Source organism: Polynucleobacter asymbioticus, assembly GCF_018687575.1.
Lineage (GTDB): Bacteria > Pseudomonadota > Gammaproteobacteria > Burkholderiales > Burkholderiaceae > Polynucleobacter > Polynucleobacter asymbioticus_C.
The window spans coordinates 398,374-513,716 of sequence record NZ_CP061297.1; the positions used below are offsets into that span (position 1 = coordinate 398,374).

The following is a 115,343-nucleotide window of genomic DNA, read 5'->3' on the forward strand; positions in this document are numbered from 1 at the left end:
TTTCATGAATGCTTTGGAGAAATCTTTTGATGACTCTAATTGAGCGGCAAGTTGGGTAGGTCCAAAGATGCGTAATCCGTTATTACGAAATACGTCTACGATGCCGGCAGCCAATGGAGCCTCAGGACCAACTACAGTGAGATGAATCTTTTCACGCTTGGCAAAGTCTGCTAACTCTTGAAGATCGGAGATGGGTAGATTTTGAATACCCGCAGCCTCTTGTTTTGCAGTGGCAGTGCCGCCGTTCCCTGGTGCTACATAGACGGTTTGTACTTGTGGTGATTGAGCTAGCTTCCATGCCAATGCATGTTCACGACCACCGGATCCAATTAAAAGAATTTTCATAAAGAGCTAAAAGAGATATGGATAAAAAAATATTTAAAGGGTCGATCGATTACAAAGAGGCATTCGTAAATACTTCTTGAACATCATCTAAGTTTTCAAGCACGTCTAATAGTTTTTGCATGCTTTCAGCTTGCTCGCCTTCGAACTCGGTTTCCGTTTCGGGGCGCATCGTCACGGTAGCTATCTCTGCTTTTAAGCCTGCCTGAGTGAGTGCATCCTGCACTTTCGGAAAATCAGGGACTGGAGTGAGGACTTCAAGTGAGCCATCATCATGGGTAATCACATCTTCTGCACCAGCATCTAGTGCAATTTCCATGAGTTGATCTTCATTGGTACCTGGGGCAAAAATCAGTTGACCGCAATGTTTAAACATAAAAGCCACTGAACCCTCGGCACCCATATTGCCACCATTTTTTGCAAATGCGTGGCGCACTTCAGCAACAGTACGAGTGCGGTTGTCGGTCAGGCAATCGACAATGATCGCAGCTCCATTGAGGCCATAACCTTCGTAACGAATTTCTTCATAGTTAACACCCTCAAGTGAGCCTGTACCGCGCTGAATTGCCCGTTGCACGTTGTCATTAGGCATATTGGCATCTTTGGCCTTATCAATTGCCAGGCGCAAACGGGGATTTGTGGCGATATCGCCACCACCTAATTTAGCTGCAACCGTGATTTCTTTGATGAGTTTGGTCCAAATCTTGCCGCGCTTTTCGTCTTGACGACCTTTGCGGTGCTGAATATTGGCCCATTTCGAATGGCCGGCCATACGGGTAAGTCCTTTTGAGTAATGTGGCTTGAAGTAGTCATTTTAAGGGCTTCTGAGGTCAAGAATGGGGGTGCAACAACTTTTTTGTTACACTCTCACCTCTTAGTAAGCTTCAATGCAGTTTTTCCACTGCAAACACCTGCCCCGGTGATGGAATTGGTAGACGTGCCGGACTCAAAATCCGGTGCCGCAAGGCGTGGCGGTTCAAGTCCGCCCCGGGGCACCACTTCCCCATATTGTTTAGAGGCCTTGACCAGTTAGGTCGATTGGCAGCCTTTGCTATGATTATTGCGAATAAAAGCTGATAGCAAGCGCAAAAAATACACTGAACGAGATCAAATAATGAAAAAAGTAGGATTAATTGGCCTAGGCGCAATGGGCTCCGGCATGGCCTCATCCCTTCGAAGGGCAGGCTTTGACTTGTATGTATTTGATGTGCGTTTGGATCATGCCCGTCGATTTTGTGAAGCTGGTGGCACGGCATGTGAATCTATAAAAGAACTCGGCTCAATCTGTGACGTGGTTATCTCGGTCGTGGTGAATGCCGCTCAGACCGAAGAAGTTTTGTTCGGCTCATCGACCAGTCCTGGCTTGGTGGATTCCTTAAAGCCTCAAAGCGTTTTCGTGATGTGCTCCACTGTTGATCCCAATATTTCGATTTCATTTGAGTCGCGTCTCGCCGAAAAAAATATTCTTTATGTGGATGCCCCCATATCTGGTGGGGCAGCAAAAGCTGCCTCTGGCGAAATGACTATGATGACATCAGCTTGCGCTGCTGCATATGAGCTGGTTAACCCTATTCTTGATGCGATGTCAGGTACTGTTTATCGTCTCGGTGATAAGGCGGGTATCGGCAGTAAAGTAAAAGTCATTAATCAACTACTTGCCGGTGTTCATATCGCAGCTGCTGCAGAAGCAATGGCGCTGGGTTTAAGGGAGGGCGTGGATGCGAATGCTCTCTATGAGGTGATTACCCATAGTGCCGGTAATAGCTGGATGTTTGAGAACCGCATGGCACATGTACTTGCGGCTAACTACGAGCCCTTATCTGCAGTAGATATATTCGTTAAGGATTTGGGGATAGTTCTAGATATGGCGCGTGCGAGTAAGTTTCCATTACCCCTGTCATCCACCGCGCATCAAATGTTTATGCAAGCATCGACCGCTGGTTTTGCCAAGGAAGACGATAGCGCTGTTATTAAAATTTTCCCTGGCATCGAGTTACCGAAAGCTTCCAAGTGAGCATTCTTTTAGGTTGTATTGCGGATGACTTTACAGGCGCTACTGATTTGGCAAATAACTTGGTACGCAATGGCATGCGTGTTTCACAAACAATTGGCATTCCAAAAGACCCATTAAATATCGAGTTAGATGCAGTAGTAGTAGCACTCAAGTCCAGAAATCTGGAGCCCGAGGAAGCTGTAACTCAGTCATTAGAAGCATTGGAGTATTTGCTCTCACAAGGAGCGCAACAGATATTCTTTAAATACTGCTCCACATTTGACAGCACCCCTAGGGGAAACATCGGTCCAGTAACGGAGGCTCTGATGGCGGCTTTGGGGGCAGACTTTACTATTGCAACACCTGCTTTTCCAGACAATGGGCGAAGTGTATTTAAAGGCTATCTATTTGTTGGCGATCAGCTGTTAAGTGAGTCTGGGATGCGTGACCATCCATTAACTCCGATGACGGATGCAAATCTGGTGAGGGTCATGCAGGCCCAATGTCAGCATCAGGTGGGCTTAATTGAATATCAACATATTCTTGCTGGTGCCGATGCCATATCTTCTAGTATGGATCGCTTAAAAGCATCAAATAAAAAAATTGCCATTGTTGATGCGGTGACTAATGATGACTTATATCGTATTGCGCCCGCATTAAAAGACCTCCCTTTAATTACCGGAGGCTCTGGTATAGCAATCGGACTTCCAGCTAACTTTGGCCTTAGTGCTCACCCAGCATCCAGCAAGCTTCCACCTGCTGGTGGATATCAGGCAATTGTTTCAGGTAGTTGTTCGCAGGCTACCAACCTCCAGGTTGAAAGCTTTCAAAATTTAGGTGGCGCAACGTATTCTGTGAATCCGCTTGATTTAACTGAGAAATCTGTAGAGCAGCTAGTGGGAGAAGTTTTAGCCTGGGCAGAACCTCGGCTCTTGCTTGGCCCGGTGTTGGTTTATTCGTCAGCAGGACCTGATCGAGTCAAGGAAGTACAAGCGCAGCTTGGAGTTCAGGCTGCAGGTAGCTCAATAGAGAGCCTATTGGGATTGGTCGCGAAAGGCCTTGTTGCTCTTGGAGTGGGACAGTTATTGGTTGCTGGCGGAGAGACCTCCGGCGCATGTGTGAAAGCTTTGGGTATTGATCAAATGCAGATTGGCCAACAAATTGATCCAGGCGTACCTTGGTGTTATGCGGAGGTTCACGATAAGCCTTTGCATCTTGCGTTAAAGTCTGGAAACTTTGGCGCACCAGATTTTTTTACAAATGCCTTCTCAAAACTGTGAGAAAAATGATGATTGAGCAATTAGCAAGAGAAGAGATTTGTAGGGTGGGTAAAAGTTTATTTGATCGATCCTACGTCCATGCAACTGCAGGCAATATTAGTGTTCGTATTGAGGATGGTTTTTTAATTACACCCACAGATGCCTGTCTCGGATTTCTTGATCCTGATCGACTGGCTAAGATTGACATGCATGGGCGGCAGCTCAGTGGTGATAAGGCTAGCAAGACAATGGCCCTGCATGCCGCCATTTACAATACAGCAGGGCAATTTGATCAAGATATCTCTTGCATTATTCATACTCATAGTACGCACTGCGTAGCCTTGACTCTTGAATCCAAGACTCCAAGTAGCGACGACGAAGCATTACCCGAACTATTGCCTGCAATCACGCCATATTTTGTGATGAAAGTAGGTCACGTACCGACTATTACTTATGCAAGCCCTGGTTCAGCTAAAACGATTGAATACGTAGAGCAGGCAATTGAGGTTTACGGACAGGCTGGAACACCACTACGCGCTTGTATGTTGTCGCGCTTGGGGCCGTATGTATGGAACAGCTCACCTAGTTCAGCAATGGCTACTCTAGAAGAGTTGGAAGAAACGGCAAAACTTTTTTATCTCAAAAATACTTTAATTAAGTCACTGACGGATGTGCAGTTAAATGAATTGCGGACTGCATTTGCAGTCCGCTGGTAATTACTGAAAGTAGATTGAATTAATCTAGTTCAATCTTGGCGTAATCAACTACCTTTTTCCATCTTTGGGCATCAGCCTTAATAAACTCAGCCGACTTTGCTGCATTCATAAAGTCTACCGTAGCCCCAAGCTTGGAGAGTGAATCAGCTACATCCTTTTGAGCCACAGTCTTTTGAATACTGTTTTGTAATTTCAAAGAAATGTCTGCTGGTAAACCTTTCGGTGCAGCGATGCCAAAATAAGCTGATACCTGAAAGTTAGGAAAGCCTGCTTCTTGCATTGTTGGAACTTGAGGAAGGGCAGGATTTCTCGTGGTGCTAGTCACAGCAAGCGCCTTTAATTTACCGCTTTTAATCAAACCAAGCGCTGGGGGAAGATTGTCAAACATAAAGTCGATATCTTTAGATACTAGCGCTACGTTCGCTAAAGATGAGCCTCGGTAAGGGATATGAACCACGTAAATACCAGCCTGACTCTTGAGCATCTCAGCACTGAGGTTCAGTGAGGTGCCATTTCCATTAGAGCCGTAGTTCATCTTGCCTGGAGACTCTTTTGCGCGCTTCACCAATTCAGCTACTGAGTTAATCCCAGAATCAGGGTTTACTAACAGCACATTCGGTAGCTGCCCAAAGATAGCAATCGGCTCAATGTTGCTTGGATTGTAAGGAAGGGTTTTATAAATTGCCGGGCTAATTGAAAGTGGTGGCGAGGCCATTAGCAGTGTGTAGCCATCTGGATTGGCTTTTGCAACTTCTGCTGCGCCAAGATTACCGCCTGCACCAGGTTTGTTGTCTACAACAATAGCTTGTCCAAGATCGTTTGAAAGTGCCGGAGTAATTAAGCGGGCAACGTTATCGATCAGGCCGCCAGGTGGGAATGGCACAACGAGTTTAATGGGCTTATTCGGATAAGGAGTTTGCGCAAACCCAAAACCCGAGCTGGCCAACATCATCAGAACCGCAGATTTTTTTAATATTGATATCAGGTGATTTTTCATAAAAGCTCAATTTTTTTGTTGAAAAAAGTACATGCACTGTCAAGGCAAAGGTTAGCACGAACCCGTCTACTCAGTTAATGGCTTAGATTTCGTAAGTTTCCGACTCGCTATTCATGGCTTGCTCCACAATTTTCTTGGTGAGCGTTGGTGAGAATAGTTCGATAAACGTGTACACAAAAGAACGCAAGTAAGCACCTTGTTTAACGCCCAAATGGGTAACGTTGTTGCCAAACAAATGCCCAACTGGAATGACTCGAAGATTGCGATCTCGATCTGCGTCATAAGCTAACCCAGCAACAATCCCCACGCCCATTCCTGTTTCAACGTAGGTCTTGATCACGTCTGCATCAATCGCTTCCAAAATAATATCGGGGCTTAGATTGCGTTGTGCAAATGCAGCGTCAATTTTGCTTCTACCCGCAAATGCTTTGTCATACGTAATAAGCGGATATTTTGCAATCTCTTCCAGGGTAATGGTCGATTGGTTGAGAAGGGGGTGGCTCAGCGGCACCATAACAACGTGTTGCCATTGATAGCCCGGAAGTGCCAGTACACCTGGAGTATTAGCAATACCTTCTGTTGCAATCGCAATGTCAGCGCGATCATGAATGAGTAGCTCTGCGATTTGCCCCGGACTTCCCTGTTGAATACTGACCCGAACCTTCGGAAAGCGTTTAGTAAATTCAGTTAGCACCTTAGGTAATGCATAACGTGCTTGGGTATGGGTGGTCGCAATCACAAAGTTGCCCTGATCTTGACTCGCAAAGTCTTTGCCGACCCTACGCAAGGTTTCTACTTCATCCAAAATGCGCTCAATCGATGAGAGGATGCGCTTACCAGGCTCAGTTAGTGAGCGGATGCGCTTGCCATGGCGTCGGAATATTTCTACGCCAAGCTCATCTTCAAGTTCAATAATGGCCTTTGAAACCCCAGGCTGAGAGGTGAATAGCGCTTTAGCTGCTGATGTGAGATTGAAGTTCTGTCTTACAGCTTCGCGGACAAATCGAAATTGGTGCAAATTCATATGGATTCCATTCTTTATATCAACTGCGATATAGGAATCAGATTCTATATGATTTTGAGGTATTAAGCTCTAGATACCCAACGTAAACCCACAATCGCCAAAATGAAATAAAGCAGTGGAGGAGTAAGGGCAGTCAGTAATGCGGGCCATGAGCCCAGAAGTCCCACATTGGAGAAGAGGGAATTGAAAAGCTGGAAGCTCATACCGAGCATGATGCCGCCGAATACTTTGATGCCAACACTGCCTGCTCGAACTTTTAGATAGGCAAATGGCAGGGCCAGGGTCAGCATGACAAAAATCGTGAACGGATAGATCACTTTTTTCCAGAACGCAATGGAGTGCCGATGCGCATCCTGCTTGTTGTCTCTTAAGTGGGAAATGAAGCGACCTAAACTAAAGATCGACATTTTTTCTGGGCTGACTAACAGTACGCTTAAAATTTGTGGCGTGACTTCAGAGTCTAAGCTGACGATTGGATGTGAGAAAGTTTGTGCTGAATACAACGGGTTCAGTGGGTCAGTCTGCTTGGTTTCTTTAAAGCGAGTTTCAGTGACGTCATCCAGAATCCAAGTCCCAGCTTGATCAAATCGTCCAGACACAGCGCTACGAATGGAGAGTAGGCGATACGCATCATCAAACTCATACATGCGAATATTTTTGATTTCGTTGTCTTGTTCAATTTTGCCAACGTTGACATAGCGAACTCCCTGTCTAATGGGCCCGCTACCATCCTCATCACGTAAGCGATCTTTAACCCAAACGCCAGTTTTGAATTGAGAGCTATAGGATGATCCCAAAGCCTTCATCCGAATCTTTTCAGATAGGTTTTCGGTGTAGGGTCCCAGCCATTCGCTCATCACGAGGGTAACAATCACCAGTGGCAAAGAAATTTTTGCTAGGGTGCTTAAGCCTCTACGCATGTCCAATCCAGCGATGCGCAAAATCGTGAACTCAGATTGACTTGCTAGCATCGCAAATACATAGATGCTTCCAATCAAACCAGCGATTGGAATGATCTCAGAAATACGACTAGGTGCCTTTAATAAAACATGGAGTAGCGCTAATGGCAGGGTGTATTGCCCTTTAACTGAACCAAGCTCACTCAGGATGTCAAAAAATAAAAACAGCGCCACCAAGGCAAATAGGATGAAGCCAAAAGCAGCATAAATCTGCCTGGCTAAATAGCGTTCAAATATGTAGGGAAATAGATATTTCATCTATTGGCCAAGAATGAAGGTAGTTGACGGCGCCACCATTTCAACGATGGGTTGATGCGGTTTCGAATCAGTAAAAAAGCAATGCTAAATGCAAGTGCATGTATGGGCCAAGCTGCTACAAAAACGTTTACCTTGCCTTGTGACACGAAGTTTTGAGTGAGATTGAGGAGGTTGCTATAGATGAGATAAATCAGCACGGCATAAAACATCGCGGTGTAGTTACCCAGTCTTGGGTTGACGTAGGCAAGTGGAATAGCAATGAGCACCAAACCTAATGCCATTAATGGCAAGCCAATTCTCCAGAGTAATTCAGCGTAATTCGGATTCAATGCGGCTGGATTCGGATCGTTCAGTAGTTCGGAGACTGTTTTTTCCCGATCGCGTGGCGCAGGATCGAGCGCGCTTTTACTATGAATATTTGTACTGTATTGCGCGAACTCTAAAATTCTGAAATCCGGTTGCGTGGGGAGTCCTTCATAGCGACGACCATTATTCAGCACAATCGATTTTCCGCCCCCTGCTGCATTCTCAATAAATCCAGTAGAAGCAACAGCAATACTGAGTCGTCCATTTTTGGTTTCTGCGGCAAAGATATTTTTTACTTCACTTTTATCAACATCGAGCTCTTCAATGAAAAATACACGTTCTGCTTTGGCCGATTCTCTAAATTGGCCTGCCGCAACCATGGAGACATCGCTACGCTGTTGAAAGCGTTGACTGATGATGGTAGATTCGCGATTAGCCCAAGGCCAAACAAAGAGGGCTAAGAGTGCGATGATGACAATAAGGGGTGCTGCAAAGCGCAGGATTGGTCGAATGAGGCTGGCGATACTCAGACCGCTTGCGAACCAAACAATCATTTCAGAGTCTTTGTACCAGCGAACTAGCACTATTAAGACGGCTACAAACAGGGATACCGTCAGAAGAACAGCCATGTAGCCAAGCGTGGCTAGCGTAATTAAAACGAGAGCATCTTCTGGATTAACGGCTCCGTTGGCCGCAAAGCCCAGAATTCGGATGACTAGAGTGGTAATCATGATGGTGACCAAGACCAAAAAAACGCCACCAGTCGTAAAACTGAGTTCGCGGCGAAGGGCTTGGTGAAAAATCATGAATAGATAATGGCCTGGCTGTTATTGGCTCACTCAAGGTGTGAACCTGCATCTCGGAGGATAATGGATAAATACCTATTTTTTCCCTTGAATTGACTTAAAAATACCTCAAGACATCATGACTATTCAATTTAGCACTAAGAATTTCGCGCAAGTCGATCTGAAGAACCCTAAGCAGATCAAAGCAAGTCTCACCACTTTATTAGGACAGAACTCCGATTGCTTGGTTTTGGCCTACTCCAAGGCTGATTTAGATACCTTGGCGGCCGCTAAATCGAAGTCTGGACTTTTGATCGAGCTGGATCGCCTGCTGGGCGGCTCTATCACCCACGCCAACGTCGTTGGTGACCTCGATGCCCAGCAAGCATCGACCTGTGTGCTTCGTGCCGAAAAATCTTGGGCTACATCTGGCGTAAAAGTAAAACGTATTCTTTTGATATCTTTGGGTGACTTAGCTTCTGCTAGTGCACGCAGCCTGACGTCCTATTCAAAAATTGCTCGCGCTGCGTTGAAGCAGTTGAGCGGCGGTTCCATCCAAAATGCTTTGTGGTTCATTCCGAGTTTTGCCTTAGGCCATCGCGCAGAGTTCATCGCTGAAGAGGTGCGTTTGACGATTCAGTATGCAGGTGATCAAGCCTATCGCTTTGGTGTTCGTCAGCCAGCCATGAAGTTCAAGGCCAAAGATAAGGCCGATACTTTTACTCACTTAATCTTTGCTAGTAATGACACTTGCGCAAAAGAACTCAAGGCTGCAGTACCAGAGGGTGCCGCAATGGTTGAGGGTATGAACTTGGCTAAGGATTTAGGCAATTTGCCTCCCAATATTTGCACGCCAACCTATTTAGGTAAAGCAGCGCAGGGTCTTAGTAAAAAGACCGGCCTTAAGGTCGAAGTCTTGGGGCGCAAGCAAATTGAAGCTCTAGGAATGGGCTCATTCCTATCAGTCGCTCAAGGTTCAGATACGCCCCCACAATTTATTGTGATGCGTCACCAGGGCGGCAAAGTGGGTGAGGCTCCAATTGTGTTGGTAGGCAAAGGTATCACTTTTGATACCGGTGGTATTTCTCTTAAGCCTGGTGAGGCGATGGATGAGATGAAGTACGACATGTGCGGCGCTGCCTCCGTGATTGGCACGATGTACGCTACCGCTTTAATGAAGCTGAAGAAGAATGTCATCGGCGTGATTCCGACCTGTGAAAATATGCCTTCCGGTAATGCCACTCGCCCTGGAGATATTGTGAAGAGTATGTCGGGGCAAACGATTGAGATTCTGAATACTGATGCAGAAGGCCGTTTGATTTTGTGTGATGCCTTAACTTACGTTGAGCGCTTTAAACCTCAGGCTGTCATTGATGTGGCTACCTTAACCGGGGCTTGCATCATTGCATTAGGCCATGTGCATAGTGGCGTATTCTCTGATGATGAGGGTTTAGTTGCCTCCCTCACTAAAGCTGGCCATGCTTCTTTGGATACCGTATGGCGTTTACCTCTAGATCCGGCTTATCACGAGCAGCTCAAATCCAATTTTGCAGATGTAGCAAATATTGGCGGGCGCCCAGCAGGTAGCGTTACCGCAGCTTGCTTCCTATCGCGCTTCACCGAAAAATATAAATGGGCTCACTTGGATATCGCTGGAACTGCTTGGAAGAGTGGCGCCGCTAAAGGTTCAACTGGCCGCCCAGTGCCTTTGCTTGTGAATTACTTATTAGATCAAAAGTAAGCATAGAGAGTAATTGATGGCCCGTATTGATTTTCATAGCAACGTTAGCGATAAGCTGGAATACGCTTGCCGCTTAACGCGCAAGATCTGGAGTGCTACTCCAGCTGGCGAGCCTGTTCGCCATGTTGTGATGGTTGGCGATAAAGCCGATCTCAAAAAGTTAGATGAACTTCTATGGACATTTAGCGCCACGGATTTCTTGCCTCATTGCTTTATTGAAGATGAGGCTGCAATGGACACCCCCATTTTGCTAACTGAACATTTTCTGGCGCCTGCCTTATCTCAGCTTCCGCATGCCGATGTATTGATTCACCTAGGCATGAAAATGCCGCCAGATGTTCCTGCATTACTGGCACGCTTTCCTCGTATTGTTGAGGTTGTCACGATCAATGAGGCGGAACGCCTTGCAGGACGCGAGCGTTATAAAGCCTATCGCGACTTAGGCCATGAGTTACATAACTTCGATCAATCCAAAGCGTGATCATCAGTAGACCTGACGCATGTTGATTCATCCAGAATTTGATCCTGCTGCAATTCGGATTGGCTCATTTGCCATTCATTGGTATGGCTTGATGTATCTCCTGGCCTTTACCCAATTCTTGTTATTGGGTCGTCTGCGTATTCGTGCACCGCGCTATCAATCCTTAGGTTGGTCGTATAAGGATCTTGAGGACCTTTTATTTGCTGGAGTCTTGGGTGTAGTTTTGGGTGGGCGTTTGGGTTACACCTTGTTTTATATGCCAGCCTACTATTTCGCAAATCCTTTGAGTATCTTCAAGATATGGGAAGGTGGCATGTCTTTCCACGGCGGCCTTCTGGGTGTTTTATTGGCCTTACTCTGGTTTGCCCAACGTCGCAAAGTTTCATTCTTTGTTGTGAGTGATCTAGTTGCGCCGCTGGTGCCATTTGGTTTGGCATTTGGTCGCCTCGGTAATTTTATTAATGGTGAGTTATGGGGTAGGCCAACAGACCTGCCTTGGGCTATGGTGTTCCCCATGGTTGACTCCATTCCACGTCATCCCTCCCAAATTTACCAATTCTTAGGCGAAGGGATTTGTCTGGGGATCATTCTCTGGATTTATTCCAGTAAGCCGCGCAGGGTGGGTCAGATTTCAGGACTATTTTTGCTGGGTTATGGCCTATGTCGTTTCTTGGCGGAGTTTGCTCGCGAGCCCGATGCCTTCTTGGGTCTCTTGGGACTAGGCTTGTCGATGGGGCAGTGGCTCTCAGTACCCATGATTATTTTTGGAATTTACCTTATAGTTAGAGTAAATACGAAAAACGGCAGCTATCAGTAGTTAAAAATCAGGTTTCCTAGGTCTTTTGTAGTCAATTTTCTAAATTTGACTAAATTACCTTGTAATACATTGGTCTTTTGACTGAAATTGCCTAATTTTTGAGCATTTTTACTAAAACTGAGGGAAACCCATGCTGGAGAAGTTAACCAAAGCTCGAAATTTGTCTAAGGCAAATAACGCAATTAAGCGTTTGATATCCGAGCGAGGTGAATCCAATGCGCTCAGCATGGCTGACGATGTTGTTAATAACTATCGCAAGTTGGCAAAAGATCAGCATGTTTCTTTCTTCAACTTTTTGTTTGAGAAGCTCAATCCTCAAGCGGATGCAGTGCTCAAGGCGGCACAAAATTTTGTTGCGGATTCCAGCGCGCGCAATTACATACAGCTGCAAAAAGTTTCCGAGTCCCCTCGCCAAGAATTTTTTCGTCGCTTAAATCGCGCCAGTCACGGTACTGCGGCGGTAGTTCAGATGCGCCGAGATCTATTGCAGTTGTTGGACAAAAAACCAGAGTTGGCTGCGGTGGATTTCGATATGCGCCATCTACTGTCTTCATGGTTTAATCCTGGTTTTTTAAAAATGCACCAGGTCGACTGGAAGTCTCCAGCGGAGGTGCTTGAGAAGTTAATTCAACATGAGGCAGTTCATGCTATCGATGGTTGGGATGACTTACGTCGTCGCCTTCAGCCAGATCGCCGTTGCTTTGCTTTCTTCCACCCGCAGCTGCCAAGTGAGCCCTTAATCTTTGTGGAGGTTGCACTTCTCCCTGAAATCCCAACGGTGATCACGCCATTGGTCGATAAAAAAGCGGAAACAGTAGACCAAGTGTCGCAATACAAGGTTGCTGTTTTTTATTCCATTAGCAACTGCGAGCCCGGTCTTCGCGGCGTATCTATGGGGAACTTTTTAATTAAGCGGGTGGCAGAGCAATTGCATGCTGAATTCCCTGGAATCAAAACCTTTGTGACTTTGTCACCTATTCCAGGATTTATGGATTGGGTTGCAGCAGGCGCGAATTTAGGTGATGGCGTCCCGGCTGATAGATTGAAGCCGAACCTCAAGGTGGCGCGAGATGCTGCCCTGGTAGTGCTGGGGCTCGAGAGTCAATCTTGGACGGAGCGATTGGCAGGAGGATGGCACCCCGACCTAGCTTCTGAGAAAGAAAAAGCAGCTCTATTGAGCTTGGCGAGCATGTATTTAGGGCTTGCCTCTACTGGGCGCGATGGCAATCCAGTGGCTAAGTTTCATTTGGGGAATGGCGCCAAATTGCATCTGGTGAACTGGGCAGGGGATCTATCGCGTAAAGGGTTGCGACAATCTGCCGGTTTGATGGTGAACTACCTTTATGACCTTGGTAGCGTAGAGGACAACCATGAGCGCTTTGCAAATGGTGAAATCGTCTATTCCAGGGCGGTAGGCCGCCTCATGGCTCCCTAGTGTTTTCCCTTGTATGGACTTTTGCAGTAAGTATTAAGTGCCCTTAGAATGGGCGCTGTATTCATAAAAACGAAGTCAATCATTAGATTGATACAAAAGGAGGCAAAGATGTTTAACCAAAAAATGAAGGCATCACTTTTTTCTGTAAACACATTAAAGAAATCGCTATTTCTTCTGTGTGCGGCACCACTTACTGTGATGGCGCAAGAGTGGCCAGTTAAGCAAGTCACATTCTTAAATCCGTTCCCAGCTGGTGGTGGAACGGATGCTTTTGCAAGACCATTAGCTGCGCAATTAACAGAGCAATTGGGTAAGCAATTCATTATTGATAACCGTGGTGGTGCAGGCGGTACCGTTGGCGCCTCAGTTGCTGCTAAGGCTGCTCCAGATGGTTACACCTGGTTTATCGGTGCTACACACCATACGATTGCACCTTCGATGTATAAGAATTTAGATTACGACATCGAGAAGAGTTTTATTCCGGTTGCGATGCTTGCGAACGTTCCACAGGTGTTAGTGGTGAATCCCCAACGCGTGAGTGCACGTAACGCTAAAGACTTCCTTGAGCTCATGAAGAAAAACCCAGGTAAATATAACTTTGCAAGCGCAGGTAGTGGCACTGTCCATCACTTAGCTGGTGAGTTGTATAAGATTCAAACTGGTACCTTTATTACACACATCCCATATCGTGGTGCTGGCCCAGCAATGAACGATTTGTTAGCTGGTCAAATTGACTTGGAGTTTGATGGTCTTGCTACTTCTGCACCACAAATTAATGCTGGTAAGTTGGTGGCAATCGCTGTAGCTTCAAACAAGCGCTCATCTGCCATTCCGAACGTGCCGACTTTTAAAGAGGCCGGTTTGCCTGACTATGAGGTATCTACTTGGTACTCCATTTTTGCTCCAGCTGGCACACCTAAACCGATCGTTGACAAGATGATCGTTGAAGTACAAAAAGCCTTGAATACACCGAAGCTCAAAGCGATTTGGGAAAAGAACGGTTCTGATACTCCGAACCTCTATGGTGAGGCTTTTGGTAAGCAGGTTCGTGCTGACGTAGCTCGTTGGGCTACTGTAGTTAAGAAATCTGGCGCTACGTTAGATTAATTAGTCACTGTTTTTATTGTTTGGTTTTTTGAGGCTCGAATGAATTTATATTCTTTATTGGAAAAAGGTTTTCCAAAAGATAAGCAGGCTTGTGCATTGGAAACGCATGATGGTTTGTACTACTCCTGGAGTGATCTGGAGCGTGCTACTTCCAAGATGGCTAACCTGCTAAAGAGCCTCAAGTTACCAGCAGGATCTCGTATTGCGGTTCAGGTTGAAAAGTCCCCAGAGGCGCTCTTTCTGTATCTGGCTACTGTAAAAGCGGGATATGTTTATCTGCCCCTGAATACCGCTTATCAAGCTGCGGAGATTCAATACTTTCTAGAAAATGCTGAGCCTGCGGTAGTTGTCTGTAGCAGCAAAAATTTCTCTTGGGTATCGAAAGTTGCTTTTAAAGCGGGCACCAAGCATGTCTTTACTTTGGACGAGGATCGCAAGGGTACTCTACTAGAACGTGCTGCTGGTCAAAGCGATCAGTTCAAAACCGTTGCGGTGAAGGATGATGATTTAGCTGCTATCTTGTATACCTCGGGTACAACCGGTCGCAGTAAGGGTGCAATGTTGACCCATAAAAACTTGGGCAGTAATGCGCAGGTATTGCAGAAGTTTTGGGGTTGGAAAAAAGGCGATGTTTTATTACATGCTTTGCCGATCTTTCATGTGCATGGCTTATTTGTAGCTGCTCATGGTGCCTTGATTAACGGTAGCAAAATGATTTGGTTGCCACGCCTTGATACTGCACAATTGATTCATCACATGCCAAACTCTACAGTCATGATGGGCGTGCCTACGTTTTACGTTCGACTGCTTGCAGATAAAGGCTTCAATAAAAATGTCGCTCGTAACATGCGCCTGTTTGTCTCAGGTTCTGCGCCATTGTTAACTGAAACATTTAATTCTTTCAAAGAAGTGATTGGTCAGCCTATCCTTGAGCGTTACGGCATGAGCGAAACCGTGATGCTGGTTTCCAATCCATACAAAGGTAATCGGGTCGGTGGTTCAGTTGGATTGCCTTTGCCGGGCGTGAAGGTTCGCGTAGTTGATGAAAACAACAAGCCTTGTGGCGTTGATGAAATCGGTAGCATTCAAGTTAAAGGCCCGAATATATTTAAGGGCTACTGGCGCATGCCAGAAAAAACCGCAGAAGAATTTACTAAAGACGGTTGGTTTAAGACTGGTGACGTAGGTCGTTGGGGTGGTGATGCGAATGGTGGTAAAGCGCCTAAGGATTATCTCTGCATCGTTGGTCGCAGCAAGGATTTAATTATCTCTGGCGGCTACAACGTTTACCCGAAAGAAATCGAAAGTTTCATCGATGATATGGAAGGTGTGGATGAAAGTGCTGTGATCGGCGTCCCACATCCTGATTTTGGCGAAGCCGTGATGGCGGTGGTCGTGCCAAAGGCTGGAGCTAAATTAGATGCGCAGGCCATGATCGCCACATTAAAAACGCAGATTGCGAATTTCAAGATTCCAAAGCGTTTAGAAATTGTGTCTGACTTACCTCGCAATGCTATGGGTAAAGTGCAGAAGAACATTCTGCGTCAGCAATACACCAACTAAGGGTAGTCGGTCTTCTAAAAACCAAATGCCTTGCGGCTTTCATTAAACATGAAGGCTGCAAGCATGAATAGCATCACACCAAAAATACGTTTGAGTTGAGCCACATTCAGCTTTCTGGCCATTTTTGCGCCAAGCGGGGCGGTGAATATGCTGACCGCCACAATGCAAAGTACTGCTGGCACGTAAACAAATCCTAAAGATCCTTCTGGAAGATGAGGATTGCCCCAACTGCCATACATGTAGCCGATTGTTGCAGCGGCAGCAATCGGAAATCCTAAGCCAGAGGAGCTTGCCATCGCAGTGTGTGGTTTTACATTGCACCAAAGCATAAATGGAACGGTAATAAAGGCTCCACCTGCCCCAACTAAGCTTGCAATCACACCTGTAAGTGCTCCAAATGAAAAAAGACCCATGGCGCCTGGTAACTCTCTTCCAGCCGAAGGTTTTTTATTGATGATCATTTGGATCGAGGTGTACACAATAAAAATGGCAAAGAATAGCGATAGCCAGGAGGTATTGATTGCTTCGAAAATCTCACTACCACCAACAAGGCTGCCAATCACTAGACCGGGACTGAGAGCAGCAACTAGTTTCCAGTCAATGGAATTGTGTTTATGGTGAGCCCAAATCGCTGAGGTAGTTGTAAAAAGAATAGTTGCCATCCCAGTAGCAATGGCCATATGCACGATGATATTTTGACCGAACCCCAAATGATTAAAGACTACGATCATGAAGGGAACCAAAATCATCCCACCGCCAATACCAAGCAGTCCAGCAAGAAAACCAGAGATGCTGCCGCACAACATCAACATCAGGATGTCGGCTATTGACATGAATTCCCCGCCTTAGCCGCTAGGCCGTCATCCTGAACCCTAAGGTTCAAGGTGGAGCGGCTACTCTGTTTCGGGTGCACTAAGAACTCCAGGGAGTGAACAGCGCGAAGCTGCCACTGTGAAGATTCGAAACGCTCACGCCCACAGTGTAAAGATCGCTCCTGATGCTTGCGCATCGGTTCAAGGAACTATTGGCCTTGGCGAACCAGGCAGGGAAAGGGTTTGCATCAGAGCATCCACTTGATCTTCCAGGGAGTGAATCTCTCTCTGGAGGCGAGCAATTTCTTCTGGATCGGAATGCGATGAGGCGCTTTGTACAGGCGCTGCCTGAGGTGCAGTTTGCAATTTGATGAGGTCGCCCGCGATCTTTAGCGCAGCCATCATGCTGGCACGTTCAATGCTGCGATTACCACCATTGATAGCCAGCTGAATTTGTTCATCTACTAAGGTGCAGGCTGCACGAAGCAAGGGCTCATGCTCAGCACTCGTAGCTAAGGTAATTTTTTGACCGGCGAGGGTTACTTCAATGCGTTGTTGGCTCATTGCCATCCTCTGGGTTGGGTGGTGTCACGGGTTCACCAAGTAGATTCATTTGACGTCCATCAGTCTGTTCCGGTAGGCGGCTCAAAATATGCTGAATTCGCTTTTGTGCATCTTCAATCTTGGTCTCAAGCTGACTGCGATCTTGGTGCAAGGTTTTCACAGCATCTGAAATCAACTGAATTTTGTGAGATAGCCTCTGCAATGATTCAGCTATTGAATCAGGTTCAGTGGAGTCACTTTGGACATGAGGTGTGTACTCGGTCATATGGGCATTGTAGCCTTAGGAAAACGCTTTGTGAAACTCCTAGCTTTAAGCTTAATTGGGCAAAGCCACCCAATCATCCCCCAGCTTTTCCAGACGAATACGCCCATCAAATAGGCCTACCAGGGCTTGATGTGTTCTAGGATCTTGACTGGACCCCTGGAAATGTAGCTTACCCCCACTCAGCATCACCAAATGGTCGGCGCGAAGCGCAAAATGAATTTCATGCAAGACCGTCACCAGGGTCTTGCCTTGGAGCAGTAAGTTGCCCTGCCATTTCAAAAAATCGGCTTGGTGGGGTGGATCTAAATTGGCCAGCGGCTCATCCATGAGAAGGATGTCGGAATTCACGGCCAGCAGACGCGCCAAAAGAACGCGCTGACGCTCCCCTCCAGAGAGTTGCTGTAAGGGGCGATGACGTAAATGCCAAGCATCAGTTTCTTGCATGGCACGTTCTACTGAAAGGTGATCGACATCGGAAGGTAGATGTAGCCATCCTTGATGTGGGATGCGCCCAAGCATGACTGTGTCATAAGCGCTGAGGGAGTCATCAAATTCTTCTGAATTGCTTGAGCCTTGATCGAGCCAAGCCATTTTCTTTGCAAGATCTTTAGAAGTAAATGTAGATAAATTTATTTCGTCGATGGTGATGGAGCCATCCCACTTGAGTAAGCCAGCCATTGCCTGCAAGAGAGATGATTTTCCTGCGCCATTGGGCCCAATAATGCTAGTCCATTTTCCCTGTGGAATATCGACGTTCAGATCCGCAAGGATGGCGCAAGGCCCCCTATAAACGTTGAGCTGGCGCAATTTCATGAGCGCACTCCAAGAGGGGTTCGTCTCAGTAGGATGAGTAGATAGAGGCCGCCTAAGACAGCAGTGACTACACCAACAGGAATTTCAATCGGCGCAAACAGGGTGCGTGCAAGCAGGTCTGAGCTGAGCAATAAGATTCCACCACCTAAGCAGGAGAATAAAAGCTGTATTCGTTGTCGGCCACCAGAAAATTTTCTGACCAGGTGAGGTGCCGCTAATCCAACAAACGCAACTAAGCCAGTTTGTGCAACAGCACATCCAGTTGCAAGGGCAAGAATGCCGATGAATATTAGTCGCAATTGATCTAATGGCAGCCCCAAGGTGCGCGCAGTATTCTCGCCAAGCGAGAGTGCATCCAGTACGGGGCTAATCAAGAGAGTAATTACTAAGCAAAGTGCTAAGGCAATGATCATGATCGTCACGCCAGGCCAATTGAGCAGGCTTGTATTGCCCAGCATAAAAGATTGAATACTTTGGAAGAGATCAGGGCGAATGAATGTAAATAAAGAATTTGCTGCACCCAGGATCACGCTGATAACAACTCCGGATAATAGAAGACGCAAGGAGTTACTGTAGCCACCAGCCAAAAGAAGTGAGGCCAGCACACCCATCAGGGCTCCTAAAAAAGCGCCGCCATTCAGACCAATAATCTCTAGCCAAGCGTTACCCAGATAGGCAAAGCAAAGAATACTCCCAACCCCTAGGAGCGCGCCTGATGCGCTCCCGAGTAGGTAGGGGTCTGCTAGGGGGTTGCGGAACAGGCTTTGTGCAATACCACCAGCTAGTCCCAATAAAGCGCCAGCAAGATAGGCCCCCAATGACCGTGGCAGTCGTATATCAAATAAAACGGTTTGATCGGCTGCTGATATATTCCAGCTGGCACCCATGCTTCCGAGTAGCGTTCCAAGTAGCACCAAGAGCGCACTCAGAATGAGTAGGCCAGATACCTTACCGAGGAAATAATTTTTTTGCATTATCGAGATGATGACATCTTCTCTTGTACACATTGAGAAATCAGTAATGCCGCTTCTCCCATACGTGGACCGGGACGGACTAATACATCATTTTGATCGCCAGTAAATGCACAAATGCGCTTCTTATGCACCGCTGGAATGGAGTTCCACCCCGGACGCTTCTGAATATCAACTGCCGTTGATTCAGTAAGAAGAATGACATCGGGTTTAGCTTGCACCACAAACTCAGGATTCATTTTGGGGAATGGTCCGAGTGATTCGGGAATGATGTTAACCAAATTCAATTGAGTCAGAATTTCACCAATAAAAGAAGTGCCGCCAGCTGCAAAGGGTGCAGGATTGACTTCAAAGTACACGCTGATATTTTTTTCTTTTGATGGGAGTTGCTTGCTAGCACGCATGATTTCTTTTTCAATTTGATTCCACACGCGTGCACTCTCCGATGTTCCCAGCACGACATCAAGCTTCTGAAGAGCTCTTCTCTCATCATTCATAGACTTCACGTCTAAGGCAAAAGTTTTAATACCTAATCCATTTAATCGCGCGATAACAGGAGAAGCTTTCTCCAGTAAAACAACATCAGGTTTGAGTTGCACAATCCGCTCAATATTGATGTCGCCCATTCCACCAAGCTTAGGTAGTTCTTGAATGGATTTAGGCCAATTTGAGAATCGATCCACACCAACCAAAGCGCTGCATTTACCCAGAGCACATACTGATTCAGTGATTGAAGGCAATAAACTGACGATGCGCTGAGGAGCTTGATCAAAAACTACTGTAACGCCACGGTCATCTGCTACCGAAACAGGCGCAGCAAAAACTGCCAAGGAAAATCCCAAAAGAAATGCAGTAAGCACGAAGGCTAAATAACGGGTGGGGCTCCAGAGTTGCATTCTCTTAGGATTTTTCACTTGAATTTAAAAATTATATTTTGCTGTTACAAAGTATGTTGTTGGTGTTGTGGGGTAATAGTAGTAGCCGCTGCTTGAGTTATATCCGCCAGTGGTTGCATAAGAATTTCCCCCGATATTTTTAATCATAAATTTAGCGTCCCACGACTTTACCCTGTAGCTGGCATAAACATCGGCTGCAACATAGGACGGAATTTTTGCTAGTGAATTTGTGATTGTCGGATCTGCATCATAGTTTTGATTGCCAACATAATTCACTACAGCTCCTGCGCTCCATGAACTACTAATCATGTATTGTGCGCGGGCATTTAACAGTATGTCTGGGGCTAGACCAACCCCTGCTCCGGCTATCGATCCAGTCGTGTAAGTAGATCTTTGTATTTTCCCGCCACCAGCTAGAGTTAAATTTTTGGTGATATTGCTTGAGGAGTCAAAAAGGAATCCGGTTCGATTAATATTTCCCGCAGTATTAATGTTGCTGCCAGATGATGGGTCATAGCGAATTTCATTTTGTGTAATGGACTGAAATACAAGGGCTGAAAGATGGGTGTGACGTAAATTCCAGTCTCCTCCGGCTGAATAGGTTTGTGAGATTTGTGGTTTTAGGATGCCATTAAAAATGGGTTGGTAAGTGCTTGGATCAAAGCCCCAGAATTCATCAGTGTTTGGGAAACGATACGACTGATCCCATTTAATAAATATTTTTTGTCCTGCTTGATAGTTGTAATTGAATGCTGCATCTCCAGCGTTAGCAGAGTATTTTTGATTCGCGCTAACGGTTGATCCGCTAGAGAGATCATTTGCTGATGCATTTTGTGCTTGATGCCTAAACCCCCCGCTAAGCTCTAATCCATCAATCACCTTAAGCGGGATTCGTGATACGAGATACATGGATTGATTCTGAATGCTAACGTTTTGTTGAAGACTTACATTGCTAAAAGCCAATCCCGAGGAACTGCTTTGAGAGGCTTGATTAAAGTCATAACCTAAAACTGTAGTTCCCCAATCTCCAAAATTAGCTTTGATTTTTGGGGCAACTGCCAGTTGCCAGTTGGGATACAGAACGTAGTATGGGTATGCGGGAATATTAGAACTGGTATTTTTGTTGGAATACGTCCCATCGATGTCAAACGTTAGTTGCTCATCAATTGCTTTTATAAAACCAGCTCTGATTCCGGAATTATCAGTCGTGATTGATGATCCTATGAATGTTGCTCTAGCTGACTGGGAGTTGCCTCTACCTGCTTGACCAAGCACTGCTCCAGGTGTTTGAGAATTTGAGTGATTGAAGAATATATCAGCGTAGACCTGATCAATTCCGCCTAATGATTGAGTTACCTTGCCGTCGAATGAATAGGTATTCGCTGCAGAGTTCTGTCTCCAACCATCTGTGTTCGAACTATTTGCTGTAAGTTGAATTGTCGTGTCATTCACTTTGTTACGCAAAATTGCATTGCCAATTACAGTGTTGTAGCTTCCGTATGTAATTGATGCTTGATTTAGATTTTTGACGCCACCATTAGTGATGATGTTGATTACACCACCTACAGCTCCGTTTCCGTACTGCACGCTTGCCCCACCCTGTAAAACCTCAATTCGTTCGATTGAATCAATGGGTATAGATCCCCAGTTAATAGTGCCTGAATCGATCGGGTTGAGTCGTTGGCCGTCAACCAGAACAAGGGTGTTGCTATTTGCGGTAGCGCCATAGCCACCCATATCGACAGAGGCATCCAGATTTAAGGGATTGCCGCTAGAATTTTTGACGTTTAAGCCCCCGATCTGAGAGAGGACCTCTGGGATATTGTTTGAGCTTGAATTTGCTATCTCATCACGTGTGATGACTTTTACATTTGCCGGGACTTCATTAAGGTTTTCTTGAAAGCGAGACCCCGAAACAATCACTGTGGATTGTGCGCTTTGGGCTAATACGTTAAAGGTTAATGTTGCACCGCAAAATAGGGTGACGAATGTTTTGCTGCTGAACTGCTGTTTCATGATGAACTTTCTGCCTTCGAATCACCTGGCTCACTTCCCCGTAAGCTGGGTCGAACAGAATTTCACTTTATGAGAGTTCATGCGTCAATTGGGCAACCTGCCGGCTTGGCTGGGGGTGCTTCATCAGCGCGCGAAGATCCCCGTCCGCAAAATTCCACCTGTCTTGGCCGGTATCCGGGCTAGTAAATCTCAGAATCTGGCCTTCCCATGCAATTGACGCGCACAGTGGCTTATTCAGACTCCTGACACCTTCACCTTAAGTTAGGGTGCATTTACCTACCGTTGCGGGGGCAGCACACGTTTAGTGTTTCCCGTTTAACTTTATTGCACTGCAATAAAGCACCACGACCCCGCAATTCTATCTTAGGCTGAGAATGGATCGGCCTAAAAGACCAAAAAAGCCTACAATACAGGCTCTAGGATTAAGGATTCATGACAGCATTAGACAAGCACCCCGAAAAAAACCTGATTCGTTTGCAGCTGAGCCAAAACTCAGTGTTGAAAAGCTTGGATCCTGAAACGATGGCTGATTTAGAGCGCCACCTGGTGATCTCAGACCTCAAAAAATCAGAAATCCTGCTTCATCAAGGTGATCACCAGATGGAGCAGTACTTTGTGCTGGACGGAATCCTAAAGCGCATCGTGTCTAGTGCGGACGCAAAAGAGATGATTCTGCGCTTTGCCATTGAAAAAGACATTGAGACTAGCTATGCGGCCTGGCGCCTCAAAACGGCAGCCCCTTACAGTATTGCCTCAGTAACTAAGGCTCGCGTGGCCCGCATGCCCCTGAAGAAGTGGGCTGAATTTTTGGATGCCCACAAGCCTCTGAAGGAAAGCTTTGAGTTTGAAGTAATGCGCTTGATGAGCGAAATCATGGCTCATACGATTACCTTGCATATGCTTGACGCACCGGGCCGAGTAGAGCGGTTTTTACGCAAATATGAAGACTTATTTGAGCTTCTCCCAAAAAAAGAGCTAGCCGCTTACCTCAACCTCTCCCCAGAGACTTTGAGTCGCCTCAAAACAAAGCATAAAGAGCTCTTTGTTTAGTTGGAAATCCTAATTGTTTCTAGATTTCAGGGGAAATTGACCGAAGTCAATGATGAACCCTAGCCCCAAGCCTAAGATTCATCTCAGCCTCAACGGGAATGCTTCTGCTTACCCGTGGCACTACTAATAACTTAATTGGAGACAGTTAGCGAAAGCTAAATTGCACTGAACATGCGGTACGTTCAGAAGGTGCAATTAACTATAAATTTCTATGACAACAGATAATCAAAATACCCAAGTCACTGATGGCTTCCATCTCGTCATTGACGCTTTAAAAGCAAATGACTTAGACACTATTTTTGGTCTCGTTGGTATTCCAATTACCGACTTGTGCCGTTTAGCTCAAGCTGAAGGAATGCGTTTCATTGGCTTCCGTCACGAACAGCATGCAGGTAATGCTGCAGCGATCGCAGGTTATATGACTCAAAAGCCTGGCATCTGTATGACTGTGTCAGCACCAGGTTTCTTGAACGGCTTAACAGCATTGGCTAATGCCACTGTGAACTGCTTCCCAATGATTTTGATTTCTGGTTCAAGCGAACGTGAAATCGTTGACTTACAGCAGGGTGATTACGAAGAGATGGACCAGCTCAATGCTGCCAAACCATATTGCAAAGCTGCATACCGTATTAATCACATTGAAGATATCGGCATTGGTTTTGCTCGTGCAATTCGTGCAGCTGTTTCTGGTCGTCCAGGCGGCGTATATTTAGATTTGCCTGCGCAGCTATTGGCTCAAACAATGCCAGTAGAAGAAGCTAAGAAATCAATCTTCAAAGTAATTGATCCAATTCCACGTCAAATCCCTGCTGCTGATGCAGTAGAGCGTGCATTGAATGTATTGAAAGGCGCTAAGCGTCCCTTGATTCTCTTGGGTAAAGGTGCTGCTTATGCTCAAGCTGATGCAGATATCCGTGCATTGATTGAGAAGTCTGGCATTCCTTACTTGCCAATGTCGATGGCTAAAGGCTTATTGCCAGATAACCACCCACAGTCTGCTTCAGCAGCGCGTTCATTTGTATTGGCTGAGGCTGATGCGGTGATGTTGGTTGGTGCTCGCTTGAACTGGTTGCTCGCGCACGGTAAGGGCAAGACCTGGGGCAAAGATCCAAAGAAATTTATCCAAATCGATATTCAAGCAAATGAAGTTGATAGCAACGTGCAAATCGATGCGCCATTGATCGGTGATATTGGCTCTTGCGTTGGTGAGCTCTTGAAGGGCATCGCTGCTGTTCCTAAGCCAAGTGCTGAGTGGATTAGCGCAATCAACGAGAAGAAAGATAAGAACTTGGCGAAGATGGCTGAGACTCTTGCTAAAGAAGCTTCGCCAATGAACTTCCACGGTGCATTGCGTGCGATTCGTGATGTGATCAAGAAGAACCCAGATGTCAACTTGGTTAACGAAGGTGCAAACACTCTCGACTATTGCCGTGCGATCGTTGATATGTACAAGCCACGTAAACGTTTTGACTCAGGAACATGGGGCATTATGGGCATCGGCATGGGTTACGCCATCGGTGCAGCTGTAACAAGCGGATTGCCTACAGTTGCGGTTGAGGGTGATAGTGCATTTGGTTTTAGCGGTATGGAGTTGGAAACAATTTGCCGTTACAACTTGCCAATTACTACAGTTGTTTTCAATAACAACGGTGTTTACCGTGGCACTGACGTGAACCCAACTGGCGGCCAAGATGTTGCTCCAACAGTATTCGTAAAAGATGCGCGTTACGACAAGATGATTGAGGCATTTGGTGGTGTTGGTTATTACGTGACTACTCCAGCTGAATTAGAGGCAGCTTTGACCAAAGCGATTGCTGAAGGCAAGCCAGCTTTGATTAATGCGGTGATTGACGAGACAGCTGGTACAGAGAGTGGACGTTTGACCAACTTGAATCCATCAACTGCTGCTGTTAAGAAGTAAATCGTAGGCAATAAACACGTAATTTTTTAAGAGCGAATTAAGTAACAAATAAGAAACACTTTAAGGAGAATCAAACATGACTAAACCATTAGACGGTATCCGTATTATTGACTTCACACACGTACAGGCAGGTCCTGCATGTACTCAGCTATTGGCTTGGTACGGTGCGGATGTGATTAAAGTAGAGCGCCCAGGTTCTGGCGACGTAACTCGTAGCCAGTTGCGCGATATTCCAGGTGCAGATGCTCTGTATTTCACGATGTTGAACGGTAATAAGCGTTCATTGACATTGGATACTAAGACACAAGAAGGTAAAGAAGTTTTAGAGAAGATGATCAAAACATCTGACGTCATGGTTGAGAACTTTGGTCCAGGCGCTTTGGATCGTATGGGTTTTAGCTGGGCACGTATCCAGGAATTGAATCCAAAGATGATCATGGCTTCTGTTAAAGGCTTTAGCGATGGCCACTCATACGAAGACTTAAAGGTATATGAGAACGTTGCTCAGTGTGCTGGTGGTGCCGCATCTACAACTGGTTTCTGGGATGGTCCTCCAACAGTTTCTGCTGCTGCTTTGGGCGATAGCAACACTGGTATGCATTTGGCAATTGGTATTTTGACTGCATTGATGCAGCGTCAAAAAACTGGTAAAGGTCAAAAAGTATCTTGCTCAATGCAAGATGCCGTATTGAACTTGTGCCGCGTGAAATTGCGTGACCAACAGCGTTTGGATAAAGTTGGCTACCTCGAAGAGTATCCACAGTATCCACATGGCACATTCTCTGATGTAGTTCCACGTGGCGGTAATGCTGGTGGTGGCGGTCAGCCAGGCTGGGTGTTGAAGTGTAAGGGTTGGGAAACAGATCCAAACGCATACATCTACTTCACAATTCAGGGTCACGCTTGGGAGCCAATTACTAAAGCGTTGGGCAAACCAGAGTGGGCAACTGATCCAGCTTACATGACTGCAGAAGCACGTCAAGATAAGATTTTTGACATCTTTGCAACGATTGAAGATTGGCTCAAGGACAAGACTAAGTATGAAGCTGTGGACATTCTCCGCAAGTTCGATATTCCTTGCGCACCAGTTCTATCAATGAAGGAGTTGGCTGCATCACCTGATTTGCGTAAGAGCGGTTCTATTGTTGAAGTTGATCACAAAGTTCGCGGTAAGTACTTAACAATCGGTAGCCCAATCAAGTTCTCTGATTTGAAGATCGATGTTGGTCCATCACCAGTATTGGGTGAGCACACTGATGAAGTATTGAAAGACCTTGGCTATAGCGCTGATGACATTACTAAGTTGCACGCAGCTAAAGCGGTTTAATAACAATAAGTAATTTTTTTGCGATCTTAAAGGCGCTCCTCGTGAGCGCCTTTTTTTATTCACCCAGACAGAGTAAAACTCTTTAGACTGACACTATGAAAACAGCCATCGATTTATCCGAATTAATTGATTGTGTTGGCGATGCCGTCATTGTTGCTGATGCGCATGAAAAGATTGTTCTTTGGAATGCGGCAGCCACCAGAATTTTTGGCTATTCAGAAGAAGAGGCACTTGGCAATACCTTGGATCTGATTGTTCCGGAGCGTCAGCGCCAAAGACATACCGAGGGCTATAGCAAATCCATGGAAACGGGTACTACGCGTTACGGCACTACTTTATTAAAAATTCCAGCAAAACATAAAGATGGTCACACTTTATCCATCGCTTTTACTGTGGGAATGCTTTTTGATGAAAAAAATCAAGCTAAAGGTGTGGCCGCAGTAATTCGGGATGAGACTGAGCGTTTTGCAGAAGAAAGGGCGCTAAAAAAGCGACTTTCTGAGCTTGAGAATCCATCAATTAGAGGGTAAATAGTCTATTTAGCCCATCTGAAGCGGGGTGTGCCCAATAAGTAGGCATGCTATGTTGCACCGCAATCCGTCGCTGGTAAAATTGGCCTAATTCAAAATTTTAATCTTATTAGGACTTTAATCATGGCAAAAGCATTAGAAGGAGTGAAGGTTCTCGACTTCACGCACGTTCAATCTGGCCCAACATGTACTCAGCTGCTCGCTTGGTTCGGGGCCGATGTCATCAAAGTGGAAAAATCTGGTGAGGGTGATGCTACTCGTGGCCAGTTACGTGATATCCCGGATGCGGATAGTTTGTATTTCACGATGTTGAACCATAACAAGCGTTCAATTACTGTGAATACTAAAACCCCAAAGGGTAAGGAAATTCTCGAGCGCTTGATCAAAGAGTGCGATGTTCTTGTTGAGAACTTTGCTCCTGGCGCATTAGATCGCATGGGTTTTTCTTGGGAACGTATTCAAGAGCTGAATCCGATGATGATCATGGCATCAGTGAAAGGTTTTGGTCCTGGTCCTTATGAGGACTGCAAGGTTTATGAAAACGTTGCACAGTGTGCTGGTGGTTCAGCATCTACTACAGGTTTTGACGATGGTCCTCCGATGGTGACTGGCGCACAGATTGGCGATAGCGGTACTGGTTTGCATTTGGCATTGGGAATCGTGACTGCGCTGTATCAACGTACACATTCTGGTCGTGGTCAAAAAGTATTGGCGGCAATGCAAGATGCGGTATTGAATTTGTGCCGTGTGAAGTTGCGCGATCAACAGCGCTTAGAGCGTGTTGGCCTGATGCAAGAGTATCCACAGTTTCCGAATGGCGAGTTCGGCGACTCTGTACCCCGTGCTGGTAATGCCTCTGGTGGCGGTCAGCCCGGCTGGATTGTGAAATGTAAAGGTTGGGAAACAGATCCTAATTCCTATATGTACGTCATCGTTCAGGCACCAGTTTGGGAAGCAATTTGCAAAGTAATCGGCCGTGAAGATTGGATTACAGATGTGCGTTTCGCATCACCAATGGCTCGCTTGCCTCACTTGATGGAAATTTTCGGTGAAATTGAAAAATGGACTATGACTAAAACCAAGTTTGAAGTCATGGACATCTTGAATAAATACGACATTCCATGCGGCCCTATTTTGTCGATGAAAGAGATTGCAGAAGAGCCAGCATTGCGCGCTACTGGAACTGTTGTTGAAGTGGATCACCCAATCCGTGGCAAGTACCTCACTGTAGGTAATCCGATCAAGATGTCTGACAGCCCAACTGATGTGACTCGATCACCATTATTGGGTGAGCACACCGATGAAATTCTGAGTGAATTAGGTTACTCAACTGATGAGTTAATCAGTCTGCGTCACGATAAGGTTATCTAAGATGCGGGTTGCGCTGATCGGGAGTGCAGATTTTGGTAAAGCGGCACTAGAGGCTTTTTTAGATCGCGGCGATGAGGTGGTTGCCGTGTTTTGCCCGCCAGATAATCCAAAATCAACCAAGCCTGAAGTACTTAAAGAGGCGGCAATTGCAAGAGGCTTAACCCCTTTGCAATTTGCCTCCCTCAAAGGCTCTGAAGCAGCGCAAGCCATGATTGATAGCAAAGCCGATATTTGTGTCATGGCTTATGTTCTGCAGTTTGTTCCGCAAGAACTTTGTAAGATCCCTAAACATGGAACCATTCAATATCATCCCTCGCTCCTGCCGAAGTATCGTGGTCCTAGCGCCATTAATTGGGCGATTGCATTGGGTGAAGACAAAACAGGTTTAACCATTTTCCGGCCATCTGATGGTTTAGATGAAGGCGAAGTGATCTTGCAAAAAGAGGTTGCTATTGGCCCCGATGACACGCTGGGGAAGGTCTACTTTGACCATCTTTTCCCGGTTGGTATCAAGGCGCTTCTAGAGGCTGCTGATCTGGTCGTTGCCAACAAGCATCAAGAAGTCGTTCAAGACGAATCTAAGGCGAATTACGAAGGCTGGTTTGGTGTGGATGCGGCTCAAATTCATTGGGCTACTCACATTACTCAGATCTATAACTTGATCCGTGCGTGCAACCCTGCTCCTGGAGCCTGGACTAAGTTCGGCGAGCAAAAAGTGCAGATCTACGACTGCCATAAGCATGTAGCAGCTACTTTTGCTTCGGTAAAAGGTAAGCCTGGCGAAATCACGCAAATTACTTTGGATTCTTTCTTTGTCACCTGTCATGGTGGTCAGATTGAAGTCCTCAAGGCAAAGGGTACTGCTGGAAAAGTAACTGGAGCTGAATTGGCTAAAGAGTTGAATCTGGAAGTGGGTCAGTTCTTCACGCTGTAAAGCATCCAGCTGGAATTAAATCTCTAGGTTATCAATCAAGCGTGTTTTGCCAAGCTTGGCAGCTGTCAGAATCACTAGCGGTTCGCCAGCCTGAAGACTTTCATTCGAGGCTGGAGCTAAATCGCTTTGTTGGCGAATTGCGATGTAGTCTGGTTGCCAGCCACGTCCAGTGAGAAGATTTACTGCAAGTTTTTCAATCTCAATTAGCGAGTGCGTATTGCGCTCACTCAAATCAAGTACGCGTGCACGAACTTCCCTCAATGCTTTTTGTAATTCAGGCGCCTCTGCACGTTCTTCAACCGAGAGGTAGCCATTGCGAGATGAGAGGGCAAGACCATCTTCAGCGCGAATGGTTTCACCTGGAATGATATCTACGGGTAATGCAAATTGCTTAGCCATTTGACGAATAATCATCAGCTGCTGGTAATCTTTTTTTCCAAATACGGCGACTTTGGGTTGTACGCAAGATAGAAGTTTGAGTACAACAGTACAGACCCCTTTAAAAAAGCCAGGACGGAACTCGCCTTCAAGAATATCGCCTAGTTGTTGTGGTGGGTCTACACGGTACTCTTGAGGCTGAGGATATAAGTCACGCTCAGTTGGTGCAAACAGGATGTAGACACCTTCTTTTTCAAGCTTATCAATGTCTGCCTGCATGGTGCGTGGGTAGCTATCAAAATCTTCATTTGGACCAAACTGCAGACGGTTCACGAAGATGCTGGCTACTACTGGATCGCCATGTTGCCTGGCAAGGCGCATGAGGGATAAGTGACCTTCGTGGAGGTTACCCATCGTCGGCACAAAGGAAGCACGATTTTGTCCACGCAAATGGTCGCGCAACTCCTGTATGTCACTAATTATTTTCATGCAACAGGCGTATAGGCGAGACGAACGTAGATTGGGGCGTACGGTTCTGCTTGAGTGATCTCAACTAAAGCTTCGCGTGAGAGCTCGAGCATGGCAATGAAGTTCACGATCACTACTGGAATACCTTTACCAGATTTAATGGCCTCTTCGAATAACTCACCAAATTCTACAAAGCGCGTATTTTGTAAGCGACGCAAAATGCGCGTCATAAAGTCACGCACAGAGAGTTCTTCGCGAGTAATGGTGTGGTGCTGATTCAGTTTTGCACGATGAAGCACATCACGCCAGGCCATTTGTAAATCATCTTGATTGACGTCAGGCCATGTGACTGCAACGGTGGTATCAACGTAACCATGGGCAATTTGGAAATCACGCCCTTGTTGTGGAATTTGATCTAGCTCTTGAGCGGCTAGCTTCATGCGCTCGTACTCCAAGAGACGACGAACCAGTTCAGCGCGTGGATCCTCCACCTCTTCATCGCTATCTGCCTTCTTCATCGGCAGTAGCATGCGAGATTTAATTTCAATCAACATGGCGGCCATCAATAAGTACTCGGCAGCGAGTTCTAGGTTGTGATGGCGGATTTGATCGATGTAGCTTAGATACTGTTGGGTTACCTGCGCCATCGGAATATCAAGTACGTTGAAATTCTGCTTACGAATCAAGTAAAGCAAAAGATCAAGCGGTCCTTCAAATGCCTCTAGAAAAACCTCTAGCGCATCAGGTGGGATGTAGAGGTCAGTGGGGAGCTTAAATAAAGGCTCGCCATAGAGTTTGGCGAATGCCGAAGACATGCCATCGGTGACCGATGGGGTGCTATCTAATAACTCGGATTGAGCGCCTGGCTCAGCTCCTAACTCAGTCATTCGAATACACGTAAGGGCGTTGCTTTAATTTAGCTTCCTTGGCGCGACGTTGATCTTCAACGGTCAAAGGCTCTTTATCCCAAAGGAGTGCGCGACCAGCTTGCTGGCCCGCTTCGAGATGTGGTTTCTCGGATTTAAGCTCATTCAAGAACTGGGTGAATTCGGATGTATATCTAGCCATCATATTTCCTAAAATTCTTAATTAATTCAATAACTTATGAAAATAACTGCAGGGCAACAAACTGCCTAGCCCATCATTATTAACGATTTTTCCTACAAACCTGCCGACTTTTTGGCTAATTCCAAGAAAACAGCTCTTTTTAGCTTGTTTTTAGAGGTTTGCAGCCAACAAAGCCTCGATTTGAGGCGCTTCAACGCGCGTCATGAGGTGTTTGTAGGGTTTGATCGGATTTTGGCTGGAAAGGGGCGTTTTAACGTCATTCCAGCTCATGGCTGGGACCGAGAGGAAGTCTTCAACCCCGGCTGTGACTTGAGGTAGCACTGGCTTGAGATACAGGCTCAGTAAACGGAATGCCTCTAGGGTGATGCTGCAGACTCGTTGTAAGTCAGCTTCACGCTCTGGATCCTTGGCGATTTCCCAAGGCTTGTTTTCATCCACAAAGGCATTGACCTTGTCTGCCAGCTCCATGATCGTACGCAATGCTTTTGCATATTCACGTGCTTCATAAAGCTCGGCAATTTTTTCACTAGCCGATCCAATATCAGCAAGCAGTGGATTGCTCATTGCTGCATCAGAAACGACTCCGCCAAAACGCTTCACCAAGAAGCCAGCGCTGCGACTCGCGATATTAATGTATTTGCCCAATAAATCGCTGTTCACTCGAGCAACAAAGTCTTGAAGATTTAAATCTAAATCTTCCATGCTGTCATTCAGTTTCGTTGCAAAGTAGTAGCGGAACCATTCAGGATTAAAACCCGATTCAATCACGCTATGAGCAGAAATTAAAGTACCACGAGACTTACTCATCTTTTCACCATCAACAGTGAGGAAGCCATGAGCAAATACATTGGTCGGTGTTCGGTAGCCTGCAAAGTGCAGCGTTGCAGGCCAAAAGAGTGTATGGAAATACAGAATATCTTTACCGATAAAGTGATATTGCTCGGTAGTTGTATCGGGCTTAACCCACTCCTCAAAGTCCAAGCCCTTGCTCTGGCAGTAGTTGAGGAAGCTGGCGTAGTAGCCAATCGGCGCATCAAGCCAAACATAGAAATACTTGCCGGGTGCATCGGGGATTTCAAAGCCAAAGTAGGGAGCGTCACGGGAGATATCCCAGTCACCGAGCTTGCTATCTCCAGGTTGTCCAACCCACTCTTTCATCTTATTGCGAGCTTCGGGTTGAAGTGGCGTTTTTACTTGAGTCCATTCACGCAAAAAAGTTTCACAGCGAGGGTCCGACAGTTTGAAGAAGTAATGATCGGAAACTTTTTTAATGGGGGTTGCGCCACTCACTACAGAGAACGGATTTTTCAAATCCGTTGGAGAATAAGTTGCCCCACACTTTTCGCAGGAGTCGCCGTACTGATCTTTGGCGCCACATTTAGGGCACTCGCCTTTGATGAAACGATCGGGCAAGAACATTTCTTTAACTGGGTCGTATGCTTGCTCAATCGAGCGCATTTCAATTAGACCGGCATCACGCAACTTGAGATAGATGCTTTGAGAGAGTTTTTCATTCTCAGGACTATCGGTGGTGTAGTAGTTATCAAACGAGATTAAGAAATCATCGAAGTCGCGCTTGTGCTCTTTCCAAACATTGGCAATGAGCTCTTGCGGAGTGAGACCCTCTTTTTCAGCGCGCAACATGATCGGAGTACCGTGGGTGTCATCAGCGCCAACATAGTGCACTTCATGACCACGCATTCTCTGAAAGCGCACCCAGATATCAGTCTGGACATACTCCACCAAATGCCCAATATGAATCTGGCCATTGGCGTAAGGCAAGGCGGAGGTAACTAGCAAGCGACGTTTGGGGCTACTCATGCGTACTTAAAATAGAAATATTCAACAAATGGGAATACAGGATTATGGGGCTTGAGCCTCCACTTCAGCAGTAATTTTAGTCTGCGGTTAAAGTTAATACCGAATTGAACCTATTTAAGAGGCGTTTTATGGCTTTGCCCCACAACATTCAGATGTCTCACGCTTCCGTGCCCTTGGTGCACGAGGTGCAGATCATGGATGAGGCGGGACGTATTAAGACCGCCCATATTCCTGGGGAGCGCCCTCTCACCATCTATCTCGATAAGCGGGAAGTTGTCACCCTGATGACCTTGGGGAGTGCCCCGGAGGCTCTGGTTCTGGGCTATTTGCGCAATCAACGCCTTGTGGAGTCACCGGACGATATTGCGAGCATTCAGGTCGACTGGGAGACCGATTCAGCGGCAGTCAAGACTCATCGCAGCACGGTGGACATCGATGCCCTTACCAGCAAGCGCGTGGTGACTACGGGTTGTGGGCAAGGCACGATGTTTGGAGGTCTGATTGAGGAGATGGCCGAGATTAGATTGCCAGATGGCCCTCAATTAACCCAAGAGGCAATAGTGGCCCTGATCGATAGCATTCGGGTACACGATACGATTTATAAGAAATCCGGCTCCGTCCATGCCTGTGCTGTTTTTGAGCGCGAAGGTAATGACAGCGTCCGACTTCTACACTTTATTGAGGATGTTGGGCGTCATAACGCTGTTGACTCCATTTCTGGTCTGATGTGGCTGGCTGACAAGCCGGGCAAAGACTTGATCTTCTTTACTACTGGGCGCCTTACCTCGGAGATGGTCATTAAAGGGGCTCAGATGGGTATTCCTTTCTTGATGACCCGTTCTGGCATGACCCTGATGGGCCTGGAGCTCGCCCGCAAAACCAATCTCACCTTGTTATCCCGTTGTTCGGGGAAGCATTTTGAGATCTTCAATGCCCCTGAGAGGGTGATTTTTACCTCTCCATCAGTTACCTCGTAAATTCGTGGGCATATGGCCTGCGATGGTTTTACAATTCGGCCATGACTATTAAATCTGACCACTGGATCCGCCGCATGGGCGAGCAAGGCATGATCAGCCCATTTGAACCTGGGCAGGTCCGCCAAGATGCTGCCGGGCAAAAAATTGTGAGCTATGGCACTTCAAGCTACGGCTATGACATTCGTTGCGCTGATGAGTTCAAGATTTTCACGAACATCAATAGCACCATTGTTGACCCTAAGAATTTCGACGAGCAATCGTTTGTTGATTTCAAGGGCTCAGTTTGCATCATCCCGCCCAACTCTTTTGCATTGGCAAGAACTGTTGAGTACTTCAAGATCCCACGCAGCGTATTAACGGTTTGCGTTGGTAAGAGTACGTATGCACGTTGCGGAATTATTGTGAACGTCACTCCGTTCGAGCCTGAGTGGGAAGGTTACGTCACACTCGAGTTTTCTAATACAACTCCTTTGCCTGCCAAGATTTATGCCGGCGAGGGATGTGCACAAGTTCTGTTCTTTGAAAGCGATGAAGTATGTGGCACATCGTACAAAGATCGTGGCGGTAAGTATCAAGGCCAAGTTGGCGTGACTCTGCCGAAGACTTAATCTGCTTAATTTGCTTCATCGCCATATTGGCGACTCAAAAGGGTGCTCATGAAATTTCGTTTTCCAATCATCATTATTGATGAGGACTTTCGCTCTGAAAATATTTCAGGTTCGGGTATTCGCGACTTAGCGGAAGCCATTGAAAACGAAGGTATGGAGGTGATTGGCTTAACTAGCTACGGTGATCTGACATCCTTTGCGCAGCAGGCCTCCCGGGCCTCCAGCTTTATTGTGTCGATTGATGACGAAGAGTTTGTTTCAGACTCTGAAGATCATGACTTGCCCGCATTAAACAACTTACGCGCATTTATTACCGAAGTGCGTAAGCGTAATGAAGATATTCCAATCTTCCTGTATGGCGAGACTCGCACTTCACGCCATATGCCAAACGATATTCTGCGTGAGTTGCATGGCTTCATTCATATGAATGAAGACACACCTGAGTTTGTGGCGCGTCACATTATTCGTGAGGCAAAGGTCTATCTAGATTCTTTGGCGCCACCATTCTTCCGCGCGCTCACTAATTACGCCTCTGAAGGTTCTTACTCTTGGCATTGCCCAGGTCATTCAGGTGGCGTGGCTTTCTTAAAGAGCCCAGTAGGCCGTATGTTTCATCAATTCTTTGGTGAGAATATGCTCCGCGCTGACGTCTGTAACGCAGTGGAAGAGTTGGGTCAGTTGCTAGACCATACTGGACCTGTCTTGCAGAGCGAGCGCAATGCTGCGCGCATCTTCAATGCGGATCATTTGTTCTTTGTAACCAATGGCACATCCACATCCAACAAAATTGTTTGGCACTCAACTGTTGCCCCTGGCGACGTCGTGTTGGTGGACCGAAACTGCCACAAGTCAGTCATTCATTCGATCACAATGATGGGTGCAATCCCGATTTTCTTGATGCCAACGCGTAATCACCTTGGCATTATTGGTCCGATTCCAAAAGAAGAATTTGAGTGGAAAAACATCAAGAAGAAAATTGATGCTAATCCATTCATTAAGGATAAGAATGTCGTGCCTCGCGTGATGACCCTCACGCAAAGTACTTATGACGGTATTGTTTACAACGTCGAGATGATTAAAGACATGCTCGATGGCAAAGTGGATTCATTGCATTTTGATGAAGCTTGGTTGCCGCATGCCGCATTCCATCCTTTCTACAAAGACATGCATGCTATTGGCAATGATCGCAAGCGTACTAAGAAGAGCTTGATGTTTGCTACCCAATCCACTCACAAGTTATTGGCTGGCCTCTCACAAGCTTCGCAAGTATTGGTGCAGGATGCAGAAGAGCATAAGCTCGATCGCGATTGCTTCAATGAAGCCTATTTAATGCATACCTCTACCAGTCCACAGTACGCCATCATCGCTTCTTGCGACGTATCTGCTGCCATGATGGAATCTCCTGGCGGCACTACCCTGGTTGAAGAATCTATCGCAGAGGCCATGGACTTCCGTCGCGCAATGCGTGAGGTGGATGATAAGTTTGGCGCGGACTGGTGGTTTAAGGTTTGGGGTCCAGATCATCTCACTGAAGAAGGTATTGGCGAACGTTCAGATTGGATTTTGGAGCCCAATGCTAGCTGGCATGATTTTGGTAATGTTGCCAAAGATTTCAATATGCTTGACCCCATCAAGGCGACAGTAGTGACGCCTGGTTTGGATGTTGAGGGTAACTTCGGTTCTATGGGTATCCCGGCGAGTATTGTTACTAAATACTTAGCTGAGCACGGCGTGATCGTAGAGAAGTGCGGTTTGTATTCCTTCTTCATTATGTTCACCATCGGCATTACCAAGGGTCGCTGGAATACTTTGGTAACTGAGTTACAGCAATTTAAAGACCACTTTGATAAGAACGCTCCTTTGTGGAAAGTATTGCCAGAATTCGTTGCGAAACATCCGCGCTATGAGCGTGTTGGTTTGAAGGATATCTGTCAGCAGATCCATGAGTTCTACAAGAGCCGTAACGTAGCCCGCATGACCACGGAAATGTATACCTCAGACATGGTGCCAGCGATGATGCCTTCAGAAGCTTGGGCGAAGATGGCGCATAAAAAAGTAGATCGCGTGCCTTTGGATCAACTGGAAGACCGCATTACTGCGATGCTGGTTACTCCGTACCCTCCAGGTATTCCATTATTGATCCCAGGTGAGCGCTTTAATAAACGCATCATTGACTATCTCTACTTTGCCCGTGACTTCAATGAGCAATTCCCGGGCTTTGAAACTGATATTCATGGTTTGGTCAAAGCAGATATCGATGGACGCAGTGAGTATTACGTTGATTGTGTGAGACAAGAGCCAGATATCACCCTGTGATTAACGACTGCTTAATAAAAAACCACCTATGGGTGGTTTTTTATTTACCTGGTTTATCTAGTTGAAAAACTACCGGTGCATCTTCATCCACTTTGCTTACAGGTGCCTCAGATTTAAGCTCATCACCCTCAGTGAAATTAAAGTCTTGACTCTCCACTACTGCTGCAGGCTTATCCAGGAGGGTAGTCACTAGCGCTGGAAATGCCGCCACAATTACTACCATGATGAGTTGCAGGACAACCCAAGGTAATGCACCCCAGTAGATATCGCTACTCTTGACTTCTTTTGGCGCAACGCCACGCAAATAGAACAGCGCAAATCCAAAAGGTGGATGCATAAATGAGGTTTGCATATTGACGCAGAGTATGACGCCGAACCACACTAGTGCAGCGCTGGCGGCTGCCTGGGGATTGCCATTCATGGAGGCGAGCAATACTGGTGCAAGCAGTTTGACTGCGACTGGTGCAAGTAGCGGCACTACGATGAAGGCGATTTCAAAGAAGTCTAAGAAGAACGCCAAAAAGAAAACAAACAGATTTACCGCTACCAAGAATCCAACCCAGCCGCCTGGCAGATTGGAAAATAACTCCTCTACCCAGTGACCGCCATCAACTCCCTGAAAGACAACCGAGAAGCAGGTGGAGCCAATCAAGATGAAGATGACCATCGCAGTAATGCGCATGGTGTTTTGATAGGCCTCTTGTATCAATCCCCTGAGATTAGGAATGCTTGCCCTACGTATCCAGGCTAAAAGTAATGCACCCATTGCACCCATCGCACCAGATTCAGTGGGGGTGGCAATACCGGTCATGATGGTTCCCAGCACCAAGAAAATCAGCACTGCCGAGGGAATGATCCCCATGAGGCACTTCTTCCAGAGCGCCAAGCCCTTAAGGGTAAGTTCGTTTTCTGGGGCGGCCGGTAAGTAGTCGGGTCTAAAACGAGAGAGGAAGAATGTATAGAGGGCAAAAAGACCGATTTGCAGTAGCGAAGGACCCCAAGCGCCGAGATACATGCTGCCCACATCAGCGCTGCCGCTTTGAGTCTTTAACTGGTCAGCCAACACAATCAACACCAAAGAGGGTGGCACTAGCTGGGTAATCGTCCCAGAAGCCGCTAAAACGCCTGTAGCGTAGCGCATGTTGTAGCCATAACGCATCATCACTGGCAGAGAGATCATAGCCATAGCGATCACCTGAGCAGCTACAGTGCCAGTAATCGCCCCGAGAATGAATCCCACAATAATCACTGAGTAACCAAGACCACCCCGAATACGCCCAAAGAGCTGCCCCATAGAGTCCAGCATTTCTTCGGCAAGGCCACAACGTTCTAGGATGGCGCCCATGAAAGTAAAGAAAGGAATTGCTAGTAAGAGATCATTGGCAAGTACACTACCAAAGATGCGCTGAGGAATGGCTTGCAAAAACGGCATGCCAAAGAAATTCTCAGCAATTGCAATACCAGCAAAAAATAATCCTGCAGCCATCAAAGAAAAAGCTACCGGAAAGCCAATCAACATAAACACAATGAGTCCGCCAAACATGAGCGGTGGCATCCATTCAAGCGGAATCATTGCAGGGGCTTTTCATAATGGAGATCGGCGGCAGGCAATGTCTCTTTACCTTTGAGGGCGCCAATACGTTTAATCATTTCCGATAGGCCTTGAAGGCTCAGCATGAAAAAACCAAAAGGTAGTACAAACTTAATGGGGTAGCGCGATAAACCGCCTGCATTGAGTGAATGTTCTGAGACTAACCATGAGGGATAAAACAACGTCGTCCAAGATAGCCATGTAAATAATATGCAGGCTGGCATCAAAAAGACAGTCAAACCAAAGAGGTCGATATAAAGACGTCCGCGATCCGAAAGCTGCGAGTAAATTAAATCGACTCGAACATGTTCATTGCGTTTGAGAGTGTATGCGGCACCCAGCATGACAGCAGCAGCAAAGAGGTACCACTGTAATTCCAGTGGCCAGTTGTTGCTGATATCTAGACTGTAGCGGAGTAGGGCATTGGTGGCCGATACGACGCAAGATAGCAATATCATGATGCTGGCCATCTTGCCCAGGAATTGATTTAGACGATCAATTCCTGTTGAGAGCGTTCCCCAAAAGCCCATGCAATTTAGAGATCTGCACGACCCCGTTTGATTGCAGCCAGCACTTGCGCTGGAGCTGTACCGCCAGCATGTTGGCGAGAATTCACAGAACCATCTACGGTCAGCAAGGCAAAGACATCGTCACCCATTAACTCAGGACGATTGTCTAAGCCGCAAGCAAAGCGCAATTCAGGCAGGCTGAGGTCGGTGAGCATGCAATTGCGACCAACGCAGGCTTTCACAGCATGAGCCACTGCTTCATGAGCATCACGGAAAGCCAAGCCTTTCTTAACTAAGTAATCAGCTAAGTCAGTTGCAGTGGCGAAACCTTCTTCAGCAGCAGCTTTCATCACATCCGCTTTGACTTGTATGTGCGGAACCATGTCAGCAAAGATGCGCAATGTATCTTGTACGGTATCAACTGCATCAAACAAAGGCTCTTTGTCTTCTTGGTTATCTTTGTTGTATGCCAATGGCTGGCTCTTCATCAAAGTTAATAAAGAAATCAAATCACCATATACGCGACCAGTTTTTCCACGAGCTAATTCAGGTACATCGGGGTTTTTTTTCTGCGGCATGATCGAGCTGCCGGTGCAGAAGCGATCCGGTAGATCGATAAAACCAAAGCGTGGACTAAGCCATAGCACCAGCTCTTCAGATAGGCGAGATACATGCATCATCAAAATAGATGCGAACGCACAGAATTCAATCGCAAAGTCGCGATCCGATACCGCATCAAGCGAGTTATTGCAGATGCCATCAAAGCCTAGAATCTTGGCCACCTGCTCGCGATCAATTGGGTAAGTTGTTCCGGCTAAAGCGGCAGCACCTAGCGGCAGTCGATTGAAGCGGGCGCGAAGATCTGATAGGCGGCTAGCATCACGACTAAACATTTCGTAATAAGCCATCAAGTGATGACCAAAAGTAATTGGTTGCGCTACTTGTAAGTGAGTATGGCCAGGCATGATCGTGGCAGAGTGTGTCTCTGCAAGATCGAGCAAGGCGATGCGTAAAGTTTTGAGGGTGGCAGCGATTTGATCAACACTCCCACGTAACCAAAGACGCAAATCTGTAGCTACTTGGTCATTACGTGAGCGACCAGTATGAAGACGCTTGCCAGCATCACCCACCAATTCAGTGAGACGGGCTTCGATATTCAGGTGTACATCTTCTAAGGCGAGTTGCCAGTTGAATTCTCCAGCCTCAATTTCACCTTTGATCTGAGCCATGCCTTTTTGGATATCTGCTAAATCTTGGGCGCTGATAATTTTTTGGGCGGCTAGCATCTCAGCGTGCGCTAAGGAGCCGGCAATATCGACTAAGGCAAAACGTTGATCAAAGCCAATGGAAGCGGTATAACGCTGTACCAGTTCGTCAACGGGTTCGTTAAAACGCGCTGACCAAGCTTGGGCTTTGTTAGAAAGGGAATTTTTTGATGAGCTCATAAACGCAGTATATTGGTGTAGGTCTTTGATTATTTTAAATGTTATGTCCCAAACCCCCATTTCCAGCTCTACCTCCCCCAAATCTGGCGCCCCTCAGCGCCTGGTAATCGCCTCCCGTGAGAGTCGACTCGCTATGTGGCAGGCTGAACACGTCCGAGATTGTCTTAAAAGGCTCTATCCAGCTTGTGACGTCCAGATCCTGGGAATGACTACCCGAGGTGATCAAATACTGGATAAGGCCCTCTCTAAGGTGGGTGGTAAGGGCTTATTTGTGAAGGAACTCGAAACCGCTCTAGAGGATGGTCGAGCTGATTTGGCGGTGCACTCCCTGAAGGATGTGCCCATGGTCATGCCTGAGGGTTTTAATTTGTCCTGCGTCATGGCACGGGAAGATGCGCATGATGCCTTTGTCTCAAATGACTACGCCAGCCTAGAAGATTTGCCAAAAGGTGCCGTGGTCGGCACCTCCAGCTTGCGGCGTGAGTCAGTACTGAGATCGAAGTTTCCGCATTTAGTGATCCAGCCTTTGCGTGGCAATTTAGACACTCGCATGGGCAAACTCGATCGTGGTGAATATCAGGCCATTATTTTGGCTGCCGCCGGTCTCAAGAGATTAGGTTTGGAGAGTCGTATTCGTGCACAACTGCCGATTGATCCTTATACGCCGGCTGCTGGGCAGGGCGCGCTCGGTATCGAAACTTTGAGTCAGCATCCCAATATTAAAGAGTGGCTTGCGCCACTCAATGACCTGCCAACCCTCTATGCAGTGACTGCTGAGCGTATGGTGTCACGCCAATTAGGTGGCTCTTGTGAAGTGCCTTTGGCTGCCTATGCCACCTGGGATCAAGATCACATGAACATTCGATCTTTTGTTGCCAGTGTCGATGGCACCGCAAGTTGTTTGGCTAGCGCACAGGGCACTGTGAAGAGTTTGCAAGATGCTGAAGCGCTAGGTCTTTCTGTAGCGCGTGATCTGATTTCTCAAGGCGCTGAGCGTTTATTGCCTAACGGTTTGCCTAAGTAAAACTCCATGAGTAATAAGACCATTGTCATTACCCGTCCTAGCGGACAGGCACGTCAATTGTCGGAAGCGCTTCAGGCAAGCCTGCTCAAGAGTGGCTTTACTTCAGAAAGTGCACCTAAGATTATTTCCTTACCCTTACTGACGATTGCCCCGAGGGGTGATGATGTGTTGGTAGGGCAGATCAAGATCGCACTCAAGACGGCAGACTTAGCCATCTTCGTGAGTCCGAATGCCATTGAATGCACGATGCGATTACTCGAGCAATCTTGGCAGGGTTTCTCTGACCAGCCGTTGCCAATTGGGGTGATGGGGGGTAGTAGCATGTCCGCCCTCAAAAATCATGGAATTGGTATAGAGGGCAATCCCACAGAAGTCATTCTTCCTCAGAATAATGCGCAGTGGGATTCAGAGGGCTTGTGGGCTGAACTACAGAAGCTGGGCTGGGATTGGTCCACCAAGAAAGTCATTATTTTCAAAGGTGAAGGTGGCCGCGATTGGCTAGCTGATACTTTAAAAAATGCTGGTGTGCAAGTTGAGGCATTCTCAGTTTATGCACGCGTACCCTTAGATCTCAACAGTCCTGCCTGGAATGCAATCCATGAGATGGATTTTGCACAATCTCTTTGGCTTCTGACCTCCTCTGAGGCAGTGCGCTATTTAGGCCAGGCAAAATTGCCACTCGATCTCGCAACTGCCATTTGCCCGCATCACAATATTACCGATACTGCAGAGCAAATTGGTTTTGGTGAGGTGTTTACCTGTGAGCCTGGAGATGAAGCTCTGATTGCTGCATCCCAAGCTTGGCTAGCTATTTAATTGCGGTGGTAGTTGAGCAAAGCCGGCAGAAATACTTCGCTCACTAAGAGTGGGCGCCCTTTAAGTTGATATAGCGTACGTCTTGCCCAACTCACTGTCGGGAGCTCTGGATATTGCTGAAAACATTTTTTCCATAAGACGCTTTGTTTATCTAAGCGAGCAATTTCACGGAGCGGTTTCTTTTTAGCGTGCATGCGTGTTTTGGCAAAGAGTACAGCGCCTAATGGCTTCTTGCCTAAGCGCAGAACCTCATGATTGCTACCGCTTGAGCTGCTGGTGGGGATGATGCTGTGTGCCATCACTAGCGGGATGCCGTCAGCACAAAGCAGTACCTCTCGAATACGACAACGTTTGATTCTGAAATGAAAATAGCGACTTTCGTCGCTATTCAGGTTTTGGCGGCAATCTCGCAGCACTAGTACTTCTAGCTTCTGTCCGATTGCACGTTCAATTTTTTGGGTTAAAGAACCAGTATCACTGAGCCAAGGCTGCCACTCGCGTGGCGCTTGATGCAGTTCACCGGAATCGACTCGATTCCATGCAGAACGGAGACGACGACGGTGAAGCATTTTTAGTTGCCGCTAAAGCTTCTGCGTTGACCGCCAGTTTTGGGTTTAGCAAAACGTGGACCAGCGGACGGACGTGAGTCACCAGAGCGATTACCACCAGCAGGACGTGAGTCACCTGAGCGTGCAGGGCGTGAATCAGCAAAACGGTTACCACCAGCAGGACGTGAGTCACCAGATGGACGGGAATCACCAGAGCGAGATTCAAAATGATTGCCTGAGCGATTGCCACCGCCTCCGCCACCAGAACGAGACTCTGAACGAGCGCCTGAACCATAACGACCACCGCCACCACCAGAGCGATTGCCGCCGCCAAAGCCGCCACCAGAGCGACCGCCACCTGGGCGACCACCGCCACCACCAAAGCTAGGCTTGGCTTGTGGCTCTAAGCCAGCGATGACTGAGGCAACGATATCTTGCTGTGTAAAGCGTTCGATATTGCGAATCTTGGCGCGATCACGATGTTCAACCAAAGTGATAGCAACACCATTGCGACCCGCACGACCAGTACGACCAATACGATGCGTATAGTCTTCTGGTTTCATTGGTAAGCCAAAGTTAATCACGTGACTAATACGTGGTACATCGATACCACGAGCCGCTACGTCAGTCGCAACCAAAATCTTGGTGTGACCTTTACGCAAAGACTCCAGACGACGCATACGAACAGCTTGAGGCATTGCACCGTGCAAGGCACTAGCTTCGTAACCATTGGCACGTAATGTGTCAGCAATTTTTTCGCTTTCAACTTGAGTGCTTGCAAACACAACAGCTTGGTCCAAAGAGGCATCAGCCAAAATGTGCTCAAGCAATTTATGCTTGTGTGACATGCTGTCAGCCCAGTGGAGCTTCTGCTCAATGTTTGCGTGCTTTTCACCAGCATGAGCAAGCTCAATACGTTTGGCGTTAGTAGTCAACTCGTTTGCCAAAGACATAATCTTTGGAGCAAAAGTTGCAGAGAACATCAAAGTTTGGGTGCGAGCAGCGCAACGCTTATCAATTGCCTCAAGATCATCAGCAAATCCCATGTCGAGCATGCGATCAGCTTCATCGATAACGAGTTGTTTAACGTCATCCAAGCGAATTGCTTTGCTGTCGGTCAAGTCGAGTAAACGACCAGGAGTTGCGACAACTAACAACGCGCCTTTCAGGGCTTGGATTTGCTTGCCGTAAGGCATGCCACCCATAACGGTTGCAATGCGGATACCTTTCATGCCACGAACTAAGTTCACTGCATCTGCGGCAACCTGTTGAGCTAATTCACGAGTAGGGCAAAGCACCAACACTTTAGGTTGTGCGCGGCCTGGTACAGGTGAGCCATTCGGGTTGTCTTCGATGAGTTGATTAATCAAAGGCAATAAAAAGGCTGCGGTTTTACCGCTACCGGTTTGGCTGCTGACCAATAAGTCACCACCAGCAAGAGCAGCAGGAATAACCTGAGCTTGTACTGAAGTAGCTTGGGTGTAACCCAGCTCAGCAACGTTTTTAAGGAGTGATGCCGCGAGGGCAAAATTCTGGAACTCAGTTCCAGTAGGATTGGTTTCTTTAGAAAAAGTCATGCTATTACACATCCCGTTCAAGGGATGTCTCCGTGTATACACTCTCTGTTTTTTATTGAGTGTGATGGTCAAAGGCATCGACCATCAGACAGGCGGCAGCGCGTTTTTTAAACTTCGGTGTTTATAACTTCTAAACGGTACGCTGAAATATAGCTGGGGGGCGATGAATCAAATTGCTTTAAAAAGCCTCCTATTATGGCATTTTGAGAACCTAATTACAAGGGTTTTCCCGAATTAATTGTGAGCAATCTGGTTAACGCAACCATCGCAATAGGCGTTCCACACCTTTGCCATAGGGTGGTCTGGCTAATTTAGTGCCACTTAAGAAGGGGAGGCCAAAGAACCCGCGAACCTCTAAAACAGATTTGCGGTGGCTAAACGCCTCAAAACCTGCTTTGCCATGATAGGCGCCCATACCGCTTGCACCAATGCCACCAAATGGTAAATCTTCTACAGCGGCATGTAGTAAGGTGTCATTGATCGTCACGCCACCTGAGCGAGTCTCATTCAGAATACGTTGCATCACCTTTTTGTCTTTACCAAACCAGTACATAGCTAATGGCTTTGGACGTTCATTGATATAACGGATGGTTGAATCGGTATCGTTGATTGCCAAGATTGGCAGGATGGGTCCGAAAATCTCTTCTTGCATGATGAGTGCATCTTCAGAAATATTGAAGAGGGCCACCGGAGTGAATGGTAGCTCTGAATTGCTGTGAGATGAGATGAGTGGAATTGCCTGCGCACCACGATCTACCGCATCTTGAACTAGCTGATGCCAACGTGCAAGCTGATGTTCATCAATAGCACCAGTGAACTCCTCTAGATTAGAGAATTGTTTTTGTGCTGCATTTTGTAACTCTTGGATAAATACCTCGGAGTCACTTGCATGAACAATTGCGTAATCCGGTGCAATGCAGGTTTGCCCGCCATTCACTAGCTTGCCGTAAATGATGCTGGCAGCAGCATCTTTGAGTTTGGCTGAGGGGTCAACAATCGCTGGTGATTTGCCACCTAGCTCAAGGGTAATCGGTGTCAGGTGATCTGCTGCTGCACGCATCACCTTTTTACCAACTTCTCCTGAGCCAGTAAAAAAGAGATGGTCAAACGGGAGTGCTGCAAAAGATTCTGCAACATCCATACCTCCAACGCTGACACAAAACTCGCTAGGGTGAAAATATTCCTGAATCAATGTTGCTAAGAATCCGGATGTACGTGAGCTTCTTTCTGAGGGTTTGAGCCAAACGCGGTTACCTGCCGCAAAAGCGGCAATGGCCGGAACTAGTGCTAGTTGGACCGGGTAATTCCAAGGACTCATGATGCCCACGACGCCCATCGATTGCATTTGCGTCCAAGCCTGAGAGGAGCCCAAGAATCCTGGTGTCGCCACAAGTTGCGGCTTCATCCAATCTTTGAGGTGCTTGCGAACATGTTTGCAAGCCTGATAAATCATTTGAAACTCCAGTAGTCGACTCTCAATGGAGTGACGAGTACCAAAGTCTGCAGCCAAGACTTTGCAGATTTTTTCTTCATTGGCGGAAATCATTTTCTCAATCCGCCCAATGCGCTCAAGGCGAACCTCTAACATAGGGTTCGGTTCTGCGGCGTAAGCCGCCTTAATTTCATCTAATTGGAGTGTGAAGCGATTTATGGACATGGGTTTCTGTATGGCAAGCAAATGATTGAATAAGGTATTAGGATAAAGGTATGAATGAAACTATCCTTAAAAACTACCCATCTCTTGAGCGCGCCACTTTGGGTGGTGGCTGTTTCTGGTGTCTGGACGCGGTTTATCAGCAAATTTCTGGCGTAAGCGCTGTAGTTTCAGGTTATGCCGGGGGTGCAATGCCAAACCCGAACTATGAAGCCATTTGTTCTGGTCAAACCGGCCATGCTGAAATTGTCGACATTTACTTTGATCCGACGGTGGTGTCTTATCGTGATTTATTGGAAGTCTTTTTTGTTATTCACGATCCAACCACTTTGAACTATCAAGGCAATGATCACGGAACGCAGTACCGTTCAGTCATTTTTACTCATAGCGATAGTCAAAACGTATGCGCCCATGAGGTAGTCAAAGAGTTGGTGGATGCCAAAATCTACTCCAGCCCGGTAGTAACTCAAATTGATGTAGCGCCTGTTATTTATCCGGCTGAAGACTATCACCAAGATTACTTCCGTCAGCATCCGGGGCAGGGATACTGCATGGCAGTTGTTGCGCCTAAACTGGCGAAATTTAGAGCAAAATTCCAATCTTTAATTGCGTCGGAGTTTCGCTAGGGCAATCTTTTTAAGGTGCTAATCGAGCAATTCGCCACTCAGCTCCATCGAGCTGATAGTGAATGCGGTCATGCAGGCGTGAAGGACGGCCTTGCCAGAATTCAATTTCAGTAGGGTGCAGGCGATACCCACCCCAATGCTCTGGTCTTGGTGGCTTATCTCCAAAATCTGCTGCAAAACGCTTTTCAGCTTCTTCTAAAAATTCTCGATTTGGAATCTCAGAACTTTGCGGTGAAGCCCATGCTCCAATTCGGGAGGCTGCTGGGCGCGAGTGGAAGTATTCATCGCTCTCGGCAGGGCTAACACGCTCAACTACACCTTTGATGCGAACTTGACGCTCTAGCTCATGCCAATGGAACAACAAAGCAGCATGAGGGCGAGCAGCTAATTCTTTGCCTTTTTGACTTTCGTAATTGGTAAAGAAGGTAAAGCCAGCGCCATCCGCACCTTTTAGTAAGACAATACGGGCTGATGGATTGCCTGCCGCATCTGCTGTTGCCAAGGTCATTGAATTAGGTTCGGGACATTCAGCCTTGACCGCCTGATCAAACCAAAGCTGAAATAGGCTCAGTGGATTCGGTGGAACTTCAGTCTCTGAAAGCTGGCCAAAGGTATAGTTTTTGCGGAGTTGAGCGATGGAGTCCATTTTTTCAGTATAAAGAGAAGCTATGGCAGAAGACAAGATAGAAGATAGCGCAGAAGATCGTCGTTTTGGGGGTGTAGCTCGGCTATATGGTCCAGAGCTGCGAGAGCGCTTTCGTCATGCGACAGTAGTGGTGGCTGGACTGGGCGGTGTGGGCTCTTGGGCTGCAGAAGCATTGGCTCGTACTGCGATCGGCCATCTTGTCTTGATTGATTTTGACCATATCGCCGAAAGCAATACCAATCGTCAATTGCATGCTTTAGAGGGTGAGTATGGGAAAGCAAAAGTGCAAGCGATGACGGATCGTATTCGCCAAATTAATCCCGAGATGACGATCACTAGTCATGACGCATTTTTAGAGCCAGAAAACTTAGATGCTTTGATTCCAGAAAATGCAATTGTGTTGGATGCAACGGATTCAGTGCAAACCAAAATTGCCTTAGCGGTTTGGGCCAATAAAAATCAGCGTGCTCTAGTCATGTGTGGGGCAGCAGGTGGAAAATCAGATCCGACTTCTGTACGTTGTGATGATCTTTCTAGAACCGAGCAAGACGCTTTATTGGCAAAGGTACGTCAGGGTCTCAGGCAGGATCATGGTTTTTCTAGAAATCTGAAGAGAAAAATTGGTATTCGTGCCATTTACTCTCATGAGCCACGTGCAGGCGTTGCTAGTGGTGGACTTGCCTGTTCTGGTTATGGGTCAACCGTGATGGTGACTGCAGCCTGTGGTTTAGCCGCTGCTGCTGAAGTTTTAAATCTGATCGCTACTCAGTAGTCATTTTTTCAAATCCGTCGATAAATCCTTAGGGGGAATCCCTGTAGGAAATTACGGATTCTGATGTCATCCCAAATTTAATAGTTTCCCAGCAAGCCTTTGCGTACGCAGAGCTCCCATGTATTGCACATCACATTTATTTGTTTAAGCACTTTGTGCATTTTTATCCCCTAGTGTAGAAGCGCAGTCCTCCCTAGACTTTGCCTCGTTGGTGATTGACCAACGACAAATCGAAAGGAGGTCTCTTTTGCAGACTGAACAAACTGGTTTACAGCGTCACCTCAAGGTGCGGCACATTCGCCTCATGGCATTGGGGTCCACTATCGGCGTTGGCTTATTTCTGGGCTCGGCAAGCGCGATTCAAATCGCAGGACCTTCAATCTTGTTGGGATATCTGCTGGCAGGTATTGTTGCCTTCATCGTGCTTCGCACCTTGGGGGAGATGGCGGTGCATGAACCAGTCGCAGGTTCTTTTGCTGCATATGCCAACACCTACGTGGGGCCGCTTGCGGGCTATATGGTTGGGTGGGGCTACTGGACTTACTGGATCGTCGTCGGCATAGCCGAAGTCACCGCAGTTGGTATCTATATGGGGATTTGGTTTCCTGAGACACCACAGTGGATCTGGGCCTTATCTTCCATCTTGATGATGGGCCTGATCAACCTCATTGCCGTAAAAGTGTTTGGTGAGTTTGAGTTTTGGTTTGCTCTGATCAAAGTGGTTGCTATTGTGGCCATGATTGCTTTGGGTGGCTCAGTTATTTTCTTTGGCTTTACCAACGACTGGCATCCAATTGGCCTTGCTAACTTATGGCAGCACGGCGGCTTCTTTCCTAACGGTATTAGTGGGATGTTGCTGTCCTTGCAGATGGTTTTATTTGCCTACGTTGGCATTGAGATGATTGGTCTATCTGCTGGTGAAGCAGAGAATCCTCGCAAAACCATTCCAATGGCAATTGACTCCTTAGCATGGCGCATCTTGATTTTTTACATGGGTGCGATCCTGGTCATCTTGGCGATCTTCCCTTGGAATGAGGTTGGTCAACAAGGAAGTCCATTCGTGGTCATGTTTGAGCGGATTGGTTTGCGTGAAGCTGCGGGAATCATTAACTTTGTAGTCATTACCGCTGCCTTGTCATCTTGTAATGCCGGCATCTTTAGTGGGGGGCGACTCTTGTATGCACTATCGGTTAATGGCTATGCACCATCCCCATTTGCCAAACTATCGAAGTATGGGGTGCCACATCGCGCAGTGATGGCAACGGTAGCAGTTTGTATGACGGGAGTAGTGCTTAACTACTTCGTTCCAGACAAAGCATTTCAATACATCATGGCCGCAGTGACTTTCGTTGGTTTGATGGTGTGGATTGCAATTTTGATCACGCAAATTCAATTTCGTCGCTCACTGACAAAAGTCCAGGTTGCTGAGTTGGCGTACCGCACACCCTGGTGGCCCTATTCCTCGTGGTTCGCATTGGCATTTATTGCTTTGGTAGTGGTGTTGATGGGTTTTCATGAGGATGCACGGATTGCTCTGGTCTTGGGCCCGTGTTTATTAGCTGTGTATCTCGCCATGTTTTACATCGTTGGCTTGCATCGCAAAACAAAACTGAGTCGTGTATTCAAATAAGGAGACATAAATGATTATTGGCGTACCTCAAGAAGTAAAAAATAATGAGTTTCGTGTTGGCTTAACTCCAGGCAATGTGCGGGGTTTGTGTAAACAAGGTCACTCCGTTTTAGTTCAGCGTGGAGCAGGGGAGCAAATTGGCTTGAGTGACGAATCCTATCGTTTGTCAGGAGCCACTTTAATTAATAGTGCTGCTGAAGTTTTTGCTAAAGCCGAAATGGTGGTCAAGGTGAAGGAGCCTCAGCCGCAGGAATGTGCGATGTTGCGTGAAGACCAAATTCTCTTTACCTATTTACATCTCGCACCAGATCCACAGCAGACCAAAGCCTTGCTCGCTTCAGGCGCAAGTTGCATAGCCTATGAGACAGTTACTTCAGTTAGTGGTGCTTTACCTCTCTTGGCTCCAATGAGTGAAGTGGCAGGCAGAATGTCTATTCAAGCTGCCGCTAGCCACCTGGAGAAAACAAACGGAGGTTTGGGAATACTCATGGCGGGAGTCCCTGGAGTAGCCCCAGCTAAGGTGGTCATCTTGGGTGCGGGCGTTGTCGGGAGAAATGCTCTACAGATGGCGGTTGGCATGGGGGCAGATGTTTGTATCTTCGATCGCAATATTGATTGTTTGAGGCAGATAGATATCCTCTATGGCAATCGTGTGAGAACGTTTTATGCAGACCCTCTCTTGGTGGAGCTAGAAGTTTGTGAGGCGGATGTGGTCATTGGTGCAGTGCTGTTACCAGGCGCTGCTGCGCCAAAGTTAGTAACTCGTGAGATGGTGCGCAAGATGAAGGCGGGTGCAGTAGTGGTGGATGTAGCAATTGATCAAGGTGGTTGTTTTGAGACATCTAAGCCCACAACCCATACTGATCCTACCTTTATTGTGGATGACGTTCTGCATTACTGCGTAGCAAATATGCCAGGTGCAGTTGCTAGAACTTCCACTTTTGCGTTGACGAATGCAACCTACCCGTTCATTGAGGCATTGGCAAACAAGGGTATGGCGAAAGCCCTCGCATACGATCATCATCTGCGCAATGGTTTGAGTGTTCATCGAGGCAGTCTTACATCTGAGCCAGTAGCTAAAGCGCAGAAAGTCGACTTTATTCCAGCAGAAGAGTTGTTAGTGGTCTAGAGCTTGTAATGCAGTTCTAGGGATCGAATGTTTCGGGAGTCTAGGCTCCCGAACTTTCCTCTATCATTCTAGAAATGGACTTTTCTGCATTCGCACTTTCTACTGGCGTAGTCGCTCTCGCTGAGATGGGGGATAAAACGCAATTACTCTCCTTGATGCTAGCTGCGCGTTACCCAAAGCAGGCGCTCGCCATTATTGGCGGCATATTAATTGCGACGATTGCCAATCATGCCTGCGCTGCTTTACTAGGACATTGGCTCACTACCTTTATCAGCCCAGATCTCCTCAAGTGGATTTTGGGTTTGAGCTTTTTGGGGATTGGACTTTGGCTGCTGGTGCCGGATCACATAGATGATGCAGCAGGATCAAAAGTAGCCGATAAGGCGTTCCAGGTATTTATGCTGACTGTTGGACTCTTTTTCTTGGCGGAGATGGGGGATAAGACCCAGATCGCCACAATCGCCTTGGGCGCGAAATATACCGATGTCTTTTCTGTGACGCTTGGCACCACTTTGGGGATGATGTTGGCTAATGCCCCAGCTGTTTGGATTGGCCAGAAATTCACCAAGCGGATGCCCATTAAATGGGTGCATGCTGTAGCTGCCGTCACGTTCATCGCCATCGGTATTGCCACCCTGGTCTGGGCTTAGGCCAAATTTTTCTGCGGGGCTTAAAATTGCCCTATGAAAACTGATCTGCCACAGAGCTTTCGCAGGCTTGAATACCGCGCTCCCAATTACACCTTTTCACAGGTTGAGCTAGACATTGCCTTAGATCCCGCTAGAACGATTGTGAAGAGTCGTCTAGAGGTTCTGCCTGGCGCTGCCCATGAGGTAGGTGCGCCTTTGTTACTTCAAGGCCATGAACTCGAGTTCGTGAGTTTGCGCATCAATGGTGAGGCCCATCGCCAGTTTGAGCTCACACCAGAGGTCCTGACTATTCATGCATTACCTAATGAAGGTAAGCAAGCCTTCGTCGTGGAGATCATCTGTGTCTGCGTGCCCGAGAAAAATACTTCACTCATGGGTCTGTATGTCTCCAATGGTAATTTCTTTACTCAGTGCGAGGCTGAAGGATTTAGAAAGATTACCTACTTCCTTGATCGGCCGGATGTCATGGCGCGTTATCGTGTGACGCTCCGCGCTCGTGAGGCAGAGTGCCCAGTGTTGTTATCGAACGGCAACCTGATCAGTACTGAAAAGTTACCGAATGGTTGGCACAGCGCTGTTTGGGAAGATCCGTTTCCAAAACCATCTTATTTGTTTGCCTTAGTTGCCGGTAAATTGGAATGTATTGAAGAAACTATCACTACCAGTAGTGGTGCAAAAAAGTTGTTACAGATTTGGGTTGAGCCGCATGACTTGAAAAAGACCCGTCATGCGATGGATTCTTTAATTGCATCCATTCATTGGGATGAAAGACGTTACGGACTCGAGCTGGATCTTGAGCGCTTCATGATTGTGGCGGTGAGTGATTTCAATATGGGTGCAATGGAAAACAAGGGGCTCAATGTTTTCAATACCAAATTTGTACTTGCCCAGCCAGAGACGGCAACAGACGCTGACTTCGCCAACATCGAAAGCGTAGTCGCTCATGAGTACTTCCACAACTGGACTGGCAACCGAGTGACTTGTCGTGATTGGTTTCAGCTCTCTCTTAAGGAGGGTTTGACTGTATTCCGTGATCAAGAGTTTTCTGCTGATCAAATGGGTAGTGAGTCCGGTAGGGCGGTGAAGCGCATTGAAGATGTACGTTTATTGCGTCAGCTGCAGTTCCCCGAAGATGCGGGTCCAATGGCGCATCCAATTCGCCCCGACGAGTACCAAGAGATCAATAACTTTTACACCGTAACGGTGTACGAGAAGGGTGCTGAAGTTGTGCGCATGTACCAAACCCTATTGGGTGTTGAGGGTTTCCGGAAGGGTATGGATCTTTACTTCAAGCGCCATGATGGTCAAGCAGTTACTTGTGATGATTTCTTGCTAGCAATGGCTGATGCCAATGGTCGCGATCTTTCACAATTCAAAAATTGGTATAGCCAAGCGGGCACTCCTAAAGTCAAGGTAGAGGAATCTTATGATGCGGATAAAAAGCAATATCAAATTACTTTGACGCAAAGCCCTTCGGCAAATGTGGCACAAAAAGATAGCAAGCCTTTTCATATTCCGCTGAAGATGCGCTTACTAACTCCTGCTGATGACCAGGCTGAGACTCTATTAGAGTTAACTCAGGATCAGCAAACCTGGACTTTTGATCATGTGGCAAGTCGCCCAGTGCTGTCGATTAACCGCAATTTCTCAGCCCCGATCAATTTAGATTTTGATCAAAGCGAGGCTGATCTGCTCACCATGTTCTCGAGTGATGACGATGCCTTTAATCGTTGGGAAGCAGGCCAAAAGCTGGCAATGCAAATGATTCTGGGTAATCGACTGCCTGATAAGGCTTTGATTGAGGCTTACCGCACCCTCTTAACTGATCCCGAATTAGACCCTGCGTTCAAAGAGCTGGCGCTGACTTTGCCAGCCGAGACCTACTTGTATGAGCAATGCGCGAGCGTGGATCCTCAGCAAATTTATGCTGCCCGTCGCGCTTTCCGCCACGCTATTGCAAGTGAGTTGCGTATCGAATGGGCTGCCCTATATCAGCAGATGCAAACACCAGGCCCATTTAATCCGGATGCAGTAAGTGCTGGTAAGCGTGCACTTAAGAATCTTGCACTCAGCATGTTGCTTGAAGCCGATCCGCTGATCTGGGCGCCAATGGCGGTCAATCAATATCAGAATGCTGACAACATGACTGACCGATACGCTGCCTTAGCTGGTTTAGTGATTCATGGATCAAAATCTGCTGCAGCCTGTTTAGATGATTTTTATACACGCTTTGCGGATGATGCTTTAGTGATTGATAAGTGGTTTGCATTGCAATCGAGTAGACCACCAGTAGCTAATGCCGAATCTACCTTGAATGAAGTGAAGCGTTTGCGTGAGCACGAGGCTTTTAAAATGAACAATCCCAACCGGGTTCGGAGTGTCATTCATGCGTTTTGCATGAATAATCCTGCCAGCTTTCATCAGGTAGATGGAAGTGGGTATGCATTTTGGGCGGAATCGGTTCTGGCTTTAGATGCAATTAACCCGCAAGTTGCCGCTCGCTTAGCTAGAGGTTTAGATCGCTGGTGTCACTTTGCAAAGCCTTACCAAGATCACATGCTGACAGCCCTGAAGCAGGTAGATGCTTGCGAAACCCTCTCTGCAGATGTGAAAGAGGTGGTTTCTAAGGCTTTGGCGAATTAATTGGTTCGGAACAAGGCAAAATAGAGCCCATACAGAAATAAACCCATTTCGGAGAAACTCCTTTTGAGCGCTTCAAGTACTTTTAATACCAATTTCAAGCAATATCTTTCATCCGCTAAGGTGAAAGGCTCAGATATCCCTGCTGGACTGCAGGAGCTACTTTTGGCGGTTGCTGATACTTGTTCAACTTTGAGTCACGAAGTGGCGCAAGGTGCTTTGATTGGCTTACTAGGGTCTGCTGGTACTGGCAATGTCCAGGGTGAAGTTCAGCAAAAGTTGGATGTGATTGCCAATGATTTATTAATTGATGGCGTGCAGGGTTGCAAGTCTTTAGCTGGACTAGCTTCTGAAGAGATGGAGCTGCCACTTCCAGTCCAAGGCACCGGTGATTACTTGTTGCTATTTGATCCATTAGATGGCTCATCTAATATCGATGTAAACGTATCCATCGGAACTATTTTTTCTGTACTCAAGAAACAAGATCCTGCTGCGCCATTGCAGACCGAGGATTTCTTGTTATCAGGTCGCCACCAGGTTGCTGCAGGTTATGTTGTCTATGGGCCGCAAACCACTATGGCATTAACTTTGGGTGATGGCGTTGTCATGTTCACCCTCAATAAAGTGACCGGTGAATTTGTTCTGATTAAGCATGCGGTCGAGATTTCTCATTCAACTAAAGAGTTTGCTATCAATATGTCGAATATGCGTCACTGGGCTGAGCCAGTGCGCCGCTATGTAGATGAGTGCTTGGCTGGCGTGAGCGGTGAGCGCGACAAAGATTTCAATATGCGCTGGATTGCATCGATGGTTGCCGATGTTCACCGGGTCTTATCCCGTGGCGGTATCTTCATGTATCCATGGGATCAACGTGAGCCACACAAGCCCGGTAAGCTGCGCTTGATGTATGAAGCAAACCCCATGAGCTTTTTAGTGGAGCAGGCTGGTGGTGCATCGACTAATGGTGATCAACTCATTATGGATATGATTCCAACTGAATTGCACGAGCGTGTCTCTGTCATGTTGGGATCCAAAGAAGAGATTGAGCGTTTGCAACATTATCATTCTCAGGCTTAATGCATTTGCTGTAATGAAGGTCAGTAGGAACCAACAAAAAGCCCAATCAGTGATTGGGCTTTTTTTATTTCAGAGACTCATCTAAAAATGAATCAAATCACTAGGGTCGTACCTTCTCTTTAAGGTAGGCCAAAGATTCTTCTACTTGATCAATCAGAATCAGGCAAATATCACCAGCAGATAAATCATTGAGAGCGGTATCAATTGCGAGAAACTCCCCGGTAATTTCTTTGACTTGCTTAGCCTTGGTGGTTCCCACTAAACCTTCTTGTAATAGCTTTAAGACTTCACCGTCCTCGCGGCCGCGTTGGCATTGGTCTTGATAGAGGATGACATTATCAAAACTATTGCCAAGAATGCGGGTCAGGTCGCGAATATCTTCATCACGTCGATCACCAGCGCCGCTGATGACAACGTGACTTCTCTTAGGTCGCATAGCCTCAATAGCGCTGGCTAATGCACGCATCGCGTCTGGATTGTGACCATAGTCAGCAATAACAGTTGCGCCCTGGTGCTGGAATTGATTAAAGCGTCCGGGTACTGCGTTGGAGGTACTCTCGAAAGAATGGAGCCCACGTGCAATCTTTTCAGCATCCAAGCCTAATGCCCAGGCGGCACCGATAGAGGCCATCACATTTTCTACTTGGAATCCTAAAACACCATTTTGAGTCAAGGGAATTTCGCTGACTGGGAAACGGAACAGCACGCGAGATCCCTTTGAGCAAACAATATGGGTGCCATCAAAATAAATTACTTTTTTATTCTTAGCGCGATGGGCTGCAATAACAGGGTGGTGTTGATTTTCAGCAAAGAAGATAACGCGGCCCGTAGAAACATCTCCCATCTTGACCACTATAGGGTCAGTAGCATTGAGAACTGCAGCGCCTGTTGGGGCTACGTTCTGCACAACTACTCGCTTCAAAATTGCTAAGTCTTCTACGCTGGTGATGTAGTTAAGGCCTAAGTGGTCACCTTCTCCAATATTGGTTACAACAGCAACCTCGCAGCGATCAAAGCCTAAGCCTTCGCGCAACATGCCGCCGCGAGCCGTTTCCAATACAGCAGCATCAACATCGGGATGCATGAGAACGTTACGAGCGCTCTTCGGACCACTGCAGTCACCAGAATCAATGAGGCGATGATTGATATAAACGCCATCAGTCGTTGTCATCCCTACACGTAAGCCAGTTTCATTGAGTAAATGGGAGATCAGGCGCACGGTAGTGGTTTTGCCATTAGTGCCGGTTACCGCCACTACTGGAATGCGACCATCCTCACCCAGTGGGTACATCATGTTGATGATGTCTTCGCCAACCGCACGGCTCTTGCCATAAGAGGGCTTGAGATGCATCCGTAGGCCGGGCGCAGCATTGACTTCAACAATGCCGCCACCTTGAGCCTCCAAAGGCTTATAGATTGCTTCACATAAAATATCGACACCAGCAATGTCCAGGCCGATCATTTGTGCGGCAGCAATTGCGCTGGCAGCAACATCAGGATGTACGTCATCAGTCACATCGGTGGCTGTACCGCCAGTACTCAGGTTGGCATTATTGCGAAGTAAAACACGCTCACCAGTCTTTGGAACATATTGTGGATTTAAGCCATTGCTAGCTAAATGCGCAAGCGCGATGTCATCAAAGCGAATCTTAGTTAGGGCGGTTGCATGGCCATCGCCACGTAATGGATTTTTGTTTTCCAGCTCAACTAATTCGGCAACCGTATGCTTACCATCTCCAACGACTTGGGCAGGTTCGCGACGTGCTGCAGCGGATAAGCGATTGCCTACTACGAGCAAGCGATAGTCAGCGCCTGGAAGATAGCGCTCAACAATAGTCTCGCGTCCAAAATCTTGGGTCACGATAAAGCCAGCACGCACCTCAGCTTCTGTCTGAATATTGGCAACAACACCCTTGCCTTGGTTGCCATCCTTTGGTTTGAGAACAATAGGGCCACCAATTTTTTGAGCCGCACGCCAGGCGTCATCAGCAGTCGTCACCACTTCGCCGATTGGTACTGATACACCTGCGGCTGCCAGTAAGTTCTTGGTCAATTCTTTATCTTGTGCGATTGCTTCTGCAATTGCGCTGGTATCGCTAGTCTCAGCAGCCTGAATTCGTTTTTGCTTGCTACCCCAACCAAATTGCACCATGCTGCCTTCAGTCATGCGGCGATAGGGAATATTTCTTTGTACGGCGGCATCCACGATGGAGCCAGTGCTGGGTCCGAGGCGGACATCTTCATATAGCGCTTCTAATTCTGAAAGGGCTGCTGCTAAGTCAAAAGGTACATCACTCAGAGTTGCTTGAATGAGAGCAAAAGCAAAGTCAAAGGCCATGCGCCCAACAACTTCCTCGGTGTACTCGACTACCAGTTGGTAAACGCCGACATCTACAGTTTGCACGGTGCGGCTAAAAGTGACGGGGCAGCCTGCTTGTGACTGCAGACCTAAAGCAGCATGTTCTAGTGCGTGCGCTAAGGAAAGGATTTCATTATGTCCACCACGCCGCATGCTACCCAATTGGGGGAAGCGCTCACGAATCTTATTTTCGAATTGGGGAATTGAATCGATTGATCGTTCTGTTTCATCGCAAGAAACAATGGCCTCTAGGGCGGTATGGCGGCTCCATAAATTCGGGCCGCGCAACATGCGAATACGGGTGATTTCCAATTAAGTACCTACTGCAATATTGGAGTTGGAAACGAATGTTTCAACTCCGGCTTCAATAACGTTGAACGGAATATCTAAGGCCCAAGCAGCTCCGATAGCAGCTGCAAGGCTTAAGTTGGGAGCCCAGTCAAGGGATGAGCCCTGAACGGCTGGCGGAATAGGAATTACTAGTGCATCTAGCTTGCCCCGCTTGAGGGTAATGACAGAAGGGCTCACGATAATTGAGCGACCATCTTTTTCTTGGTGGGCAGCTATCACAGAAGAGTTTGGATCTTGAGAGAAGTACATCACCTCACCCTTGCTGAGTTCAGCCATTTTGACAATCATGGCATCGTCAGCATTCAGTACGCTCGTTCCAGAAGGTAAAACTACGTCTACCTGGGTACGAACGACATTAAATAGCTGATCCTCATCGCAGATATTGTGTTCTGGGAAGAGTTTGAGTGGGTCAATGTTGAGTACAACACCAACTTGGCACTGATCGTATGCAAGCCCTTCGAGCAGAAGTGATGCATTATCGTTTTCAATGACAGCAGCTTCAATAGCTCTATTTTGTAGCGTGCGACGTGCATTTTCCCAATGAGAAGACGATGTTTGTTTAATAGTGCGGCTACCGAAATACAGGCCATTATGAACAGATAGTCCAACATGCACGTTAGTGAGTCTTATAAAGTGGGCGACCATCTCGGCAACAATGGTTCTTCCAGAGTTACCACTGATGCCAACGATCGGAATCCTGAAATCGTAGCCTGGAGGAAATAAATGGTTTGCAATCTCTTCGCCTACTGGCTGCGGTTTGCCGCTTGCAGGTTTGAGGTGCATTAATAAGCCAGGGCCCGCATTCACTTCCACGATGGCAGCATTCTGTGACTCTAGTGGCTTGCTAATATCTTGGGCTACAAGATCAACACCAGCAATCTCCAATCCAACGACTCGCGCAGCCAAAGCAACTTGATGAGCTACTTCAGGGTGAACTAAATCTGTCACATCAAACGCTACATTGCCATTGCTTTGAATGAGCACCTTTTGCTCGATGCTTGGGATGCTGTCACCGGTTAATTTCTGACGAGCTAGCTCCAGCTCAACGGCTGAATCAATGCGAACTGGATTGAGTGGACACTCTTCTGTCGTGCCTCGACGAGGGTCGGAATTAATTTGAATCTGAATCAGTTCAAGTACGGTATGTTTGCCATCACCAGTAACCCAGACTGTTTCACCTTTGGCAGCTGCCACTACTTTATTACCAACTACCAACAGACGATGCTCATCGCCAATGATGTGGCGCTCAACCAAAACTTCGCTACCTTCATGGATAGCAACGGCATAGGCCGCTTCAATTTCTTGTTGGGTATACAGATTGATGAAGACGCCGCGACCATGGTTGCCATCAATGGGCTTTACTACTACTGGCAAGCCAATATCTTGCGCCGCCTCCCAGGCATCGTCTGGGCTAGTAACAGATCTACCCTCTGGAGTTGGAACACCGGCGCTAGCAAGCAAACTCTTGGTTAGATCTTTGTCGCGTGAAATGGTTTCTGCGATGGCGCTAGTTTGATCAGTCTCTGCAGTCCAAATGCGACGTTGTTTGGCACCATAACCGAGCTGAACTAAGTTACCACTCGATAATCTAATGTACGGAATTTCTCGAATTGTTGCGGCATTGACGATACATGCTGTGCTAGGTCCAAGGCAGAGATCGTCGCTTAAATCCCGCAGTTCTTCGATAATCTTTTCTCTTTGGGCAATGGCATCCCCATTGTCTTTAATGAGAGTAAGCAGAAGGTCGCGCGCAAATTTAAAGGCTTGCAATGTCACAGCCTCTTCAGTTGCGCTCACAATAACTTTATAAACACCTCTACGACCACCATCACGAGCTCTACCAAAGCCGCCCGCAATACCAGCTAAGTTTTGGAGTTCAATCGTCAGATGCTCCAGAATATGTCCAGGCCAGGTGCCTTCTTCGACTCGTTTTAAAAAGCCGCCTGGTTCACCATAGCTACAGCGATGCTCATGTAGGCTGGGAAGGCATTTGCTAAGACGGTCATAAAAGCCTGGAATTAAGTCGGATGGGTAATCTTCCAGGTCGCCAATATCAATCAAGACCTCAAGCGCAGGGTTGTAGCTCCACATATTAGGGCCGCGAAGATGCCTGTGACTCAGGATTTCAATGGTTTTATCTAGTAATTGGGGCATATGTGGAGTTGGGGGACTCAGCGCCGCTTCACCATGTGAGGGCGGGGACGTCTCAGACTGTTTCTCTAGTTCTAGTAGTTATTAAAATCCACAAAATTAGCAAAAATGCATAAAAAACACTATTACATCAATCTAACGGCTTTCTGCCGAGAAAAGTTGACAGAGCCATTAAATCTTAAAAATCCAGCTCCACTATACTTTTAGTACTAATGAAGCCAGACATTTCCCCATCCGCTCCCCCTTCGCCAAGTCATTGGGCTAGCGCTTTAGAGGCTCCACAATCCCCAGTAAAAGACCTCGGATCCATACTGGCTTGGGTTGAGCTCGATCTAGATGAGGAAATGCGTTTTGAAAAAAGCCTACTTTGCTTGATTCCCTCGGGGCTATTTTGGACTGATGGGACCCGCTCGGAATTCTGGTCAATAGACGCTGGAGTTCAGCTTTTACATGGAGATCACGCTGGAGTGGGGCATCTCAAGCTGGAGTCCCAGACTGCGCTTTTGAGAGTTTGGCACTTCACTTTGGCAGTAAACCCCCAAGTACTGCGTCTGCAAAGTAGTTTTAAGCAACTCTTGATGGGTGCCCAAGGAGTCAGGGAGCCTGAGCTCTCTGAATACGATCAGCAAGCATGTCCGATTTGCTTAAGCCCCAAGCCTGCTAACTCGGAGGCTTGCCCAAGTTGCGATCCAGAGGAGGATGCCCCTCCATCGACCTGGACCTTATTGAAGTTATGGCGCTTTGCGCGACCCTACAAAAAGGAGCTTTTACTAGGTTTTGTGTTGACCTTGCTCTCAACAGGCGCCACTTTGATTCCGCCTTATTTGACGATGCCTTTAATGGACCATGTGTTGATTCCATATGAAAAAGGCAACCCAATTGATTTTGATTTAGCCAGTAAATACCTGTTGGCATTATTTGCCGCCGCAATCGTTGCCTGGGGTTTGGGTTGGTGGAAAACCTACCTGCTTGCACTAGTCAGTGAGCGCATTGGTGCTGACTTGAGAAATACCACCTTTGAGCATTTGCTGAAGTTGTCTTTGGAGTACTTTGGCGGAAAAAGAACGGGCGACCTCATTGCCCGAATCGGCGCTGAGACAGATCGTATCTGTGTGTTCCTGTCGCTCTATGCATTGGACTTTGCCACTGATGTGATCATGATCACGATGACTGCAGCAATCCTTGTCTCGATTGATCCTTTATTAGCCCTGGTAACACTTGCACCACTGCCATTTATTGTGTGGATGATTCATGTGGTGCGTGACAAGTTGCGTTTTGGTTTTGAAAAGATTGACCGCATTTGGTCTGAAGTAACCAATATCTTGGCGGATACGATTCCTGGTATTCGAGTGGTCAAGGCATTTGCTCAAGAAGATCGTGAGCTCAAGCGTTTTGTTGATTCAAACAAACACAATTTACAAGTGAATGATCGAGTGAATCGCGTTTGGGGATTGTTCTCTCCAACAGTTACGCTGCTCACGGAAACAGGGCTCTTAGTAGTGTGGGGTTTTGGTATTTGGCAGGTTGCACATCAAAAAGTAACGGTTGGTGTATTAATTGCGTTCCTTGCCTATATCGGACGTTTTTATATTCGACTTGATTCCATGAGTCGGATTGTTTCGCATACCCAAAAAGCAGCGGCTGGCGCAAAGCGTATCTTTGATATTTTGGATCACGTCTCCAGTGTCCCTGAACCAATCAATCCAGCTCCCTTAGGTGAGGTGAAAGGCCGGATCTCTATGCGGGGCGTGGGTTTCCGCTACGGTAACCGCGCTGTCTCTAAAGGTATTGATCTAGATATCGCCCCTGGTGAAATGATTGGTTTAGTCGGTCACAGTGGTTCAGGTAAGAGCACCTTAGTGAACTTAATTTGCCGCTTTTATGATGTCAGTGCTGGCGCAATTACGCTTGACGGTCGCGATATTCGCAGCATTGGTATCGCCGACTACCGCAAGCGTATTGGCTTGGTTTTGCAAGAGCCATTTTTATTCTTTGGCACGATTGCTGAAAATATTGCCTACGGCAAACCTGACGCTACTCGCGAGGAAATTATTGAAGCGGCGCGAGCTGCACATGCACATGAATTTATTCTTCGCCTCCCCCTGGGTTACGACTCATTAGTAGGTGAGCGCGGTCAATCTCTTTCAGGTGGTGAACGTCAACGCATTTCGATTGCACGTGCATTGCTGATTAATCCAAGTATTTTGATTTTGGATGAAGCTACTTCATCAGTGGATACAACCACTGAAAAAGAAATTCAGCGCGCTTTGGATAACTTGGTGAAAGGTCGCACTACGATTGCGATTGCACATCGACTATCCACTTTAAGAAAAGCTGACCGTTTGGTTGTGCTCGACAAAGGTGAGATTGTCGAGATTGGTTCTCATGAGCAGTTAATGGATGCGCAGGGTGCGTACTACGCTTTGTATCAAGCCCAATTGCGCCATGCTGCAGAGCTAGTTGAGGGTGGCGCTATTGGTGAAAGTATTGACGAGGACGAGCGAGAAACAGGGGTAGAGGAATTGCAAGTCATTGCCAAAGCAACTGGGGGTGGGGTATGAGTCAGCATCAAAAGACGCACACGCTAGAGCGCGATGCTCTTGGCCGCTTGGTATTGGTAGATGCCGCTGGAACTAGTCATATTGGCGTATATCCTGTCAGAGCCTTCCCCATTACTGCACCTAGAGGCGGTATTTCCATCATGGATCAGTCGGGTAAGGAGTTATGTTGGTTTGATGACGTCTCTGCTATTTCAGAAGTTGAGCTCGCTTTGATTGAGCAGGAGCTTGCGGCTCGTGAGTTCATGCCGGTTATTGAGAAAATTACGGCTGTATCTACTTTTGCTACGCCGAGTATTTGGGATATTGAGACAGACCGCGGCCCCACCAGAATCCGCCTCAAAGGCGAGGATGATATTCGTCGGATTGCTGGTAATACGCTCCTGATTGCTGACTCCAATGGGCTGCAATTTTTGATTAAAGACGCTACCAAGCTCGATAAACTCAGCAAGAAGTTTTTAGATCGCTTCAGGTAGGCATTTTTTCTAAAATTCTCATTAGGGTTACTACTGAGTAAGCTAGTGTTACCCCTAACTGCCCATTTGACATTTATTGATGGGAATCAAGTATTCGTGCCCCAACTTAGATAAAAATCGCTACATAACAAAGAGAAGCCAAAGTAATATTGGTATTCAAAATTTTTTGGAGGAGCGTTCATGAAGATGAAGTTAAAAGGGGCATTGATTTCCACCGCATTAGCCCTCGGTGTTGCTGCTGTTTCACCTGCTTTCGCTGCTTGGGAGCCAACCAAGCCTGTTGAGTTCATCATTCCTGCCGGTCCTGGCGGTGGTGCTGACCAAATGGCTCGAATGATCCAAGGCATCATCACTAAAAACAACTTGATGAAGCAAGCTGTTATTCCAGTAAACAAATCTGCTGGTGCTGGTGCTGAAGGCTTCTTGGCAATGAAAGAGGCAAAAGGCGATCCGAATAAGATCATCATCACTTTGTCTAACTTGTTCACCACTCCATTGGCAACTGGTGTCCCATTCAATTGGAAAGACATCACTCCAGTAGCTATGTTGGCCTTGGACCAGTTCGTATTGTGGGACAACGCAGACAAGCCATACAAAACAGCAAAAGAATATATCGATGCCGCTAAAGCAGCTGGCCCAGGTAAATTCAAAATGGGTGGTACTGGTTCAAAGCAAGAAGACCAGATCATTACTGTTGCTCTTGAAAAAGCAACTGGTGCTAAGTTCACCTACATCCCATTCAAAGGGGGTGGCGACGTTGCTGTTCAGCTCGTAGGTAATCACATTGACTCTTCTGTAAACAATCCAATTGAGGCGGTTGCTCAATGGCGTGCCAACAAATTACGCGCTCTGTGCGTATTCGATGACACCCGTATGCCTTACAAAGAGAAGATCACTGCTACCCAATCTTGGAATGATGTTCCAACCTGTAAAGAGGCTGGCGTTTCAACTGACTACGTGATGTTGCGCGGTATTTTCATGGCTCCTGGTGTAACTCAAGAGCAGATTGATTACTACATTAATGTATTCAAAAAAGTACTCCAGACACCAGAGTGGAAGAAATTCATGGCTGATGGTGCTTTCAATCAAACATTCATGACCGGTAAAGAATTCAATAACTGGTTGACATTGAATGAGGCATTACACAAGCAGTTGATGGCTGAAGCTGGTTTCTTAGCCAAGTAATCGCTGAAGATCAAATGGGGCCTCTGCGAGGAGGTCCCATTTTTTTGAACGCAAATTTGAAGTTAAAAGCAATATAAAAGTGCAGCAGTATTAATCAACCATTTATTAGCGAACGAAGCACATGTCTGAACATACAAATAATTCAAATCAAGAATCCATGATTAGCGTCAGGATGATGGATATCATCACTGCACTCTTATTCATTGCGGTAGGTCTGGTGGTGATGATTGGAAGTCTTAAGTTAGGCGCCAGTTGGGGTAGCGACGGTCCTGAAGCCGGCTATTTCCCTTTCTACATCAGCTTAATTATTCTGCTTTCCAGTACCGTGACACTCTTTCAATCAATTGTGGTTGACGGTAAAAAAGAAACAGAAACATTTGTCGATAAAGAATCCTTCAAGCAAGTGATGGCTGTGTTGTTGCCAGCTATTGTCTTTGTTCTTGGAGTTCAGTTAATCGGTATTTACGTATCTTCTGTTATCTACATCGCCGTCTTTATGGTTTGGCTTGGTAAGTACGCACTATGGAAAGCTGCAGCAGTTTCTATCGGTGTGAGCGTAGCCCTGTACCTCATGTTTGAGTACTGGTTCCAAGTTCCATTGCCACATGGCTCCTGGATTAATCCGCTTGAGTTCATCGGCGTACAGTAAAAAATAATAACTATTAAAAAAGATTAGAAAAGAAGGAGTTCAAGTTGGAAGAAATTAATGCTCTATTCAACGGCTTTGCCGTTGCAATGACACCCTTTAATTTGCTGTTAATGATCGTTGGTGTAACTCTCGGAGTGATCATTGGCGTATTGCCAGGTCTAGGTGGTGCAAACGGAATTGCGATTCTGTTGCCGCTGACCTTCACAATGCCGCCAACATCCGCAATCATCATGCTCTCCTGTATTTACTGGGGCGCATTATTCGGCGGTGCGATTACATCTATTCTGTTTAATATTCCTGGCGAGCCCTGGTCTGTTGCGACTACCTTTGACGGTTATCCAATGGCCCGTGAAGGTAAAGCTGGCGAAGCCTTAACAGCAGCGTTCACATCCTCATTCGTTGGTGCGTTCTTTGCGATTGTGATGATCACCTTCTTAGCGCCTTTGGTCGCGAAGTTTGCTCTGCAGTTTGGTCCGCCAGAATTCTTCTCGGTGTACTTGCTTACCTTCTGCAGCTTCGTGGGTATGAACAAGGGATCTCCATTTAAGACAATCTCTGCCATGATGTTGGGCTTTGCTCTAGCTTCAGTTGGTATGGATACAGTGACAGGTCAATTGCGCTTGACATTCGGAAGTCACGAATTGATGCGTGGTTTTGACTTCTTGATCGCTGTTATTGGTTTGTTTGGTATCGGTGAGATTCTGTTGTCGATGGAAGAAGGCCTTGAGTTCAAAGGTGCTGCTGCAAAGATTCGTCGTCAAGTGGTCCTCGAGACTTGGGCGAAGTTGCCAAAGTATTGGGCTACTACACTGCGCAGCTGTTTGATTGGTTGCTGGATGGGTATTACCCCAGGCGGTGCAACTCCAGCTTCCTTCATGGCTTACGGCGTTGCTAAGCGCGTATCCAAGAAGGGCGAGAACTTCGGTAAGGGCGAGATGGAGGGTATTGTTGCTCCAGAAACAGCAGCTCATGCTGCTGGTACAGCTGCCTTGCTACCAATGCTCTCATTGGGTATCCCAGGCTCACCTACAGCGGCAGTATTGCTCGGTGGTCTATTGATCTGGGGCTTACAACCAGGACCATTGCTCTTCGTTGAGAAGCCAGACTTCGTTTGGGGCTTGATTGCTAGTATGTACTTGGGTAACTTGGCAGGCTTGTTTGTTGTATTAACTTGCGTTCCATTGTTCGCCTCTATCTTGAGAATTCCATTCTCAATCATCGCTCCAGTCATTATTGTGATTTGTGCAGTTGGTGCCTACACCGTGCATAACGCAACATTTGACGTCTGGTTGATGTTGGGCTTCGGTCTGCTTGGCTACATCTTCAAGAAACTGGATTACCCAATGGCACCAATGGTCTTGGCCTTGGTATTGGGTGACCGTGCGGAAGATTCTTTCCGCCAGTCCATGTTGATCTCACAAGGTAGCGTTGATGTGTTCTTCTCAAACTACTTAGTAGCCGGTATTACAACGCTTGCTTTAGTTCTCCTGTTCTGGCCATTGATTGGCAAGTTCACAGGCAAGAAAAAAGCAGCTGCAGCCTAAGCTAAAGAAGTCAAAATACCGCCTCATCTAGTCAAAAACGAAGATGAGGCAAAAGAGAAGGGGGCGTAAGCCCCCTTTTTCTATTCCTACAAAAAATCCGATAAAATCCCCACATCATGAATTTCCGCAAAAACCGCCTCATTCACTGGATTGCTGCTTTAGCAATTGCAATGAGCGCACTTGCGCCAGCAGTTTCTCAAGCAGTCTCGCTAGCGAAGCATGGCCAAGGTTTTGCAATGGAAATCTGTTCTGCTGATGGCTCTAAAGCTCAGATCAATATCCAGAGCGAAGATCAAGCAGACCTTGCAGAAGTACAGCCTTGCCCGTATTGCATTGCTCATACGGCCATTACCCCAGCATTCAATACCAACCTCACTTTTCAAGCGCCGCAAACACTTGCTTTGCTGCCCCAGCTTTTCTATCAATCACCCAAGCCACTCGCTGTTTGGGTAACACCTCCCTCAGCTGCACCTCCTACACAAGCCTAAATCCGTTTAGGGCATAGCAAAGCTATGCAGTTGGCAACTATGTTGCCGTGATCTTGTCTGGAGCAGTACATGTTTTTATCTGAAAAAGTTTTATTTCGCCTAAAGCGAATTTGTATTGGCATTACTATGGGTACAGCCATTTGGCTCCTATATGCCAGCTATCTCATTCTTACAAACTCAATCAATACCCATGCTCCTTTGAGCAGTGCTGAGTTTGTACTAACACCCATTTCAGCCGGCCAGAAGTAGCATGGGTGAGATAAATAAAGTGAGCTCGTTCTTCAAGCATCCGTTGAGTGTAAACAGCCTGTTAACGGGTTTGGTTATTTCAGCATTTCTTTATACAGGATATGCATTTGCACATTCTCAGACTGAGGCGGAGTCTCAAGGCAGAATCAAGGCGCTGATTTCAAAGACCTTTGATCAGCCCAATCTGAAAGTACAAATCACCCCAATCGTTATTGAGGGCAAAGTTGCAATTGCAGATTGGACTCAAGGTCAAAAAGGTGGTCGTGCACTTCTCAGAAGAAAGCATGCTGATTGGGAAATCATTGCATGCGGTGGCGCTGGATTTAAAGATCCTAGCGCTATTGCATCGGCAGGCATTTCTAAAGAGATTGCTAACAACATCACGGCAAAACTTAAGACTGCAGAAGCTACGCTATCCCCACAAAAAATTAAACAACTGGATTCATTTGATGGTGTTGTGACTATGCGTCACGGCATGCAGCATGGATCTGATTCAAAACATTAATTCGAGATAAAAATGAATTTATATAAAACTAAATTAGCGATTGCCGCTTCACTCATCGTGGCTGGCAATGTGTATGCACAAAGCTTGCCGAATGTCATCGTTACAGCTAAGCCGGATGTAGCAGAGATTGAGATCGACCGATTTTCGAGTACCTCTGCTGTGATTACCGACGAAACGATTCGTGATTTACATGCTGCAGATTTATCTTCAGCTTTGCGCAATACGCCGGGAACCCAAATTACTCGTTACAACCCTGTTGGTTCGTTCGGTGGCGATCAGGGCGGCTCTATTTTTATTCGCGGAATGGGCCTCAGTCGCCCAGGAAGTGAGATTAAGACATATATTGATAATGTTCCAATGTATATGCCTGTTTGGGGGCATGCATTATTGGATTTACTTCCAGTTAACGGGATGAGGGACATCACAATCTACAAGAGTCCTCAGCCTCAAATTAATGGAAATAACTTTGCCTCCATTAATTTAAATACCAAGACTGCCGGACCTAACAACGGTGTATCCGGTAATGCACGAGTTTCCTATGGTTCTTATAACACCGTGATTGAGCAGGTAGATCTAGCCGGTCGCAGTAATGATGTTGATTTTTCACTAGCACAAGGATTTTCTAAATCCAATGGCGCAAGAGCAAATGGTAGCGGGCAGTTAGCTAACATTATGGGTTCTGCTGGATTTAAGATTGATCAAAATTGGAAGGTCGGTATCAGCGGAATGGCGCTTAACAATACCGCTAAAGATCCTGGCAATAACACCCTGCCATCCCCAGCCATAGCCCCAACATACGATAGTAATGCGCAAATGGTGACGGCTTTTGCAAGGCATAATTATGATTCGGTAGAAGGTGAGTTTCGCATTTATTCAAATACTGGTAATGGAAATTTGAATAATGATTTGATATCTGGAGGGTGGGGAAACAGTTATAACAATTTCACCATGCAAGGTATCCGCTGGAAAGAGTCAATCACCCCTTGGCAAGGCGGAAATGTTTTGCTTGGCCTTGATTATGACTCTTCAAGCGGAAGCGTAACAAGTACTCCAGCCTTTAATGGTGCGCTTTCAAACGTAACTGCAAAGACGACCCTACCAACCTATAAATTAACATCCCCTTATATTGGAATCAGTCATAGCCTTATGTTAAATAGCAAGTGGTCTCTGGTTCCATCTGCTGGTGTACGCAATTATCAGAATAATCAATATGCATCAAAGACTGCTCCTTACGGTGGTATCTCTCTAGTTTCTGACGTCGCAACCATTTTCTTTAACGCCTCGCAGGGTATTAACTATCCTGGGATGGAGGGACCAGCTTTGCAAGCTTCCATTCCTGTGAATTGGGCTAATCAGTCGTGGAAGAATTTATCCGCTGAAGAAATGAGTCACATGGAGGTGGGTGGAAAATTCTTTATAGATAAAAAAACTAGAATTGATACAAGCCTTTTCCAAGACACGATTAAGAATCGATCTGTCTTTACATTCACGAACGTTCCATTCGCCCCACCGAATGCAGCATGGAGTACTTATGGTCAATACACTATGCAGGGCGTTGAACTTTCCGCCCAAAGAGAATTCATTCCAGAATTGACGGTATTTGGCGGGTGGACCTATTTAAATAACAATAGTGCTGAAAATTTACCTTATGTGCCTCAAAATGCATTTAATGCTGCCATTACTGGGTACCTTGGAAAGTTCAGGCTATCTGTTGATGCTCAGTATCAAACATCCTTTTATTCACAGACTTTAAGCCGTAATACCGGATCAACCAATACTACTTTAGTAAACGGCTCGACGGTAGCTAATGCTCGTGTGTCCTATCCAGTTCCAGAGTTAGGTAGGAAGGGTGAGGTCTTTGTGATGGTTGAAAACATCTTTAATCAACAGTACAGCTATCGCCAAGGTTACCCAATGCCAGGAACTTGGGGATCCGTTGGTTTGTCAGCGAGCTTCAACTAATTTTTTGACGCTTGCCGTATGGAGTTGAATTAGATCTCATTCAATACTGAATTTACTTTAGGAATTATTTGTTGCATTCACAAAAGGAGTATCACTATGTTTTTGAAGTCACTGAAGGCTGTAGTTATTACCACTCTAGCGGCATTGTCTTTATCAGCCTTTGCTGCTGCCAATGATCCGCTGTTTATCAACCTTTCAACTGACGAGCCAGGTCGTGCCTCAATGGCTATTAATTTTGGCAAACACCATTTTTCTAGCGGTCATCCATTAACTATTTTTTTGAATGATAAGGCTGTGATGATGGGTGTAAAGGCTGGAGCTACTAAGTTTTCCGATCAGCAGCAGGCTTTATCTGAGGTAATCTCTAGTGGGGCCTTAGTCATCATGTGCCCCATGTGCCTAAAGCAGGCTGGTTTTACAGAGGCTGATTTGATCGCTGGTGTCAAACTGGGTGGACCAAAGATTACTGGCGATGCTTTATTTAAAGATGGCACCAAGACAATGAGTTGGTAGTAGAGTAAAGGCATATAAGCCATCATCGATGATGGGTATTAAAGATTAACTAGGGAGATTTACAAATGAAACGCAATACATTATTAAATGCATTATTGCTTGCTGTGGTTGGTTTTGGTCTTGCTGGAATGGCTCAGGCTCAAAACGCTAAAGTAGGCCCACTGCAAATTGAGAATGCCTACACTCGTGCAACTGTTCCTGGTCAGCAAGTGGCCGGTGGCTTTATGAAGATTGAAAACAAAGGCGGCGTAGATTTATTGGTATCAGCTAGCTCTCCAGTAGCTGGCGAGGTCCAATTGCATGAGATGGCCATGGAAGGTAATGTCATGAAAATGCGCCAAGTGAAAGATATTCCAGTGCCAGCAGGTGGTGCAGTGGAATTAAAGCCAGGTGGTTTGCACTTGATGTTTATGAACATCAAAGCGCCTTTAGCTGCTGGTGAAACTGTTCCAGTCAAACTCAAGTTTGCTAAAGCGGGTGAAGTGGAAGTGAAGATGCCTGTGAATGCAATGGGCAATCCTGGTGGTGGCCATGGCGGAGCAATGAAGCACTAAGCACATGCTTTAATCGTATTAAGCTGAGGTATTAAAAAAGCCCCTAGTTTTACTTAGGGGCTTTTTATTTGGCTTAGTTAACTTAGATCTTCAAATCTAGATCAGTCACCGCACCCTTACTTGCAGTACTTGCTAAGCTGGCATATTTCGCCAGCAAGCCGCGGGTGTAGCGTGGCTTCGGTTGCACCCAGGCGGCACGACGCTTGGCAATTTCTTCATCACTCACATTGAGTTGGATGAGGAGTTTATGGGCATCGATCGTGACAGAGTCACCTTCTTGAATGAGGGCGATAGTGCCACCAACATAAGCCTCAGGGGCAACGTGACCAACCACCATGCCCCAAGTACCACCAGAGAAGCGGCCATCAGTGATGAGACCCACCGTCTCACCTAAACCTTGACCAACGAGGGCAGAGGTAGGGGCAAGCATCTCGCGCATGCCAGGGCCGCCTTTAGGACCTTCGTAGCGAATGACTACAACGTCACCATCTTTAATCTTTTGCGCCATGATGGCTGCCATTGCGTCATCCTCAGAGTCAAAGACGCGCGCTGGGCCGGTAATCGATGGGTTCTTGAGACCAGTAATTTTGGCAACGCAACCCTCAGGGGAGATATTGCCCTTCAAGATAGCTAAGTGACCTTGTTTGTACAGAGGATTATCTAAAGTGCGAATCACTTTTTGATCAGCACGCGGTACTGATGGAACATCTTTCAATGTCTCAGCAATGGTTTTGCCAGTGATCGTCATGCAATCACCGTGCAAGAGGCCGCCATCTAGCAAGATCTTCATCACCTGTGGAATGCCGCCAGCTTGGTGCAGATCGGTTGCCAAGTATTGGCCTGATGGTTTCATATCCACAATGACGGGAACGCGTTTACGGATACGTTCAAAGTCATCAATAGTCCAATCGATTTCAGCAGCACTGGTGATTGCCAGGAAATGCAAAACAGCATTAGTAGAGCCACCAACTGCCATGATGACGCTCACTGCGTTCTCAATAGATTTCTTGGTGATGATGTCGCGTGGACGCAAATTGTTTTTAATTGCCTCTACCAACACAATGGCTGATTCATGGGCGCTAGTGACTTTCTCGGCATCGACGTTGGCCATCGTCGATGAGTAAGGCAAGCTCATACCCAAGGCTTCAAATGAGGAGCTCATAGTATTAGCGGTATACATGCCACCGCAAGAACCGCTGCCTGGACAAGCATTTTGCTCAACACCTTTGAGATCTTCTTCGCTCAGGCGGCCAGAAGTAAATTCACCAACAGCTTCAAATGCAGAAACAATATTCAGTTCTTTGCCTTTGAAATGACCTGGCTTAATGGTTCCGCCATAGACGTAAATTGCGGGTACGTTGGTGCGGGCAATCGCCATCATGCCGCCCGGCATGTTTTTGTCGCAACCACCAATCACTAAAACACCGTCCTGCCATAAACCATTCACACACACTTCGATGCTATCTGCAATGACTTCACGAGAGACGAGGGAATACTTCATACCCTCAGTACCCATGCCAATACCATCAGAGACGGTTGGGGTGCCAAACATTTGCGCTTTTGCACCAGCCTCTTCAAGAGCGGTTACTGCTGCATCTGCCAGTTTTTGTAAGCCGCTATTGCAGGGGGTAATGGTTGAATGGCCGTTGGCCACACCTACCATTGGCTTAACAAAATCCTTCTCTTCATAGCCCATCGCGTAGTACATTGAGCGATTGGGTGCGCGGGCAACCCCTTCAGTAACATTACGCGAGCGTTCATTAAGGCGTTTCATGCTGATATTGACTCCAGAAAAGAATTTGTCGAAAAGCTCTATTGTGCCGTGATACAAGGGCGAACGCAGGGGTTTATGAAGATCTCCTAGCGTTTCTGTCGTGCACTGCAACAAGCAATTTCTCTATTGTATTTGCTGCTTGAGCCTCATTATTAGCTTGACAGCTAATATCCTTCCTAAAAAAGCTGCAGTACATTGTCCTATCTATCACTTTTTCTTTTAAATTCAATGACTAAAGTTGGCCACATCTACCTAATTGACGACGATGAGTCAATGCGTACATCTTTAAGCCGAATGCTAAAAGATGTGGGTTATATGGTGGAAGATTTCTCTTCTGCGATGACATTTTTAGAGCATTCGCTTCCTGTGGCACCTGCAGTTATCTTGCTGGATATGCAGATGCCCGATATGACGGGGCTGGATTTACAGGAAAAATTAGTCCAGTTGGGCCGTAAAACCCCAATTGTGTTTGTGAGCGGCCAAAGTCACCCCCATCAAATCGTCAAGAGCCTGAAGCGCGGCGCCGTTGATTTCCTCTTTAAACCCTTCAATTTGGAGGATTTATTGAAGGCTGTTGCCGATGCTGTCGAGTTTGATAGACGTCAGCTCAAACGAGTCTCTAAAGAGGTGGAAACCAAGAGGGATTATGCGACCCTGACACCCAGAGAGAAGGAAGTTTGCTTTTGGCTGGTCAAGGGATTGCTTAATAAAGATATTGCCGTCAAACTGGGGACTACTGATGCCACTATCAAGGTCCACAAGGCTAGAGTAATGGATAAGATGAATGTGGAATCGGTTCAATTATTAGTTGCAAAGTACCTTGAATCTGATCTTGAAAATACGCAAAATAATTAGCTTCAGGGCTAATTTCCCTGATGTTGTGAAGGCACTATGATGGGCATCACTTTGATAGATAAAACACTTAAAGCACTTTTGTGAACTCCAATTCCAAACTCCCTGAGATTCGCAAAGAAGCTTTTGTTAAAGCCCGCGAAAAACTGAGCTTAAGCACTAAAGAACTCGGCGGTATGGCTTGTCTTTCACACCATCAAATATCTCAAATTGAAAATGGCGAGTCCAGTTTTTTCTATGGAGCCCAAAACAAATTTACTGCCGCTAAAAAAGTAGCAAAGCTACTCAACTTAAGCGATGAAGATGCATTTGATTTTGGTTCGAGCGCTCCCGAAAAATCGAATGCAGCTCCAGAGCAGCTACCTATTGCAGAGATTAAATTAGCTGATACCTCAATTAAAGAGACTGCTAGAAAAGTTGCCCCTAAAAAAGTGGGAGCAAAAAAAGAATCTGAAGTAATTAAAGAAGTAGTGGAGGAGACTCAGACTCCAGAATTAGTGGCTGAAGAAGAAAAAAACGAGCCAGCTATAAAAATAGAATCTACAAAAGTAGAGCCTGTAAAAGTCATCTCAAAAGAAATCCCATTCTCTGCCACTTCGCCAAGCTCAAAACCTGCCTCTTCAAAGAAGCTCATTCTTTTATTAAGTGTTTTAGCCGCACTGGTGTTCGCAGTCATTAATTTGCGTACTCTCTTTTTTGCAGACAAGCCAGAAGAAATCATTGTTGTAAAAGAAGAAATTATTGAGCCGACTCCTGCGGCAACTCCAGCTGAGCCTGTACCAGTCACTCCTCAGGCAGCAGTTGCCCCAGTAGTCGCTGCTCCTGCCACTAGTGCTGAAGCCTCAACAGCCTGTCCTGCTGAGGAAGGCATTATTAGTTACAAACCGGATGCACCCCGCAAAGCAGCTGACATGGTCTATGTACAGGTGAAGTCAAAGCAGGTTGTTTGCGTGAGTGATGCTTCTGGTAAGTTGCAAAATAAGATGGTTGAACCTGGGGTCGGCGCATCCTTTTACGGTAAGCCACCATTTAAGGTGTTAACTGGTGGCCTCGCTCAGGTAGACGTATTTTTTCAGGGCGCAAAAGTTCGCCTGACAAATCTGAATCACAAAACCTTGATATTGGATGCTGCTGAAGTGGTGGCTCCATCCGTAGACCGGACAGATTCTCAGCAGCGCTAACCCTCGAGAGAGTTAGCGCATGAATGCTGGTACTTAAACCGCTGAGTCGTCAGTTTCGCCAGTGCGAATCCGAATAGCTTGTTCAATCGGGCTAACAAAAATCTTGCCGTCACCAATCTTGCCTGTGCGTGCCGCTTTTGTAATTGCTTCGATCGCTGAATCTACACGGTCATCAGCCACAACTACTTCCACTTTTACTTTGGGTAAAAAGTCGACAACATACTCGGCGCCACGATAGAGTTCGGTATGACCTTTTTGGCGGCCAAAGCCTTTGACTTCAGTAACGGTCAGTCCGGTAACACCTACTTCAGCTAAGGCTTCACGAACTTCGTCAAGTTTGAACGGCTTAATAATGGATGTGATTAGCTTCATATATTCCCCTTAATACAGTAATCATACCTAGAACTGAAAACGAATGCCCGGTTACGCCCTAAATTGGGAGGTAATGGGGTAGCGCCAGTCACGCCCAAAGGCTCGAGTAGTCACGCGAACGCCTGGAGGTGCTTGGCGACGTTTGTACTCATTGAGCTTAATCAGGCGGGTTACTTTTTCTACACTGTCGGGATCAAAACCGGCAGCAATAATTTGGGCGATGGATTGGTTTTGCTCCATATAGCGCTCTACGATGCCGTCCAATACTTCATACGATGGCAAGCTGTCTTGATCGGTCTGGTCAGGGCGCAATTCTGCAGAAGGGGCGCGAGTCAAAATCCGCTCCGGAATAATCGGGGCAATACTATTGCGATAGGCACATAAGCGATAGACCAAGGTCTTAGCAATATCTTTAATGACGGCAAAACCGCCAGCCATATCTCCGTAGAGAGTGCAGTAGCCGACAGCCATCTCACTCTTATTACCGGTTGTTAAAACGAGGCGACCAGTTTTGTTGGAGAGCGCCATGAGGAGAGTGCCTCGCACCCGTGCCTGAATATTCTCTTCAGTAGCATCCAGTTTTAAGCCTTTGAATTGCTCTGCTAAGGCATGCTCTAAAGCATCAACAGGTTCGCTGATCGGAATCTCATCGTATTGAACGCCTAGATTCTGAGCCATTTCTCGAGCATCAATCCAAGAGATATCAGCGGTATAGCGTGACGCCATCATGACGGTGCGTACCTTATCCGCACCTAAAGCATCCACTGCAATCGCCAGTACCAATGCGGAATCCACACCGCCCGAGAGGCCAATGATGACCCCTGGAAAACGATTCTTCTGAACATAGTCACGCACACCCAAAACAAGAGCTTGGTAGGCCTGGGCTTCTACGCTGGAGGGAGCCACCAGACTTCCCGGTTCTAGATCGGCTGATGCATTAACGACTACATAGCCAAGAGCGGTTTCAAACTGCGGCATCGTCATGATTACTTTGCCTGCGCTGTTCAAAGCAAATGATCCACCATCAAAAACCAATTCATCTTGACCGCCTACTGCATTGACATACACCAGCGGCATCTTGCTTACAGCGATCTGCTGGCGCAATACTTCAATACGTAAAGATTCTTTTTGGAGGTGATAGGGTGAGGCATTGAGAACCAGTAGCACTTGTGCACCGGCGGCATGGGCCTGCTTAGCAGGACTATCATGCCAGGCATCTTCACAAAGAATGAGGCCGTACTGAATGCCAGCATTTTCAAAGACACAGGCTTCCTTGCCTGGTGTGAAGTAACGGACCTCATCAAACACTTCATGATTCGGTAATTCTTGCTTGGCATAGCCTGCAATCACTTTGCCATCACGAATGACGGAGGCATAGTTTTGTAAACCAGCAGCAGTCTTTTTAGGGTGACCAATGATTACAGTCAGTCCTGGAAATTTCTGGAGCTCTAGTATTAAACAACTGAGCTCACGATCTGCGGCCTCAATAAAGGCTGGTCTTAAGAGTAAATCTTCTGGAGGGTAACCAGTGAGCGAAAGCTCTGGTGTTAAAACGATAGTAGCGCCTTGCGCGTAAGCATCTGCGGCGGCTTGAGAGATGAGCTGCGCATTACCAGGCAAATCACCCAAAAGAGGGTTGATTTGCGCTAGGGCGATTTTTTGCGAGCTCACTCCCAATGACTACGAAATTACTTCTGTGACTTAGCGTAGCCTTCGATGCCGTCCAAAATTTCTTTATGGGCACCAGCAACACCAGTCCAACCTTTAACTTTGACCCACTTACCTTTTTCGAGATCTTTGTAGTGCTCGAAGAAGTGTTGAATTTGGGCAAGGAGTAATTCGTTTACATCTTCAGGTTTTTGCAAATGCTTGTAGATTGGCAAAATTTTGTCTTCTGGAACAGCCAATAACTTGGCATCTTGTCCGCCTTCATCTTCCATTTCCAACATACCGATAGCGCGGCAGCTCACTACTGAGCCTGGTACCAATGCAAATGGAGTAATGACAAGAACGTCTACCGGATCACCGTCACCAGCAATCGTTTTTGGGATGTAGCCGTAGTTGCATGGGTAGTGCATTGCTGTGCCCATGAAGCGATCTACGAATAGGCAGCCAGTTTCTTTATCTACTTCATACTTCACTGGATCCGCGTTCATTGGGATCTCAATAATGACGTTGAATGATTCTGGGATTTTCTTACCTGGGCTGACCTTGTCGTAACTCATAAATACTCCGGTTAGTGATTAATGTGCGCTTCGATCTTAGCAAAGAGGCGGACCCTTGCTGTTGAAGATCGAATCTATTTCCTGCAATTAAAGCCATGAATGCTTTATGGACACCATTTTAAGGCTTTCTGCAGTCAGGCCTATAGATATGAGCCCTAGGCTTCTTGACTAATAGTAGGCCAATGGCCTACTATTAGTCAAAAGGAATTGCCATGAAGAAAATCGTTCGAGTTAGAGTGGATCTAAATGATCCCAGTAGCTTCCCTAAAGGATTCGTCGATAAAAAATTACTTGATGCGACATCAGAGCGTTTAATTAAATTGCATCAACAGCAAGATGATGCAGATGCGATGTTAGATGCTGCTAAATATGCAAAAGGCGTACGCGAGAGAATTGGTTTATCCCAGCAAGAATTTTCTAAGCGCATCGAAGTTTCCCTGGAGACCATTCGAAACTGGGAGCAGGGTAAACGTAGCCCCACTGGTGCGGCTAAAGCTTTATTGAAGATTTTGGACAGAGCGCCTGAGATTGCATTGCTTGCTCTCAGTGTTTGATTGATTCCTTAGAAATAAAAATGCCTAGCAATGCTAGGCATTTTTATTTGATGCTTTGATTGCTTCTATTAAGCCAAAGTCTCCAAATAGCGCTGTGCATCTAATGCAGCCATACAGCCCGTGCCTGCACTGGTAATCGCTTGACGATAAATATGGTCTTGCACATCACCTGCCGCAAATACGCCAGGGATGTTGGTAGCGGTGGCATTGCCTTCCAAGCCCGAGTGAGTTTTGATGTAGCCGTTATTCATATCCAGCTGACCAACAAATAAATCGGTATTCGGTTTGTGGCCAATCGCAATAAAGGCGCCGGTCACAGCAATATCTTCTGTACTGCCGTCCGCTTTCTTAATGCGTACACCAGTGACACCCTTTTCATCACCCAAGACTTCATCAAGAGTCGAGTTCAATTTGAGCTCCACTTTGCCCTCCGCAACTTTGGCCATGAGGCGATCATTGAGGATTGGTTCTGCGCGGAATTTATCGCGGCGATGAATCACGGTAACTTTTTTAGCAATGCCTGTTAGATAGAGCGCTTCTTCAACAGCAGTGTTACCACCACCCACTACGCAAACATCTTGATTGCGATAGAAGAAGCCATCGCAGGTTGCGCATCCAGAAACACCGCGGCCCATAAATGCCTCCTCACTTGGAAGGCCAATATATTGAGCAGATGCACCCGTTGAAATAATTAATGCATCGCAGGTATAAGTACCAGAGTCACCAACCAGGCGAATAGGCTTTTCAGTCAGGGCGGCAGTGTGAATGTGATCAAAGATGATGTTGGTATTAAAGCGCTCCGCGTGCTTCAAAAAGCGATCCATGAGCTCTGGCCCTTGAACGCCATCTGGATCGGCTGGCCAGTTCTCCACATCAGTGGTGGTCATTAATTGACCGCCCTGTGCGAGGCCAGTGATCAGGGTTGGGTTCAAATTAGCGCGGGCTGCGTAAACCGCAGCTGTGTAGCCGGCAGGGCCTGAACCGAGGATTAGGACTTTGGAGTGTTTTGGGGTATTTGTAGTCATCTCCAAATTATAGGATTGCTTGATTACAATCGGTAGAACATGGCAAGAACCGCATACCCAAAGTCCAAAACCCCTTTAAGCCCCCAGCCCCCTGAGAATCAAGGGCAGGGTAGGATGCCCCGTCTCCTTCTAGAGGCTCGTTGGTTTATCTCCTGTGGCCTTTGTTTGGGTTTATTGGCCATTTTGGTCACTTATTCCAAGGCAGATCCGGCCTGGTCTCATGCCAGTTTTGAGGTTCCCAAGAACCTAGGGGGCCGTTTTGGGGCCTATTTAGCCGATTTATTGCTCTATATCTTCGGTATCTCTGCTTTTTGGTGGGTTGTGCTCTTTGGTCGCCGTGTTCTGAGCGGCTGGCGCGAGCTTTGGAGTATCCCTTTGCCACCAGACCCAGACGCCAAGCCTGATTCCTTATTAATGCGTTGGCTGGGCTTTGGACTGACTTTATTGAGCAGTATGGGTCTTGAGTCTATTCGCTTACATTCGTTGACCTGGGAGCTTCCTAGGCCTCCTGGAGGCATTGTGGGTGAACTGATCGGCGATCCCTTGCAAATGACCCTGGGTTTTACGGGTTCAACCCTGGTTTTGTTATTTACCCTTTGCGCTGGCTTATCTTTGTTCCTTCATTTTTCTTGGTTAGATGTTGCTGAAAAAGTAGGTCGATCCCTTGAGCTTGCCTATAACCGTTTGCGTGAGCGTCGCGATAGTGAAGAGGATCGCAAATTAGGCGAAGTAGCCGCTGAAGAGCGGGAAGAGTTTGTTGAAGAATTTCGTGGGCGCGTTGAAATTGCTAAGCCGGTACAGATTGTGCGAGCTCCAGTAGAGATTCCGAAAAGCGCTCGAGTGGAGCGCGAGAAACAGCAACCGCTGTTTGTGGATATCCCCGATTCAGAATTACCGCCTTTGGCTTTGCTTGATCCAGTACCAGAGGTGAAAGAAACTATTTCAGCTGATGTATTGGAATTTACTTCTCGCTTGATTGAGCGCAAGTTAGCCGAGTTCAATGTGGAAGTGAAAGTCATTGCAGCCTACCCAGGCCCAGTGGTCACTCGTTATGAAATCGATCCTGCTGTTGGTGTGAAGGGTAGTCAGATTGTCAATCTCTCACGTGATTTGGCGCGCTCCTTAGGTGTAGTGAGCATGCGTGTGGTTGAAACCATTCCAGGTAAGACTTGTATGGCTTTGGAATTGCCAAACCCAACACGCCAATCGGTTTATCTCTCAGAGATTTTGAGTTCGCAGGTGTACAACGACAGTAACTCCAACTTAACTCTGTCCTTGGGTAAAGATATTTCTGGTAGCCCGATTGTTGCTGACTTGGCGAAGATGCCGCACTGCTTGGTTGCTGGTACTACCGGCGCTGGTAAGTCTGTTGGTATCAATGCCATGATTTTATCTATTCTCTTCAAGGCGAAGCCTGATGAAGTGCGTCTGATCATGATTGATCCGAAGATGCTCGAGATGGCCATGTATGACAAGATTCCGCATCTCTTGTGCCCAGTTGTGACTGATATGAAACAGGCGTATAACGCGCTCAATTGGGCTGTAAACGAGATGGAGCGTCGCTACAAACTGATGAGTAAGTTTGGTGTACGAAACCTGGCTGGCTTTAACAAAAAGATTTTAGAAGCGGAAGAAAAAGGTGAGAAGCTCACCAATCCATTCAGTCTGACTCCAGAAGATCCAGAGCCAATTTATAAGGCGCCAGTGATCGTGATCGTGATCGATGAGTTGGCTGACTTAATGATGGTCTCTGGCAAGAAGATTGAAGAGTTAATTGCACGTATTGCGCAAAAAGCGCGTGCTGCTGGTATTCATTTGGTATTGGCAACTCAGCGCCCAAGCGTGGATGTCATTACGGGCCTAATTAAGGCAAACGTCCCAACCCGTATTTCCTTCCAGGTGAGCAGCAAGATCGATAGCCGCACCATCCTAGATCAGCAGGGTGCTGAAGCATTGCTTGGTATGGGTGACATGTTGTACATGGCCCCAGGTACTGGGTTACCAGTTCGTGTTCACGGCGCCTTTGTTTCTGATGATGAAGTTCATCGTGTGGTGGAGTGGCTCAAAGAGAAGGGCGAGGCCAATTACATTGATGGCGTTCTGGAAGGCGCTGACGAATCTACGATGGATGCATTGACTGGTGAAGGTGGTGGCGAAGCTGATCCTTTATACGACCAAGCAGTAGCTATCGTTCTAGAAAACAAGCGTCCATCCATTTCTTTAGTACAGCGTCACTTGCGGATTGGTTATAACCGTGCAGCACGCCTACTCGAAGATATGGAAAAAGCAGGTTTGGTTTCAAAGATGGGTAATGGCGGTAATCGCGAAATCCTCCATCGTCCTTCAGAATAAGGCGGCTCCCTTGCGCAGAATTTTCTCGGCAGTAGCTTTAGGACTCACTGTTCTTTTATCCTCAAGCTTGGTGTTTGCGCAGAGTGAGAGTGGGGCTGAGCAGTTGCGTCAGTTTGTGCGCAACTCCAAAACTGCTGAGGGTGAATTTGTACAGCAGCAGTTGCGTGCACCCAAAGCAAATGAGCCACAAGATAAAGGTTTAAAAGTGGTTCGCCAAACTCAAGGCCGTTTTGTATTTCAGCGTCCAGGCAGATTTATTTGGGATACCCAAAAACCATACGAGCAAAAACTGATCGCCGATGGCAAGCAACTCATCATGTGGGATAAGGATTTAAATCAAGCTACGTTTAGGCCTGCTGGCCAAGCTTTAGCAAGCACTCCTGCGGCCATCTTATTTGGTGAGACTTCCTTAGATCAGCATTTTGATTTGCTTGAAGGTGAAGATCGCCTTGGTATGAAATGGGTTGCTCTAGTGCCCAAGAAAATCCCAAATGCAAAAAATGGTAACGACTTGCCATATACCAAGATTTCGGTCGGAATGGCTAATGGCCTACCTAAGGCACTTGAGCTCATAGATGGTTTAGGTAGCGTGGTGCTAGTTACCTTAGACAAGATCCAGTTGAACGTCAATCTACCCGCCAATCGCTTTACCTTTGTGCCACCTGCCGGCGCAGAAGTCTTGCGCTTAAACTAACGCACATACCCATTAACCAATAGAGCATCACATGATTGATCCGCAATTACTCCGCAAAGATATCGCAGCTGTTGCTGCCCGATTAGCTACTCGTAAATTTCAACTTGATGTTGAGAAGTTCAACACCTTAGAGTCTGAGCGTAAATCTTTGCAAACCCGTACTGAGGAATTACAAGCTAAGCGCAATCAACTCGCTAAAGCCATTGGTATGAAAAAAGGTAAGGGCGAAGATGCTGCCGCTGAGATGGCGGAAGCAACGCAGATTAACGTGGATATGGAATCCGGTGCTGCGCGCTTAGCCATCTTACAAGCGGAGATCTCTGACTTCTTAATGGGTATTCCGAACTTGCCGGACGAAGCGGTTCCAGTAGGTAAAGATGAGACTGAAAACAAAGAAGTCAAGCGTTGGGGCGCGATCCCCGAGTTTGCATTTCCTGTAAAGGATCATGTCGACTTAGGCGCACCATTGGGACTTGATTTTGAATCTGCTGCAAAGATTAGTGGTTCACGCTTTGTAGTCCTTAAAGGACCTGTTGCCAGATTGCATCGTGCCTTAGCGCAATTCATGATTGACTTGCATACAACTGAGCATGGTTACGAAGAGCTCTATGTTCCTTTAATGGTGAATGCAGCCTCGATGCGTGGTACTGGCCAGTTGCCTAAGTTTGAAGAAGACCTATTTAAGGTTCCTCGTCAGATGGGTGGTGAAGATGGAGCGGGCGAAGCAAAAATTGAAAATTTCTATTTGATTCCGACAGCAGAAGTACCTGTGACGAATTTAGTACGTGACACGATTACAGCCGCTGAAGAGTTGCCCTTGAAATTTGCCGCTCATACCCCCTGCTTTAGGTCAGAGGCTGGAAGCTATGGCCGTGATGTGCGCGGCATGATTCGTCAGCATCAGTTCGAAAAAGTAGAGCTCGTACAAATCGCAAAGCCGGATGAGTCAATGCAGTTGCTTGAAGAATTAACTTCGCATGCAGAAAAGGTATTGGAGCTTCTTGAGTTGCCTTACCGAAAAGTATTACTCTGTACTGGCGACATGGGTTTTGGTAGCACCAAGACTTATGACCTGGAAGTGTGGATCCCATCACAAAATGCTTATCGTGAGATTAGCTCTTGCTCCAATATGGGTGATTTTCAGGCGAGACGGATGCAAGCTAGATATAAATCTGGGCAAGGTAAACCAGAGTTGGTACATACCTTGAATGGATCTGGCTTAGCTGTTGGCAGAACTGGTGTGGCTTTGCTAGAAAATTGCCAGCAAGCTGATGGCAGCATCGCTATACCGAAAGCATTGCGACCTTACTTGGGTGGCTTAGAGGTATTAAAGCCCCTCTAACTGGAAGAGTTGGAAATTCAAGGGAGTCCCCGAAAGCTATAATCGCTCTTCGGTTCGGAGAGGTGGCAGAGTGGTCGAATGTACCTGACTCGAAATCAGGCGTAGGGTCAAACCTACCGAGGGTTCGAATCCCTCCCTCTCCGCCAGACAGATTCTGTATCTGTAAATACAGAGAAGATATTTATACAGCCCCGCCTTGACGTGGGGTTTTTTTATTCCAAGGGAGCATCACTGTTGCAATCGAGCCGCCAGGTACTTCAGGATATTTTTGGCTTTGATCAATTTCGAGGCGCTCAAGAATCCATTGTTGCTCATGTCGTTGCGGGTGGGGATGCTTTAGTCCTCATGCCCACTGGTGCCGGTAAGTCGCTGTGCTATCAGATCCCCTCACTTGTTCGACCTGGTGTAGGAGTGGTGGTTTCACCCTTAATTGCGCTGATGCAAGATCAAGTTGATGCATTAACCCAGTTGGGCGTGAAGGCTTCATTCCTGAACTCCAGTCTGGATGCAGTTACATCTCAAAAGGTGACTAGTCAACTACTGACTGGAGATCTTGACCTGATCTACGTAGCGCCAGAGCGTCTGATGAGCTCTAGCTTCCTATCAATACTCGATCGACTGAATTCAGGTCCCGGAATTGCGCTATTCGCCATTGATGAAGCGCACTGCGTTTCGCAATGGGGGCATGATTTCCGCCCGGAATATCGTCAGCTGACTGTTTTAAATGATCGATTTCCTAAGGTGCCTCGTATTGCCTTAACCGCTACTGCAGATGCGCCAACCCGAGCAGAAATTGTAGAGCGCCTTTCGCTGGAATCTGCTGAGCAGTTTGTCTCTAGTTTCGATCGTCCTAATATTAAGTACCGAGTTCTGCAAAAGCAGAGTGCTAAGCAACAGTTAGAGCACTTCTTAAATGCCGAGCACGCTGATGACTCAGGCATTATTTATTGCCTATCACGTCGCAGTGTAGAAGAGACGGCTCAATGGCTGCAAGAACGCGGTTGGGATGCAATGCCGTACCACGCAGGTTTAAGTGTGGAAACACGCAGCGCTAATCAAAAACGCTTCCTGCGTGAAGAGGGTGTCATCATGGTCGCAACCGTAGCGTTTGGTATGGGGATTGATAAGCCTAACGTCCGCTTTGTAGCGCATCTAGACCTGCCTAAAAGCATGGAAGGGTATTACCAAGAAACCGGACGGGCAGGGCGCGATGGCTTACCAGCAAATGCCTGGATGACCTACGGATTTGGGGATGTGGTGAGCTTGCGACAAATGGTGGATTCTGGCGAGGCTTCTGAAGACCGTAAGCGAGTAGAGCGTCAAAAACTCAATGCCCTACTGGGATATTGCGAATCTACAACATGCCGCCATCAATCAATCCTGCGCTACTTCGGAGAAGTGCACGCTGGTAGTTGCGGTAACTGCGATAACTGCTTAGAGCCGGTAGCTACTTGGAATGCTACTCACGAAGTGCAAAAAGCATTGTCATGTGTTTATCGTACCGGTCAGCGTTTTGGTGTGACCCATTTAATTGACGTACTTTTGGGTAAGGTAACCCCTAGAGTGAAGCAATTTTTTCATGAGCAAGTAAGTACATTTGGTATTGGTGCAGAACTCAATCAGGCGCAGTGGAATAGCATCTATCGTCAATTGGTTGCTGGTGGTTATTTAGATGCTGATATTGCCTTGCATGGTGGCTTAAAGTTGGTGGATAGTATTGCCCTGCCAGTGCTGCGTGGAGAGCAAGAGGTTTGGCTGCGCAAAGAAACGGGTTATTCGAAGAGCAAGGTCGCAAAGTCTCGATCGAGGAAGATTTCTTCACATCCATTTAGCAATGTTGCCGATGAGAGTCTATGGGAGGCGCTGAAAACTAAGCGGACTGAGCTAGCGCGCGAACAGGGGGTGCCACCCTATGTGATTTTTCATGACAGTACACTGCAAGAGATGGTGAAATCTACGCCAACCACCCTAGATCAATTCAGTCGTATTGGTGGGGTCGGGCAAGCCAAGCTAGAGCGCTATGGCGAATACTTTATAAAAGTTATTCAGGATAAGGTTAGAGGTCAATAAGCCTTAGCCAGCTACCGGAGGTTGTCCAGCACAATCTGAAGTACTTGCAGAATCAGTAGTAATGCCAGGGGTGATAAATCTAAGGCGCCAAAGTTAGGCATTGCCCTTCTAATGGGAGCAAGCAATGGGTCGACTAGCAGTGACACTAAGAAATGAATCTGAGATCCAGCTCCAATCCACGAGAGAATGACGCTCGCTAAAACTAAACCGACCAATCCTGAAAGAATCAGATCTAATAAGCCAATCAGAGTCAGGAAGAGCCACGAGATATTGTCAAGGCCAGCTCCAGATAGCAGCAAAAGTATCGCCGTTTTCCCTGCAATGAGTAGGTAAGCAGCTAAAAAACTAGCAACGTCAAAGCGACCGATGCTAGGGATAAGTCTGCGGAGTGGGATGACGATCCAATTACTTAGTGGAAGAACATATGCGCCAATAGTCCTACTTTGGCCTGAGCCTAGATTAAATGCAAGCCACTGGAGGTAGCATCTTAAGAGGCATGCTCCAGCCAAAATGCTTACTAAAACTTGAAGGAGGAGATTCATGATTTGTATCAGCATGGTGGTCTTTTAGAGCATGGATTTATTTGCGAGAAAGATATTAATAATGCATAAGTGCGCCAGCAACATACTCTCATTCAGATCGACAAGAGGGTGAACTTACTCACTAAATGTGACAACGTGATCTGCTACCAGATGTATGCCAATCTTTTCACCAATCGCATGATCATGATGGCTTGGTACAAATGCATATATTTCAGTGCCAGATATTAGTTTGAGTGTGTACAGAAAGTCTGCACCCCTAAAGGTTTTGCGCACAACCTCCGCTAGCAAGGTGCTATGGTCATCATGCTGAATGTCATCGGCGCGCAAGAGCACATCAATTTCTTTGCCAATCTCTTTGCTGCGATCTTCTTCTAGATCAAGCTCGCCTAGTTCAATTTTCACTTTGTTATTGGCTTGCACAATGCCTTTCACAAATACACCACGGCCGATGAAGTCCGCAATATAGCGATTGGCGGGCTTGTGGTACAGCTCATAAGGGACATCCCACTGAAGCACTTTGCCATCAGTCATGACGCCAACCTTATCAGCGATTGCAAAGGCTTCGAATTGATCGTGAGTCACCAGTAGAGCGGTAATGTTATTTGCCTTGAGGATTTCTCGCATCTCACCTGCAAGGCGCTCCCTCAGTTCGATATCTAAACTAGAGAAGGGCTCATCTAGCAAGATTAAATCAGGCTCTGGGGCCATGGCTCTAGCTAGCGCTACACGCTGCTGTTGGCCGCCGCTGAGCTCATGCGGATACGCGCCCGCTTTATCTGCGAGTGATACTCGCTTGAGCCACTCAGTCGCTACAGCAGATCTTTGCTTGCTTGGTAGGTGTTGCAAGCCAAAGGCAATGTTTTCTAGAACGCTCAGATGGGGAAAGAGGGCAAAGTCCTGAAAGACCATGCCAATTTTTCTTTGGTTTGGCGAGAGGTGGGTGGAGGCAGAGCTTACGATCTGGTCTCGAAGGAGGATTTCTCCGGACTTAACAGGCTCAAATCCGCAAATCGCCCTCAGAATAGTAGACTTTCCGCAGCCAGATGAGCCCAGTAGGCAGCCAATCTCACCCTCGGCGAGATCTAGGCTGAGGTCTTTCACTGCGGTAACGCGACCCTGGCCGTCTCGACTGGGGTAGTCGATTTCCAGGTTTTGGATCGAAAGTAGTGCTCGAGCGGAGTTCATCCCTATAATTTTCTCATTAATGCTAAGTGGTTTAATGCATAGCTAGAGTCTAAACGGATTGTCGATTTCATGAATCGTATTGTGGTGCCACTTGCCCTGTTGTTATTTTTGCCTTTATTTGGCTTGGCAGCGCCATTCCTATTTTCTGGAAATGAACAACTTACCACGGGCACGCTCAGCCATTTATGGAACTTTGTGCTGGGTGGATACATTGCCTCAACCTTGGTTCTGATTCTTGGTGTTGGAGTGGGGGTATTTATTCTCGGGGTGGGAAATGCTTGGATCATCGCTAGTTATGATTTTCCCGGCAAGAAGCTATTTGAGTGGGCCCTCATCTTGCCTTTGGCTGTTCCCACTTATGTCATGGCTTACCTTTTTGTTGATCTCTTGCAGTTTTCAGGACCAATTCAGAGCACGCTGCGCGACTTGCTGGGAATGGACTCTCTTTGGTTCTTTCCGGATCCGAGATCCTTGAGTGGTGCCATCTGGTCCTTTTCCTTTTGCCTCTTTCCCTATGTCTACCTGATTACGCGTACGGCATTCTTGGAGCGTAGCGGTCGATTGATTGAGGTTTCAGAAACCCTGGGTTACAGCCCTTTGCAAGGATTTTTAAAATTGGTCTTGCCAATGGCAAGACCAGCTATCTTCGCTGGCATGGCGCTGGCACTGATGGAGGTCTTAGCGGATTTTGGTGCCGTGTCTTACTTTGGCGTACAGACCTTTGCAACCGGTATCTTCAAAGCCTGGCTTTCTTTTGGCGACCGTATAGCCGCAGTACAGCTTGCTCTTGGTCTTTTAAGTTTTGTTCTACTCATCTTTTTTGTTGAACAAAGCAGTCGCTCAAAATTGCAATATGCCTCTTCAACACGGAGTAAGCCGCTTGCGAAGTCACTACACGGTAAGAAAGCTCTCTTTGCTTTTGCATTTTGTGGTGCTACCTTGCTATGCGGATTTTTGCTACCAGCATTTGCGCTCTTACAGCTCCTGATTAAGCAAGGCCTCACGATCGATATTCGATATCTAGATTGGTTGGGTAATTCTTTATCCGTCTCCATCATCACGGCACTCATCTCAGTAGTGCTAGCAGTATTTTTTGCTTACTCCGTTCGAATGAATTCACGCTTGAGCTGGGTTAATCAATTGCTAGGTTTTGGTTACGCCTTACCTGGTGCGGTGTTGGCGATCGGCATCCTCTCATTTTTAGAAATCTTTCAGTTAGCTTGGTGGATGTCTGCCAGCATATTGGTACTGGTCTATGCTTACTTAGTCCGCTTTCTTTCTTCTAGCTTGCAAAGCGTGGAAGCGGGGCTTGCACGCATCACGCCATCTATGGATGACTCAGCAGCCTTATTAGGCCTTTCTAGAGGGCAGATTCTGAAGCGGGTTCATGTGCCCTTACTCAAGCGTAGCCTCATCACTGCAGGCCTCTTTGTCTTTGTGGATGTCATGAAGGAGTTGCCAGCAACCCTCCTATTACGCCCATTTAACTTTGATACCTTGGCGGTAGCGACCTATCAGTTGGCTGCGGATGAGCGCTTGGCTGAGCTCGCCTTGCCCTCATTAACCATTGTTTTAGTTGGGCTTTTCCCTGTTTTACTGCTTTCTAGGGTCATCTCCAAGTCCTAATTGATAATCATTCGTATTTGTGATACATTAGATTTACTCTAATTCTGATCGCAAATACAGCAATGGCAACTCAAAAAATACATCAATTCCTAGGCGCCACTGCTTTAATCCTGAGTGGCTTTATGGCTTTACCATTGCATGCCCAAGAAGCAAAAGAGTTAAATCTCTATTCCGCTCGTCATTACCAAACTGATGAAGCACTTTATGGTGATTTCACTAAAAAGACTGGTATCAAGATTAACCGTATTGAGGCTGATGACAATGCATTGGCAGAGAGGCTGAAAAGTGAAGGCGCCAACAGTCCAGCAGATGTGATTTTGATGGTCGATGCAGCCCGCTTATGGCGCGCACAAATTGATGGCTTCTTTAGACCAATTCATTCAAAGTATTTAGAGAGCCGCATCCCAGCAAACTTAAGGTCCAAGACTGAATCCGATGGCTCAACGTGGTTTGGCTTTTCTACAAGAGCGCGTCTCGTGGTCTACAACAAAGCAAAAGTAAACCCACAAGACGTTGACACCTATGAGAAGTTAGCAGAGCCCATGAATAAGGGCAGGGTATGTACGCGCTCAGGCGCCCATCCTTATATGTTGTCATTGATCGGTGCCATGATTGAGCGCCGTGGTGAGACTGCTACTGAGGATTGGGCTAAGGGTATGGTGGCCAATATGGCTAGACCTCCAAGAGGTGGTGACACCGATCAAATTAAAGCGGTTGCCTCAGGCGAATGCGGAGTTGCTTTAACAAACTCTTACTACCTCGTGAGACTCTTGCGTTCAACAAAGCCAGAAGATCAGGCGATTGTTTCTAAGATTGGATTTGTTTGGCCAAACCAGCAGACCACTGGCACGCATATCAATATCGCAGGTGGTGGAGTTGCCAAGAATGCGCCACATCCACAGGCTGCCATTCAGTTTCTCGAATACCTAGCCAGTGATTCTGCGCAAGAGTACTTTGCTAACGGTAATAACGAGTGGCCAGCAGTGAAGTCAGTCAAGATTGAAAATGAAGGGCTCAAAATGTTAGGACCATTTAAGGCTGAAAATGTTTCTGTTGCTGCGATTGGCAAAAATCAAATTGCTGCGCAACGTTTGCTCGATCGAGTTGGGTATAAGTGAAATCCACTATCTAAGCTAAAAAGATAGCTAGAATGGTTTCATTCCTCAAAAGATCTGGACCTCAATATGAAAATCATCTCGCTTGCTTTAGTCCTTGGCGCCTCAATGGCGATGGTAGCTTGCGGAACGCCGCAGAGTGAGTTTGGAGTCTATCGACAATCTGATGGTACGGTTGGGGTGCATGCCCCTAAATCCGCTAAAGATACTGAGGCTCAGGCAGCCGCAGCAGAGGAGTGTAAAAAACTAGGAAAGCGAGGCGCCACTATTGTCGAAACTCGTAAAACAGTGAACGACCGCTTTCCTATGACCTACATTTTTGTGTGCAATAACTATTAAGTTACGAATGCTTAGCTAAGCAACCATTTCTTAATGGATTTGTTTACGCACATTGCATCCAAAGCTAGACCAAAGAATTCTGAGCCATTGGTGACCATGCTTTCAATCGCCTCAACCTTGCCAGATTTCACACCGCGCAAATACGTTGCAGCACGATAGCGTAGGAAGTGCTCGTTTACACCTTCCTCATTATCTGTTGAGCAGATTTCTAGGCTGCCATAACGCGTTTCTGGATTGATATTCAGAATGGAGAGTCCTAAGGCACCAATGAGCTTTTCTGGAACCGGAATTGGAACGTAAGAGTAGAGGGAGACCAATTGCTCTTGTTCGTCGACTTCAATAATATGGTCAACATCAAATACATCTTTTTCTGTCAATTCTGTTTCGCCGGAATCGCCGCCACCAAAGGTAGACTCAAATTGCAGCATTGCGGTGTTACTGTCTTTAGAGATTTCAATCATGTCAGGATAGCCAAGCAAGCCTTTCCACCAGTACATGAGTGAGAAGGTGCACGGTTTGACCTCAACCAAGCCTTTGTCAGTTGATTTGGCAAAGTACAAGCCGTAGAACTCATCATCTTCCTCGAGTCCGTACTGATCCACTTTCAGCTTCTTTGGTGCCGCCGCTTTGGGGGATTTCTTGGCAGCTTTCTTTGGAGCCGGTTTTTTAGCTGCCGGCTTCTTCGCCGTTACCTTTTTAACCAACTTCTTTGCTGCTGGTTTCTTAACGGCCGCTTTTTTAGCGGCAGGCTTTTTAGTTGCTGGTTTCTTCACTACCTTTTTTACCGCCTTTTTTGCTACCGTTTTCTTGGCAGCAACTTTTTTAACGGCTTTCTTTGCAGGGGCTTTTTTTACCACCTTAGTAGCTACTTTCTTTTTTGCTGGAGACTTCTTTGTAGCCATGGTCTATTACCCTTCCTATTGGTAGTTATTGTGCTAAGTGCACATAATGATATTACTGCACTTCTATCAATCTTTGCTTACGTATAGATGGGTATTTACCTGGCAATATCAAGAGGGCGGCTAATTATTCTGTGCTTGTTATAGGGAAGGGCGAGGACTTGAATTTCAGTACGAACTTGCTACACTGAACTTGTGCAGTTTTGAATAACCTCAACCTAAAGAGAATCTATGTTCCCTGAATATCGTGAGTTAATCAGTAAGCTGAAAACATCAGATCGTCACTTTTCCCATTTATTTGATAAGCACAACAATCTAGATCAGAAAATTCAAAGAATGGAGGCGCACACCGAGCCAAGTACCCCAGAAGAAATTGAGGTTTTGAAAAAAGAAAAGCTCTTATTAAAGGATCAGCTTTACGCGGTCTTGAAAAAAGCCAGCGCAACTTAAGGGCATCTGACCATCGGAATCCGTATTGGGATCTGATGGTCTTTTATTAAGAATTAAGCCTTTTTCAAAAAGCAGGCCTTGAGCAACATATTGCCTGCTTCAGTCTTGCAATCCACCTCATGATCGCCAGAAACCAGTCGGATACCTTTAATTTTGGCTCCCACCTTAAGTGTGGTTGATGACCCCTTAACCTTCAAGTCCTTAATGAGGGTGACGGTATCACCATTAGCCAGTAAGTTGCCGTTGGCATCTTTCACAATCAGACTGCCTTCATCTTCCTCTGCGGCAGCAGCCATTGGCCACTCGTGACCGCATTGAGCGCAAACAAAATTCTCACCATCAGGGTAAGTCATGTCCTCTTGGCAGGCCGGGCATTTTGGAGGGTTACTTGTCGTGCTCATGGTGATTGCTAGCAAAAATGTAAAGATCAATTTTAGTCTACAGCGAGCAGGGTAATTTAGAATCAGTTAACAATGAATAAATCAGTCAAGATCATCATTACTGCTTTGGGTGCGGCAGTCCTCCTGCTTGGATTGGGGGCTTGGTATGCGGCCTCTACGGTTGATCCAGTGCAACTAACAAAGCTGCTCTCCTCTTCAGTGAAGACGGCTACCGGTCGGGATTTAAAAATCAGTGGGCCGGTAAGTTTAAGTTTTTTTCCAGGAATTTCTGTTTCTGCAGAGCGCTTGAGTCTCAGTAATGCCTCTTGGGCATCCGACCCTGAAATGCTGACCCTCAAACGGATTGAGTTAGACATTAAAACTCTGCCCCTACTCAGCAAGCGCATTGAGATTGGTAATGTGAAGCTTGCTGGCCTAGATCTACTCCTCCAAAAAAATGCATCTGGTAAGGCAAACTGGGACATGAGTGCAGAGACATCCAATACTGCTCCTGTCTCTAGTCTTGATAATTCAGAAACGACTTCTGTTGGTGACAATCTCATCTCTATGGAGAGTGTCTCTATAGCTGATGCTCGAATTCAGTATCGAGATCCTTCTGGCTCTATATCCAGCTATTTAATTAAGCGTTTGTCATTGTCAGAGAGTGGCGATAAAACAGCTGTTTCCCTCAATATGCAATTTCAAGATCAGGCTCTCGATCTCAGTGGAAAAACAGGTTCTGTTTCTAGATTATTGAAACATTGGGATGTTTCATCAACACAACTCCCGCTTGATCTGAATCTGACTATGAATGACAAGTCCATGACGATTAAAGGTGAGATAAATAAGTCTCCCAAGACTATGCCCATAGTCAACTTAACATTGAACGCAAAAGCATTTGACTGGCCCACAACTGGCTCAGCATCCAATGCAGCCCCTCAGGCTGTAACTGGCGCTAAGCCGGCGCCGGTCGTGCGTCAAGCCCAAAAGTCACAGTCAAAGTACTTATTTAGCAATGAGAGCATTCCTTTTGACGCGCTTCCGCAAGCCAAAGGAAAGATCGTGATCAGTATTGCTGAGTTGGCTTTGCCAAAGCGTAAGCCGATTGAAAATCTCCAAACCACTTTGCAATTAGATGGCAGTGTTATTGACATTCCTCACTTAACATTCCAGATTGGCAAGGGAAGTGCCGATTTACAGATTAATCTCTCTCAGCTGAATACGGTAAATCCCATTCTCACAGCCAGAGGGGTGACCAAGGATTTCATGCTAGAAAGTTTATTTGCAAGAGTGGATCCAAGCTCCAAGGTTAGTGGAGGTAGCATGAAATTAGCCTTTGATGTGAAGTCATCGGGAAACAGTCTGCATCAACTAGCTTCCAATTCAAATGGCAAGATTCAGTTAAGCATCAAGCAAGCGCACATGGGCACCAACTTTCTAAATGATGCTGGTGACTTTGTTGTCACATTGTTAGATTCAATGAACCCGATGCGTAAAAAAACGAGTGAGACGACGTTAGAATGTGCGGTAGCTTACCTGCCAATTAACAACGGCCAGATCAATATAGCCAAAACAGTTGGCGCTGAAACCGACAGGTTGAACGTGGTGTTAGCTGGCTCTATTAATTTAAAAACAGAGGCGGTTAACCTCACGATTGATCCCCAGGAGAAATCTGGCTTAACCACTGGCCTTGATTTGGCCGGATTGGTGAAGATGGGTGGAACCCTCTCAAATCCTAAGGCGGGTATTAACCAAGCTGGTGTAGTTAATAGTGCCGTTTCAATTGGACTTGGATTTTTGACTGGTGGCGCTAGTATTTTGGCCGAAAATGCCAGGTCAATGAGCTCAAAAAGTAACCCCTGCCGTGATGCACTCCACCCCTGGTCAGATATCTACCCTGGGGCAGAGTGATTCTTAAAACAATATTCCGCTGATAAAGAGGCTGAATAAAGAAATAAAGATACTGGCAAAGAAGGCGGTCCAGAAGCTAGAGATCGTAAACCCACTTACTACCGCAGAAACTAACATCAGCACCAAAGCGTTCACAACCAATAGAAATAATCCCATGGTGAGGACAGTGAGTGGCAGAGTAAACAGGATTAGCAAGGGTTTTACAACAGCATTAGCAAATCCGAGCAGTAAGGCCGCGATGAGGAGTGAGCCACCATCTGCAAAGCGAAGACCGCTAAAAAGATAGCTGGCCACCCAGAGCGATAAAGAGGTTAAGCCCCACTGGACTAAAAACGGTAGTAAGTTACCCATGACGAGCATCCTTTTTTAAATGAACTGCAGTATTAATCATAAATATTATCAGGGCTTTAGTAGTGCGGAGGGATTTCATCTTTGGGGCTACTATTACCTAAGCCGTCACCGCCACTAGCTTGCTCCTTAATGGACTTAAGCTCACGATACAAAAACTCAATTTGTTGCTGTTGCTTGTAGACAGTTTGATTGAGTTGATCAATCAGATCTTCGGTAAAGCTGAGTTTGATTTCAAGGCTGGTGATGCGATCTTCAGTCATTTTATTCCTCTATCTTTATTCTAAGCATCAACCAATTCAAATCGACCATCTTCCATTTCTGCTTTTGGTCTAATCCAAAAGTCGTGTGATTGGAGTGATTCATAGACATAGGCTGGTTCAAGATTGGCTTCAACATTGGCAAGCATTACCACTTTATAAAATCCGCCCGTCTTAATATGTTTTAGCTTGTTACCTGGTTTAAACAGACCGTCATCCGCATCTGCCATCTTAGGTTTACTCATGTCAAAAACGTGCTTTCTCAGTATGATCTATATATGACAAATTCTGTCCCGTACTCCATTCTAGATATATCTCCCATCCCACAGGGATTTAATGCTGGGGATGCCTTGCGTAATTCACTAGATGTTGCTCAGCATGCTGAGGCTTTGGGCTATACCCGCTATTGGGTGGCGGAGCATCACAATATGACGGGTAACGCCAGCTCTGCTACTGCGGTCTTGATTGGTTATATTGCTGGTGGTACCAAAACGATTCGGGTTGGCTCGGGCGGTGTGATGTTGCCAAATCATGCCCCGTTGGTCATTGCAGAGCAGTTTGGTACCTTGGCATCCATCTACCCCGGTAGGATTGAGTTGGGTCTAGGTCGCGCGCCAGGCACAGATCAAATGACGGCCAGAGCCTTACGTCGAGATTTGCTCGGAAGTGATGATCGCTTTCCGCAGGATGTACGAGAGTTGCAGCATTACTTTGGCCCCATCCAAGAGGGTCAGGCTGTGAGAGCTATTCCAGGTGCCGACACCGAGGTGCCGATTTGGATCTTGGGCTCTAGCTTGTATGGTGCTCAACTGGCAGCTCACTTCGGTCTTCCTTACGCATTTGCCTCTCACTTTGCACCGGAGCAATTGCTAGATGCAATGGCTACCTATCGTGAGTTATTTAAGCCATCGGATAAGTTGACTAAGCCCTATTGTGCATTTTTAATGAATGTAGTCGCTGCTGATGCCGATGAAGAGGCTGCCTATCTATTTACCACTTTGCAACAGAATGTGGTTCGCATGCGCCGAAATACCCGCGGGCAGTTACCACCACCGATTACAAATTTAGACGACTTCTGTGAGCCACATGAAAAGATTACCGCGAGTCATGCTCTGCGTTGCTCTGCCGTTGGCTCCATGCAAACGGTAAGAAAAGAAATGCAGTATTGGCTCGATCAGACTGGCGCAAATGAAATTATCATCACAGGTCAAATTTACGATCATCAAGCACGATTAAAATCGTTCGAGATTGCCGCTGAAGCGGCTAAGGGTTTGCGCTTTAGCTCTAAAGCTTGAAGGCGTTGTAATCGTTGGTAATCAGAATATTTTCTTGAGCAGCTCGGTTGGCTATTTGTAGTACGGCATTGTCTTTGCTAATGAGTATTGAGGGTCGCAATTGATAGGCTAGATCCAAAAAGATTTGATCATCGGGATCTTGGCATTTCCAAGGTGCGGTAGCTAAATTGGCATCATCATGCAGCTCTGCGATGAATTGCCATTGAGTCAAAATGCTTACTTGAGTTGCTTCATCGAGCTTAAAGAGGGGGCGTGAAATGACATCAGCAAGTTCAAACAAGGTTTTTTGGCTCGCGATTGCGGGAACACTCCCATCCACCAATGCTTGCTTTAGATTAATAGCCCTTTCGTCATGAAAGATAAAAATATCTAACAAGATATTGGTGTCCAAAACTACAGGCTTCATTACTGTTGATTGCGCCAGATTTCTGGGGTGATGGTCACTTGACCCATATCTGAAGAAACGTACACTTCCCCATCTTGAATATTGACATGCAGAACCATGCTGCGCTCGACCAGCTTATTGAGTTCTTTGGCCTGCTCCGCTGGAATCGAGATTACCTGAAGGTTGCGAGCACGGGTTAATTTATTGGCAATCCCATCCCACCAGATTTTGCTAGTGTGTCCGCCATAACAATAGACGATGACTTGATCGGATCGACCACAGGCTTTAAGGATACGTCGTTCATCTGGTTGGCCCACTTCAATCCATAGCTGAATAGCATCCGTGAGGTCTTTAATCCAAAGGTCGGGCTCATCAGTATCACTTAAGCCTTTGGTAAAGGCTAAGTCTTCCTGTGCTTGCAGGGCAAAAGCAATAATACGCACCATCATCCGCTCTTCAGTTTCAGAGGGATGCTTTGCGATAGTCAGGGAGTGACTGCCGTAATAGTGGCGGTCAGAGTCTGCGACATGAAGGTCGGCTTTGTGGATAGTTGCGCGTAGAGCCATGGCGCATTATCGCCTTTAAAAGGGGTTAAGTCTGATCTCCCAGTATTATTTAGAAAATTACCCTGATTTACTGTGTATCGTAGAGTCCCATGATCCGTATTACCGAACTTCGCCTGCCTATTAGCCATGCCCCTGAGGCATTGGAGGAGGCAATCTTGAAGCGTTTAAATATCCAAGCTCAGGATTTGATTCAATTTGATGTATTCAAGCGAAGCTACGATGCCCGAAAAAATGTGGCCCTTGCTTTTATCTATACCGTGGATCTATCGGTAAAGAATGAAGAGAAACTGCTTCAGCAGTTTGCCAATGATATTCACATTAGGCCATCGCCTGATACCAATTATCACTTTGTAGCCAATGCTTCCCAAGTAAAGAGCCAACACTTTGAACGTCCTGTTGTCATTGGATTTGGCCCTTGTGGAATTTTTTCTGCCTTAGTGCTGGCGCAGATGGGATTTAAACCAATCGTATTGGAGCGTGGTAAACCAGTTCGCGAACGTACCCAAGACACTTGGGGTCTATGGCGCAAGAATGTCCTCAATCCAGAATCCAATGTGCAATTTGGTGAGGGTGGGGCAGGAACGTTTTCTGATGGCAAGCTTTGGAGTCAAATTAAGGATCCGAAGTTTTATGGTCGCAAGGTCATTGCTGAATTTATCAAAGCGGGCGCCCCTGAAGAAATTCGTTACGTAGCGAAGCCACATATCGGCACCTTTAGATTGGTGGGTGTGGTCGAAAGAATGCGTCAAGAAATTATTGAGCTTGGTGGGGAGATTCGCTTTTCACAAAAGGTCGTTGGCTTTGATATTCAGAATGATCACATTGCTGGAGTCAAAATTGAGGGGCATCCAGATTTGCCGGCTAACCATGTAGTGCTGGCCTTAGGTCACAGCGCTCGCGATACCTTTGAGATCTTGCATGCAGCAGGGGTTTATATGGAAGCAAAACCCTTTTCAGTGGGCTTTCGTATTGAGCATCCACAATCCTTGATCGATAGGGCGCGCTTAGGGCCTCACGCTGGCAATGAACTGATTGGCGCAGCGGATTACAAATTAGTTCACCATGCCAAGAATGGTCGTGCAGTCTATAGCTTTTGTATGTGCCCAGGCGGAACTGTAGTCGCAGCAACTTCCGAGCCAAACCGTGTGGTGACAAACGGAATGAGCCAGTATTCTCGTAATGAGCGCAATGCTAATGCTGGCATCGTGGTTGGTATTACTCCCGAAGACTATCCAGGTGGCCCTCTAGCCGGCATTGAGTTTCAAAGGGCTTTAGAGTCCAAGGCATACGAGCTAGGCGGTTCTACCTATGAAGCCCCCGGGCAATTGGTGGGTGACTTTCTTGCCGGTAAGGCCTCTACGGACTTTGGTTCCGTGATGCCGTCTTATAAACCTGGCGTTCATTTGACAGACCTTGCAGATTCCTTGCCTCCTTATGCAATTGAGGCGATTCGAGAGGCGATTCCTGCTTTTGAGAAACAGATTAAAGGCTTTTCAATGAAGGACGCAGTATTGACCGGCATTGAGACGCGCACATCATCTCCTTTACGAATTACTCGAGGTGCAAACTTCCAGAGTCTGAATGTCAAAGGTCTTTACCCTGCGGGTGAGGGTGCTGGTTATGCGGGAGGTATCTTGTCGGCTGGGGTGGATGGAATTAAGGTGGCTGAAGCAGTCGCGCTCGACTACCTTTCTAAATAATTTCATAAGCTGATTTCTGATGAGCTCTGTAGCGCCTGATTTAATTCTCAATGAAAAAGAAGTGCTTTTTCATCCAGGGCTATTGAAGAAGTTTGATATCAATGGTCCGCGCTACACCTCTTACCCCAGTGCCGATCGCTTTCATAATCAATTTCGTGAAGTTGATTATTTCGGAGCATTGCAACGCGTAGCCAAGATTAATGAGCCGCTATCACTGTATTTCCATTTACCGTTCTGCCCCAACATTTGTTATTACTGTGGTTGCAACAAAATCATTACTAAAGACCATGGTCGAAGTGCTAAGTACATCAAGTATTTGGCTAAAGAGATGGCGATGGTTTGTGCTGCCATGGGTGCCCAGAAAAAAATTCCAGTGACCCAGTTGCATTGGGGTGGTGGAACACCTACATTTTTGTCTCACGAAGAGATGGTTGAGTTGATGCAGCACACTCGCCAGCATTTTGATCTTCTTCCTGGCGGCGAATATTCAATTGAGATTGATCCACGACGAGTAGTGGAGGCTGATATTGCCTTGTTGGCTGACTTGGGCTTCAACCGAATCAGTCTTGGGGTTCAAGACTTCAACCTCGAAGTGCAGCAAGCAGTGCATCGCATTCAGACTATTGAAGAGACTCAGGCGGTGATGGATTGGTCGAGAAAGTATGGATTTAAATCCAGAAGCGTTGATCTGATTTATGGCTTGCCAAAGCAGACTCCAGAAACCTTTAAAGAAACCGTGGAAGCGGTTCTGAAGATGTGCCCAGATCGATTATCGGTTTACAACTATGCTCATTTGCCACATATCTTTAAGCCTCAACGTAGAATAGCTGAGGCGGATTTACCAGGGGCTGCAGATAAGCTAGATATTTTGTCGAATACCATAGATAGGCTAGGCGAAGCAGGTTATGTGTTTATTGGTATGGATCACTTTGCTAAGCCTGATGATGAATTAGCAGTTGCTCAGAAAGAGGGTAAGCTCCATCGCAATTTCCAAGGTTATTCAACGCAAGCGGAATGTGATCTCTTGGCGTTTGGCATCTCCTCTATTGGTAAGGTGGACGATTGCTACTCACAAAATGTCCGCACTCTAGATGAGTACTACTCAGCAATCGATGATGCCCATCTCCCCACACTCCGAGGCCTTCGATTAGACAAAGATGATTTACTGCGCCGTGAATTAATCGGTGAGTTAATGTGCCAATTTTCACTGGACACGGATTTATTTGCTAAGTCCCATCAAATCGACTTCTCAAGTTACTTTAAGACGGAGATTGCGGAGTTAAAGCATTTGGAAGAGGCGGGTCTGCTTGAGTGGCAGGGCGCTAAGATGGTCGTGCCTATCAAAGGCCGGCTCCTAGCTCGGCGTGTAGCTATGACCTTTGATCGTCATCTAAGGGAATCTCAGGCTGTGGGCAGGTATTCCAAAGTGCTTTAAGCGAAATTAAGTGAGAACTCGTGCTCATTTGACTTAGATCAAAAATTCAGCAAAACAGTGTTGCTTTAAAACCCATAAAAAATTTCTGCAGCCTCTGTATTTGATTTGCATCAAATTACAACACCATCATCAATTTGAAAATAGTCTCATCAAATTGATAACGGAAAAGGGGTACATCATGCGCTTCAAAACTCTAGTAGCAGCCATCGCAGCATTAGCTTCATTGACTCCAATCGTAGCTCATGCCCAAGCGGCAGAAGAAAATCCATGGATGATTCGCGTACGTGCTGTTGATTTACTTTGGAATAACGGCCAGACTGGTCTAGCTCAGACTGCAAATATCAAAGCTAAAGATCAATGGATACCTGAGTTTGATGTTTCATACTTCTTTACAAAAAATATCGCTGCTGAACTCGTCTTAACTTGGCCTCAACAAGTCAACATTACTGCTGGTGGGGCAAATGTAGGTAAAGTTTCCGCATTGCCACCATCCTTATTAGCTCAATACCACTTTACAGATTTAGGCGCATTTAAGCCTTATATTGGTGCTGGTGTTAACTACACTATTTTCGGTAACCGTCAAAATTTCTATGGCGCTGGCGCTGGCTTGCAAATTGAACCATCTAGCGTTGGCTTCGTCGGCCAAATCGGTGCTGATTACATGTTTACGAAAAATTGGGGTCTTAACGTGGATGTGAAATACGCAACAATGGCTACAAATGTTCAGGCGGTTGCTGGTGGTGCAAACCTTGGCAAGCTGACTTTGAATCCATGGATGCCAGCTGTCGGTGTTACTTATAAGTTCTAAGAATTCGGTTCTTAGCTCTTGAGATAGGGTCCCCCAGGGACTCTATTTTTTTGCCTATTGTTTATTGGGTCAGATGATTAATTAACTTTTCAAACTTGGCTTCGTCAAAATGGAGATTATCAAAGCGCTGTATTGCCGAATGTTCTGGTGGCTCTAATCTCCGTTTGGCATATTGATCCCAATTCTTGAGTTTATATTCGTCTCTTGGATCAGCTCGCTTTTCCATGCGACGCTTCGCCTCATTTTCATCTAGATCAATCCAGGCGATTCTGATACTCGATACGCTGGGTACTCCCAACTCTTCTGGATTAAACATTCGACCAGTTTGGATTTCTCTAGAAAATGGCCCCACCAAGATCACGTTAACTCCAAGCTGCAAGTTTTCTCTCGCAATCGCAATTAGCCCGGCATATTCCCAATCTCTCAGATTCTGGAGGTAGAAGGGGCTATCTCGATCATTGGGATTGTTAGTGGTGAGTTCCATGACATGGGCGCTGTAAGCGCCATATACGGTATCTTTATCTAGAAAGAAAAAGCTTTCCCCAGTTTTTTCAACAATCAGGGGCAAGGCTTTTTTGGCTAAAGTGGTTTTGCCGGTGCCTGCATGACCAGCAAAGAGGATTAGGCGAGGAGCGGCAGGACTGAGCTTACAGGTCATTTATCTCTTTATTTGAGGGTATTGCTTCAGTAAATTCTACTTCTCAATCCCATGTTTACTGGAAATATCACTACTTTGGGTGAAGTGACGATAATGTCGCCATGGCTTTAATCGTACTCACTGATGCAAAACTGGCTTTTGGCCACGTTGACCTCCTCGCAAATACTGCTTTCTCATTGGAATCTGGGGAGCGTGTTGGCTTAATTGGCCGCAATGGCACTGGCAAATCTTCTTTATTGAAGATCTTGGCTGGCATAGAAAAAATGGATGATGGTTTGCTGCAATATCAGCAAGGCCTCAGAATTGCCTATGTTCCACAAGAGCCCATATTTGAGGCTGAGGAGACCGTCTTTGATGCAGTCTCCAAAGGGGTAGCTCAAGCTAAGGCTCTGCGTGAGGAGTATGAAGCTCTCAGTGTTGGAGATTGGGATGATGCGGCTCACCATCGCTTGGATGAGGTGCAATCCCAATTAGAGGCCCTCAGTGGTTGGAACTGGGAGCAACGTGTTCATGAAACACTCGATCGCCTCCATTTAGAAGCTGAGGTCAAGATTAATACCTTATCGGGTGGAACGAAGAAGCGCGTTGCTTTAGCTCGCGCTCTAGTGGAGATGCCGGATGTGTTGCTATTGGATGAGCCTACCAACCATTTGGATTTAGATTCGATTTCTTGGTTAGAGGATTTGCTCAAAGAGTACAAGGGTTCCGTTATTCTGATTACCCATGATCGTGCTTTCTTGGATAACGTCTGCACGCAAATTGTGGAGCTTGATCGCGGCATCTTACGCACCTACCCAGGAAATTTCTCGGCGTATGAGGTATTAAAAGATCAGGAAATGAATTCAGAGTCTCTGGCCAATGCACGTGCGGACAAATTACTTGCACAAGAAGAGGTTTGGATTCGTAAAGGGGTTGAGGCTAGACGTACTCGCAGCGTTGCTCGTATTGCTCGTTTAGAGGCTCTACGTACCAGTCGTTCGCAAAGGCGTGATGCTGTTGGCCAAGTGAAGCTCGCAGTTTCAGCAGGCGATAGGAGCGGTAAGATTGTTGCGGATCTGCAAAATGTTTCTAAGTCTTACGATCGCCCGATCGTGCAAGATTTCACGGCAACAATTTTGCGTGGCGATAAAGTGGGGCTGCTTGGTCCTAACGGCGCCGGCAAGACGACTCTTTTGAAGTTAATTCTTGGAACGATTGCGCCAGACTCTGGAACGGCAACAATGGGTACCCGTATTGAGGTAGCCTATTTTGACCAGATGCGCGAAGGCCTTGATCTCAACGCGTCGCTCGAGGATTACATCAGTCCCGGTAGCGAGTGGATCGAAATTAATGGCAACAAAAAGCACGTGAAGAGTTATCTGAGTGATTTCTTATTCGCACCAGAGCGTACTAATTCACCAGTCAGCACTTTATCTGGTGGGGAGCGTAACCGCCTATTATTGGCGCGCTTATTTGCCCGCCCTGCAAACGTCTTGGTTTTAGATGAGCCAACCAATGACTTGGACATCGATACTCTAGATTTGCTTGAGCAGCTACTTCAAGACTATAAGGGTACTGTGTTCTTGGTTAGTCATGATCGCTACTTCTTAGATAACGTCGTAACCAGCATTATTGCGAACGAGGGCGATGGCTTCTGGCGCGAGTATGAAGGTGGTTACGAGGACTGGAAGATTCAGAAAGCACGCTCAGATAAGATCCGCGCAGCTAATGGCGGCGCTAAGGCTGAGACAAAACAAGAAGTAAAAATTGAGCCTAAAGTTGAATCCAAGCCCGTGGTTGTAAAAAGCAGTGTGCAAAAGCTAAACGGCAAAGAGCGTCAGGAGCTAGAGGCATTGCCTTTGCAGATTGAAACTTTAGAAACAGAGCAAGCAGATATTGGTATTGCGATGAGTAATCCTGATCTCTATAAGAATGAGCCTGAATTAGCAGCGAGCATGCAAGCACGCTTATCAGAAATCACTGCCGATTTAGATATCAAATTACAGCGCTGGGAATTACTTTTAAGTCGCTCTGAATCTTAAGTTCATTTAACTTGCTTGGTTTATGGCTTGCTCAGTACCATAGTTAAAAACCTGGAAATATCTACTAGCTCATCTGGATGAAGAGAGTGTTCCATTGGATAGGTATTCCAATCTACCTGATAACCTAATTTTTCCAAGGTTTCGGCCGAAGCTTCTGCGCGCTCTGGAGTGATTACAGCATCCCAAACACCATGTGCCATCAATATCGGGGTCTTGCTATTGGCTTCACTTCTCTCGAGTGCCAGTGAATTTGCAAGCGGTAGGTAGCCTGACAGTGCCATGATGCCAGCCAATTGATGTGGAAAGCGAAGGCCGACCTGCAAAGACATGGCGCAGCCCTGTGAGAAGCCAGCCAAAACAATCTTTTCATAGGCAATGCCGCGACTTGCCTCTCGTTCAATTAACTCAGAGATTGCTAGCGCTGATTTATGAATGCCAGCCAAATCTTCGCGGGCATTGATCGCCCTCTCAGTAATGTCATACCAGGCTGGCATGACATAGCCACCATTAACTGTGACAGGTATAGAGGGTGCACTTGGAAAAACAAACCGAATGGTAGGGCATTTAGAGAGATTGAGTTGCGGAATGATGGGAACAAAGTCATTACCATCAGCACCGAGTCCATGAAGCCAAATTACAGAGGCGCTCGGGTTGGGGGCGGTTTCAATTTCAATGCAGGGCAATGTGCTCATTGATGTTTCATCCTAGATTCTGGCGAAGTAGTTGGTTTCGCAGGCGACTAATTTCTTCCAAAAGATCGAGTGCTAAAGCAACACCAGGGGTATTGAGTTCAAGATCATGAGTCAAATGAGCAGCAGTCTTCGCGCGCTTAAGAGACTCTCCACTAAAGCGCCAGTCTTCCGGACTTGATCCAGCGGGACTGAGAACGCCCTCCGATACCCAAGACATGATCAGCTCTTCTGGTGCGCGTGTAGCTTGTGAAATTTCCACGATGCTCATGTGCACCTCTTCTTCAACAACGCTACCTTCAATCCAGGTGATTTGTGTTTGTGTCATGTTCATCATCCCTTCAGGTGGGTTCTGGGGTTGAAATCAAAAGCTTTCTCTAGTGTTTGATAGGCTTCTTTTTGCGCATCCGTTTCAGCATTCGGCAGAACAATATTAGGTACTACATATAAATCACCAGCCTCTTTGCTTGGGATGCCTTTTTCTTTGAGTCGCATCTTGCGGCCAGTAGCTGTACCTGCGGGAATCTTTAGCTCCAAAGTGGAGCCTGTGGGAGTGGGGATATTCACGGTTGTTCCGAGTGCGGCTTCCCATGGTGCCAGTGGCAAATCAAGATATACATCTTTGCCATCCACGCGATAAATGGGGTTTGGATGGAAATCAATCTCAAGGTAGAGATCGCCGGCACCGCCCGTACCCATGCCTGGACCGCCTTGCCCAGCTAAGCGTAAGTTTTGCCCAGCTTTGATGCCTTTAGGAATGCTGACATCAAGTTTGCGTTCTTGGGTACTGACATGACCACTGGCATCTTGCGTAGGCATATGCAGAGCAATGGTGCGTTTTGCGCCGTTATAGGCATCAGCAAGGTCAATCAATATTTTTGCGTGATGATCTTGGCCTTTAAAGTTCATGCCTTGACGGGGGTTCCCGCCTCGACCGCCTTGAGTGTGGCGACCCCTGCCAAAAAGAGATTCAAAGAATTCACTCTGATCACCTTCATAGCCACCACCAAATCCACTAGTACCGCCTCCAAAGTTACCGTCGGAATATTCAAATCCCTCATTCCAGTTTGGTGGTGGGGTGAAATCTTGACCATTTTTCCAATTGGCGCCCATGCGATCGTATGCAGCACGCTTCTCAGTATCTTTCAGTACCGAGTAGGCTTCACCGACAGCTTTAAATTGTTCTTCTGCGCCAGCTTCTTTATTGACGTCTGGATGATATTTGCGGGCTAGCTTGCGGTAAGCCGCCTTGATCTCTGCCTCGGTAGCACTGCGTGCTACTCCGAGTGTTTCATAGTAGTCCCTGAATTTCATAATCCTAATGAAGTCCCGATTAAGTCAATAAGCTTCATTCTACAATCCTCAGCACTCTTTTTTGCCTAGTTTTGAGTAAAGAAAAAGCGGGCATCAAGCCCGCTGAGGATCGCCTGAGGTCTGATACTGGGCTTAGCTCATTACCCCAACTTGCCAAGGTACGAATTCATAATCTCCAAGACCCAAAAGTTCGCTTTTTGAAGCCTCACCAGAAGCTGTTTTTAGAAAGAGTTCAAAAATGCGCTGCCCCATTTCTTGGACTGAAACCGTGCCATCCAAGATCTCACCGCAATTGATATCCATATCTTCAGTCAGTCGCTCATACATCGGGGTATTGGTGGCGAGTTTGATGCAGGGCGCTGGCTTTGATCCAAACATGGATCCACGTCCTGTGGTGAATGCAATCAGGTTCGCACCACCAGCAATCTGCCCGGTTGCCGAAACAGGGTCAAATCCGGGGGTATCCATAAATACAAAGCCCTTCGCTGTTACGGGTTCTGCGTATCGATAGACTTCCATTAGGGGGCCTGTGCCGCCCTTCATAGAGGAGCCAAGTGATTTTTCAAAAATATTGGCTAGACCGCCAATTTGATTTCCGGGGCTGACTTGTCCATTGATTTGGACATCGCGACCCACGGAGTATTCATCTTTCCACCAGCGAATACGTTGGATTAATTTCTCGCCAATTTCCTTGCTCGCAGCTCGGCGAGTTAGCGTATGTTCAACACCGTAAATCTCGGGTGTTTCGGAGAGAATGCCCGTGCCACCATGGCGCGACAAAATATCAATTGCAGCACCTAAGGCTGGGTTTGCGGTGATAGAGGAGAATCCATCTGATCCACCGCATTGCAGCCCAACGCATAGGTGGCTTGCAGAAACAGTCTGACGTTTTGCTTTATTGGCCTCTGGTAAGAGTGCTTTAACGGCTTCAATGCCAGCTTCAATTGTTTTGCGTGTGCCACCAGTCTCTTGCATGATGAAAGTATGCAAAGTAGAGTTTTCTTGGAGAGACTCTTGCTCCATTAATCCTTTGAGTTGATTGCGCTCGCAGCCTAATCCGATGATTAGGGCGGCAGCCAAGTTAGGATGTTGGGCATATCCTGCCATAGTTCGGCGAAGTAGTTGCATTGGTTCACCAGTCATCTCCATGCCGCAACCAATGCCATGACTAAAGGCGACAACGCCATCAATATTGGGAAAGTCTTTTAATCGCTCTGGAGTAAACCATTCTGCAATTTTGTTGACCACAGTTGCAGAGCAATTGACGGTAGATAGAATGCCAATGAAATTGCGTGTACCCACTTTCCCATTGGCGCGCACGTAACCCTGAAAGGTAGCGCGCTCAGATTCCGGGAGAAGTTTGGTGGGTTTGTACTCGCTGGCGTAAGCGTAGTCGCGATCAAATTCACGAAACTCTGTGTTGTGACTATGAACCATCATGCCAGGTTCAATATCGGTATTGGCGAAGCCTACCGTCACGTTGTATTTCAGAATCGGCTCGCCCTTAAGAATTTTCTTCGCAGCAATTTTATACCCTGCAGGAACCTGGCTTCGGCTTGTGAAGCTCTCGCTCGGTACAGCTTCACCAATACCAATATCTACGCGAGCAACAACAATATTGTCATTGGGGTGGAGGCGAATGATTGGTCCGGCTAATTTTTTTTCAGTTGTTTCAATCATGTAATGCTTTCGGTATATAGGTTTTTATTAATTAGTCCATATTCAATACATCAAAGGCTGCTTTCAACCTTTTTGAATATGAATTCGAGGTTTTCTGAATTTCTTCCGGCGTCCATTTTCTGAAGCCCTCACCAGCCTTCATACCGGTCTTTCCATCTTGCATCAGTTGCACCACTTTTGGCGGTAGGGTAGTGATGTTTGAAAGAGATGGGTAGATTTCTTTTGCTGCATTAGCCATTCCATCCCAGCCAGATATCTCTTTTTGGGTCATCGGACCAACGGCTGCATAACGAAAACCAAAGCTGTAGCGCACGGCATCATCAATATCTTCAGGGCTTGCAATTCCCTCTTGCACAAGGGAGAGCGCCTCTCTCATCAATGCATGCTGAATTCGATTGGCTAAAAATCCAGGAATATCTTTTTTAACGAGCACTGGTTTTTTATCGATCGCTTTATACAACGCGCATATCTGCTCTGCAAAGACTGACTCTGTTTTTTCTCCCATCACAATCTCTACCAGCGGGACTACTTCTGCCGGCATAAAGTAGTGAGCACCCATCATTCGGTTAGCAGTTTTTAGATCAGCAGAGATTTTGGTAATCGGAAAGCCTGAGCTATTACTGCCGATTGGTATGTGAGCTGGCACCTTGTCATCAAGGTAAGCAAAAATTTGTTTCTTTAACTCCAGATTTTCAGCAACCGTCTCAATTACCCAGGAGCAATCACCCCATGATTCCCAGGCTTCCATGGTGGTGGTCACTTGAGTTGCTTCGATGGTGGCCGCATCCAGCGCAGCATTCTCACCATGCAAGCCAATCTTGATTGCTAGTTGAATAGCCTTTTTAAGACAGTCACCGGATTTCTCTTTGCTTCTTCCCAGTATTGCAACGGGAATGCTGTGAGAGATAAATCCTGCTGCAATTCCTGCGGCCATAGTACCAGTGCCGATTACGGCTACAAATTGACTCATATTTTTATCTTATGCGGTTAAGTTTGGGAGGTCTGTAAGTTTATTGATTTCGGTAAATACAGTAGATTATCATTAATTATGTTTTAATGATTCAGTATCAAATTTAACTTGTCCGTATAACTTTAGAAAGTTTTTGCTATGACGATGCATAACCCATTTCAGCCGGTAGAAAAAATTAAGGCAGAAGTTTTTATGTCGATGCCTGCTAAATTCAGAAAAAAATCCCGTACCGCTTGGTCAGACCCTAATCGTCAGAATGCTGAAGTGGAGTGCTTTTTAGAGGGTCCTTCGTTTGATCGTGAGGGTAACTTATGGTTTCTGGATATTCCTTTCGGCCGGGTTTTCAGAATTACACCTAAGGGCGACTGGGATCTGGTGACTCAGTTTGATGGCTGGCCTAATGGCTTGAAGTTCCATAAAGATGGTCGCGCGTTTATCTGTGATTACAAACTAGGCTTATTGGCCCTTGATCCCAAGACCGGCAAGGTTGAAACAATCTTAGGATCCATGTATAGCGAAAACTTCAAGGGCTTGAATGATTTGCACTTTGCTTCCAATGGCGATCTTTACTTTACCGATCAAGGTCAAACTGGCATTGCTGACCCAAGCGGAAGGGTATTTAGATTGCGAGCCAATGGCCAATTAGATCGTTTGGCTATAAACGTCCCAAGTCCCAATGGTATTACCTTGAATACACAAGAGAAGCATGTATTTGTTGCCGCCACAAGATCCCAGCAAATTTGGCGCCTGCCTCTCATGGCAGATGGCTCCGTTTCTAAAACCGGTGTGGCTATTCAGTTGACTGGCGGTGTTGCTGGTCCAGATGGTATTGAGATGGATTCTGAGAATGGATTGCTGGTATGTCATCTAGGTATTGGTATCTGGAGATTTGACAGCAATATGCTCCCAACACATTTGATTTACTCGGATAACCCACATCATCATCACTTAGCAAACATGTGCTTTGGTGGGGAGGATGGTAGAGATTTGTACATTACTGAATCTCTCTCTGGTGACATCTTGAAGGCGCGTTTGCCGATAGCTGGTAAGAAGATGTTTGGTCTCTCCTAAATTGAAAGAGTCTCTACCGCTCTATAAGGCCTTAGCAAATGCGCTGACTCAGCGGATTTATGAGGGCGATTGGGCGGTAGGTTCTTATTTGCCATCGGAAGCGAGTCTCTGCAAAAGCTTCGAGGCAAGTCGCCATACATTAAGACACGCTCTTCAAACCTTGGAGAGGGATGGTCTGGTGCTGCGTCGTCAAGGAGCGCCAACTCAAGTCATCTCAAGGCGAAAAGTGAGAAGGTTTACTCAAAGCTTTAATTCGCCTATTGATATTTTGAGTTATCCAAGAAACACCTATCGGCAAAATATTGTTCAAGATTTTATTGAGCTGGACAAGCCGCTGAGCGAAATGATTGGTAGCGCAGTAGGCTCCTCTTGGTATCACATCGGAGGAATCCGAAAACAACGGGACTCTGAAGAAGTAATTGCATGGACTGATATCTACATCCTTCCTCAGTTTGCATCCTTAACCTCGGACCCTGAGCATAGTCAAGTCATGGTATTCGAGCAGATCGAGAAAAAATATGGCACTCGAATTGATCGAGCCGAGGTGGACGTTTATTCCATAGGTTTACCTGCGCATATTGCAAAGAGACTTGAGTTGAAGGTGGGTGATCCATGTCTAGTGATTGTGCGTAGATACTTTGATAATCAGGATAAACTTTTTGAAGTCACTTTCACCTACCACCGGCACAATAAGTACACTTATAAGATGGAGTTTAAGAGTGATATCGGAAATTAAATTGCAAGAATCAATATGAAATACTTATCTATCACTAAAGCCGAAGTATTTATTGCTGAAGCATTGCATGCTAATCAAGTGCCCTTGGTGGATGCTCAAGTTGTTGCGCAGCTGATGGTGAAGTCAGATCTCGTTGGCGCTGATGGCCATGGAATTTTTAGATTGCCTGCCTACATCAAGAGAATTCGTGCAGGTGGCATCAACCTTGCCCCTAACATTCATATCGAACGTGAGCAGGGTGCAACCGCTTTAATTAATGGTGATAACGCCTTGGGTCATCTCGTAATGAATAAGGCGGTCGATATTGCAATAGAAAAGGTGAAACAACACAGTGTTTGTTGGGTAGGTAGTCACTATGGAAATCACTCTGGAGCAGCATCTGTATATGTGAGAAAGTTGGCAGAGCAAGGCTACATTGGTATTTACATGGCCGTTGGTAATGCTAATCATATGGCGCCATGGGGCGGTATTGATTTGTTGTTGTCAACCAATCCCATTGCGATTGCTGTGCCATCAGGTGACAAGCCAATTGTTCTACTGGATATTGCCACTACGGTAGCTGCATACGGCAAGGTAAAACTTGCCGCTCAAAAGGGTGAGTCTATTCCGGATACTTGGATGATTGATAGGTATGGTCAGCCAATTACAGATCCCCAAAAATCTAGCGAAGGTTCTTTGCTGCCAATTGGTGGATACAAGGGGTATGGACTTGCTGTAATGATTGGCTTGCTTGCTGGAGCATTAAACAATGCGGCTGTTGGTAAGGGTACGATCGATTTCAATGCCCACCATGACCTCATCACCAATACAGGTCAAACAATTATTGCAGTCGATCCCAGTGCTTTTGGGGATAAGGATTTATTTACTGCCCGAGTGATTGCATTAGTTGAGGATTTGAAAGCTTCCTCTAAGTTACCCGGCGTTAACCAGATTCGAGTTCCTGGGGATGGTGCCGCTAAAGTAATGTCAGAGCGACTTCAGAATGGCATCCCGATATCTACAGAATTACAAGAGTCGTTGAATAACTGTGCCAAGGAGTGTGGAATTGCAGCATTAGATTTATAACTTAACGAAGGAGACAAAAATGATTAAAAAATCAATTAAAAAAATAGTTTTAGGTTCTTTAGTATTGCCCTTAGTGTTAGGAACAGCATTTGCTGCCTACCCAGATAAGCCAATTAAGATGTTGGTTGGGTATGCACCAGGAAGCTCAACGGATATCGTTGGAAGAATGGTGGCAAATGAGCTGAGTATTGCCTTAAAGCAGTCAGTCATCGTTGAAAATAGAGGCGGTGCTGCAGGAAGCTTGGCAGCTGATGCGGTGGCGAAAAGCGCTCCTGACGGTTACACCGTTCTGTTTGCGCAAAATGGTTTAGCAATTAATGTGGCTGCAAATCCAAGATTACCGTTTAACGGCCAAAAAGATTTACTGCCTGTGGTTGGCGTAGCCGCTACTCCGCACATCTTGATTGTGAATAACAATTCAAAGGCTAAAAATGTAGCCGAATTGATTGCCATGCTCCGGGCTGATCCGGGAAAAATGAGCTTTGGCTCTTCTGGAATTGGGAACTCTGATCATATGGCTGGAGAGTTATTCTTGGCAACTACCGGCACCCAAGCAATTCATATTCCATATAAAGGTGGATCACCAGCTGCAACTGACTTGGTGGGAGGTCAAATCGATTTTTACTTTGCCGGCATGCCAGTTGGACTCCCTTTATATAAAGGCGATAAAGTAAATGCATTAGCCGTTACTAGTAAAAATCGTTTTAGCGGAGTTCCTGATTTGGTGACAATGCAAGAGGCTGGTGTAAAGGGTTATGAAATGGCATTGTGGCAAGGGATGTTTGTACCTGCAGGAACACCTCCTGCAATTATCAGCACACTTAGTACGACTATTCTGAAAATTCTAGAAACTCCAGAAATGAAAGAGCGTTTTGTAAAAGCAGGCGTACAAATTGCACCTATGAATACTCAGCAATTTTCAGACTTGTATACCTCTGATATTGCTAGATGGAAAGTAGTGATTGAAAAGGCAAAAATTAAGCTGGATTAAATTCTACTTAACTCAAAATGGGGTGTTGGCGTAAGTTGACACCCCATGTTTATTATTGATAAAGATCAAAGACTAAGACTTCAGCATCCTTGCCGTTGCTAATAATTAACTTAGTTTCGCCTTCAATGAATAAAGCATCTCCACCAGATAGTTTTATACCGTTGATATCTAGTGATCCTCTTACAAGGTGGACATAGGCTTTACGTTTTGGATCAAGATCGAATTGCTGCGACTGCGCATCATTAAATAATCCTGAGTACATTTTGGCATCTGCATGAATTTTGACGGCATTGCTTCCGCCATCCGGGGAGGCAATGAGGCAAAGTTTTCCCTGCTGATCTGCTGGGGAAATAGATTTTTGCTCGTAGCTCGGAGGGATCTCTGTGACATTGGGCTCAATCCAAATCTGCAGAAAATGGGTGCTCTGATCCTTGGCGTGGTTGAATTCACTATGGGTGACGCCAGAACCGGCACTCATGCGTTGAATATCGCCCGGTGGAATACCTTTCATGTTCCCCATGCTGTCTTCATGAGCCAATTCACCAGATAAAACATAGCTGATGATTTCCATATTGCGATGGCTGTGTTTGCCAAAACCCATGCCTGCAGCAACTCGATCCTCATTGATCACCCTTAAATTGCCCCAGCCCATAAATTGGGGGTCGTAATAAGCTCCAAAAGAGAAGGAATGAAAGCTTTTCAGCCATCCATGGTCAGCGTAGCCACGGTCTTGAGATTTTCGAAGGGTGAGCATGATGAAGATCTTTTCTGGGGAAGGTAAGCACATTATCATTAGCTTTTGACATATTTGCTGATTGGCCTTCCATGGGAAGTATCAAACAAGACATTGCGGAAACCTACCTAGGTCTCTATGAGACCGCTCAAGAAAAGTGGGGGGACTTTACTCAGTTTTTGAGGGAGGCTTGGCCCTTATTGCTAATTTTGTTGATTGCGTTGATGGGGGTCTGGTTGTATGCAGATCCGCCACCACCGAGGCATGTTGTCATGGCGACAGGTCAGCCGGGTGGCGCCTACCATGCTTTAGGTAAAAAATACGCGGCTTTTTTTGAGAAAAAAGGAATCACACTCGAACTCCTCGAGACTAAGGGAGCCCAAGAAAATATCGAGTTTTTAGCTGATCGTAAAAATCCTGTTCAAGCTGCTTTTGTGCAGGCGGGGGTATTTAATCCGCATGGCATTAAAGGTGTGCAATCACTGGGCACAATTTCTTATGATCCGATTTGGTTGTTTTATCGGGGAGTGGCCGTAAAGGGCGATAATTTTCAGGAAATTAAAGCACGTGCTCAGCACTTTCTGAACTCCAGAATGTCTGTTGGCGAAAAAGGTAGTGGGACTTATGCGCAAGCAATGCAAATCCTTAAGGCCAATGGGTTTGATGTGGGATCTCATTTTCTTTATCTCTCCGGAGCAAAATCTGTTGAAGCTTTGCAAAATAAAGAGATTGATGCCGCATTCATTGTGGATGCATTTGAATCACCTAATGTGCAGACTTTATTAGCGGACCCAAGTTTGAATGTGTCAGCATTTGATCGTGCAGAGGCTTACACCCGCTTACTTCCGTATATGCAAATTCTGAATGTTCCGGCAGGTGGATTTAGTTTGATCCGTAACTTTCCGCCTAGGGATATTAAGTTGATGGCCTCGACTACGAATCTGCTGATTGATGACAGAATGCATCCGGCGATTCAGTTTTTATTTTTAGAGGCTGCCCGTGAGATTAACGGAAAGTCCAGTTTCTTTTCTGAGCATGGTGAATTCCCATCCTTTAAGCATCCAGGTATGCCGGAAAGTCCAGTAGCTTTGCATTATGAAAAAAATGGCTCTCCTTTGTTGATGACCTACCTACCATTCTGGTTGGCTGAGATGGCCAATCGCTTGATCTTTGTACTGCTGCCATTCTGCGCCTTGGCTTACCCGGTTTTACTGACTTTGCCTGGCTATCGTAATAAACGTATGCGCCGGAAGATCAACCAGCTCTATGGTGTTCTCAAAACATATGAGCAAGAGTTAACGACCAACTTCGAGCCAGAGAAAAAAGATGAGTACCTTAAGAAGCTCGATTTTCTGGAATATCAAGCTATTCAGCTAAAGGTTTCGAAAAGCATGTCTAGTGATTACTTCGCTTTGCGGACTAGTATTGATTACGTCCGGAGTTGTTTAAATCGAGGCTTTCATCCCTTCCAGCTTCAAGAGGATTCTAGTGGCGTATAGTTTGTTAATACCGATTAATACGTAATTCTTATGAAACCTTATGATCACCCCGCTCGCAAACAGTTGCATGAAGAGGTGCATGCGCGCCCACCAATTGCGCTTTGGCCAAATGAAAGGGTGTTATCCCAATCCTTTCTGCTAGATGCTAATTCTCGCCAGACTCAAATTCAGTGGATTCAAAAGCTCAGCGCTGCATTGGGCATCACCAATGATCATGAACAGGACCATTCTTTTAAGATGCTCACCTTGGCGCCTGAGCCAGAGAGGGTGCTAATAAAGTGGGAGCTGCATGGCGAGTTTGCAACTATCGCGGCGATTGTGCATAACCCCGTCAAAATTACTGGGCCACTCTTGGAGTCTCGTCTAGATCTTGAGAAGGGTCTGGACGTATTATTTCAAGACTTAGGCTGCCCGACCATTGTTGAGGCAGGGGGCGAAAGAATTTCTGCATTAGATCTTGCGTTTGAACATCGCCCTCTATTTGCAGAGGCTCAAGAGGTATCCGCTATTTTTAGTGGCAATACCGTATTGGGTAGTTACATCCTATCGAACAAGAAGGCTCAGTTGTGGACGGATTTGCGTTTGGATGAGGATGGCTTTATCTCCTACTTTATTCCGCATGACGTTTTAGGTTCACGCCAGGCTGGCCGTGTAGCGCGAGCTATTGCTGAAGCAGAAACCTATCGCATGGCGGCCATGATTGCTTTCCCAGTAGCCAAGAGTCTTTCCATGCCACTGAGGAGTGCAGAGTCAGAATTGGCAGACTTGTCTAAGAATATCTCCCAGTTGCAAACCGAGCCCGGTGTACATACTGAAAAAGACGGACAGTTCTTGGGCGAACTCTCTCATTTGGCATCAAGGGCTGAGCAGTGGATCTCTGGATATGGGTTACGCTTTACTGCTTCGGAGGCCTATAGCCAATTGCTCAGTAAAAACTTATACGAACTAGCGGAATCCCCGATTGCTGGGGTGCAGTCCCTCTCTGAGTTTATGGATCGACGTTTTCAGCCTGCTATGGGTACCTGTATCTGGACGCAGCGTAGATTAAAAGAATTATCTGATCGTATTTCGAGAACCACTCAAACCTTAAGAACGCGTATTGAGTTTGTGAATGAAGAGCAAACACAAAAATTACTTGCCAGCATGGATCAGCGAGCACGTTTGCAATTGCGCTTGCAAGAAACTGTAGAGAGCCTGTCGGTCTTGGTGTTAACTTACTACGCAGTGAGTTTATTAGCCTATGTTGCGAAGGGCGGTAAAGAAGCTGGCTTTGCTATTCATCCAGAAATTATTGCCGCCATTGCTGCTCCAGTAGTGGCCATCATCTTCTTATTGATTAGCAAGCGAAGACGCAAGCGAATTATTGAGATGGGTAAATCTCTGTAGATATTAAAAAAGAGGCCGAGGCCCCTTTTTTAATGAGCATCATTACTGCTTAACCCAGGCTATCAGCCCAGATATTGT

At 46.5% G+C, this 115,343-nt stretch carries 108 protein-coding genes, 2 tRNA genes, 1 other RNA gene, 1 pseudogene and 1 riboswitch (2 of these 113 only partly in view); of the genes and pseudogenes, 63 read left to right on the forward strand and 49 right to left on the reverse strand.

Annotated elements, in window-relative coordinates; translation table 11 throughout:
* Positions 1-345: the beginning of a phosphoribosylamine--glycine ligase gene (gene purD / locus AOC19_RS02115; protein WP_215377192.1), read on the reverse strand. It extends 933 nt beyond the left edge of the window; the window shows 345 of its 1,278 coding nt (coding positions 1-345); it begins with the start codon at positions 343-345; its stop codon lies beyond the left edge, outside the window.
* 49 nt (positions 346-394) lie between these two features.
* Entirely contained in the window at positions 395-1,114 is a 720-nt protein-coding gene (locus AOC19_RS02120) for a YebC/PmpR family DNA-binding transcriptional regulator (RefSeq protein ID WP_215377194.1), read from the reverse strand.
* 141 nt (positions 1,115-1,255) lie between these two features.
* Between AOC19_RS02120 and AOC19_RS02125 the strand changes: the two genes are divergently transcribed.
* The 4 genes from AOC19_RS02125 (at position 1,256) to AOC19_RS02140 (ending at position 4,310) form a co-directional block, all read left to right on the forward strand.
* Positions 1,256-1,340: transfer RNA gene (locus AOC19_RS02125), tRNA-Leu, on the forward strand.
* A gap of 68 nt (positions 1,341-1,408) precedes the next feature.
* Positions 1,409-2,356, forward strand: coding sequence for an L-threonate dehydrogenase (gene ltnD / locus AOC19_RS02130; protein ID WP_285896599.1), 948 nt, complete (start codon positions 1,409-1,411; stop codon positions 2,354-2,356).
* Positions 2,353-3,615, forward strand: a complete 1,263-nt coding sequence (gene otnK, locus AOC19_RS02135) for a 3-oxo-tetronate kinase (protein WP_215377195.1) — start codon at positions 2,353-2,355, stop codon at positions 3,613-3,615. The genes ltnD and otnK overlap by 4 nt, the downstream gene beginning before the upstream one ends.
* 8 nt (positions 3,616-3,623) lie before the next feature.
* Positions 3,624-4,310 (forward strand): class II aldolase/adducin family protein, encoded by a 687-nt coding sequence (locus AOC19_RS02140; protein WP_215378007.1) that lies wholly within the window; start codon positions 3,624-3,626, stop codon positions 4,308-4,310.
* Between the two features lie 19 nt (positions 4,311-4,329).
* On the opposite strand, the gene AOC19_RS02145 is transcribed toward AOC19_RS02140, so the two are convergent.
* The 4 genes from AOC19_RS02145 to lptF form a co-directional block, all read right to left on the reverse strand.
* A complete protein-coding gene (locus AOC19_RS02145) occupies positions 4,330-5,307 on the reverse strand; it encodes a Bug family tripartite tricarboxylate transporter substrate binding protein (protein WP_215377197.1) in 978 nt (325 codons plus the stop codon).
* An 82-nt stretch (positions 5,308-5,389) separates the two neighbouring features.
* Positions 5,390-6,331, reverse strand: coding sequence for a CysB family HTH-type transcriptional regulator (locus tag AOC19_RS02150; RefSeq protein ID WP_215377199.1), 942 nt, complete (start codon positions 6,329-6,331; stop codon positions 5,390-5,392).
* Positions 6,332-6,393: 62 nt separating this feature from the next.
* Positions 6,394-7,548 (reverse strand): LPS export ABC transporter permease LptG, encoded by a 1,155-nt coding sequence (gene lptG, locus AOC19_RS02155; protein ID WP_215377201.1) that lies wholly within the window; start codon positions 7,546-7,548, stop codon positions 6,394-6,396.
* On the reverse strand, positions 7,545-8,660 hold the full coding sequence (gene lptF / locus AOC19_RS02160; RefSeq protein WP_215377203.1) for an LPS export ABC transporter permease LptF: 1,116 nt from the start codon (positions 8,658-8,660) through the stop codon (positions 7,545-7,547). The genes lptG and lptF overlap by 4 nt, the downstream gene beginning before the upstream one ends.
* A gap of 124 nt (positions 8,661-8,784) precedes the next feature.
* Here lptF and AOC19_RS02165 point away from each other — a divergent pair, with 124 nt between their 5' ends.
* The 6 genes from AOC19_RS02165 to AOC19_RS02190 all read left to right on the forward strand — a co-directional run bounded on the left by AOC19_RS02165 (position 8,785) and on the right by AOC19_RS02190 (position 15,783).
* Complete coding sequence (locus tag AOC19_RS02165) at positions 8,785-10,380, forward strand: leucyl aminopeptidase (RefSeq protein ID WP_435367686.1); 1,596 nt, start codon at positions 8,785-8,787, stop codon at positions 10,378-10,380.
* A gap of 16 nt (positions 10,381-10,396) precedes the next feature.
* Entirely contained in the window at positions 10,397-10,861 is a 465-nt protein-coding gene (locus AOC19_RS02170) for a DNA polymerase III subunit chi (RefSeq protein WP_215377207.1), read from the forward strand.
* A 19-nt stretch (positions 10,862-10,880) separates the two neighbouring features.
* Positions 10,881-11,678 carry a prolipoprotein diacylglyceryl transferase gene (gene lgt, locus AOC19_RS02175; RefSeq protein ID WP_215377209.1) on the forward strand — a complete coding sequence of 266 codons (798 nt, stop codon included), beginning with the start codon at positions 10,881-10,883 and terminating at the stop codon, positions 11,676-11,678.
* 130 nt (positions 11,679-11,808) lie between these two features.
* Positions 11,809-13,113 carry a malonyl-CoA decarboxylase gene (locus AOC19_RS02180; protein WP_215377211.1) on the forward strand — a complete coding sequence of 435 codons (1,305 nt, stop codon included), beginning with the start codon at positions 11,809-11,811 and terminating at the stop codon, positions 13,111-13,113.
* Between the two features lie 108 nt (positions 13,114-13,221).
* Positions 13,222-14,220, forward strand: a complete 999-nt coding sequence (locus tag AOC19_RS02185; protein WP_215377213.1) for a Bug family tripartite tricarboxylate transporter substrate binding protein — start codon at positions 13,222-13,224, stop codon at positions 14,218-14,220.
* Positions 14,221-14,259: 39 nt separating this feature from the next.
* On the forward strand, positions 14,260-15,783 hold the full coding sequence (locus AOC19_RS02190; RefSeq protein ID WP_215377214.1) for a malonate--CoA ligase: 1,524 nt from the start codon (positions 14,260-14,262) through the stop codon (positions 15,781-15,783).
* 14 nt (positions 15,784-15,797) lie between these two features.
* Here AOC19_RS02190 and AOC19_RS02195 read toward each other — a convergent pair whose 3' ends face one another.
* From AOC19_RS02195 to AOC19_RS02230, 8 genes and pseudogenes are all read right to left on the reverse strand, one after another.
* A complete protein-coding gene (locus AOC19_RS02195) occupies positions 15,798-16,616 on the reverse strand; it encodes a sulfite exporter TauE/SafE family protein (RefSeq protein WP_215377216.1) in 819 nt (272 codons plus the stop codon).
* Positions 16,617-16,835: non-coding RNA, 6S RNA (gene ssrS / locus AOC19_RS02200), on the reverse strand.
* A 99-nt stretch (positions 16,836-16,934) separates the two neighbouring features.
* Positions 16,935-17,165 (reverse strand): annotated as a pseudogene (locus tag AOC19_RS09375) (cell division protein ZapA); the annotation flags it as partial.
* On the reverse strand, positions 17,140-17,424 hold the full coding sequence (locus tag AOC19_RS02210) for a hypothetical protein (RefSeq protein ID WP_215377218.1): 285 nt from the start codon (positions 17,422-17,424) through the stop codon (positions 17,140-17,142). The gene AOC19_RS02210 and the pseudogene AOC19_RS09375, both read right to left, overlap by 26 nt.
* Before the next feature lie 51 nt (positions 17,425-17,475).
* A complete protein-coding gene (locus AOC19_RS02215) occupies positions 17,476-18,237 on the reverse strand; it encodes an ABC transporter ATP-binding protein (RefSeq protein WP_215377220.1) in 762 nt (253 codons plus the stop codon).
* Positions 18,234-19,211: a FecCD family ABC transporter permease gene (locus tag AOC19_RS02220; protein ID WP_215377221.1), complete on the reverse strand. Its 978-nt coding sequence runs from the start codon at positions 19,209-19,211 to the stop codon at positions 18,234-18,236. The genes AOC19_RS02215 and AOC19_RS02220 overlap by 4 nt, the downstream gene beginning before the upstream one ends.
* Complete coding sequence (locus AOC19_RS02225) at positions 19,211-20,122, reverse strand: ABC transporter substrate-binding protein (RefSeq protein WP_251368063.1); 912 nt, start codon at positions 20,120-20,122, stop codon at positions 19,211-19,213. Before AOC19_RS02225 ends, AOC19_RS02220 begins: the two co-directional genes overlap by 1 nt.
* A gap of 6 nt (positions 20,123-20,128) precedes the next feature.
* The gene (locus AOC19_RS02230) at positions 20,129-22,120 is read right to left on the reverse strand and encodes a TonB-dependent receptor (protein ID WP_215377223.1); all 1,992 of its coding nucleotides are present in this window, start codon (positions 22,118-22,120) and stop codon (positions 20,129-20,131) included.
* A 148-nt stretch (positions 22,121-22,268) separates the two neighbouring features.
* Positions 22,269-22,482, reverse strand: a riboswitch (cobalamin riboswitch).
* Between the two features lie 70 nt (positions 22,483-22,552).
* On the opposite strand from AOC19_RS02230, the gene AOC19_RS02235 reads away from it, so the two are divergent.
* From AOC19_RS02235 to AOC19_RS02260, 6 genes are all read left to right on the forward strand, one after another.
* Positions 22,553-23,170 (forward strand): Crp/Fnr family transcriptional regulator, encoded by a 618-nt coding sequence (locus tag AOC19_RS02235; protein ID WP_215377225.1) that lies wholly within the window; start codon positions 22,553-22,555, stop codon positions 23,168-23,170.
* A 211-nt stretch (positions 23,171-23,381) separates the two neighbouring features.
* A complete protein-coding gene (oxc, locus tag AOC19_RS02240; RefSeq protein ID WP_215377227.1) occupies positions 23,382-25,091 on the forward strand; it encodes an oxalyl-CoA decarboxylase in 1,710 nt (569 codons plus the stop codon).
* 76 nt (positions 25,092-25,167) lie between these two features.
* Complete coding sequence (frc, locus tag AOC19_RS02245; RefSeq protein ID WP_215377229.1) at positions 25,168-26,418, forward strand: formyl-CoA transferase; 1,251 nt, start codon at positions 25,168-25,170, stop codon at positions 26,416-26,418.
* A gap of 95 nt (positions 26,419-26,513) precedes the next feature.
* Positions 26,514-26,948, forward strand: a complete 435-nt coding sequence (locus AOC19_RS02250; RefSeq protein ID WP_215377230.1) for a PAS domain-containing protein — start codon at positions 26,514-26,516, stop codon at positions 26,946-26,948.
* 123 nt (positions 26,949-27,071) lie between these two features.
* Positions 27,072-28,319 (forward strand): formyl-CoA transferase, encoded by a 1,248-nt coding sequence (gene frc, locus AOC19_RS02255; protein WP_215377232.1) that lies wholly within the window; start codon positions 27,072-27,074, stop codon positions 28,317-28,319.
* Position 28,320: 1 nt separating this feature from the next.
* A complete protein-coding gene (locus tag AOC19_RS02260) occupies positions 28,321-29,253 on the forward strand; it encodes a methionyl-tRNA formyltransferase (protein WP_215377234.1) in 933 nt (310 codons plus the stop codon).
* A 15-nt stretch (positions 29,254-29,268) separates the two neighbouring features.
* On the opposite strand, the gene panC is transcribed toward AOC19_RS02260, so the two are convergent.
* The 4 genes from panC to metG form a co-directional block, all read right to left on the reverse strand.
* Positions 29,269-30,120, reverse strand: a complete 852-nt coding sequence (panC, locus tag AOC19_RS02265) for a pantoate--beta-alanine ligase (RefSeq protein WP_215377235.1) — start codon at positions 30,118-30,120, stop codon at positions 29,269-29,271.
* Positions 30,117-30,986, reverse strand: coding sequence for a segregation and condensation protein A (locus tag AOC19_RS02270; protein ID WP_215377237.1), 870 nt, complete (start codon positions 30,984-30,986; stop codon positions 30,117-30,119). The genes panC and AOC19_RS02270 overlap by 4 nt, the downstream gene beginning before the upstream one ends.
* Positions 30,979-31,167: a DUF3460 family protein gene (locus tag AOC19_RS02275; protein ID WP_215377239.1), complete on the reverse strand. Its 189-nt coding sequence runs from the start codon at positions 31,165-31,167 to the stop codon at positions 30,979-30,981. Before AOC19_RS02275 ends, AOC19_RS02270 begins: the two co-directional genes overlap by 8 nt.
* Positions 31,168-31,317: 150 nt before the next feature.
* Positions 31,318-32,988, reverse strand: coding sequence for a methionine--tRNA ligase (gene metG, locus AOC19_RS02280; protein ID WP_215377241.1), 1,671 nt, complete (start codon positions 32,986-32,988; stop codon positions 31,318-31,320).
* A gap of 134 nt (positions 32,989-33,122) precedes the next feature.
* Here metG and AOC19_RS02285 point away from each other — a divergent pair, with 134 nt between their 5' ends.
* Genes AOC19_RS02285 through AOC19_RS02295 form a run of 3 tightly spaced genes read left to right on the forward strand, consistent with a single transcriptional unit; the run spans position 33,123 to position 36,889 of the window.
* The gene (locus AOC19_RS02285; protein ID WP_215378013.1) at positions 33,123-33,965 is read left to right on the forward strand and encodes a formate dehydrogenase accessory sulfurtransferase FdhD; all 843 of its coding nucleotides are present in this window, start codon (positions 33,123-33,125) and stop codon (positions 33,963-33,965) included.
* 41 nt (positions 33,966-34,006) lie between these two features.
* Entirely contained in the window at positions 34,007-34,573 is a 567-nt protein-coding gene (dcd, locus tag AOC19_RS02290; RefSeq protein WP_215377243.1) for a dCTP deaminase, read from the forward strand.
* A 48-nt stretch (positions 34,574-34,621) separates the two neighbouring features.
* Positions 34,622-36,889, forward strand: coding sequence for an arginine/lysine/ornithine decarboxylase (locus tag AOC19_RS02295; protein ID WP_215377244.1), 2,268 nt, complete (start codon positions 34,622-34,624; stop codon positions 36,887-36,889).
* Between the two features lie 40 nt (positions 36,890-36,929).
* On the opposite strand, the gene AOC19_RS02300 is transcribed toward AOC19_RS02295, so the two are convergent.
* Genes AOC19_RS02300 through argH form a run of 3 tightly spaced genes read right to left on the reverse strand, consistent with a single transcriptional unit; the run spans position 36,930 to position 40,434 of the window.
* Entirely contained in the window at positions 36,930-38,462 is a 1,533-nt protein-coding gene (locus AOC19_RS02300) for a TRAP transporter large permease (RefSeq protein WP_215377246.1), read from the reverse strand.
* Positions 38,459-39,010 (reverse strand): TRAP transporter small permease subunit, encoded by a 552-nt coding sequence (locus AOC19_RS02305; RefSeq protein ID WP_215377248.1) that lies wholly within the window; start codon positions 39,008-39,010, stop codon positions 38,459-38,461. Before AOC19_RS02305 ends, AOC19_RS02300 begins: the two co-directional genes overlap by 4 nt.
* Before the next feature lie 5 nt (positions 39,011-39,015).
* Complete coding sequence (gene argH / locus AOC19_RS02310) at positions 39,016-40,434, reverse strand: argininosuccinate lyase (RefSeq protein ID WP_215377250.1); 1,419 nt, start codon at positions 40,432-40,434, stop codon at positions 39,016-39,018.
* 43 nt (positions 40,435-40,477) lie between these two features.
* Here argH and hemC point away from each other — a divergent pair, with 43 nt between their 5' ends.
* Positions 40,478-41,458 carry a hydroxymethylbilane synthase gene (gene hemC / locus AOC19_RS02315; RefSeq protein WP_215377252.1) on the forward strand — a complete coding sequence of 327 codons (981 nt, stop codon included), beginning with the start codon at positions 40,478-40,480 and terminating at the stop codon, positions 41,456-41,458.
* Between the two features lie 6 nt (positions 41,459-41,464).
* Positions 41,465-42,274, forward strand: coding sequence for a uroporphyrinogen-III synthase (locus tag AOC19_RS02320; RefSeq protein ID WP_215377254.1), 810 nt, complete (start codon positions 41,465-41,467; stop codon positions 42,272-42,274).
* Here the strand turns inward: AOC19_RS02320 and AOC19_RS02325 are convergent.
* The 3 genes from AOC19_RS02325 to AOC19_RS02335 form a co-directional block, all read right to left on the reverse strand.
* The gene (locus AOC19_RS02325) at positions 42,271-42,843 is read right to left on the reverse strand and encodes a chorismate--pyruvate lyase family protein (RefSeq protein ID WP_215377255.1); all 573 of its coding nucleotides are present in this window, start codon (positions 42,841-42,843) and stop codon (positions 42,271-42,273) included. The two genes, AOC19_RS02320 and AOC19_RS02325, sit on opposite strands and share 4 nt — an antisense overlap.
* A gap of 2 nt (positions 42,844-42,845) precedes the next feature.
* Positions 42,846-44,399, reverse strand: a complete 1,554-nt coding sequence (locus AOC19_RS02330; RefSeq protein WP_215377257.1) for a DEAD/DEAH box helicase — start codon at positions 44,397-44,399, stop codon at positions 42,846-42,848.
* 253 nt (positions 44,400-44,652) lie between these two features.
* A complete protein-coding gene (locus AOC19_RS02335; protein WP_251368064.1) occupies positions 44,653-46,056 on the reverse strand; it encodes a coniferyl aldehyde dehydrogenase in 1,404 nt (467 codons plus the stop codon).
* Positions 46,057-46,106: 50 nt separating this feature from the next.
* Here AOC19_RS02335 and msrA point away from each other — a divergent pair, with 50 nt between their 5' ends.
* Positions 46,107-46,679 carry a peptide-methionine (S)-S-oxide reductase MsrA gene (msrA, locus tag AOC19_RS02340; protein WP_215377259.1) on the forward strand — a complete coding sequence of 191 codons (573 nt, stop codon included), beginning with the start codon at positions 46,107-46,109 and terminating at the stop codon, positions 46,677-46,679.
* A 10-nt stretch (positions 46,680-46,689) separates the two neighbouring features.
* Here the strand turns inward: msrA and pdxH are convergent, their stop codons facing one another.
* On the reverse strand, positions 46,690-47,325 hold the full coding sequence (gene pdxH / locus AOC19_RS02345) for a pyridoxamine 5'-phosphate oxidase (protein ID WP_215377261.1): 636 nt from the start codon (positions 47,323-47,325) through the stop codon (positions 46,690-46,692).
* Positions 47,326-47,347: 22 nt separating this feature from the next.
* Here pdxH and AOC19_RS02350 point away from each other — a divergent pair, with 22 nt between their 5' ends.
* The 6 genes from AOC19_RS02350 (at position 47,348) to AOC19_RS02375 (ending at position 55,223) form a co-directional block, all read left to right on the forward strand.
* Entirely contained in the window at positions 47,348-48,097 is a 750-nt protein-coding gene (locus AOC19_RS02350) for a tRNA threonylcarbamoyladenosine dehydratase (protein ID WP_215377263.1), read from the forward strand.
* 247 nt (positions 48,098-48,344) lie between these two features.
* Positions 48,345-49,727, forward strand: coding sequence for an amino acid permease (locus AOC19_RS02355; RefSeq protein WP_215377264.1), 1,383 nt, complete (start codon positions 48,345-48,347; stop codon positions 49,725-49,727).
* Between the two features lie 10 nt (positions 49,728-49,737).
* Positions 49,738-50,856, forward strand: coding sequence for an alanine dehydrogenase (ald, locus tag AOC19_RS02360; RefSeq protein ID WP_215377266.1), 1,119 nt, complete (start codon positions 49,738-49,740; stop codon positions 50,854-50,856).
* A 74-nt stretch (positions 50,857-50,930) separates the two neighbouring features.
* Positions 50,931-51,506, forward strand: coding sequence for a TMEM165/GDT1 family protein (locus AOC19_RS02365; protein WP_215377268.1), 576 nt, complete (start codon positions 50,931-50,933; stop codon positions 51,504-51,506).
* 33 nt (positions 51,507-51,539) lie between these two features.
* Positions 51,540-54,149, forward strand: coding sequence for an aminopeptidase N (pepN, locus tag AOC19_RS02370; RefSeq protein ID WP_215377270.1), 2,610 nt, complete (start codon positions 51,540-51,542; stop codon positions 54,147-54,149).
* A 63-nt stretch (positions 54,150-54,212) separates the two neighbouring features.
* Positions 54,213-55,223 carry a class 1 fructose-bisphosphatase gene (locus AOC19_RS02375; protein ID WP_215377271.1) on the forward strand — a complete coding sequence of 337 codons (1,011 nt, stop codon included), beginning with the start codon at positions 54,213-54,215 and terminating at the stop codon, positions 55,221-55,223.
* Between the two features lie 100 nt (positions 55,224-55,323).
* On the opposite strand, the gene cphA (AOC19_RS02380) is transcribed toward AOC19_RS02375, so the two are convergent.
* Positions 55,324-57,894 (reverse strand): cyanophycin synthetase, encoded by a 2,571-nt coding sequence (gene cphA / locus AOC19_RS02380; protein WP_215377273.1) that lies wholly within the window; start codon positions 57,892-57,894, stop codon positions 55,324-55,326.
* Positions 57,895-60,087 (reverse strand): cyanophycin synthetase, encoded by a 2,193-nt coding sequence (gene cphA, locus AOC19_RS02385; RefSeq protein WP_215377274.1) that lies wholly within the window; start codon positions 60,085-60,087, stop codon positions 57,895-57,897.
* Between the two features lie 209 nt (positions 60,088-60,296).
* Between cphA (AOC19_RS02385) and AOC19_RS02390 the strand changes: the two genes are divergently transcribed.
* From AOC19_RS02390 to AOC19_RS02440, 11 genes are all read left to right on the forward strand, one after another.
* Positions 60,297-62,645 carry an ABC transporter ATP-binding protein gene (locus tag AOC19_RS02390; RefSeq protein ID WP_215377276.1) on the forward strand — a complete coding sequence of 783 codons (2,349 nt, stop codon included), beginning with the start codon at positions 60,297-60,299 and terminating at the stop codon, positions 62,643-62,645.
* On the forward strand, positions 62,642-63,118 hold the full coding sequence (locus tag AOC19_RS02395) for a DUF1854 domain-containing protein (protein WP_215377278.1): 477 nt from the start codon (positions 62,642-62,644) through the stop codon (positions 63,116-63,118). Before AOC19_RS02390 ends, AOC19_RS02395 begins: the two co-directional genes overlap by 4 nt.
* Positions 63,119-63,304: 186 nt before the next feature.
* Positions 63,305-64,303 (forward strand): Bug family tripartite tricarboxylate transporter substrate binding protein, encoded by a 999-nt coding sequence (locus AOC19_RS02400; protein WP_215378018.1) that lies wholly within the window; start codon positions 63,305-63,307, stop codon positions 64,301-64,303.
* Positions 64,304-64,424: 121 nt separating this feature from the next.
* A complete protein-coding gene (locus tag AOC19_RS02405) occupies positions 64,425-64,952 on the forward strand; it encodes a tripartite tricarboxylate transporter TctB family protein (RefSeq protein WP_215377280.1) in 528 nt (175 codons plus the stop codon).
* Positions 64,953-64,996: 44 nt separating this feature from the next.
* The gene (locus AOC19_RS02410; RefSeq protein ID WP_215377281.1) at positions 64,997-66,496 is read left to right on the forward strand and encodes a tripartite tricarboxylate transporter permease; all 1,500 of its coding nucleotides are present in this window, start codon (positions 64,997-64,999) and stop codon (positions 66,494-66,496) included.
* A gap of 116 nt (positions 66,497-66,612) precedes the next feature.
* Positions 66,613-66,984, forward strand: coding sequence for a DUF2946 family protein (locus tag AOC19_RS02415; RefSeq protein ID WP_215377283.1), 372 nt, complete (start codon positions 66,613-66,615; stop codon positions 66,982-66,984).
* A 69-nt stretch (positions 66,985-67,053) separates the two neighbouring features.
* Positions 67,054-67,233: a hypothetical protein gene (locus tag AOC19_RS02420; protein ID WP_215377285.1), complete on the forward strand. Its 180-nt coding sequence runs from the start codon at positions 67,054-67,056 to the stop codon at positions 67,231-67,233.
* 1 nt (position 67,234) lies between these two features.
* Entirely contained in the window at positions 67,235-67,738 is a 504-nt protein-coding gene (locus AOC19_RS02425) for a copper uptake system-associated protein (RefSeq protein ID WP_215377287.1), read from the forward strand.
* A 12-nt stretch (positions 67,739-67,750) separates the two neighbouring features.
* Entirely contained in the window at positions 67,751-69,700 is a 1,950-nt protein-coding gene (locus tag AOC19_RS02430; RefSeq protein ID WP_215377289.1) for a TonB-dependent receptor, read from the forward strand.
* Positions 69,701-69,796: 96 nt separating this feature from the next.
* Complete coding sequence (locus tag AOC19_RS02435; protein WP_215377291.1) at positions 69,797-70,213, forward strand: DsrE family protein; 417 nt, start codon at positions 69,797-69,799, stop codon at positions 70,211-70,213.
* A gap of 65 nt (positions 70,214-70,278) precedes the next feature.
* Entirely contained in the window at positions 70,279-70,767 is a 489-nt protein-coding gene (locus tag AOC19_RS02440) for a copper chaperone PCu(A)C (protein WP_215377293.1), read from the forward strand.
* A gap of 82 nt (positions 70,768-70,849) precedes the next feature.
* Here the strand turns inward: AOC19_RS02440 and ilvD are convergent, their stop codons facing one another.
* Positions 70,850-72,541, reverse strand: coding sequence for a dihydroxy-acid dehydratase (gene ilvD / locus AOC19_RS02445; protein WP_215377295.1), 1,692 nt, complete (start codon positions 72,539-72,541; stop codon positions 70,850-70,852).
* A 228-nt stretch (positions 72,542-72,769) separates the two neighbouring features.
* On the opposite strand from ilvD, the gene AOC19_RS02450 reads away from it, so the two are divergent.
* Entirely contained in the window at positions 72,770-73,396 is a 627-nt protein-coding gene (locus tag AOC19_RS02450; RefSeq protein WP_215377296.1) for a response regulator transcription factor, read from the forward strand.
* Between the two features lie 80 nt (positions 73,397-73,476).
* Positions 73,477-74,574 (forward strand): helix-turn-helix domain-containing protein, encoded by a 1,098-nt coding sequence (locus AOC19_RS02455; protein ID WP_215377298.1) that lies wholly within the window; start codon positions 73,477-73,479, stop codon positions 74,572-74,574.
* Positions 74,575-74,607: 33 nt separating this feature from the next.
* Here the strand turns inward: AOC19_RS02455 and glnK are convergent, their stop codons facing one another.
* Genes glnK through ppa form a run of 3 tightly spaced genes read right to left on the reverse strand, consistent with a single transcriptional unit; the run spans position 74,608 to position 77,171 of the window.
* Positions 74,608-74,946: a P-II family nitrogen regulator gene (gene glnK / locus AOC19_RS02460; protein ID WP_215377300.1), complete on the reverse strand. Its 339-nt coding sequence runs from the start codon at positions 74,944-74,946 to the stop codon at positions 74,608-74,610.
* A gap of 51 nt (positions 74,947-74,997) precedes the next feature.
* The gene (locus AOC19_RS02465; protein WP_215377302.1) at positions 74,998-76,617 is read right to left on the reverse strand and encodes an NAD+ synthase; all 1,620 of its coding nucleotides are present in this window, start codon (positions 76,615-76,617) and stop codon (positions 74,998-75,000) included.
* Positions 76,618-76,634: 17 nt separating this feature from the next.
* Complete coding sequence (gene ppa / locus AOC19_RS02470) at positions 76,635-77,171, reverse strand: inorganic diphosphatase (RefSeq protein WP_215309606.1); 537 nt, start codon at positions 77,169-77,171, stop codon at positions 76,635-76,637.
* A gap of 212 nt (positions 77,172-77,383) precedes the next feature.
* Between ppa and AOC19_RS02475 the strand changes: the two genes are divergently transcribed.
* Positions 77,384-77,725 (forward strand): helix-turn-helix domain-containing protein, encoded by a 342-nt coding sequence (locus AOC19_RS02475; RefSeq protein WP_215377304.1) that lies wholly within the window; start codon positions 77,384-77,386, stop codon positions 77,723-77,725.
* A gap of 68 nt (positions 77,726-77,793) precedes the next feature.
* Here AOC19_RS02475 and trxB read toward each other — a convergent pair whose 3' ends face one another.
* Positions 77,794-78,750 (reverse strand): thioredoxin-disulfide reductase, encoded by a 957-nt coding sequence (gene trxB / locus AOC19_RS02480; protein ID WP_215377306.1) that lies wholly within the window; start codon positions 78,748-78,750, stop codon positions 77,794-77,796.
* 114 nt (positions 78,751-78,864) lie between these two features.
* Between trxB and AOC19_RS02485 the strand changes: the two genes are divergently transcribed.
* The 5 genes from AOC19_RS02485 to recQ all read left to right on the forward strand — a co-directional run bounded on the left by AOC19_RS02485 (position 78,865) and on the right by recQ (position 85,208).
* On the forward strand, positions 78,865-81,102 hold the full coding sequence (locus AOC19_RS02485; protein WP_435367678.1) for a DNA translocase FtsK: 2,238 nt from the start codon (positions 78,865-78,867) through the stop codon (positions 81,100-81,102).
* On the forward strand, positions 81,062-81,796 hold the full coding sequence (locus AOC19_RS02490; protein ID WP_215377309.1) for an outer membrane lipoprotein carrier protein LolA: 735 nt from the start codon (positions 81,062-81,064) through the stop codon (positions 81,794-81,796). The genes AOC19_RS02485 and AOC19_RS02490 overlap by 41 nt, the downstream gene beginning before the upstream one ends.
* A 31-nt stretch (positions 81,797-81,827) precedes the next feature.
* The gene (gene serS / locus AOC19_RS02495) at positions 81,828-83,138 is read left to right on the forward strand and encodes a serine--tRNA ligase (protein WP_215377311.1); all 1,311 of its coding nucleotides are present in this window, start codon (positions 81,828-81,830) and stop codon (positions 83,136-83,138) included.
* A 56-nt stretch (positions 83,139-83,194) separates the two neighbouring features.
* Positions 83,195-83,284, forward strand: a tRNA-Ser gene (locus AOC19_RS02500).
* A gap of 88 nt (positions 83,285-83,372) precedes the next feature.
* Positions 83,373-85,208, forward strand: coding sequence for a DNA helicase RecQ (recQ, locus tag AOC19_RS02505; protein ID WP_215377313.1), 1,836 nt, complete (start codon positions 83,373-83,375; stop codon positions 85,206-85,208).
* A gap of 11 nt (positions 85,209-85,219) precedes the next feature.
* Here recQ and AOC19_RS02510 read toward each other — a convergent pair whose 3' ends face one another.
* Together AOC19_RS02510 and AOC19_RS02515 are read right to left on the reverse strand one after the other, a co-directional pair.
* On the reverse strand, positions 85,220-85,750 hold the full coding sequence (locus AOC19_RS02510; RefSeq protein WP_215377315.1) for a YggT family protein: 531 nt from the start codon (positions 85,748-85,750) through the stop codon (positions 85,220-85,222).
* Positions 85,751-85,864: 114 nt separating this feature from the next.
* Entirely contained in the window at positions 85,865-86,935 is a 1,071-nt protein-coding gene (locus AOC19_RS02515) for an ABC transporter ATP-binding protein (RefSeq protein WP_215377317.1), read from the reverse strand.
* A 69-nt stretch (positions 86,936-87,004) separates the two neighbouring features.
* On the opposite strand from AOC19_RS02515, the gene AOC19_RS02520 reads away from it, so the two are divergent.
* The 3 genes from AOC19_RS02520 (at position 87,005) to AOC19_RS02530 (ending at position 90,015) form a co-directional block, all read left to right on the forward strand.
* The gene (locus tag AOC19_RS02520; protein ID WP_215377319.1) at positions 87,005-88,561 is read left to right on the forward strand and encodes an ABC transporter permease; all 1,557 of its coding nucleotides are present in this window, start codon (positions 87,005-87,007) and stop codon (positions 88,559-88,561) included.
* A 122-nt stretch (positions 88,562-88,683) separates the two neighbouring features.
* Positions 88,684-89,679, forward strand: a complete 996-nt coding sequence (locus tag AOC19_RS02525; protein WP_215378021.1) for an extracellular solute-binding protein — start codon at positions 88,684-88,686, stop codon at positions 89,677-89,679.
* 66 nt (positions 89,680-89,745) lie between these two features.
* Positions 89,746-90,015, forward strand: coding sequence for a hypothetical protein (locus AOC19_RS02530; RefSeq protein ID WP_215377321.1), 270 nt, complete (start codon positions 89,746-89,748; stop codon positions 90,013-90,015).
* 11 nt (positions 90,016-90,026) lie between these two features.
* Here the strand turns inward: AOC19_RS02530 and AOC19_RS02535 are convergent, their stop codons facing one another.
* Positions 90,027-90,917, reverse strand: coding sequence for a hypothetical protein (locus tag AOC19_RS02535; protein ID WP_215377322.1), 891 nt, complete (start codon positions 90,915-90,917; stop codon positions 90,027-90,029).
* A gap of 228 nt (positions 90,918-91,145) precedes the next feature.
* On the opposite strand from AOC19_RS02535, the gene AOC19_RS02540 reads away from it, so the two are divergent.
* Positions 91,146-91,364 carry a YdcH family protein gene (locus AOC19_RS02540; RefSeq protein WP_215377324.1) on the forward strand — a complete coding sequence of 73 codons (219 nt, stop codon included), beginning with the start codon at positions 91,146-91,148 and terminating at the stop codon, positions 91,362-91,364.
* A gap of 53 nt (positions 91,365-91,417) precedes the next feature.
* On the opposite strand, the gene AOC19_RS02545 is transcribed toward AOC19_RS02540, so the two are convergent.
* On the reverse strand, positions 91,418-91,765 hold the full coding sequence (locus AOC19_RS02545) for a zinc ribbon domain-containing protein YjdM (RefSeq protein ID WP_215377326.1): 348 nt from the start codon (positions 91,763-91,765) through the stop codon (positions 91,418-91,420).
* Positions 91,766-91,837: 72 nt separating this feature from the next.
* On the opposite strand from AOC19_RS02545, the gene AOC19_RS02550 reads away from it, so the two are divergent.
* Positions 91,838-93,655: an AsmA family protein gene (locus AOC19_RS02550; protein WP_215377328.1), complete on the forward strand. Its 1,818-nt coding sequence runs from the start codon at positions 91,838-91,840 to the stop codon at positions 93,653-93,655.
* A gap of 3 nt (positions 93,656-93,658) precedes the next feature.
* Here AOC19_RS02550 and AOC19_RS02555 read toward each other — a convergent pair whose 3' ends face one another.
* The 3 genes from AOC19_RS02555 to AOC19_RS02565 are packed head-to-tail and all read right to left on the reverse strand — an operon-like array spanning position 93,659 to position 94,508.
* Entirely contained in the window at positions 93,659-94,006 is a 348-nt protein-coding gene (locus AOC19_RS02555; protein ID WP_215377330.1) for a phage holin family protein, read from the reverse strand.
* Positions 94,007-94,062: 56 nt separating this feature from the next.
* Complete coding sequence (locus AOC19_RS02560) at positions 94,063-94,266, reverse strand: SlyX family protein (RefSeq protein ID WP_215377332.1); 204 nt, start codon at positions 94,264-94,266, stop codon at positions 94,063-94,065.
* Positions 94,267-94,286: 20 nt separating this feature from the next.
* A complete protein-coding gene (locus tag AOC19_RS02565; protein WP_215377334.1) occupies positions 94,287-94,508 on the reverse strand; it encodes a hypothetical protein in 222 nt (73 codons plus the stop codon).
* A gap of 33 nt (positions 94,509-94,541) precedes the next feature.
* Here AOC19_RS02565 and AOC19_RS02570 point away from each other — a divergent pair, with 33 nt between their 5' ends.
* Positions 94,542-95,558 carry an LLM class flavin-dependent oxidoreductase gene (locus AOC19_RS02570; protein WP_215377335.1) on the forward strand — a complete coding sequence of 339 codons (1,017 nt, stop codon included), beginning with the start codon at positions 94,542-94,544 and terminating at the stop codon, positions 95,556-95,558.
* On the opposite strand, the gene AOC19_RS02575 is transcribed toward AOC19_RS02570, so the two are convergent.
* Both AOC19_RS02575 and AOC19_RS02580 read right to left on the reverse strand, forming a co-directional pair.
* Entirely contained in the window at positions 95,548-95,964 is a 417-nt protein-coding gene (locus tag AOC19_RS02575) for a putative toxin-antitoxin system toxin component, PIN family (RefSeq protein WP_215377337.1), read from the reverse strand. The two genes, AOC19_RS02570 and AOC19_RS02575, sit on opposite strands and share 11 nt — an antisense overlap.
* Positions 95,964-96,509: a YaeQ family protein gene (locus AOC19_RS02580; RefSeq protein WP_215377339.1), complete on the reverse strand. Its 546-nt coding sequence runs from the start codon at positions 96,507-96,509 to the stop codon at positions 95,964-95,966. Before AOC19_RS02580 ends, AOC19_RS02575 begins: the two co-directional genes overlap by 1 nt.
* A gap of 89 nt (positions 96,510-96,598) precedes the next feature.
* On the opposite strand from AOC19_RS02580, the gene AOC19_RS02585 reads away from it, so the two are divergent.
* The 3 genes from AOC19_RS02585 to AOC19_RS02595 all read left to right on the forward strand — a co-directional run bounded on the left by AOC19_RS02585 (position 96,599) and on the right by AOC19_RS02595 (position 100,452).
* Positions 96,599-98,209, forward strand: coding sequence for an NAD(P)/FAD-dependent oxidoreductase (locus tag AOC19_RS02585; RefSeq protein WP_215377341.1), 1,611 nt, complete (start codon positions 96,599-96,601; stop codon positions 98,207-98,209).
* A gap of 19 nt (positions 98,210-98,228) precedes the next feature.
* Entirely contained in the window at positions 98,229-99,644 is a 1,416-nt protein-coding gene (hemN, locus tag AOC19_RS02590; protein WP_215377342.1) for an oxygen-independent coproporphyrinogen III oxidase, read from the forward strand.
* A 178-nt stretch (positions 99,645-99,822) separates the two neighbouring features.
* A complete protein-coding gene (locus tag AOC19_RS02595) occupies positions 99,823-100,452 on the forward strand; it encodes an OmpW/AlkL family protein (RefSeq protein WP_215377344.1) in 630 nt (209 codons plus the stop codon).
* 61 nt (positions 100,453-100,513) lie between these two features.
* On the opposite strand, the gene AOC19_RS02600 is transcribed toward AOC19_RS02595, so the two are convergent.
* The gene (locus tag AOC19_RS02600) at positions 100,514-101,110 is read right to left on the reverse strand and encodes an AAA family ATPase (protein WP_215377346.1); all 597 of its coding nucleotides are present in this window, start codon (positions 101,108-101,110) and stop codon (positions 100,514-100,516) included.
* A 101-nt stretch (positions 101,111-101,211) separates the two neighbouring features.
* On the opposite strand from AOC19_RS02600, the gene AOC19_RS02605 reads away from it, so the two are divergent.
* Positions 101,212-103,131: an ATP-binding cassette domain-containing protein gene (locus AOC19_RS02605; protein ID WP_215377348.1), complete on the forward strand. Its 1,920-nt coding sequence runs from the start codon at positions 101,212-101,214 to the stop codon at positions 103,129-103,131.
* A 20-nt stretch (positions 103,132-103,151) separates the two neighbouring features.
* Here AOC19_RS02605 and AOC19_RS02610 read toward each other — a convergent pair whose 3' ends face one another.
* The 5 genes from AOC19_RS02610 to AOC19_RS02630 all read right to left on the reverse strand — a co-directional run bounded on the left by AOC19_RS02610 (position 103,152) and on the right by AOC19_RS02630 (position 107,784).
* A complete protein-coding gene (locus tag AOC19_RS02610) occupies positions 103,152-103,823 on the reverse strand; it encodes an alpha/beta hydrolase (RefSeq protein ID WP_215377350.1) in 672 nt (223 codons plus the stop codon).
* Positions 103,824-103,830: 7 nt separating this feature from the next.
* On the reverse strand, positions 103,831-104,148 hold the full coding sequence (locus AOC19_RS02615; RefSeq protein WP_215377351.1) for a chaperone modulator CbpM: 318 nt from the start codon (positions 104,146-104,148) through the stop codon (positions 103,831-103,833).
* A gap of 5 nt (positions 104,149-104,153) precedes the next feature.
* Positions 104,154-105,134 (reverse strand): DnaJ C-terminal domain-containing protein, encoded by a 981-nt coding sequence (locus AOC19_RS02620; RefSeq protein ID WP_215377353.1) that lies wholly within the window; start codon positions 105,132-105,134, stop codon positions 104,154-104,156.
* A 132-nt stretch (positions 105,135-105,266) separates the two neighbouring features.
* A complete protein-coding gene (locus AOC19_RS02625) occupies positions 105,267-106,814 on the reverse strand; it encodes a UxaA family hydrolase (RefSeq protein ID WP_215377355.1) in 1,548 nt (515 codons plus the stop codon).
* 31 nt (positions 106,815-106,845) lie between these two features.
* On the reverse strand, positions 106,846-107,784 hold the full coding sequence (locus AOC19_RS02630) for a 3-hydroxyacyl-CoA dehydrogenase NAD-binding domain-containing protein (RefSeq protein WP_215377357.1): 939 nt from the start codon (positions 107,782-107,784) through the stop codon (positions 106,846-106,848).
* 138 nt (positions 107,785-107,922) lie between these two features.
* Here AOC19_RS02630 and AOC19_RS02635 point away from each other — a divergent pair, with 138 nt between their 5' ends.
* From AOC19_RS02635 to AOC19_RS02650, 4 genes are read left to right on the forward strand one after another with little or no spacing between them, the layout of a single operon-like run.
* Positions 107,923-108,855, forward strand: a complete 933-nt coding sequence (locus AOC19_RS02635) for an SMP-30/gluconolactonase/LRE family protein (protein WP_251368065.1) — start codon at positions 107,923-107,925, stop codon at positions 108,853-108,855.
* A 1-nt stretch (position 108,856) separates the two neighbouring features.
* Positions 108,857-109,591 (forward strand): GntR family transcriptional regulator, encoded by a 735-nt coding sequence (locus AOC19_RS02640; protein WP_215377359.1) that lies wholly within the window; start codon positions 108,857-108,859, stop codon positions 109,589-109,591.
* A 15-nt stretch (positions 109,592-109,606) separates the two neighbouring features.
* Positions 109,607-110,656, forward strand: a complete 1,050-nt coding sequence (locus AOC19_RS02645; protein WP_215377361.1) for an Ldh family oxidoreductase — start codon at positions 109,607-109,609, stop codon at positions 110,654-110,656.
* 19 nt (positions 110,657-110,675) lie between these two features.
* Positions 110,676-111,647, forward strand: a complete 972-nt coding sequence (locus tag AOC19_RS02650; RefSeq protein WP_215377363.1) for a Bug family tripartite tricarboxylate transporter substrate binding protein — start codon at positions 110,676-110,678, stop codon at positions 111,645-111,647.
* 52 nt (positions 111,648-111,699) lie between these two features.
* On the opposite strand, the gene AOC19_RS02655 is transcribed toward AOC19_RS02650, so the two are convergent.
* Positions 111,700-112,401, reverse strand: coding sequence for a pirin family protein (locus tag AOC19_RS02655; protein ID WP_215378028.1), 702 nt, complete (start codon positions 112,399-112,401; stop codon positions 111,700-111,702).
* A gap of 71 nt (positions 112,402-112,472) precedes the next feature.
* Between AOC19_RS02655 and AOC19_RS02660 the strand changes: the two genes are divergently transcribed.
* On the forward strand, positions 112,473-113,879 hold the full coding sequence (locus AOC19_RS02660) for a TAXI family TRAP transporter solute-binding subunit (RefSeq protein ID WP_215377364.1): 1,407 nt from the start codon (positions 112,473-112,475) through the stop codon (positions 113,877-113,879).
* Positions 113,880-113,909: 30 nt separating this feature from the next.
* Entirely contained in the window at positions 113,910-115,265 is a 1,356-nt protein-coding gene (locus AOC19_RS02665; protein WP_215377366.1) for a DUF3422 domain-containing protein, read from the forward strand.
* Between the two features lie 49 nt (positions 115,266-115,314).
* On the opposite strand, the gene AOC19_RS02670 is transcribed toward AOC19_RS02665, so the two are convergent.
* On the reverse strand, positions 115,315-115,343 hold the final stretch of the coding sequence (locus tag AOC19_RS02670; protein WP_215377368.1) for an NAD(P)/FAD-dependent oxidoreductase. 1,249 nt of this gene lie beyond the right edge of the window; 29 of the gene's 1,278 nt are visible here — the last part of the coding sequence; its start codon lies off the right edge, out of view; the stop codon is at positions 115,315-115,317.

Bases quoted from the DNA above. Each gene is read 5' to 3' on its own strand.
- AOC19_RS02120 (WP_215377194.1), bottom strand. From the start codon at position 1,114: ATGGCCGGCCATTCGAAATGGGCCAATATTCAGCACCGCAAAGGTCGT.
- AOC19_RS02140 (WP_215378007.1), top strand. From the start codon at position 3,624: ATGATTGAGCAATTAGCAAGAGAAGAGATTTGTAGGGTGGGTAAAAGT.
- AOC19_RS02145 (WP_215377197.1), bottom strand. From the start codon at position 5,307: ATGAAAAATCACCTGATATCAATATTAAAAAAATCTGCGGTTCTGATG.
- AOC19_RS02150 (WP_215377199.1), bottom strand. From the start codon at position 6,331: ATGAATTTGCACCAATTTCGATTTGTCCGCGAAGCTGTAAGACAGAAC.
- lptG (WP_215377201.1), bottom strand. From the start codon at position 7,548: ATGAAATATCTATTTCCCTACATATTTGAACGCTATTTAGCCAGGCAG.
- lptF (WP_215377203.1), bottom strand. From the start codon at position 8,660: ATGATTTTTCACCAAGCCCTTCGCCGCGAACTCAGTTTTACGACTGGT.
- AOC19_RS02170 (WP_215377207.1), top strand. From the start codon at position 10,397: ATGGCCCGTATTGATTTTCATAGCAACGTTAGCGATAAGCTGGAATAC.
- lgt (WP_215377209.1), top strand. From the start codon at position 10,881: ATGTTGATTCATCCAGAATTTGATCCTGCTGCAATTCGGATTGGCTCA.
- AOC19_RS02180 (WP_215377211.1), top strand. From the start codon at position 11,809: ATGCTGGAGAAGTTAACCAAAGCTCGAAATTTGTCTAAGGCAAATAAC.
- AOC19_RS02185 (WP_215377213.1), top strand. From the start codon at position 13,222: ATGTTTAACCAAAAAATGAAGGCATCACTTTTTTCTGTAAACACATTA.
- AOC19_RS02190 (WP_215377214.1), top strand. From the start codon at position 14,260: ATGAATTTATATTCTTTATTGGAAAAAGGTTTTCCAAAAGATAAGCAG.
- AOC19_RS02195 (WP_215377216.1), bottom strand. From the start codon at position 16,616: ATGTCAATAGCCGACATCCTGATGTTGATGTTGTGCGGCAGCATCTCT.
- AOC19_RS02210 (WP_215377218.1), bottom strand. From the start codon at position 17,424: ATGACCGAGTACACACCTCATGTCCAAAGTGACTCCACTGAACCTGAT.
- AOC19_RS02215 (WP_215377220.1), bottom strand. From the start codon at position 18,237: ATGAAATTGCGCCAGCTCAACGTTTATAGGGGGCCTTGCGCCATCCTT.
- AOC19_RS02220 (WP_215377221.1), bottom strand. From the start codon at position 19,211: ATGCAAAAAAATTATTTCCTCGGTAAGGTATCTGGCCTACTCATTCTG.
- AOC19_RS02230 (WP_215377223.1), bottom strand. From the start codon at position 22,120: ATGAAACAGCAGTTCAGCAGCAAAACATTCGTCACCCTATTTTGCGGT.
- AOC19_RS02235 (WP_215377225.1), top strand. From the start codon at position 22,553: ATGACAGCATTAGACAAGCACCCCGAAAAAAACCTGATTCGTTTGCAG.
- oxc (WP_215377227.1), top strand. From the start codon at position 23,382: ATGACAACAGATAATCAAAATACCCAAGTCACTGATGGCTTCCATCTC.
- frc (WP_215377229.1), top strand. From the start codon at position 25,168: ATGACTAAACCATTAGACGGTATCCGTATTATTGACTTCACACACGTA.
- AOC19_RS02250 (WP_215377230.1), top strand. From the start codon at position 26,514: ATGAAAACAGCCATCGATTTATCCGAATTAATTGATTGTGTTGGCGAT.
- frc (WP_215377232.1), top strand. From the start codon at position 27,072: ATGGCAAAAGCATTAGAAGGAGTGAAGGTTCTCGACTTCACGCACGTT.
- AOC19_RS02260 (WP_215377234.1), top strand. From the start codon at position 28,321: ATGCGGGTTGCGCTGATCGGGAGTGCAGATTTTGGTAAAGCGGCACTA.
- panC (WP_215377235.1), bottom strand. From the start codon at position 30,120: ATGAAAATAATTAGTGACATACAGGAGTTGCGCGACCATTTGCGTGGA.
- AOC19_RS02270 (WP_215377237.1), bottom strand. From the start codon at position 30,986: ATGACTGAGTTAGGAGCTGAGCCAGGCGCTCAATCCGAGTTATTAGAT.
- AOC19_RS02275 (WP_215377239.1), bottom strand. From the start codon at position 31,167: ATGGCTAGATATACATCCGAATTCACCCAGTTCTTGAATGAGCTTAAA.
- metG (WP_215377241.1), bottom strand. From the start codon at position 32,988: ATGAGTAGCCCCAAACGTCGCTTGCTAGTTACCTCCGCCTTGCCTTAC.
- dcd (WP_215377243.1), top strand. From the start codon at position 34,007: ATGACTATTAAATCTGACCACTGGATCCGCCGCATGGGCGAGCAAGGC.
- AOC19_RS02295 (WP_215377244.1), top strand. From the start codon at position 34,622: ATGAAATTTCGTTTTCCAATCATCATTATTGATGAGGACTTTCGCTCT.
- AOC19_RS02300 (WP_215377246.1), bottom strand. From the start codon at position 38,462: ATGATTCCGCTTGAATGGATGCCACCGCTCATGTTTGGCGGACTCATT.
- AOC19_RS02305 (WP_215377248.1), bottom strand. From the start codon at position 39,010: ATGGGCTTTTGGGGAACGCTCTCAACAGGAATTGATCGTCTAAATCAA.
- argH (WP_215377250.1), bottom strand. From the start codon at position 40,434: ATGAGCTCATCAAAAAATTCCCTTTCTAACAAAGCCCAAGCTTGGTCA.
- hemC (WP_215377252.1), top strand. From the start codon at position 40,478: ATGTCCCAAACCCCCATTTCCAGCTCTACCTCCCCCAAATCTGGCGCC.
- AOC19_RS02320 (WP_215377254.1), top strand. From the start codon at position 41,465: ATGAGTAATAAGACCATTGTCATTACCCGTCCTAGCGGACAGGCACGT.
- AOC19_RS02325 (WP_215377255.1), bottom strand. From the start codon at position 42,843: ATGCTTCACCGTCGTCGTCTCCGTTCTGCATGGAATCGAGTCGATTCC.
- AOC19_RS02330 (WP_215377257.1), bottom strand. From the start codon at position 44,399: ATGACTTTTTCTAAAGAAACCAATCCTACTGGAACTGAGTTCCAGAAT.
- AOC19_RS02335 (WP_251368064.1), bottom strand. From the start codon at position 46,056: ATGTCCATAAATCGCTTCACACTCCAATTAGATGAAATTAAGGCGGCT.
- msrA (WP_215377259.1), top strand. From the start codon at position 46,107: ATGAATGAAACTATCCTTAAAAACTACCCATCTCTTGAGCGCGCCACT.
- pdxH (WP_215377261.1), bottom strand. From the start codon at position 47,325: ATGGACTCCATCGCTCAACTCCGCAAAAACTATACCTTTGGCCAGCTT.
- AOC19_RS02350 (WP_215377263.1), top strand. From the start codon at position 47,348: ATGGCAGAAGACAAGATAGAAGATAGCGCAGAAGATCGTCGTTTTGGG.
- ald (WP_215377266.1), top strand. From the start codon at position 49,738: ATGATTATTGGCGTACCTCAAGAAGTAAAAAATAATGAGTTTCGTGTT.
- AOC19_RS02365 (WP_215377268.1), top strand. From the start codon at position 50,931: ATGGACTTTTCTGCATTCGCACTTTCTACTGGCGTAGTCGCTCTCGCT.
- pepN (WP_215377270.1), top strand. From the start codon at position 51,540: ATGAAAACTGATCTGCCACAGAGCTTTCGCAGGCTTGAATACCGCGCT.
- cphA (WP_215377274.1), bottom strand. From the start codon at position 60,087: ATGCCCCAATTACTAGATAAAACCATTGAAATCCTGAGTCACAGGCAT.
- AOC19_RS02390 (WP_215377276.1), top strand. From the start codon at position 60,297: ATGAAGCCAGACATTTCCCCATCCGCTCCCCCTTCGCCAAGTCATTGG.
- AOC19_RS02395 (WP_215377278.1), top strand. From the start codon at position 62,642: ATGAGTCAGCATCAAAAGACGCACACGCTAGAGCGCGATGCTCTTGGC.
- AOC19_RS02400 (WP_215378018.1), top strand. From the start codon at position 63,305: ATGAAGTTAAAAGGGGCATTGATTTCCACCGCATTAGCCCTCGGTGTT.
- AOC19_RS02405 (WP_215377280.1), top strand. From the start codon at position 64,425: ATGTCTGAACATACAAATAATTCAAATCAAGAATCCATGATTAGCGTC.
- AOC19_RS02415 (WP_215377283.1), top strand. From the start codon at position 66,613: ATGAATTTCCGCAAAAACCGCCTCATTCACTGGATTGCTGCTTTAGCA.
- AOC19_RS02420 (WP_215377285.1), top strand. From the start codon at position 67,054: ATGTTTTTATCTGAAAAAGTTTTATTTCGCCTAAAGCGAATTTGTATT.
- AOC19_RS02425 (WP_215377287.1), top strand. From the start codon at position 67,235: ATGGGTGAGATAAATAAAGTGAGCTCGTTCTTCAAGCATCCGTTGAGT.
- AOC19_RS02430 (WP_215377289.1), top strand. From the start codon at position 67,751: ATGAATTTATATAAAACTAAATTAGCGATTGCCGCTTCACTCATCGTG.
- AOC19_RS02435 (WP_215377291.1), top strand. From the start codon at position 69,797: ATGTTTTTGAAGTCACTGAAGGCTGTAGTTATTACCACTCTAGCGGCA.
- AOC19_RS02440 (WP_215377293.1), top strand. From the start codon at position 70,279: ATGAAACGCAATACATTATTAAATGCATTATTGCTTGCTGTGGTTGGT.
- ilvD (WP_215377295.1), bottom strand. From the start codon at position 72,541: ATGAAACGCCTTAATGAACGCTCGCGTAATGTTACTGAAGGGGTTGCC.
- AOC19_RS02450 (WP_215377296.1), top strand. From the start codon at position 72,770: ATGACTAAAGTTGGCCACATCTACCTAATTGACGACGATGAGTCAATG.
- glnK (WP_215377300.1), bottom strand. From the start codon at position 74,946: ATGAAGCTAATCACATCCATTATTAAGCCGTTCAAACTTGACGAAGTT.
- ppa (WP_215309606.1), bottom strand. From the start codon at position 77,171: ATGAGTTACGACAAGGTCAGCCCAGGTAAGAAAATCCCAGAATCATTC.
- AOC19_RS02475 (WP_215377304.1), top strand. From the start codon at position 77,384: ATGAAGAAAATCGTTCGAGTTAGAGTGGATCTAAATGATCCCAGTAGC.
- trxB (WP_215377306.1), bottom strand. From the start codon at position 78,750: ATGACTACAAATACCCCAAAACACTCCAAAGTCCTAATCCTCGGTTCA.
- AOC19_RS02485 (WP_435367678.1), top strand. From the start codon at position 78,865: ATGCCCCGTCTCCTTCTAGAGGCTCGTTGGTTTATCTCCTGTGGCCTT.
- AOC19_RS02490 (WP_215377309.1), top strand. From the start codon at position 81,062: ATGGCGGTAATCGCGAAATCCTCCATCGTCCTTCAGAATAAGGCGGCT.
- serS (WP_215377311.1), top strand. From the start codon at position 81,828: ATGATTGATCCGCAATTACTCCGCAAAGATATCGCAGCTGTTGCTGCC.
- AOC19_RS02510 (WP_215377315.1), bottom strand. From the start codon at position 85,750: ATGAATCTCCTCCTTCAAGTTTTAGTAAGCATTTTGGCTGGAGCATGC.
- AOC19_RS02515 (WP_215377317.1), bottom strand. From the start codon at position 86,935: ATGAACTCCGCTCGAGCACTACTTTCGATCCAAAACCTGGAAATCGAC.
- AOC19_RS02520 (WP_215377319.1), top strand. From the start codon at position 87,005: ATGAATCGTATTGTGGTGCCACTTGCCCTGTTGTTATTTTTGCCTTTA.
- AOC19_RS02525 (WP_215378021.1), top strand. From the start codon at position 88,684: ATGGCTTTACCATTGCATGCCCAAGAAGCAAAAGAGTTAAATCTCTAT.
- AOC19_RS02530 (WP_215377321.1), top strand. From the start codon at position 89,746: ATGAAAATCATCTCGCTTGCTTTAGTCCTTGGCGCCTCAATGGCGATG.
- AOC19_RS02535 (WP_215377322.1), bottom strand. From the start codon at position 90,917: ATGGCTACAAAGAAGTCTCCAGCAAAAAAGAAAGTAGCTACTAAGGTG.
- AOC19_RS02540 (WP_215377324.1), top strand. From the start codon at position 91,146: ATGTTCCCTGAATATCGTGAGTTAATCAGTAAGCTGAAAACATCAGAT.
- AOC19_RS02545 (WP_215377326.1), bottom strand. From the start codon at position 91,765: ATGAGCACGACAAGTAACCCTCCAAAATGCCCGGCCTGCCAAGAGGAC.
- AOC19_RS02550 (WP_215377328.1), top strand. From the start codon at position 91,838: ATGAATAAATCAGTCAAGATCATCATTACTGCTTTGGGTGCGGCAGTC.
- AOC19_RS02555 (WP_215377330.1), bottom strand. From the start codon at position 94,006: ATGGGTAACTTACTACCGTTTTTAGTCCAGTGGGGCTTAACCTCTTTA.
- AOC19_RS02560 (WP_215377332.1), bottom strand. From the start codon at position 94,266: ATGACTGAAGATCGCATCACCAGCCTTGAAATCAAACTCAGCTTTACC.
- AOC19_RS02565 (WP_215377334.1), bottom strand. From the start codon at position 94,508: ATGAGTAAACCTAAGATGGCAGATGCGGATGACGGTCTGTTTAAACCA.
- AOC19_RS02570 (WP_215377335.1), top strand. From the start codon at position 94,542: ATGACAAATTCTGTCCCGTACTCCATTCTAGATATATCTCCCATCCCA.
- AOC19_RS02575 (WP_215377337.1), bottom strand. From the start codon at position 95,964: ATGAAGCCTGTAGTTTTGGACACCAATATCTTGTTAGATATTTTTATC.
- AOC19_RS02580 (WP_215377339.1), bottom strand. From the start codon at position 96,509: ATGGCTCTACGCGCAACTATCCACAAAGCCGACCTTCATGTCGCAGAC.
- AOC19_RS02585 (WP_215377341.1), top strand. From the start codon at position 96,599: ATGATCCGTATTACCGAACTTCGCCTGCCTATTAGCCATGCCCCTGAG.
- hemN (WP_215377342.1), top strand. From the start codon at position 98,229: ATGAGCTCTGTAGCGCCTGATTTAATTCTCAATGAAAAAGAAGTGCTT.
- AOC19_RS02595 (WP_215377344.1), top strand. From the start codon at position 99,823: ATGCGCTTCAAAACTCTAGTAGCAGCCATCGCAGCATTAGCTTCATTG.
- AOC19_RS02600 (WP_215377346.1), bottom strand. From the start codon at position 101,110: ATGACCTGTAAGCTCAGTCCTGCCGCTCCTCGCCTAATCCTCTTTGCT.
- AOC19_RS02605 (WP_215377348.1), top strand. From the start codon at position 101,212: ATGGCTTTAATCGTACTCACTGATGCAAAACTGGCTTTTGGCCACGTT.
- AOC19_RS02610 (WP_215377350.1), bottom strand. From the start codon at position 103,823: ATGAGCACATTGCCCTGCATTGAAATTGAAACCGCCCCCAACCCGAGC.
- AOC19_RS02615 (WP_215377351.1), bottom strand. From the start codon at position 104,148: ATGACACAAACACAAATCACCTGGATTGAAGGTAGCGTTGTTGAAGAA.
- AOC19_RS02620 (WP_215377353.1), bottom strand. From the start codon at position 105,134: ATGAAATTCAGGGACTACTATGAAACACTCGGAGTAGCACGCAGTGCT.
- AOC19_RS02625 (WP_215377355.1), bottom strand. From the start codon at position 106,814: ATGATTGAAACAACTGAAAAAAAATTAGCCGGACCAATCATTCGCCTC.
- AOC19_RS02630 (WP_215377357.1), bottom strand. From the start codon at position 107,784: ATGAGTCAATTTGTAGCCGTAATCGGCACTGGTACTATGGCCGCAGGA.
- AOC19_RS02635 (WP_251368065.1), top strand. From the start codon at position 107,923: ATGACGATGCATAACCCATTTCAGCCGGTAGAAAAAATTAAGGCAGAA.
- AOC19_RS02645 (WP_215377361.1), top strand. From the start codon at position 109,607: ATGAAATACTTATCTATCACTAAAGCCGAAGTATTTATTGCTGAAGCA.
- AOC19_RS02650 (WP_215377363.1), top strand. From the start codon at position 110,676: ATGATTAAAAAATCAATTAAAAAAATAGTTTTAGGTTCTTTAGTATTG.
- AOC19_RS02655 (WP_215378028.1), bottom strand. From the start codon at position 112,401: ATGCTCACCCTTCGAAAATCTCAAGACCGTGGCTACGCTGACCATGGA.
- AOC19_RS02660 (WP_215377364.1), top strand. From the start codon at position 112,473: ATGGGAAGTATCAAACAAGACATTGCGGAAACCTACCTAGGTCTCTAT.
- AOC19_RS02665 (WP_215377366.1), top strand. From the start codon at position 113,910: ATGAAACCTTATGATCACCCCGCTCGCAAACAGTTGCATGAAGAGGTG.